Origin of the sequence: Enterococcus sp. AZ067 (assembly GCF_051715005.1) — a bacterium.
Classification (GTDB): domain Bacteria; phylum Bacillota; class Bacilli; order Lactobacillales; family Enterococcaceae; genus Enterococcus_D; species Enterococcus_D casseliflavus.
The window spans coordinates 2,350,687-2,466,029 of record NZ_JBIOSY010000001.1 but is presented as its reverse complement, the minus strand read 5'-3'; the positions used below and the strand labels follow the sequence as shown (position 1 = coordinate 2,466,029).

Sequence of the window (115,343 nt, the reverse complement as noted above, 5' to 3'; positions counted from 1 at the left end):
AAAGATAGCAAAAAAGCAGTCAGACTATTGTGAGTGTGTTAGGAAAAACCAAAATAAAGCGGTAAGGATGCTTCATTCAACCACTTCCCCAAAATTAAAAGTCAAGGAGCGTTGAAACAAACGCGCTCGAAGCTTTTCCTATGCATCAGGTTGGAAAAAGAACTTTGATCCGCAAACAGTTCAGCTAGTTTGCTGCACTGATGGGTTTTTCAGACTCAAAAAAAGCAAGTAGCCTTCGTTCTTGTCACCTATAGACTACACGAATATAAAAACGACTGTCTTTTTTATCAATTCGAAGAAGTACCAAGGAGGAAAACGTTCAAATGACCATTCAATGGTTTCCAGGCCATATGGCGAAAGCCAGACGTGAAGTAAGTGAAAAATTAAAGTTCGTGGATATCGTTTTTGAACTCGTGGACGCACGCTTGCCGATTTCATCCCGCAATCCGATGTTAGATCAATTATTACAACAAAAACCACGATTGATCTTGATCAATAAAGCGGATCTCGCAGATCCCGTTCAAACCAAAAAATGGGAGCATTATTTCCAAGCACAAGGCTATCTAGCACTGGCAATCAACGCCCAAGACAATCAAGGGGTTAAAGCCATTGTTCCTACAGCAAAACAAGTCTTGAAGGAAAAAATTGCTCGCGACAAAGCGAGAGGCTTGAAGCCTCGTGCGATTCGAGCAATGGTGATCGGCATCCCGAATGTCGGAAAATCGACCTTGATGAACCGCTTAGTAGGGAAGAAAATCGCTCAGACGGGCAATAAACCCGGCGTGACGAAAGGGCAGCAATGGCTGCGTTTTGGGACTGATCTAGAGCTTCTAGATACGCCTGGGATCTTATGGCCAAAATTTGAAGATCCTGAGATCGGCAAGAAGTTGGCATTGACCGGAGCGATCAAAGACCAGCTGATCCATTTGGATGATATTGCATTGTATGGTCTTGATTTTTTTGCCCGCTATTATCCTGAAAGAATCGCGAATCGTTACCAACTAAAAGCGGAAGAAGAGGCGTTGTTAGCGCCCGATCTGTTGATGAAAATCACGGAAAAACGTGGCTATAAAGACAATTACGATCGAGGAAGCGAACTCGTTGTCTTCGACATTCGGCAAGGGAAATTGGGCCGATATACACTAGATCGAGTGGAGGAAATGGAAAGCCAAGATGAAACAACCGATTAAGACAATCAAAGAGCGATTATTTGATCCAGCTTTCAATGACCAAGCGTATTTGCAGGCGCTGCAAGCAGATGAACGAGCGGGGGTCCAAAAGCTGCTGCAACAATATGAGAAACAGCGAGTGAAACACCAGCTATTGCAGGAAAAATACGAAGAAATGATGCGTTTTGAAAACGAAGCATTTCAGCAAGGCGCCCGTTTTATTGCTGGTTTAGATGAAGTGGGGCGCGGACCATTAGCAGGACCCGTTGTGTCAGCTGCGGTCATCTTGCCTAAGGAATGTCAGATCTTAGGTCTAAATGATTCCAAACAGCTTTCTGCCAAGAAAAGAGAAGAGCTGTTTATCGAAATTCAAAACAAAGCCGTTGCTGTCGGTATCGGTGTGGTCAGTCCAGAAGAGATCGATCGGATCAATATCTATCAAGCCAGTCGTCTAGCAATGAAAGAAGCCTTGATCGACTTAGCAGTCAAGCCCGAGTATTTACTGATCGATGCGATGACGATCGATACGGAAATCCCTCAACAAAGCTTGATCAAAGGAGATGCCCGTTCCATTTCCATTGCCGCAGCAAGTATCATCGCCAAGGTATATCGAGACAATTTAATGAAAGATTTTCATGAAGTCTATCCTTTTTATGGGTTTGATCAAAATGCTGGGTATGGAACCAAAGTCCATTTAGAAGGGCTAGCTGCCCACGGAATCTGTCCTATTCATCGAAAAACATTTGCGCCAGTAAAACAATATCTATAAATTTCATCCATCCCTCTTTTTTTAGCGAATCTTATAAGTAAGATTACTAAGAAAAGAGGGCTTTGTTTATGAAGTATCAACAAGCAACAGATTTTGAAAAACAGTTGATAAAACTGTACTACTGTCAGGGAATTGGTCTGCAAGGTTGTTGGAAGATCATTTGGCATTGGTTGGAAACAAAAGAGATGAATTGTTCGCTGGAAGAGATGATTGCCATCGGGGTCCTTCCACAGCACCGTGCGGTTTTTCGGCGATCATGGGAGCGATTGACGGACGAACACATCGCACAAAAGATGGGCGCACAAAACTACCTCACTTTCTTCTCGGCGGAGTATCCGATGCTTTTACGACAAATCGCGGACCCGCCATTGATGCTTTTTTATGAAGGGAATCTGCAATTGCTACAAACGACCATGATTGGCTTTGTTGGTGCAAGAACGGCGTCCTTATACGCACGAAAAGTTTGCGAAAAGCTGATTCCACCTCTAGTGACGGAAAATTATACCATCGTTAGCGGATTGGCCAATGGTGTCGACAGCTTTGCCCATGAATCAGCCATCAGAAATCGTGGACAAACCATTGCTGTGATTGCTTCTGGGATGGACCATTGTTATCCGTCATCTTCCTACCGTTTGTTCCAGCAGATCCGTCAAGAACATCTGGTGCTAAGCGAATATCCCCACGATACCAAACCGCAAAGATACCACTTTCCGCTGCGCAATCGCATTATTGCTGGGATCTCAAAAGGGGTCTGCGTAATTGAAGCCAAGGAAAGAAGCGGTTCTTTGATTACGGCACAGTTAGCGATGGAAAACGGACGAGAAGTTTTTGCAGTGCCTGGTGAAATGATTTCGGATCAGTCAAAAGGTTGTCACCGCTTGATTCAAGATGGTGCAAAATGTACGATTAGCGTGTCGGATATTTTACAAGAGTTAGCCTTTTTTTGATTTTTCCAATCAACCTTCCTTGACAAACCTTTTCTTGAAAGCTATGATAAGCTACGATTTGTATGTTTCATCTGCATACGATAGGTTCACTGATTGATAGAATATAATAGTAGGAAAAATTCAGGAAGGAGCCATTCTTTATATGGCATATAAATATTTAGTAATCGTGGAATCGCCAGCAAAGGCGAAAACCATTGAAAAATACCTTGGACGAAATTACAAAGTCGTCGCAAGTGTCGGTCATATTCGTGATCTCCCTAAAAGTAAGATGGGGATCGATGTCGAAAATGATTATGAGCCTCATTACATTTCGATCCGTGGAAAAGGTGACGTGATCAAAAGTCTCCGTTCTGCTGCGAAAAAAGCTGAAAAAGTCTACCTCGCAAGTGACCCGGATAGAGAAGGAGAAGCCATTGCTTGGCATTTAGCTTTTCTACTTGGACTAGATTTAAAAGATAAAAATCGTGTCGTCTTTAATGAAATCACTAAAGATGCGGTCAAAGCAGCCTTCAAAGAGCCAAGAACGATCGATGTGGATCTCGTCGATGCTCAACAAGCACGGCGGATCTTAGACCGATTAGTCGGGTATTCATTGAGTCCGATCCTTTGGCGCAAAGTCAAAAAAGGGTTAAGTGCTGGACGTGTTCAATCGGTGGCGCTTAAGATCATTATTGATCGTGAAAAAGAGATCCGTGATTTTGTTCCTGAAGAATATTGGAGCATTGATGGAAACTTTAAAAAAGCCACGAAGAAATTCAAAGCCAATTTTTGGGGCTTAGATGGCAAAAAGAAAAAATTACCGAATGCTGAAAGTATTAAAGAAGTCACCGATCGCCTTTCTGGTAAAGACTTTCAAGTGACAAAGGTTGAAAAGAAAGAACGCAAACGGAATCCATCTGCACCATTTACCACCAGTAGTTTGCAACAAGAAGCAGCCCGCAAACTGAATTTTCGAACACGGAAAACCATGATGGTCGCACAGCAGCTCTATGAAGGGATCGCCCTTGGCAAACAAGGGACTGTCGGTTTGATTACCTATATGCGTACCGACTCGACGCGAATCGCTGACACAGCCAAAGGGGAAGCAGCCGAATTTATCGAAAACACCTATGGGTCAGAGTTCTCCGCTCACGGTGGCAAAAAACGCGCCAATGCACAAGGGGCACAGGATGCCCATGAAGCGGTAAGACCGACCAGTGTTTTGCGTACGCCAGAAGCCATGGAGAAATTCTTAGACAAAGACCAATTAAAATTGTATCGCTTGATCTGGTCTCGCTTTGTGGCTAGTCAAATGACGCCTGCTATTTTGGATACGATGAAAGTTACTTTGGATCAAAATGGTGTCATCTTTATTGCCAATGGTTCAAAGATCAAATTCAAAGGATTTATGCAGGTCTATGTGGAAGGTCGCGATGATGGCAAAGAAGACAAAGAGAACATCTTGCCAGAGTTAGTCGAAGGAGATGTCGTTCAATCCGTATCGATCGAACCGAAACAGCATTTCACCCAACCACCTGCTCGTTACAGCGAAGCAACGTTGATCAAAACCCTTGAGGAAAACGGTGTGGGTCGTCCTTCAACCTATGCACCGACGTTAGAAACCATTCAGCGGCGTTATTATGTGAAATTGACGCAAAAACGTTTTGAGCCAACTGAACTTGGTGAGATCGTCAATTCGTTGATCGAGGAATTCTTCCCGCAAATTGTTGATATGCATTTTACTGCTGAAATGGAAAATAGCTTGGATAGCATTGAAGCTGGGAAAGAAGAATGGGTCAAAGTTGTCGATCAGTTTTATCGCCCATTTGAAAAAGAATTGACGACTGCAGAAGAAAGTATCGAAAAAATTCAAATCAAAGATGAACCTGCAGGCTTTGATTGCGATCTTTGTGGTCATCCGATGGTGATCAAATTAGGCCGCTACGGAAAGTTTTATGCTTGCAGTAATTTCCCAGATTGCCGCAACACAAAACCAATCGTGAAAGAAATCGGCGTTGAATGCCCTGTCTGTCATCAAGGGCAAGTCGTTGAACGCAAATCGAAGAAAAACCGGTTGTTTTATGGTTGTACCCGCTACCCTGAATGTGACTTTACTTCTTGGGACAAACCAGTGGGTCGTAATTGTCCGAAGTGTGATAATTATTTAGTCGAAAAGAAAGTCAAAGGCGGGAAACAAGTCGTTTGTATCAAAGGCGACTATGAAGAAAATGTGCAAAAATAACTAGCAGGATATCCTGTTAAAAAAGAATCGGCGTATTCTCTTGAACGGTCAGCCTCATCGTTGGCTGACAAAAGAAAGCGCCGGTCCTTTTGATTAATACAAGCTGTTTCTTATGAAAAGAGACGAGCTTTTGAAATAAAAGGAGAGCACTATGAAAGAAATCAATGTTATTGGTGCCGGTTTAGCCGGAAGCGAGGCTGCGTGGCAAGCAGCGCAAGCAGGTGTCGCAGTAAATCTTTATGAAATGCGTCCTAAGAAGTCGACAGAAGCCCATCACACAAATAATTTTGCCGAGCTTGTTTGTACCAATTCACTACGAGGCAACAATTTAACGAATGCGGTCGGTGTCTTGAAAGAAGAAATGCGTCGCTTGGATTCAGTGATTATCACTTCTGCAGACAAAACAGCGGTTCCAGCAGGTGGTGCCTTAGCTGTGGATCGCGACGATTTTTCAGAGTTGGTCACCAAACGTGTCAAGGAGCATCCTTTAGTTACAGTCATCGAAGAGGAGATCACTGAAATTCCAGAAGGCATCACTGTGATCGCAACAGGTCCATTGACTTCTGAACCGCTCTCAAAAGCGATCCAAGCCTTTAACGGATCTGAAGGATTTTATTTCTATGATGCCGCAGCACCAATCGTTGACAAATCAACCATCAATATGGATAAAGTTTATTTGAAATCTCGTTACGATAAAGGTGAAGCAGCCTATCTGAACTGTCCGATGAATGAAGAGGAGTTTTATGCGTTTCGTGAGGCCTTGGTCAATGCAGAGGTGGCTCCTTTGAAAGAATTTGAAAAAGAAAAATTCTTTGAAGGGTGTATGCCGATCGAAGTCATGGCTGGTCGTGGTCCGAAAACCATGTTGTTTGGTCCGATGAAACCAGTTGGGTTAGAAGATCCGAAAACTGGCAAGCGTCCTTACGCAGTGATTCAGCTGCGTCAAGACAATGCGGCGGCTTCTCTTTACAACATCGTTGGCTTTCAAACACATTTGAAATGGGGCGAACAAAAACGGGTATTCCGGATGATCCCTGGCTTGGAAGAGGCTGAATTTGTGCGCTATGGCGTGATGCATCGGAATAGTTTTATGAATTCACCTGAGCTTTTGCAACAAACCTATCAATCGAAAAAACGTGAGGACCTCTTTTTTGCTGGACAAATGACAGGGGTCGAAGGATATGTGGAAAGTGCAGCCAGCGGGTTGATGGCTGGCATCAACGCTGCCAAACTTGCAAAAGGCGAAGCACCGATCATTATGCCACAAGAAACGACGATTGGTAGTATGGCGTATTATATCACCCATGCTGAAGGCAAACACTTCCAACCAATGAATGCAAACTTTGGGTTGTTGCCAGAACTTCCAGAGCGAATCAGAGACAAGAAATCCCGTTATGAAGCATTGGCAAATCGAGCGTTAGCTGCTTTAGAAAAAGCCAAGGAACAATTATAGGCACGATGATTGAAAACTTTCTTACTGATAATTGGTGAGAAAGTTTTTTTTTAATTTGTCTTGAAACTTTAATCAAGGTGACTTATGATAGACAGTAACAATGACAGAAGGTGGTGAAGATGGTGATCGGAGAATGGATTCATTTGATTCAAAACTATTTACAGCGTTTTCCTACAGTGATCCAATTTTTAGGTTGGCTGATCCTCTTGGTCGGGGTCATTTTCGTTGTCTTTGTTGCATTTAGTTTGCTGTTGGGGCCCTTTATGTGGCTCTACAATCGCATCACAGACAAAAACCGCAGCAATGTCATTAGCCGCAATGAGTTTGTGATCGGCGAACTGACGGAAAAGATTGTCGGAGATACAATCGGCGAAGTCATGGAAATAGGGAGTCAAGGTGCACGTTCTGTTTATCCTGCTCGTTTTTTTCGAGAAGAAGATCGTGAAAACAATGTTCGATTGCCAGTCGGCACCAAAGTCATCATTGTCGATTTTGATAAAAAAGGGATCGCGTTGGTGGTTGAAAGTAAAAATTTTATAGAATAGGAAGTGTTAGGTTATGGTGGATACAGGATCAGCAGTTGATTTTTTAAGTAATCCGATTTTATGGGGCGTTGTCCTCGTAGTTTTATTGATCGCCTTTTTGATGATACGCTACCGAATCGGAAAACCCGATGAAGCGTTGATCGTCACGGGATCGTTTTTAGGAAAAGAAGGCATCAAGATTTTAAAAAACAGTGGGACGTTTGTGATTCCTATTGTTCAAAAGGCACATAAATTAAGTTTACTGACCCACAAGTTAGAGATTGGGACACCAGAAGTTTATACAGAACAAGGCGTACCGATCAAAGCCAGTGCCACGGTATTAGTGAAAGTCGGCAACAGTACCGAGTCGATCAAGACAGCCGCTGAACAATACTTAGGCAAATCCACTGGTGAACTGGAAGATGAAGCCCAAGAAGTCTTAGAAGGTCACTTACGGGCGATTCTAGGAACGATGACGGTAGAAGCCATCTATAAAAACCGCGATGATTTTGCGGAACAAGTGCAAGAAGTTGCCTCTACGGACTTGAAGAAAATGGGGTTGGAGATCGTTTCGTTTACGGTCAAAGATGTCAGCGACAGCAATGGCTACTTGGATGCGTTAGGACGCCCTCAGATTGCTGAAGTGAAAAAAAATGCCGAAGTAGCGGAATCCAATGCCTTAAGAGAAACTCGAATCAAGCAAGCTGAGAATGAGCAATTGGCACAGCATGAAGAGATCCGTCGCCAAACAGAAATCGCAGAAGCGACAAAAGATATGGCATTGAAACAAGCACAATACAAACAAGAACGCGAAGTTGCGGATGCGAAAGCGGAACAGATCGCGGTCGGCGAACAAATGAAAGTTCAATTGATCGAACAAGAAAAAAATATCGAGATTCAAGAAAAACAAGCGGAATTGACGGAAAAAGAATTGAATGCAACTGTCCGTAAAAAAGCCGAAGCGGATAAATATGTGGTTGAACAAAACGCTTTAGCAGACAAAGCAAGAGAAATCGCACGAGCACAAGCGGAAGCGGAAAAAGTCAAATTAGCTGCCCAAGCAGAAGCCGAACGAATTGAAAAACTAGGTAGTGCCGATGCGGAACGGATCGCAAAAGTCGGTCAAGCCGAAGCGGAAAGCCGTGAAAAGATGGCGATTGCTTTGACCAAACTGAACGAAGCTGGTATTTTGATGGAGTTCATCAAAGTGCTGCCTGAAATCGCGAAAGAGGTCAATGCGCCACTGAGCAATATTGATAAAGTGGTTAGCTTTGGCGGCAATGATGGTCTTCAATCAATGGGGGAAGCTGGTTTAGCGCGAACCTTTGATACGATCAAAGAGACAACCGGATTAGACTTAGTTGGGTTAATCAATGACACGATGTCCACAAAACAAGGAAACAAAGAGCTAGTTCAGGCTGTATCTGAAAGCACTGGTTCGCATCAGCCAACAACTGATCCAATCGAATAAAAGCAAATAAGTGGAAACGTATCAGTCCCTCTTTCTTTTGAGGAGAGGGACTGGTACGTTTTTCTGGCGCATTTAACGGATCTTTCTGAACAATGATAAGAATCTTACGTAGATTCTTAGAAAGTTTTCACAATTATGTCTAAACTTTGAAATATTGATTAAATTCTGACAATTCATTTGTTTTTTTTTGTGGTCTATGCTAAAGTTATTTCGAATCATGAAAAGGGGGGTTAATTTGCAAACAGATCAGTTTCAAGAAGAGTTTTTTCGTTATCTTATTGTTGAAAGAGGGTATTCGAAAAAGACAAAAAAAGCGTATCAAGAAGATATGGGCGATTTTTTTCACTTCTTAAAAGAGTCTGGCAATGAAGACCCATTAGCAGTGGAATACCGCGATGTTCGCGTCTATCTAAGCTATTTGACGGAACGAGAGTACAGCCGTAATTCCATCAGTCGTAAAATGGCTAGTTTGCGATCTTTTTATCAGTTTCTAACCAAGCATGAGATCGTCAAAGAGAATCCTTTCGCCTACATTCATTTAAAAAAGAAAAACGCCAAATTGCCGCGTTTTTTTTATGAGAAGGAAATGGATGCTCTCTTTCAAAGTGTTGCTGGCGATGAGCCACTACAACAGCGCAATCAAGCATTGTTAGAAGTCCTTTATGGTTCAGGTTTGCGGGTCAGTGAGTGCAGCAGTCTCACACTGGGGGCAATCGATTGGGAAAGTGGCGTATTACTGATCCATGGGAAGGGGAATAAGGATCGCTATGTTCCTTTCGGTAGTTACGCACAAGCAGCAGTCAAACGCTATCTTTCCTCAGGACGCAAACAGCTGATGGAAAAGCAGAACAAGGAACACGAGATCCTTTTCGTGAATCATCTTGGTGACGGGATCACTGCAACTGGGATCGAATATGTTTTGAATCAAATCATTCGAAAAAGCAGTTTAGACAGTAAAATCCATCCTCATATGCTGCGGCATACGTTTGCAACCCATTTATTAAACAACGGCGCCGATATGCGGACCGTTCAAGAATTGTTGGGGCATGCCAATCTATCGACGACACAGATTTATGCGCATGTCACCAAAGACAGTTTACAAAAAAATTATCGCCAATTTCATCCACGCGCGTAAAATTGGTACAGGAGGAACATAAATGAAGTCAGAATTTCATTCAACCACCATCTGTGCGGTTGAAAAAGATGGGAAATTTGCCATGGCCGGTGACGGACAAGTAACGATGGGAGAACAGGTCGTTATGAAAGGAACCGCTCGGAAAGTCCGTCGAATTTACAACGGTGAAGTGATCGTTGGTTTTGCCGGCAGTGTGGCAGATGCCTTTACCTTGGAAGAAAAATTTGAAGGAAAACTAAATGAATACAACGGAAATTTGCAACGAGCTGCAGTAGAATTGGCACAAGAATGGCGGACGCAGCAGTCGATGCAAAAATTAGAGGCGATGCTGATCGTCATGAATGATAAGGAGATGCTCTTGGTCTCTGGGACAGGCGAAGTCATTTCGCCAGATGAAGGGATCTTAGCCATCGGTTCAGGTGGAAACTATGCCTTGGCAGCAGCCCGTGCGATGAAACGTTATGGCGGTGAACTATCTGCCAAAGAAATTGCTGAAGGTGCCTTGAATATTGCCGCAGACATTTGTGTCTTTACGAATCACAATATCATTGTAGAAGAGTTTTAAAGAGGGATGACGATATGACAAACCAAAACAAATCACCACGAGAAATCGTGAAAGAATTAGATGAATACATCGTTGGACAAACCAACGCCAAAAAATCAGTGGCTGTTGCTTTGAGAAATCGCTACCGCCGGCTGCAATTAGATGAAAAGATGCAACAAGATGTCACACCAAAAAATATTTTGATGATCGGACCAACAGGGGTTGGTAAAACGGAAATTGCGCGACGCTTAGCAAAGATCGTTGATGCACCTTTCGTTAAGTTAGAAGCAACGAAATTCACGGAAGTCGGCTATGTCGGTCGAGACGTAGAATCGATGGTACGTGACCTCGTTGAGAATGCGATCCAAATCGTGAAAAAAGAACAATATAAAAACGTGCGGATCCAAGCAGAGAAAAAAGCCAACCGTCGTTTAGTAAAAGTCTTAGTTCCTGGTATTAAAAAGGAACAGAAAAAGAATACCAATCCTTATGAACAAATGATGAATATGTTCAACGCCGCACAACAACCAGAAGAGCCAAAAGAAGAATTGACGGATGAGATTCGCAGCAACCGTCAAGCCATTTTTGAGCAATTAGAAAAGGGCCTTTTAGACAACCGGGAAGTGACGATCCAAGTCGATGAGCCGAAAAATCAAGCACCGATGATGAACAATGGCTTAGAACAAATGGGGATCGATTTGAATGAAACCTTAGGAGCATTGAAACCGCAAAAGAAAATTGAACGCACAGTAACCGTAAAAGAAGCACGAGAATTGCTGATTCAAGAAGAATCTTCAAAACTGGTCAACGACGCGGATATTCATAGTGAAGCATTACGTTTAGCAGAATCTAGTGGCATCATTTTTCTAGATGAAATCGACAAAGTATCTTCGAAATCACAGCAGTCAGGAGAAGTTTCTCGTGAAGGGGTGCAAAGAGATATCTTGCCGATCGTTGAAGGATCGCAAGTCAATACGAAATACGGAACCCTACAAACAGACCATATCCTTTTTATTGCTTCTGGGGCATTCCACCTGTCGAAACCAAGCGATCTGATCCCTGAATTGCAAGGGCGTTTCCCGATTCGTGTGGAACTAGATGATTTGACAAAAGAAGACTTTGTTAAAATTTTAACGGAGCCCAACAATGCCTTAGTCAAGCAATACATTGCCTTGTTAGGAACCGAAAATGTCAAAGTAGTCTTTACGATGGAAGCTATCGAGAAAATTGCCGAAATTGCTTATCAAGTGAATCGCGATACCGACAATATCGGTGCTCGTCGTTTGCATACGATTCTAGAGAAACTACTTGAAGACTTATTGTTTGAAGCATCTGAGATGCAAATGGGTGAAATTACCATCACAGAAGCGTATGTGGAAGAAAAACTTGCGTCCATCGCAAAAGATGAAGACTTAAGCCGGTATATATTATAAAGGGAGCGGACTAATGAAAACATTATTAGAAAAGACAAGACAAATCAACGAATTATTGCAGCAAAAAAACACCTTTAATTTAGCTTCTGATTTGCCTTACGACAAGATGGCTGTCATTTTAGGAAACATCCTAGACAGCAATGCGTATATTATTAGCATTGACGGTAGCGTGTTAGGTTTTGTTGAGAACCATGATGTCAATAATGAACGCATCAAAAAAATGTTTGTTGAAAAACAGTTTCCTAAAAATTATACAGATTTAGTCGATCACCTGACTTCCACAGAAGCTAATGTGCCAATCAGTGATGATATGACCGCTTTTCCTGTAGAAGGCCGTGAGTTGTATCCCAACGGACTAACGACCATCGTACCGATTTACGGTGCAGGGGAACGTTTAGGTACGATCATTCTTTCCAGAATCGATAAGTCCTTTGATGACGACGATTTGGTATTAGCGGAATACAGTGCGACAGTTGTTGGTATGCAATTCTTGTACCAAAAATCCCGCAGTATCGAAGAAGATGTTCGCAGTACCACAGCTGTTCAAATGGCAATCAACACCCTTTCATATAGTGAGTTGAAAGCTGTTCAAGCGATCTTTGAGGCATTAGAAGGCGACGAAGGTCGTCTGACCGCGTCAAGTATCGCTGATCGCATTGGAATTACACGGTCGGTGATCGTAAATGCTTTGCGTAAACTAGAGTCTGCCGGCATTATAGAATCCCGCTCTTTGGGGATGAAAGGCACCTATTTAAAAGTGCTTAACAGCCGCTTTAAAGAGGAATTGACGAAACATCAATATTAGGAGATGAGACCATGACAGTTACCATCACGGCGGGTCATCTGCAAGCAAAAATTGCAGAAAAAGGGGCTGAGCTACAAAGCTTAGTTGATACAAGCAATGACCTTGAATATATTTGGCAAGCTGATCCAAACCACTGGGGAAAGCATGCGCCAATCTTATTTCCGATTGTTGGCGCCTTAAAAGAGGACACCTATCAGCATGAGGGCAAAAGTTATCATTTGCCCCGTCATGGGTTTGCCAGAGACATGTTGTTTACTGTCGTTGAAAAACGTACAGACTATGCCTTGTTTCTATTAGAAAGTTCAACTGAAACCAAAGCGAAGTATCCGTTTGATTTTCAGCTGTATGTCAGTTACGAATTAGGCGGTGATGGCTTAGTCGTCAAATATCAAATAAAGAATAGCGGTCAAAAAGAACTATTCTTCTCCATTGGAGGACACCCTGCATTCAACGTCCCACTTGAAAAAGGGCTGACATTTGAAGACTACTACCTTTCTTTTTCTCCAAAAAAATCACGAGTGAAATTGCCATTAAAAGGCAATTATATTGATTATGAACAACGCACACTCGGTCAAACGAATACGGATTTGCGCTTGACCCACGATATGTTTGCAAATGATGCGCTGGTTTATGAAACGAAAGGATTGCATTCCTACTCGATTCGCAGTGAGAAATCGCCTCATAGTGTTACGTTAAGCTACAATAATATGCCGTATGTCGGTTTTTGGTCCACGTATCCCGTAAAATCGCCGTTTCTATGTATAGAACCATGGTGCGGTATCGCAGATACACTGGAAGCTTCCGGTGAGCTTTCAGAAAAATTGGGTATTCAAGCACTTTCGCCTGAGGAGTTATTTGAAACAAAGTACTCGATCACAGTCAAATAAAAGCAGGCAAAAAGAAGCTGAGAAAAGTCATTGCACTTTTCTCAGCTTCTGCTTATTTGTTCGCTTGACGCTTATTCAGACCAAACGGTACCCGACTTTCAGTCCCGTCTTTAATACGTGAAATATTTTCGCGATGGCGAATAAAGATAAAAATCGTTACGCCGATCGCGATGAAGGTCAGCAGCCAATTTTGCTCAGGCAAGATCGCAGGGGCGATAAAAGGCAAAACGACCGTCGATAAGGTGATCAAACACGCCGCGATCATACTGGTCAGGCTTACCATACTTGTCACATAAAGACAGATAACAAAAATCAATGAAGAATAAATGAAAAAGAGCGGATTGTATCCTAAGAGCATCCCAGCACTTGTCGCCACCGCTTTGCCGCCTTTAAACTTGGCAAAGATGGGGAAGGTATGACCTAAGATCGCGCAGACCCCAAACCAGAGCGGATTGACGGTATGGAGACCAAAGAGGACAGGCAAACTGGTTGCCAAAGTTCCTTTTAAGATATCCATCAATAAAACAACGATCCCGGCTTTCTTTCCTAAAACGCGAAATGTATTGGTCGTTCCCGTATTGCCGCTGCCGAATTGGCGAATATCTTTTTTGAAAAACAATTGGCCAATCCAAACACCCGAGGGGATCGAACCTAAAAGGTAAGCAACAATAAATAAAAGAATCGTATTCATAATAACCAACTTTCTTTGCAAGGCTAGGGCAATTTTAGCATGAAAACGCCTTTCCAACAATAAGAAAATCTTTCGTTAGTCAGAGAAAGAAGAAAAACAGCTTTCCTCGGAGCTGTGAAACACAAACAAGCCATTTTGTGACTCTAGCTTGTGCAAACAAAGGAAAAAGGATAAGATAGTTTAGAAAAATGTTCGCTTGAAAAAAGCGTATTTTGTGTTAAGATTTTTTTTGCAGTCCTTTCAGCAGTAAAAAAGGACTGATCAAGATTAAAGGAGCGGTGGGTTTGGCAAAGAAAACCACAGAATATAATGATGCTTCCATTCAGGTCTTAGAGGGCCTAGAAGCAGTAAGAAAACGGCCAGGAATGTATATCGGCTCGACCGATAGCCGCGGCTTACATCACTTAGTGTATGAAATCGTCGATAATGCGGTTGATGAGGCACTCTCTGGATACGGCAATGAAATCGATGTTACGATCCACAAAGACAATAGTATCAGTGTTCGAGACAATGGGCGAGGAATGCCGGTCGGGACACATGCATCGGGAATCCCTACTGTTGAAGTGATCTTCACAGTGCTACATGCCGGCGGGAAGTTTGGCCAAGGAGGCTACAAAACTTCTGGCGGCCTTCATGGGGTTGGTGCCAGTGTTGTAAATGCTCTATCCAGCTGGCTGGAAGTAGTCATCGTTCGTGATGGCATCGAATACAAACAGAGCTTCAAAGACGGTGGGAAACCAGCGGGTACTTTGAAAAAAATCGGCAAAACTCGTAAACCAACTGGAACCACAGTCACCTTTAAACCTGACGACACGATCTTTTCAACAACCAAATTCTCCTATGAAATTCTCGCAGAACGTTTAAGAGAATCGGCTTTCTTGCTAAAAGGGGTCAAAATCTCCCTGACGGATGAACGTGGGGAAGAACCAATTCATGAAGTTTTTTTATATGAAGAAGGCATCAAAGAATTCGTTGATTATTTAAATGAAGAAAAAGATACCTTGACCCAGGTGGTTTATTTTTCCGGTACCAAAGAAGCAATCGAGGTAGAACTTGCCTTTCAATACAATGATGGCTATTCGGAAAATGTCTTGTCCTTTGTCAACAATGTACGTACCAAAGATGGTGGTACCCATGAAGTTGGGATGAAAACATCAATGACGAAAGCTTTCAATGAATATGCCCGCAAGGTCAATTTGTTGAAGGAAAAAGATAAGAACCTTGAAGGTAGTGATTTTCGTGAAGGCTTAGCGGCCGTGTTGTCGATCCGTGTTCCAGAAAATCTTTTGCAATTTGAAGGACAGACCAAAGGGAAATTAGGAACACCCTTAGCAAGAAATGCTGTAGACAATGTGATTGGCGAGCAACTAGGCTATTACTTGCAAGAAAACAGTGAAATGAGTCAAATGCTGGTTCGTAAAGCGATCAAAGCAAGAGAGGCCCGTGAAGCTGCCAGAAAGGCGAGAGAAGAAAGCCGCACTGGAAAGAAACGCAAAAAAGGTGAGTCACTGCTTTCTGGAAAATTAACGCCTGCTCAGTCTCGTAATCCTAAGAAAAATGAATTGTATTTGGTGGAGGGGGACTCAGCCGGCGGGTCAGCAAAGCAAGGCCGTGACCGCAAGTTCCAAGCGATTTTACCGTTACGAGGGAAAGTTATCAATACAGAAAAAGCCAAGATGCAGGATATTTTGAAAAATGAAGAGATCAATACCATGATCTATACTATCGGTGCCGGTGTTGGCCCAGAGTTTTCGATTGAAGACTGCAATTATGACAAAGTCATTATCATGACCGATGCGGATACCGATGGGGCGCACATCCAAGTGCTGCTTTTAACGTTTTTCTACCGGTATATGAAACCTTTGATCGAAGCGGGAAAAGTATACATTGCTTTGCCACCTTTGTATAAAGTGTCTAAAGGGTTAGGGAAAAAGGCAGTAGTCGAATATGCTTGGACGGATGATGAACTAAGCAAACTGACCCAAAAAATCGGTAAAGGCTATATGCTTCAGCGCTACAAAGGGTTGGGGGAAATGAATGCCGATCAATTGTGGGAAACGACGATGGACCCAGAAACGCGGACGCTGATTCGGGTAAGAATCGATGATGCGGCTCAAGCAGAACGTCGCGTCACCACTTTGATGGGGGACAAGGTAGAACCTCGTCGGAAGTGGATCGAAAGCCATGTTCAATTCAGTTTAGAAGAAGATGGCAGTATTTTGGATAAAAAAGAAGATACGGTACCGGAATTAGTTGATGAAAAGTTAATGGATACCGAACAAGCAGAAAGCAAACAGTTAGTTAAGGAATAGGAGGTGGTCTCTTGGAACACAGAAGCAATATACAAGAATTGACATTGGAAGAAGTGATGGGAGATCGCTTCGGTCGATATTCCAAATACATTATTCAAGAACGGGCATTGCCAGATATTCGTGATGGGTTAAAACCGGTTCAGCGGCGCATCTTGTTTGCCATGAACCAAGACGGCAATACCTATGACAAAGGCTTCCGCAAATCAGCGAAATCAGTCGGGAATATCATGGGGAACTTTCATCCCCATGGTGACTCGAGTATTTATGAAGCAATGGTCCGCATGAGCCAAGACTGGAAATTGCGTCAGATTTTGATTGAAATGCACGGAAACAACGGGAGTATGGATGGTGATCCGCCAGCTGCCATGCGTTATACCGAAGCACGACTTTCAGAATTAAGTGGTGAGCTGTTAAAAGATATAGAAAAAAACACCGTCGAATTGGTGTGGAATTTTGATGATACCGAAAAAGAACCAACGGTCTTACCAGCAAAATACCCAAATCTGTTAGTCAATGGCTCAACTGGGATCTCAGCTGGGTATGCAACGGAAATTCCCACCCATAATTTAGGGGAAATCATTGATGGAACGGTCTATTTGATCGACCATCCGCAAGCTTCTTTGGATCAGCTGATGAAGTATATTCCCGGCCCTGATTTTCCAACAGGAGGGATTTTACAAGGGAAAGAAGAAATCAAAAAAGCCTATGAAACAGGCAAAGGCAAAGTGATCCTGCGTTCGAAAACCAAGATCGAAGACATCAAAGGTGGCAAGCAGCAAATCGTTATCAATGAGATTCCCTATGAGGTCAATAAAGCCAATCTAGTCAAAAAAATGGATGAGATTCGTTTGAATAAACGGATCGACGGGATTGCTGAAGTGCGTGATGAAACTGACCGTACTGGTTTGCAGATCGTTGTCGAGCTGAAAAAAGAAGCAAATGCACAAGGAATTTTAAATTATTTATTTAAAAATACCGAATTGCAGATCAACTACAACTTCAACATGGTGGCTATCGACAATATGCGCCCCCAACAAGTCGGTTTGAAACGGATTTTAGAAAGCTACATCAAGCATCGGCGTGAAGTGATCGAAAAACGCAGTCGTTTTGAACTGCAAAAAGCCCAAAAGAGACAGCATATCGTCGATGGGTTAATCAAAGCTTTATCGATTCTTGATGAAGTGATCGCCACCATTCGCGGCAGTAAAGACAAAAAAGATGCCAAAAACAATCTGGTTGTTCAGCACGGTTTTACGGAAGAGCAAGCAGAAGCCATTGTGAACTTACAGTTGTACCGCTTGACCAATACGGATATCACACAATTGCAAGCAGAGGCGAAAGAACTTGCTGAAACGATCGCTGAATTGACAACGATTTTAAATGAGGAAAGTGAATTACTGAAAGTGATCAAAAAGGAATTGCGGGAGATCAAGAAAAAATATTCGACACCGCGATTGACTGAGATCGAAGCCGAAATTCAAGAAATCAAGATCGAAACACAAGTTTTAGTCGCGCAAGAAGAAGTCGTCGTGACAGTCACAAGAGACGGTTATGTCAAACGCAGCAGTTTGCGTTCTTACGGTGCCTCAAAACCAGAAGAGATCGGCATGAAAGAAGGCGACTCTTTACTTTACAGCAACCAAATGAATACGTTGGATCATCTGTTATTGGTAACCAATAAAGGAAACACGATCTATCGTCCGGTTCATGAATTGCCTGATTTAAAATGGAAAGATCTAGGCGAACATATTTCGCAAACGGTTATGACACTGGCGCAAGATGAAATGATCATTGGGGTCTTTGCCTACAAAGAGATCGATCCGTTGAAAAACTTTGTGCTGATCAGTAAAAACGGCATGATTAAACAAACACGAATGACGGAATTTGAACCTTGGCGCACCTATAAGACACGGCCAATGACGATCATGAAGCTGAAAGATGAATCAGATGAATTAGTCAATGTCTTTTTGACTGATCAAACAGAAGAAATGGATGTCTTTTTAGTCAGTCATCTTGCCTTTGGCTTACGGTATTCGCTTAATGAAGTGCCCGTTGTGGGACCAAAAGCAGCTGGGGTCAAAGCGATGAACCTTAAAGCGGATGATTATCTTATCAATGGGTTGTTAGTTTATTCAGAAGGGGATACACCGATCGTTCTGATTACCCAACGTGGCGCAGCAAAACGCATGCTAGCCCAAGAGATCACCCAATTAGGACGGGCGAAGCGTGGATTGATGGTCTTACGGGAATTGAAGAAAAACCCTCATCGCGTAGTCTATATGGGGAATGGAGAGAACCAGCAGCTACTGGTAACCAACCAAAAAGGACAAGCCTTTGAAGTCATCACGAATCAAATCCCGATCAATGATCGGACCTCCAACGGCTCATTTATCATGGATGAGAAAACAGGGGGGCAAATCTACGAAGTGAAAACACAAATCAGTCCTGCAATCGCAGAGGATTCTGTACTATAAATTATAACAAAGCAACCATTCTGTACCAGTACAGAATGGTTGCTTTTTTGTCTCTTAATTAATCTTTCACATTAATAAAAAACGCACTTTAATAAAAGATTCACATTTGATAAATGCTTATAAATCAACGTTTTTAATAATAAAAATCTTAAAAAAAACTAAATTGTTCAAAATAATTCTTGAAAACACTTGCAATCATTAGGGTGTGTGTTATACTGTTCACGTAAAGCTGTTACATTAGTGAACAGAAAATTTAAGGAGGTCCATCAGATGGAACAATGGAATGGATTTAAAGGAAAAACTTGGAAAGAAGAAGTAAACGTACGCGACTTCATCCAAGAAAACTACACACCTTATGACGGAACAGATGAATTCCTAGCAGATGCTACTGAAGCAACGACGAAGCTATGGGATCAAGTCATGGAACTGAACAAGCAAGAGCGTGAAGCTGGCGGCGTATTGGATATGGATACAAAAGTCGTTTCAACGATTACTTCTCATGGACCTGGCTACTTAGACAAAAACTTAGAAACAGTTGTTGGTTTCCAAACGGAAAAACCATTTAAACGCAGCTTGCAACCATTTGGCGGCATCCGCATGTCAGAACAAGCAGCAGAATCTTACGGCTATGAAATCGATGCGGAAGTTTCTCACATTTTCCGCGACTACCGTAAAACACATAACCAAGGGGTATTTGATGCCTATACACCTGAAATCAGAGCAGCTCGTCGTTCTGGTGTAATCACAGGTCTTCCTGATGCATACGGCCGTGGCCGGATCATTGGTGACTACCGTCGTGTTGCATTATACGGAGTGGATTTCTTGATCAAAGAAAAACAACAAGACCTATTGTATTGCGGAAACGGAACCATGTCTGAAGACATTATCCGCCAACGTGAAGAATTAAGTGAACAAATTCGCGCTTTAAGCGAATTGAAAGAATTAGGAAACATTTACGGATTTGATATTTCTAAACCAGCTCAAACGGCGAAAGAAGCATTCCAATGGTTATATCTTGGTTACTTAGCAGCCATCAAAGAGCAAAATGGTGCGGCAATGTCATTGGGACGTACGTCAACTTTCCTTGATATTTATGTTGAACGCGATTTACAAAATGGCGTGATCACTGAAGAAGAAGCACAAGAAATCGTTGACCATTTTGTCATGAAACTACGTCTTGTGAAATTTGCTCGGACGCCTGATTACAACGCATTGTTCTCTGGTGACCCAACTTGGGTAACTGAGTCAATCGCTGGTATGGGTGAAGATGGACGCCACATGGTAACAAAAAACAGCTTCCGTTTCTTACACACTCTAGCAAACTTAGGTCCAGCACCAGAACCAAACTTGACTGTTTTATGGTCAACACGTTTGCCTCATAACTTCAAAACATTCTGTGCGAAAATGTCGATCCAAACATCAGCGATTCAATATGAAAACGATGATGTGATGCGTGGACATTGGGGCGATGATTACGGAATCGCTTGTTGTGTATCCGCAATGCGCATCGGGAAACAAATGCAATTCTTTGGTGCTCGTGCCAACTTAGCAAAAACATTGTTGTATGCAATCAACGGTGGGGTCGATGAAAAATCAAAAGCACAAGTTGGACCAAAATTCCAACCAATTACTTCTGAATACTTGGATTACAACGAAGTAATGGAAAAATATGACACAATGATGGACTGGATTTGTGATCTGTATGTGAACACATTGAACATCATTCATTACATGCATGACAAATATTCTTATGAACGCATTGAAATGGCGCTCCAAGATACAGATATTCTACGTACGATGGCTACTGGTATCGCTGGTTTCTCTGTTGCAGTTGATTCATTATCAGCGATTAAATATGCCAAAGTTCGTACGATTCGTGATGAAAACGGCATTGTTGAAGATTACGAAATCGAAGGCGATTATCCTAAATACGGAAACAATGATGACCGTGTAGATGATATCGCAGTCAACTTGTTGAAAGCTTTCATGAAGAAAGTAAAACGCACAAAAACATATCGTGATGCAAAACATACAACTTCGATCCTTACAATCACTTCTAATGTGGTTTATGGGAAGAAAACAGGGAACACGCCTGATGGACGTCGTGCAGGTGCACCATTTGCTCCAGGTGCAAACCCAATGCATGGCCGCGATACGCATGGTGCATTAGCAAGTCTTTCGTCAGTTGCGAAATTACCATATGATTACTCATTAGATGGTATTTCAAACACCTTCTCAATCGTACCTAAAGCATTAGGTCGTGACGATGAGACACAACAAGAAAACCTAGCAACAATGCTAGATGGCTATGCAGCAAAAGGTGGTCACCACTTAAATATCAACGTATTTAACCGTGATACATTACTTGATGCGCAAGCTCACCCAGAAAAATACCCACAATTAACGATTCGGGTTTCTGGTTATGCGGTTAATTTCATTAAATTAACCAAAGAACAACAAGATGATGTCATTGCTCGTACAATGCACGAAGCAATGTAATAAGCAACAACTTCAGGCGGCGGACGGGAAAATCCGCCGCCTCTTGTTTTGAGAGTATCAGACGGAGCATGGTTATCCGTCGTTTCGAAGAAAGGAAGAGCATTATGGCAGTAACAGGACAAGTACATTCAACAGAAAGTTTTGGATCAGTAGATGGACCAGGTATCCGTTTTATTGTATTCATGCAAGGATGCCGCATGCGTTGCCAGTTTTGTCATAATCCAGATACTTGGAAGATTGGCACGGGTGTCGAACGAACGACCGATGACGTCTTAGAAGAGGCGTTGAAATATCGCGAATTCTGGGGACAAAAAGGTGGGATCACCGTTAGTGGCGGGGAACCGTTACTTCAAATGGACTTTCTGATCGATCTGTTTCGTAAAGCCAAAGCAGAAGGGGTCAGCACAACATTGGATACTTGCGGAAAACCATTTACACGAGAAGAGCCTTTTTTCAGTAAGTTTCAAGAGTTGATGACTGTGACCGATTTGCTGTTGTTTGATATCAAACATATCGATAACAAAGCCCATAAAGAGCTAACCACGCAATCCAATGATAATATTTTGGATATGGCGAATTATCTTTCAGAGATCAATCAACCTGTCTGGATTCGTCACGTCCTGGTTCCTTTTAGAAGCGATTATGATGACTTCTTGATCCGTTTGGATGAATTTATCAAGACGTTGAAGAATGTCGATAAAGTTGAGATCTTACCTTATCACACGATGGGGAAATACAAGTGGGATGAGCTAGGCTTGAAATATCCCCTTGAAGGGATCGAACCACCAACCGAAGATCGGGTGAAAAATGCCAAACGTTTGCTCCATGTAGATGACTATAAAGGCTACTTAACCCGTTGATCAAAACAGGAAAGAAGAGATTGCTATTGCTTCTTTCCTGTTTTTTTACTATGATTAGAAAGTGAATATCAATTGAAATAGGAGCGATGAAGAAATGTCGAAAATATTAGTATTTGGTCATCAAAATCCTGATACCGATGCCATTGGTGCAGCGATTGCCTTTGCGAACTTACAAAATCAACTTGGGAAAGACTGTGAAGCAGTAGCGCTAGGTACACCAAATGAAGAAACACAATTTGCACTAGACACCTTTAGCCTGGCTGCTCCTCGTGTGATCGATTCAGTGGCAAAGGAAACCCAAGAAGTAATGTTAGTGGATCATAACGAATTTCAACAAAGTGCAGCAGATATTGCGGATGTTACTGTATTAGCAGTGGTTGATCATCACCGTATTGCTAACTTTGAGACAGCCAATCCGTTGTATTATCGTGCAGAACCTGTTGGTTGTACCAGTACGATCGTATTGAAGTTATACAAAGAAAATCAAGTGGAAATTCCAAAAGCGATCGCAGGAATCATGCTTTCAGCGATCATCTCCGATACATTGTTGTTCAAATCGCCAACATGTACCGATGAAGATGTAGCGGCAGCAAAAGAATTAGCGGTTTTAGCAGGTGTTGAACTGGAAGCATACGGATTGGATATGTTGAAAGCCGGCACAAATCTTGGGACGAAATCAGCCGCAGAATTGCTGGATCTTGATGCAAAAAGCTTCCCAATGGGCGGGAAAAACATCCGTATCGGACAAGTCAATACAGTCGACCTAAAAGAGGTCTTTGACCGTCAAGCAGAATTGGAAGCTGCCATGAAAGAATCAATGTCAGCAAATGGCTATGATCTGTTCTTGCTGGTTGCCACTGATATCTTAGATAGTAATTCTGAGCTGCTAGTCGTTGGTGAACCAACTGCCCCAGTAGAAGCAGCCTTTAAAACGACATTAACCAACAATCGTGCGTTTTTACCTGGTGTCGTTTCTCGCAAAAAACAAATCGTACCTCAATTAACAGAGGTTTTTGAAGGATAATTAAGCTAACTGTCTGAATGCTGGTAAGATCTGTTTTGGTAGATCAAGCCAGCATTTTTCATGATTGTTTGGATAAGGAGTACACGCAGTGAAATTTTTTTATAGTCCCCACTTTCGCTCATTGCAACCGATACTGGAATCTTCGAAATTCCATGAGTTGGTAGAGGAGCTATTAAATAGCCAAGAGCCGCCGACACTACGAGCATTAAAAGCGAAGTTTACAGATGGTTCTTTTGATAAAATTCTTGACCGCTTGATCGCAGAAAAGTTGATCATCCGTCAAGAACGACGCTATTATTTAGGCTTCCCCATCTATACTGAACATGATCAACAGCAGATACAAGTAAGTGATGATTTCTATCAAGCAGCGCGCAATTGGTCAACACAAGAAATCGCGGGTTTTATCAAAAGCTTTGCTGCGTCAAGTGTTGAAAATAAATACTTTTACGGTTGTCCGCAAGGAGTTGAACAAGGCGCGGTCTATGCATTGAGTCATGAACAATTTCAGTTGATCTCTTACTCAGAAACACAGTGGCCACCAACACTGCCTGCTTTTTTTGAAGCGAATGAACAGTTGCGTCCCCTTGCGATCTATGATGAATTAATGGATTTGATCGGTGATGTCGATCCAGTCTATTACTTAGACCAAGTGAGTGTGATCCTTGAACGCATTCGTAAAAACAAAAAAGTCCGTCCGAGTATTTTTCTGGAATCACTTCAACGGGTCGAGATCATAAGCCCTGAGCTACATTTGTTGCTGGAAGAAATAAATTGTGATAATCTAAAAAACGAGCGTTATCCGTCTTCTGAAAAGGATCTGTTCGTCCAACGCCTTGTGATCGCTCACTTGGCAAATAAATCAGGTTCATACAATACACTTTATTTCAATAATAATTAAAATTTCTAATAATTGTATTATTTGTTTTAAATTTTCTGACTATTAAAAAGCTGCTAGATTTGATTCTAGCAGCTTTTTTTCTTATTTCTTCAAATGATAATTTGATGAATAAAAATTAAAAAACAACAATCGTTTTGTTTGGAGTTTTGATTTCTTGATGATATGATGATTCTAGAACTTTGAAAGGGGATATAAAAATGGAAGGATATAAAACGGTTGATTTTGAACAGTTGGAACAAAACAAAACGAAAGCAGAAATGATCACGTTCGTATCAATGTCAGAAATAGAAGCTGCTCGGCAAGCAATTACAAAAGCGGGGATCGATGAAACGCGTTTTTCTGATGGCGATCTCATTCTTGCGTTAAAACAAAAGGAACGGTTTGGGGCAAATACGATCGTTTCCGTGATCATTGATTGGCTCATCAATCAAAACTATCTGGTGAATCCAGCTCATGCCATGCGTTACTTAGCAAAGAAAATGGCAAATGGGCCAGTGACGAGTTACAAATTATTAAGTGAGGGTGAGTTTGATTGTGACGGGAACTACTACTTGATTGCTCGCACAAACACCACCTCATCGGCAAATAAAGTCTATAAAGTTTACACGGATGGACAAGTAAAAGAGCTTTGGCAGGCAAAATAAGTACAGATGATTTCGGCTCTAGTGAATAAGGAAAACGGCTGTGTAAGCAGTAGTTAGCGGAAAAAGGATTTTTTTAGATTGAAGGTTGTGAAAGACGCGTGAAACTAAACATTCGAATCGGCTTAGCTGGCAGTCATCTTCTGATTGGTGCATTCAGCTTGCTCGGCGCTCTGCTGACGCTTTATAAAGTACCGACAAGTTTTGGTGCGATCCAAGCCTTGTTAGGTGAAATTTATTATACCGATACAGTATTTGACCGATTTACTCAGCTCTTCTTGTTGGGGATCATCAGTCTTTATACCGTGGTGACCAGTTTTTATGGGTTTCGATTTTGGTGTTTTTGCTCCGCCTCTTCTGCATTTGGGACACTGTTGGCATATTTTGAATTAACTGAAACACTTCCAGTGATGGTAGTTTTCATTCTTGTTTTAGCAAGTTTGTTTCAGTTATGGGTAGTCACATACTTCATTTTCCAAAAGCTAAAAAGTAGAGCTGAAACAGGTTGAACAGATACGTTCAAGCTGTTTTTTTCTGTCAAAGATTATTTGCTGGCAACTAAGGTTATTGCGTTACTAGCGCAGTGTTTTATGCTATGCTAGATAGAGAGATGTAGTTGATTTTGAAACGATTTCTAAAAGATGAAAGAGCGTAACAAGTTCGTTGGCATTTCAGTCAACGATCAAAATGAATTTGAGGAGGACTGATGAGAGAGTGGTTACTAAACAACAGGTACTGACTGCGGAAAAAGACTTTCTGAGTGGTGAAAATTTTTATGTACAGCATTTCTTAGGCGCCCATCAAGTAGATGATGGCTACGTGTTTCGCGTTTGGGCACCAAATGCTCAGCAAGTTTGGCTTGTTGGCGACTTCAACCAATGGACGGATACCTTGCCGATGAACAAAAGGACGGAATCCGGTGTTTGGGAAATTGAGACCAACCAAGTAAAAGAAGGACAGCTTTACAAATACAAAGTAAAACAATCAAATGGACGAGAAGTATTGAAGATCGATCCTTTTGCTGTCCATTTTGAAGCTCGACCAGGAACTGCTGCCGTGTTGCATTCGATCCCACAAAAAAAATGGCGGGATGGGTTATGGCAAGGACGGAAAAAAAGACAAAAAACATTTAATCGACCTCTTAATATTTATGAAGTTCATGCCAGCTCCTGGAAGCACCACGAAGATGGCACCCCTTATCGCTTCTCCGAATTAAAAGATGAACTTATTCCTTACGTGAAAAAAATGGGCTACACCCATATCGAATTTATGCCTTTGATGGAACATCCCTTAGGAACCTCCTGGGGCTATCAATTGACTGGTTACTTTGCACTTAGCTCCTATTATGGGACACCAGAAGAATTTCAAGACTTTGTAGAGGCTTGTCATTTGGAAAATATAGGTGTCTTCGTTGATTGGGTGCCAGGACATTTTTGTGTCAATGATGACAGTCTTGCCTATTATGATGGCACGCCGACCTTTGAATACATGGATGAAAACCGTGCGAAAAATGTTCGCTGGGGTGCGATCAACTTTGATCTCGGCAAACCACAAGTCCAAAGCTTTCTGATCTCAAGTGCCTTGTTCTGGATCGAATTTTATCATATTGATGGTATTCGGGTAGATGCCGTTTCCAACATGATCTATCGCGATTATGATGAAGGTCCATGGGACCCAAATCACGAAGGGGGCAATCGCAACTTTGAAGGCTATTACTTTTTACAGAAGCTTAATTCTGTTATCAAGTTAGCCCATCCAGCAGTGGTCATGATTGCAGAAGAAAGTACGTCTGAAACCAAAATAACAGGAATGGTCGAAGAAGGCGCGTTAGGATTTGATTATAAATGGAATATGGGCTGGATGAACGATGTCCTGCGTTTTTATGAAATGGACCCGATTTTCCGTAAAGATCATTTAAATCTGCTTTCTTTCTCTTTCATGTATCGGATGCAAGAAAATTATATCTTGCCACTTTCTCATGATGAAGTCGTTCATGGTAAAAAAAGTTTGATGCATAAAATGTGGGGGGACCGCTACAAACAGTTTTCACAACTACGAAATCTCTATACGTACATGATGATGCATCCAGGGAAAAAACTGTTATTCATGGGTAGTGAATGGGGGCAGTTTTTAGAATGGAAATATGATCATGGGCTTGAATGGGGCGATTTAAACGACACATTAAATGCAAAAATGCAGTTCTTCACCCAGACCTTGAATGAACTATACAAAGAAGAACGAGCCCTTTGGGAATTGGATGATCAAGAAGATTCATTGATGGTGATCGATGCAGACAACTTAGATGAAACGACATTGACTTTCTTACGACAAGGAAAAACGAAAAAAGATTTCTTGATCGTTGTTGTCAATCTGACACCAGTGGAGCGTCACGATTTTGCGATCGGCGTGCCATACGAAGGAACGTATCGAGAGATTTTAAACACTGAACGGGATGTATTTGGTGGAACTTGGGTGGCTAATAACCAAGACTGCCAGACCAGTAATGCCCCTTTTAAACAATACGACTATCAAATCAAAACAATTTTGCCTGCACTTGGGGCTTTGATTATCAAACCAGAAAAAATCAAAATGACTCGTAAAAAAGCAGTAAAGAAAGCATAAAAAAAGAGTAGAGGGGGAACGGTGAGTAGATCACCAAACAAAATGAAAACAGAAATGTTAGCAATGATCCTCGCAGGAGGACAAGGGACTCGTTTAGGGAAACTAACAAAAAATATTGCCAAGCCAGCAGTTCCGTTTGGCGGCAGGTATCGGATCATCGATTTCACGTTGAGTAATTGTGTCAATTCTGGAATCAAAAATGTGGGTGTTGTCACTCAGTACCAGCCATTAGCACTAAACAACCATATCGGAAATGGTGCAAGCTGGGGATTGGATGGAATTAGTACCGGTGTGACGATCTTACAGCCATATTCAAATTCAGAAGGCGAAAAATGGTTTGAAGGAACCGCCCATGCGATCTATCAAAACATCGCTTATATCGATGAGATGGACCCGCAATATGTCTTGATTTTATCAGGGGACCATATCTACAAAATGGATTATGAAGAAATGCTGGAAAAACACAAAGAAAATGATGCTTCATTGACGGTTGCAGTTCTCGAAGTACCGATGAAAGATGCCTCGCGTTTCGGAATCATGAACACCGATAAAAATGACCGTATCATCGAATTTGATGAAAAACCAGCCGAACCAAAAAGCAATCTTGCTTCGATGGGGATTTATATATTTGATTGGAGTCGTCTACGCAGTATGCTATTGAGTAACTACACAAAAGACGGCGAAATGGTCGATTTTGGGAAACATGTGATTCCTTCTTATCTAGAAAGCGGCGACAACGTTTTTGCCTATCGCTTCTCTGGCTATTGGAAAGACGTAGGAACGATCGATTCATTGTGGGAAGCCAACATGGAATTTATTGATCCAGCTATGGAGTTGAATATCCGGGATAAAAGCTGGCAAGTGTTCTCCAAAAACCCAATCGCACCACCGCACTTTGTAACTGAAACCGGTGCTGCTAAAAATTCGCTTGTGATGGACGGCTGCTATGTTGCTGGGGAGATCGAGCACAGTATTTTATCAGAGAACGTGCAAGTGAAAGAAGGCTCGACTATCAAAGATAGCGTGATCATGCCTGGAGCGGTGATTGGTAGAAATGTCAAATTAAATCGTGTGATCGTTGGGGAAAATGCAGTGATTGGTGACGACGCAGAGATCGATGGAACAGACGAAATTGCCGTAGTCGGCTATTCTGAAATTTTAGGGGTGACGATTGATGAGAACTAATAAAATGTGTGCAATTTTAGGGAACCTACAGCGATACCAAGACTTGATGCCATTAACGGAGAATCGTCCGCTGTCGACCTTGTTGTTTGACTGCAAATATCGCTTGCTGGATTTCAATCTTTCAAGTATTGAAAATGCCAACATCAAACAAGTCTACATGATTTTCAATGAAGGAGAGACCCAGTCAGTTTTTGATCATATCGGTGGTGGAAAAGAGTGGAACTTGGACGGTGTTCAAAACCGGTTCTTTATCCACTTATTCCAAGACTCATTGAAAAAGCAAGCCGAAGGGCAAGAGTACTACTATAACGTCATTGACTATTTGGAAAAATCAAAATCAGATCACACTGTATTTATGGGCAGCAAAATCTTATGCAACATCGATTTGCGTGCTTTGCTGAAAATTCATCAACTACAAGGCAATGAAATGACTGTGGTGTATAAACGCATCGGCAGTGACAATGTTTCTGAAAGTGACTTGTTGTTTAATGTTGACAGTGAAGGACACTTAGAAGAAGCGATCCAAGCGAAAAAAGGGGAAGTTAGCTCCCTAGTCAACTTGTGTACGGATATTTTTATCATTCAAACGGATCGTCTGATCGCGGCTCTTAAAGAAGGGCAAAAAGTTGGCGCAACGGCAGATCTCGGTCAATTTTTACGAGAGATGATCTCTGTGGAGAACACTGGCCTATATGAGTACACTGGTTACTTAAGTAACATTTATGATATCTCTTCTTATTATCAAACAAATATGGACATGCTAGATGTGCATAAATTCACCTCATTGCTTTATTCGAATCAAAAAATCTATACCAAATTGAAGAATGAAGTACCAACCTATTACTCGGAAACGTCTGAGGTGAAAAACAGCCACTTTGCTTCTGGTTGCATCGTGGAAGGTATGGTCGAACAGTCACTGGTTGCTCGCCGTACGAAAATCCATCCTGAGGCAAAAGTCAAAGGTGCGATCATTTTCGGGAATAACGAAATCAAAGCAGGTGCCGAAGTCTCTTATGCGATCTTAGATAAAAATGTAACCATCGCAGAAGGTGTAAAAGTGCAGGGAACCAAAGAAACGCCGATTGTCATTAAGAAGAATTCTCATGTGACAGAAGATGTAATCGGAGGAGCAAGCGCATGAAGGTTTTGTTTACAGCAGCAGAATGCGCTCCGTTTTTTAAAACAGGCGGATTAGGGGATGTTGCAGGTGCATTGCCAAAAGAGTTGGTCAAAAAAGGCGTCGAGACAGTTGTCGTCTTACCTTATTTCACGAAAATGCCTGCCGAATACCAAGACCAAATGGAAGATTGTTTTTCCTTTGAAGTGGCGGTCGGCTGGCGCAAGCAATATTGTGGGATCAAAAAATTAGTTCTAGGCTCTGTGACCTATTATTTCATAGACAATCTCTACTATTTTGGCCGCGAACGGCTCTATGATTTTTATGATGATGGGGAACGCTTTGCTTTCTTCCAATTAGCCGTTATCGAAATGATGGAACGCATTGAATTTATTCCAGACATCGTTCATGTCAATGATTACCATACGGCGATGATTCCCTTCTTGATCAAAGAAAAATATCATTGGATTCAAGCGTATCAAAACATACGCACCGTTTTGACGATCCATAACATTGGGTTTCAAGGGTGGTATAGTCGCGATATTTTACCAGATCTTTTTGGTATGGGGACTGAGAGATACGATGATGGCACACTACGTTTAAACGATTGCTTGAACTTTATGAAAGCAGGAATCTTGTATGCGGACCGCATCACGACGGTCAGTCCTTCCTATAGTGAAGAAATCAAAACCTCTGAGTTTGGCTGTGGGCTTGAAGTGATTTTACGTATGGAAAGCGGCAAACTCAGCGGCATTTTAAACGGAATTGATTACGAAATGAACGATCCAGAAACCGATCCTCATTTGGACTATCCTTTCAGTGTCGAAGATTTATCAGGAAAGGATAAAAACAAGCGAGCGCTACAAGAACAATTTGGTTTGCCTACCCGTAAAGATGTCCCATTGATTTCTGTTGTTAGCCGTTTGACCACTCAAAAAGGGTTCCATTTGGTCCTTGAAGAAATGGAAAATCTCTTGCAATTTGATGTTCAGTTCATCTTACTAGGGACTGGCGAACATGATTTTGAAGAAGGCTTTCGCTATTTTGCTCAAAAATATCCTGACAAATGTGCTGCCGCGATTTCTTTTGATATTGCATTGGCGCAAAAGTTATACGCAGCAGCGGATCTTTTCTTGATGCCTTCCGCCTTCGAACCATGCGGACTGTCACAGATGATCGCGATGCGTTATGGTACATTACCGGTCGTTCACGAAATCGGTGGCTTGAAAGATACGGTAGATTCCTATAATCCGATCACGAAACAAGGTACCGGCTTTGGCTTTCAAGAGTTTTCACCATTTTACTTGATGAATGCCTTGAAGCAAGGGATCGAATTGTATCAATTTGATCAGGCAACGTGGAACGTATTGGTCAAGCAAGCAATGGCAAAAGATTTCAGCTGGAATCAAAGTTCCGATCTTTATATCCAGTTGTATAATACTATCAAAGTTTGATTGTTTTAAGACAGAAGAATCCTTGTCTGCAACAGAACTGCTAGTTGTAAGACTAGCAATTTTGGCGGCAAGGATTCTTCTTTTTTATAAATTGAATGCAAAAAGGAGTGTAACCCTATGACAAAAGAACGATTGCGTGAACTGCTAGAAATCAGTGTTCATGAACTCTTTGCGATTGAAGTGGATGAAGCTTCACCGCAGGAATTGTTTCAAGCACTAGCCAATGTGGTGAAGCAAATGTATTCAGAAGACTGGCGTCAAACCAGAAAAAATCTCTTGCTGGAGGATCAAAAACAAGCGTACTATTTTTCAATCGAATTTTTGCCTGGCAAAATGCTAAAAAGCAATTTGTTGAATATGCAGCTGTTGGAGCAAGCGGAAACCGTTTTTGAAGAGTTAGGCGTTTCCCTTGATGAGGTTGCGGATACAGAAAAAGACATGGCTTTAGGAAACGGGGGCCTCGGTCGTTTGGCCTCTTGTTTTATGGACTCGCTGGCTTCATTAAGCTTGCCGGGAAATGGGAACGGGATTCGTTATCGCTATGGATTATTTAAACAAAAATTTATTGACGGCCATCAAGTAGAATTACCAGATGATTGGTTACGCTCTGGGAATGTCTGGGAAGTCCGCAAAGAAAGCAAAGCGGTGCCTATTCGATTTGGTGGGCAGGTCTATCTCGTTACGGGAGAGGACGGAAAACTAGCGCCGGTCTATGAAGGCGGCTTTACCTGGCGGGCAGTTCCGTATGACACCGCGATGGTTGGCTATCAGAATCAACACATCAACACACTGCGCTTGTGGAGTGTCGAAGTGCCTGCTGAAGATGAGGCGCATTATGCGACATTGGAATCACGGCAAGCCTTAGAAAATTTGACTGCTGTTTTATATCCAGATGACTCAAACGAGATCGGCAAACGCACACGATTGATGCAAGAATACTTTTTTGTTTCTGCAGGCATTCAAAGTATCATTCGCTATTATAAAAAATCGAATCTGCCTTTAGCGATGCTCAGTGAACGAGTAGCAATCCATATCAACGACACGCACCCAGCGCTTTGTGTCCCAGAACTGATGCGTATTTTAGTTGATGAAGAAGGCCTTGCTTGGGAACAAGCGTGGGCGATCACCGTGAAAGTCATGAGTTATACGAACCATACGATCATGGCGGAAGCCTTAGAAAAATGGCCAGTTCGCATGATTGAAGAAGTGTTGCCGAGAATGGATCAGATCATCAAAGAAATTGATCGGCGCTTTGTCGAAGGAATGCAAGGGGTCCATCCGCAAGCCTTATTGGATCGGACGCGAATCATTATTGATGATCAAGTCCATATGGCACATCTAGCCATCATCGGCAGCCATAGTGTCAATGGGGTAGCTAAGCTCCATTCTGATTTACTAAAATCAGTGGTACTCCATGACTTCTATCTCATTTATCCTGCCCGTTTCAACAATAAGACCAACGGCATCGCACAACGGCGTTGGCTTCAGCTAGCCAATCAACCATTAGCCAAAGTGCTGGATCAGTCGATCGGTACGAGTTGGCGCAATGACCCCTTGGATCTGCAGCTGCTCAAAAATTATTATGATGACGAAAACGTTCTGCAACAAATTGCCGACGCAAAAATGAGTAACAAGCGTGCACTGGCAAAGTACATTCAAAAAGCAACGGGCATTACAGTAGATCCAACGGCAATTTTTGATGTGCAGATCAAACGCCTGCATGCTTACAAACGACAACTGCTGAATCTAATGCATATCTTGAAGCTCTACTTTGAGGTCAAAGACGATCCGACTGCAGCGTTTCATCCAAGAGTCTTTATTTTTGGTGCTAAAGCAGCACCAAGCTATCACTACGCAAAATCGATCATTAAAGTCATCAATGAAGTGGCGAATCTGATCAATCATGATGAAACCATCAATGATAAAATCAAGGTTATATTTTTAGAAAATTACAACGTTTCATTAGCAGAAAAAATCATTCCAGCAGCGGATGTCAGTGAACAAATCTCATTGGCCTCTAAAGAAGCGTCAGGGACAAGCAATATGAAGTTGATGCTAAATGGGGCAGTAACGATCGCGACTTTAGATGGTGCCAATATTGAGATTCGAGATGCGATCGGTGATGAAAACATTGCGATCTTTGGGTTGACGGAAGAAGAAGTGTATCAGTATTACGCCCAGCATAATTATTCTGCTTACACCTACTATGAGTCAGATCCAGTCTTGCAACGGGTGGTCAATGCCTTTATTGATGGGATGATCCCGAATATTCAAGTTGAAGGTCGGGAAATCTTTGATTCCCTTTTGAAATACAATGATGAATACTTTTTATTAAAGGATTTTCATGCCTATTGTGACGCGCAGCATCGGGTAGATAGTGCCTATCAGGATACGCAACGTTGGCGTAAAGTCAGCCTAATGAATATTGCGAATGCAGGCAAATTTTCGGCAGATGAAACGGTGCGAAATTATGCTGCAGATATTTGGCAGATCGATCCATTATTTGCCCATGTCAAAGAACCAAATGCAGCAAGCTTGACTGAGACGGTGCCTCCAGCCGAATTTAGCTGAAGTGTCCTCATCTGAAATGGTGTAGTCTTTCGTGAAATTCTCCTTAATTTATGGTATGATGAAAAAAATGCATGTAAGAGGATGAGTAGAGTGGCAAATTATTTAGATGTGAAACGAAAACACTTCCGTTTTCCTGCTTATGATGATACAGATGGTGTGAAGCTGCAATCCGAGCATCGCCCCGCATTCAGTAAAGCAGATGATTGGATTTTAACCGAAATCAAAGATCCCGTGAGTCATTCTCACAAGGATGAAAATCAACCTTTGCAGCGCAAAGTGCAGTCCAGCCAACGGGATCGGGGGCACAATGTTCGTCAAAAAGAAGAGCTTGCCAATCACCGTGCCAACTTGCCTCAGTACGGAAAACGTCCAGTGAAAGAGCAGATGCCAACAGGAAAAACCAACTTTTTTGGCAAAGAGGCGAACCATTCTTCTTATCAAGTAACCAGTAAGAAGGAAAAAGCTGAGGTTCCTGTTTCTTCGAAAAAAGAATATTCGGGGCGCTCTTACTTCGTGCCTAAATATATTCCTGCATCGATTATTCCAGATGAGCAAAAACCTGAAATTACGCCGAACGATTTGATGGATGCAATGGCAAAAAAACAAGAAAGTTATTTGTTGTTTGATACTGAACCAGCAGCTTATCAAGTCAAAGAAGAAAATGATCCGACCGTCAAAAAATTCAATCGCCACCCCTCTGTTGGGATGACACGCAGTGAGTTTCGAGCCAGCAATAAAAAAAATGGTGAGAAAAAACGTTCCGTTTTAGATCGATCATTAAAAGGAATGATTGAAGACGATCAACAAGAAGAATCTTCAAATGGCTATTTTCGTTCTAAATAGCAGTGACAGTTACTCTTAATAGAAGTGGTCCTTTGAGCATAACCATGAATGATTTCAGCTAGATGGCTAACATCTAGCTGTTTTTTTTGTGTGCCGAAACTATCGATTTCACAAAGTGATTAGTTGAAATACATTTTTCACCGCCTGAGGAATATTCTGATTTTACTAAGCAATAGCGTGGACTATAGAATAAAGTGAAACGATCAAAACCATCGTTATTTATAATGTTTGTTATTTTAATTGGCGATTTTTTTTGTCATTTAAAATCGATGGCAAGTCAAACGGTGGCAGGACAGTGGTTTTCTGATCAGCTGCAATTGAAAAAGGGAAGCAAGCGTCCTGATGGCTAAAGCTGCTCTTTGGGAAGGCCTGATCCTTGATCGATTTCAAGGGAAAGATACGCTGAAAGGTGGGGCATCAACAAATGAACAAGAAAAAGAGAAAGGTATATTTCACCATCATTATTGGCTTACTTGGAGGACTCTACTTTTTTTCAACCATGAGTGTGTTTTCTTCAAACGTTTTCTTTGCTGCGCAGCTGGAGGAAAAAACGATTGCGAGTGAATCATTCGATCCGATACGAGAGCAAGAGGCTGAGGAAAGAGTTGCCATTTATTTTGATGAATCAACGAAATCCGGGACTGTAGGAGACCTGTTACTGGTTGCGTTTCATACGGACCGTCCCATTAGTGAAATAGCGATCCGATTGCCGAAAGCTGCGGTTATTGCTGAAGAGGAGTTGCCAAAGGGAGTCAAGATGACGCCACTCACTGAGGAGAACGGTTGGAAACTAACGACCGATACCCCTAGAAGTGATTTTTTGGTTCCATTGATAGTTGATACAGCAGGATCGTTTCCATTTGAAGCAGCAGATTCAATGATAATGCTTGAAATAAAGGAAGCACGGGAGACAAACCCTACGGACACACAAGAGGATGAGCGAACTGATTCGAGTGACTCCACTGATCAATGGGATCATTTGGATCAAGAAGATCAACTAGCAGAAGAGAAGGAAATAGAAAGCCAGCTTCCTGAGGCATCAGCATCTGATCCTGGCAATCTTTATCTTTTAGGCGACGATGTAAAAAAAAGAGGAGTTGCTAATTGGATCGAATTTATGGCTGCAATGGTCGATCCGACGGTCAATTATATTTATTTGACAGCCAGTTTTCAAACGAACGATAATCCTCGTTTAGGCATTACGGGAATTGACGGCTGGAGCAGCAGCGTCAATCCTAATGGCGGATTAGCCTATGTTTATATCAATGCCAGGGAAGTCTCAAGAACGTTAATCATCGATGGCCTCGACAAATATCAGATGGATCTTAGAGCCGTAGCGATCTGTTTTCGCGATTCGAGTGTCAATCCAGACTCCCCGTGGGACATTACTTTGCAAAATTTGAAACTCTACCATGGAAACTTTTGGGGGGCAATTGAATACCATGATTTGAATATGTCAAATCAGCAGCGTTCAATCATTCGGTACCACAATCTCAACCATACGGGCAATCAGTTGTTTTACGGGTTGCACTCTCGAGCCAGCTTTTCTGGACATTCGGTTTCGCACCAAACGCCTAGATATACATCAGACTTCAATGCTTCTTGGATGATTCACACAAATACTCAGGCGAATTTTGAAATCAACCAAATAGAGCTTCGTGAGGGAGCAAACGTCGAAATGTCGACGATCAGCTCAGGAAATCTTGATTTTTATAATACAAATGCGCGTCTCGTATTAGGGGATAATGCCCGACTATCATTAAATGCCAACGGTTCAGCTGGTGAAGCAGGCGGTGCTAATATTCGCTTTGTCGCTGGCAATGGACGCATTGAGTTAGGAAAAGGCGCGGAATTGGCATTAAATACACAAAACAACAGCCCGGCAGTCATCACATTAGGCACGCCCCATGATATTCGCTTAATGGAAAAAAGTCGCTTGTCGGTTACTGCTGCAAACCGAACGTTGTACAGTCATATTTTCTGGTTAAGTGCCAATACGCATGTCACCTTAGAAGACAGCAGCACCTTAGAGGTTGAAGCAACAAATCAAAATACAACCGCAAATATTTTCCACTTCTCTGGCACGACTGGCAATCTCAACGTAGGCAAAGATGCTACCTTAGATATTCGTTCGGACAGCCCACAGGCTGTCCAACGGCTACTTTTCTTTACCGGTGCCAACAATCCCGCAAGATTGACGATCGACGATGCCAAGCGTGTCAATTTGCAAAGAACCCGCGCCATAACGACCACAACAAATGGTCTAATTGAAGGGGGAGGAATCACTGCAAAGAATCAGGCGATTCGCCAGTGGCGGCATGGAAATACAGGAGAGACAGTTGATTTTCAGTGGCAACCGATTCTGTCCATGACTGCGGCGATTTCAGGAACCAATACCAATGTGACCAATGTATCTTCGCTAAATGAGGAAACAAGTCGAGGGTTTGCCGCGCAGTTTGCTTCTCGTTCGCAACGGCTATTGTTTGAGAACATACCAGACGTCACGGTGACCATCGATCCTTTGACAGAAGATAGAACCTTACCTAATGCCTATACGATTTCGGGAACCGCCAATCCTGGTAGCTACCTTCGATTCCAAAGAGAGGGACGGATGCCAGAACCGACGCTTGAAACGACAGTCGATAGTGCTGGCAATAGCACGTATTTTCACACCCAAGCGGATGAAAACGGGCATTATTTACTTGATCTATCTGATTTAGAACCTTTCCAGTATTTTACTCAAGGTGAGGTGGTCACCGCTCAGGCATTTCTTGATGGCAAATGGGCAGAAGCATCAACCACTGTGGAACCCATTGGTGACGTAGACCCAAAAGATCCCCTTGATCCTGATCAACCGATTCTACCTGAGAATCCACCCTTGATACCAGAAAATCGCGGGTTTATCAGTATAGACTTTGTTTCACAATTCGATTTTGGTACAGTACCGATTCGCTCGTCGACAAGCCGCTATCCGGCGCGTCCGCAACGAATTTCTTTAGTGGATGATCATGAATCAACCGAACGACCAAACTACATTCAGGTTTCCGATCGTCGATTTCTTCAAAAGGGCTGGATCTTGAGTGCCCGATTATCAGAGGAAGGGTTCGTTAGCACGGATGCGTTTAAGCACCACTTAAAAGGAGCGAGTGTGCATTTGACGAATATTGAAATGGTTACCTCTAGAGAAAATCCCTCTGAAGCACCAGACTACTTTGATGCAATCGAGCTGGGACCGCAGAACCAAGTGATTGCACGTGCCAATGAAAAGCAAGGGGCGGGAACTTGGATTCAACGCTATGGAAACGAGGATACCATGCAAAAAAGTGTCGAGCTGGAAATCCCTATTGGCGCGAGGCCACAAGCAACAAGTTATCAAGGAACCATCCATTGGGAGCTGAGTTTCGTACCTGGTGCTGACGAATAACCCCTTGGAAAACAAGTAAGCATGTTCTGCAATCGTGAATATGATCGAACACTGTAAAAGTTGATCAGACAAAAAGAAGTCCATTTGCCATTGGACTTCTTTTTTGTCTGAAACAAACGAGTAGTGGTTTACACTACTTTTCCCACTTTGGTGGATATGCTTTTCAATCAATAGAAGTGAGTGAAACCACAGGTAGTGTATCGATGAGCAAAATCATAACATGGTAGTCATCAACAAAATCACCTAAGCACTGTGTCTTCTCCAGCATAAATTTTATTTAGCTATTTTAGTAATTAAATCCTGCTCAAATATTTTAATTTTCGCTTGCCTTTTGATATGCTAAGAACAAGGGGGAATCAAAGATGGAAGTTGATCTACAAATGCTGGCGATGATTTTCTTTATCAATCTCGCCTATGTCACATTGAACACACTGCGATTTTTATTGACAATGAAAGGGTATCGCGTGATTGCCCCATTAGTGAGTATGATCGAAATCACGATCTATATTTTAGGCTTATCTATGGTATTGGATCGTTTGGATAACCCGCTGAATCTCTTGTTCTATGCACTAGGCTATGCTGCAGGAGTCAGTATCGGGATCAAAATCGAAGATAAGCTGGCTCTGGGCTATACAATGGTCACAGTGATCCTACCTAGTAATACGGATGAAGAAAAGAGTTTGCCGAAGATTTTGCGACAAGAGGGTTATGGTGTGACACAAAGCTTTGGTGAAGGATTGGAAGGCCCGCGACTGATTTTAGAGATTCTTTCCCAAAGAAAAAGTGAGAAAAAGCTCTATCAAACGATCAAAGCGGTGGAAGAGCGAGCGTTTATCATCAGCTATGAACCCAAGTATATCTCGGGCGGTTTTTGGACCAAAAAAATCAGCCGTAGAGAGGCGAAGTTGAAAAAGCAAGCACCTGTTGATTGAGGAACTAGAGGCAGCTTGATCCATTCGTGAAGAATAGTTGCATAATAAGCAGGGAGTTTATTGATGAGAGGAAGCGTTAGGTGTGGAAAAGAAAGCAAATGGCATGATGGCGGTCATCGCTGCACTGATCTCAAACATTTTGGTGGCGATCAGTAAGTTTGTCGGTTATGCCTTGAGCGGTAGTGCGGCCATGCTGAATGAAAGCATTCATAGTGTCGTGGATTGCAGCAATCAGATCTTTTTATTGATCGGTGATAAACGGGCAACAAAGGGACAAAGTGAGCTGCATCAGTTTGGTGAAGGTCGGGCGAAATATTTTTTCAGCACGATCGTTGCGATGATGCTCTTCTTTGGTGGGGGCGCACTAGGCGTGATGGAAGCAGTGGAAAAGCTGCTGCATCCCGCCCATGAAGTCGGCAATACTTGGTTAGTGATCGCTATCTTGATCTTCGGGATGATCGTTGAAGGAAGTTCGTTGTGGATCGCAATCAAGGAGATCCGCGAGCTAAACGTCGAACGTCAACCAATCTATCGTTTTTTGAAAGAAAGTCGGCATAGTGAGATTTTGATCATTTTCACAGAAGACTTTTGTGCGGTGATCGGTCTGATGATCGCACTGATCGGAACGGTTTTAACAATGATTACCGGGAACGCATTTTTTGATGCCTTCAGCGGCTTATTGATTGGTCTTTTATTGATGGTAGCAGCGATCTTCTTAGCCCGCGAATTTTACAGTCTACTGATTGGGGAAAGTGTTACTAAACGTGATTTAGCGGTGATCAAACAAGCGTTTGAACGTCCCGATGTTGATCGCTTGATCGATGTGAAAACAGTCCATTTAGGGCCAGCAGAAATTTTGATTGCAGCGAAAGTCGATATTGCTGCAAAACAAGAAGAGGTCGGCTATGAGATCATTAATGAGATCGAAGCCGAGATTCGACATCAAATGGCAGATAAAAAAGTCTATATTTATATTGAAACGGATGAGTACGATCCTCACTACATGGAGAAGCGGCGCAAACTTGTGCGACCTTCCCACTGATTTAGCTAGAATAAAGCTGTTTTTTTTGATACAATAGACAAGGATTATCACATAGTGAAGGAGATTTCAAAATTATGATCAATGCAAGTGACTTAAGAGCTGGAATGACGTTTGTTCAAGACGGCAAACTTATCAAAGTATTAGATGCCAGCCACCACAAACCAGGTAAAGGAAATACGGTTATGCGTATGAAATTACGTGACGTTCGGACTGGTTCTACTTACGATACAACCTTCCGTCCAGAAGAAAAATTTGAAAAAGCGCATATCGATACGAAAGCTGTACAATACCTATATACAATGGACGATACCGCATTCTTTATGGATCTGGAAACCTATGAACAATATGAAATTCCAGTTGAAGTGGTTGAAGAAGAAATGAAGTTCATTCTAGAAAACATGGAAGTAAAAATTCAATTCTTCGGCAGCGAAGTAATCGGCGTGCAATTACCTTCAAGTGTAATCTTGAAAGTTGTTGAAACACAGCCATCGATCAAAGGGGCAACTGTGACTGGTTCAGGAAAGCCAGCAACGATGGAAACGGGCTTAGTTGTCAATGTTCCTGACTTTGTTGAAGAAGGCGAAATGCTAGAAATCAATACAGCTGAAGGTACTTATTTAAAACGTGCAAAATAGCAAAAAAACCGCGACTTGTTCGCGGTTTTTTCTTTGCTCTTGTCGTGTTCAGAAGTGGCTCATTGTCCCTTTGCCGATCTTTTTTGTAACGGATAGATACTATAAGGTTTACTGATAAAGTAGGCGACGGAGCAGACGATCACAAAGAAGGGTAGATTTTGAAAGCCAAAGACTTCTCCACCAATAAAGATCGGTGCAAATAAGGTGCTAGTGGCGCTGCCAAAAACACTGGCATAGCCTAGTGCTGCTACCAGTTCGATAGGCAGTCCGAACAGTGGTGCCAACACGACCCCCAAAGAAGAGCCAATCGCAAACAAAGGGGTGACTTCTCCACCCAAAAAACCAATGCTGATAGTTAATACGGTCAACACCAACTTAAGCAGCCAATCATAAGAATAGATCGGTTGCTTCGTGAAACTCGCGCTGATCAAATTTGTTCCTAAGCCTGAATAACGCCCTTGATACAACAAAACAAAAAGCAAGACTAACGCCAATGCGCCAATCCCAATACGCCACAGTGGATTCGGGAAGCGCCGCTTCATGATGCGTTTCATCGTTTCTAAACAGCCCGCAAAGCTGCCGCCAACCATACCAAAAATCAACCCAATCACAAGTAATTTCAGAAAAACAGGTATCGTCAAATCGACGGATTGAGGCAACATAAGACTAAATTTTTCTAAGCCTAACCATTGAGAAGTCGTACTAGCAGTGAAAGCAGCCAGCAAAGCAGGTAAGAGGGCATGATGACTGAATTTACCGATGACAAGCACTTCCAATGCAAAGAACGTCGCAGCGATGGGGGTTTCAAATAAACCAGCAAATCCCGCAGCCATCCCAATCATGATAAGGGTGCTGGCGTACTTTTCTAGTCGCAGCCAATTTCCTAAACGATTGGCGATGGTGGCACCTAACTGAACCGCAACTCCTTCTCTGCCTGCGCTTCCTCCAAATAAATGCGTCAGCCAGGTTCCCACCATTACAAAAGGAATCAAACGCAGCGGAATATCTTTTTCTTCTTCCTGCCCGACTAAAAACACTAAGTTCATTCCTTGAGGACTCCGATCGCCATACTTTTGGAAAAGGTAAGTAAAGCAAATACCGATAATTGGTAAGAAGAGAATCAATGGCAAAAAATGACTTTCACGGAAGGCACTTAAGAACAGCAAAATTTTGCCAAAGAAAGTGTCAACAGCTCCAGCAAGCACCCCAATCACCAGACTGAGCAAACCTAATGCAGTCAGTTCAAAATACGTTGTTTCTTGTTTCTTCATTTCTATCACGATCCTTTAAAAAAGATAGGAATAATGCTCTTGCAACTATGACGAACGAGTGAAAATAAAAAATGACTACTACACACTAAAAAAAAGTGGTAGAAGTCATTAGCAAAATTGCGGTTTCAGTAAGAACTGAGGGAGACATTCATTCCCTATTAGCATCAATATTATCTGATAAAACCCTCGTTTTGTCAATGGATGCTGGTCGTGAAAAGCAATCCAACGAATACTTATCTTTTATACATACTTATGGTAAAATTAATTTCATAAGAATTTACATGTGAATTGAGCGTCGGAAGAGTCAATGGCAAGAAAAGGGATGAAAGGACGATCCTTCTACTGGTTGACCAAGGGAAAAACAGTAGGTAGTGAGGAATCGAAGGGGAAGAAAGAATGATTGCATTTATGACGATCGAAAAATGGCTGCAAAGTGAGCGTTTTTACTATGTGATCCTACCAATTCTCATGGTGGTTGGTCTGATCGCATTATTAGGGTTCCTGATGGTTCTGCTTTATCGAGAAAACCGTAACCCAAAAGTGACGCTATTGCTTGGCGGCATAGTCGTTGCGTGTCTGCTAGGCTTTTTTATTGGAGATCAAGTGTATGGTGAATTCAAAACGTATAATGCGCTGATCACACCGAATATCCGAGACCGCGAAAAAATGTTTTTAGGCTATAAATATTACGAATCTGATACTACAGCAGTTTATCAGCGCATCCAAAGCAATAAAGCGATTGAAACTTTAGGGATCTATCAAGCAGTACCAGTGGAACGGGCGATTGAATTTCTTGGATCTGCTCATAACTCCGTATATTTTAAAATGGGCGCCCAGGTTTACTATGCTCGCTATCAACCGACATTTGTGGAAGAGGAAACAACGGCTAAGCTGCAGGGGGTTCAATACCATTTGACTGATCCTTCCTTTGAAACGATCGGCTTCTATTCCGAAACCAACAACTATTTGACGGCAATTACGATTCCAAAGTCTCAAGAAACCCTCGAATATCAATCCGTCGATTCTGTGATCCCGAAAGAATTTGGGAAAAGTCAAACCCAATGGGCGTTACCAAATAGGAATGAATAACCATAAAAGAAAACTACCTAAGTCACGAAAGAAAGCTCCTTCAAGCAGGAATCTTCCGTGCGCAGGTAGTTTTTTGTATGCTTGGTCAGATAACATTACTCTCGCTATGGCTGCTCAGGTAGTCCTCTTTCTTTTTGCGAGACAATTTTTTGAAGGCGGCTTCTGCTTGAGTGGCTTCACTGCGAGTGGAAAAGCTTTCCGCATGGATCATTTGTAATGGTCTGCGACTAGCAGGACGGGTATATTTTGCTCCGATCCCTTTGTTGTGCTCTAATAAGCGGCGGCTCAAATCAGTGGTATAACCACCGTAGAAGGATTGATCGTTGCAACGCAAGACATAAAAATAATGATTCTCAGCAGCCATAGAGCATCGCCTTCACTTCGGGACTATAGGCACCCGTTTCATCATAGGTAATGAGAGGGGAATCAATTTTAAAGCCATCCGCCTTGCCATCCTTGATTCCTTCAATCAATAAAATATTGGCCTCTTTGCCTACTTTCGGATAGACGAAGCGGACGCGCTTTGGTGCGATTCGATGGGCGCGCATATGGTCCAAAATATCGAGAAAGCGATCCGGGCGATGAACCATCGCAAACCGTCCGTTCATTTTTAACGCTTTGCTAGCGGTTTGGATCACTTCATCTAAAGTTGTGGTGATCTCGTGCCGAGCGATCGCTAAATAGGGATTCGGGTTTTTGATCGCCGTCGGTACATTTTTAAAATAAGGGGGATTGCAGACCAATAGATCAACGGAATCAGGCTTGATTTTTTGAAAGAGGTTCTTCAAGTCCATAGGATAGACCGTCAGCTGGTCTTGCAAGTCGTTTAATTCGATACTGCGCTGCGCCATATCCGCTAAGCGTTCCTGCAATTCGATTTGATAAATATGAGCGGTCGTTTTTTTGCTGATAAATAAACCGACTGCGCCATTCCCTGCACAAAGGTCAACGATTACACCTCTTTTTGGCACTCTAGCGTAATTTGCTAATAAGACAGCATCTAATGAAAAAGAAAAAACTTCGGAACTCTGAATGATCTTGATGTCATCGGCATACAATTGGTCGATGCGTTCGTTCGGTTGCAACATGAAGCATACTCCTGTTCTAAATTCATTTCAATGTATTATACTACGATTAAGAATAATGGGAAACGCTAAAAAATGCTTGTCATTTAAACCGTTTTTTTGCATACTTGAATAGGAGAGAAATAGAAAGGAAAATGAGTATGTTTTTTCGCTTTATGCGCGGTGTGGTTCGCGTAGTATTATTTTTGATCAACGGCAATGCTCGTTATCAAAACAAAGAGGTTTTACCTAAAAATGAAAACTACATTTTAGTGGCTCCTCACCGAACCTGGTGGGATCCATTGTACCTAGCAGTGGCTGCTCGACCAAAGAAATTTAGTTTTATGGCGAAAGAAGAGCTGTTCAAAAACCCGATTTTACGGTTCATTTTGATCCATGCCAATGCTTTTCCAGTTAAACGAGACAAACCGGGACCGAGCGCGGTAAAGACGCCAGTCAAAATTTTGAAGGAAACGGATCTTAGCTTGATCATGTTTCCAAGTGGTACGAGACACGCAACGGCTTTAAAAGGCGGCATGGCGTTGATCGCAAAAATGGCTAAGGTCAAGATCGTTCCCTCTGTTTATCAAGGACCGCTGACGTTAAAAGATCTTTTTAAACGCAAGCGAGTAACCGTCCGCTTTGGGGAGCCCATTGACATCAGTGACATCAAAAAGATGGACAAAGAGGGCTTGGCGGAAGTCGAACGGCGCATCCAGGGTGCATTTGACACACTGGATCAAGCGATTGATCCGTCATTTGTTTATCAAATCGATGAGTCCAAAAGAGAAGATTAATACCTAAGAAAAGCCGCTGATCCTTTTGTGATCAGCGGCTTTTTTCTAAAGAGTTAATCCAATAATTCGAAAGCAAATTTGGTCCACGGTTTTAAATATTCCAACAAAGGCAGCTCGTCATTTGAAATGGCGCCGACTTTGTTTTTCCGTGTGTCTTGGTGAGGGGTCAAAACGATCTGCAATTCGTTTTTGTATTGGCCAAAGGTATCATTGCCGATAACGATGTCCCCATAGGCAAAAGGTTCTTGGTTTGTATGAGGGAGGTTTTCGATGGGACGGTACTTCACCCGTGACTGTGTGGAACGAGCGACTAACGCATTACTGTCACCACGACGAAAATGATTGGTTTCGGCTAATATTCTCCGTTCGATTTCGCTGGCCTCTGCGTCTACGAAAACGCCAAAGGTCAGCTTGTAACGATCGATCGCCGCCAGAGCTTTCAGCTCTGCATCCGACGCATAAGCATTGCCGATAATCACGGTATCGATCAACCCAGAAGCAAAAAGCAGCTTCCCTTGCAGCGCCAATGGTAAATCTCGACAAGATTCTAAGGTCGGTAAGCCATCATTGACTTCCCAAGGGCCGATTTTGACTGATTGACTAGTGATGAAGGCGGCTGTTTTCAACCCATATTTTTTAAAACGTTGGCTGCAGCTGCGGAAAAAAGCATCCGTTAAGCCTGTGCCTCGTTGGGGGTAAAAATTGTGGCAGCCATATAAAAAAGGTTCATTGGCTTGATAAGAAAGGATATTTTCTAAATAGTTCACATCATTACTCATATTCAATTCAATCGCCAAGCCAAATGGATTAAAGGTCAGCTGGGCTTCTTTACTGCCATCAAACCCTTGATCCAAGCGGATACCGTCCGCACCTAATTCTGCAAAGAAGCTAAGATCGTTATAAGAGATCGCCAGATCACTAAAAACAGCAGGCGAAATATCTAATATCGTTTCAAAGCCAAGGTTCTTGGCAAAGCCGATAATCGAAGAGAATTTTTTTCTGACGGTCTCTTTGCCTTCACTGACTTCTAGCATACTCATAAATAAGCGAGAGTAACCAAGGGCAGCAGCTTTTTTTAAATAGTCTTGATCCAGTAAAGGATCGCTATGGTCGGGGTAAATCGAAAGGCCAATTTCTCGTTTCAATGGTTTTCCTTCTTTCTAAAAAACCGCACGAAGCACCTCTTGGCATTGGAAAAAGCTGGTGAGGAAGGCTTCTTCTGTTTGTCTTGGTGGGTGCTTCGTACGACCTTTATTTACACATTATTGTACGACTGGTTGATTTTCTTTTTCCAATTCGTTTTTGTCATAGATTTTTACGAATGGGTAATAGATCAGGATCGATAAAAGAATCAAAAGAACATTCAGCACGATCGCACGCCAATCGCCGCCAGTCGCTAAGAAAGCGCCAATTGGTCCAGGCAATGTCCAAGGGGCATTGACCGTAACTGCATTGACTAAACCAGCTGAGGTAGCGACCCACGCAATGACGCCATTGATCAGTGGTGCAATGATGAAAGGTGGGATCAAGATTGGGTTCAAAACGATCGGTGTACCGAAAATCAGTGGTTCGTTGATGTTGAAAATAGCTGGAATCAAGGCTGTTTTTCCTAGTTTTGAACCGAATTCCGATTTGGTGCGAAACGCTAACAAGATAGCCAAACCAATCGTTGAACCAGCCCCACCGATCCAGATGAACCATTGATAAAATGGTTCGGCTGCGATATTGGGAATCATATCTCCTGAAGCAAGCGCAGTCGTATTTCCTTCCAATAACTGCAACCATAATGGACGAGCCAGTGAACCAACGATAGAAGCACCATGGATCCCGAATGACCAGAAGAAGGTCGTCAAGAAGGTGATCAAAAGCACACTTGGCAAGGTGTCTGCGGCACTGACTAAAGGATCAACGACTTTTGCCACGATCGTGTGCCAGTCAAAGCCGATATAGTAAGTGATCGCACCCATTCCTAAAATAATGACTAAGGTAGGGGTCAAGGCTTCGAAAGAACGAGCGACTGCAGGGGGGACTTGTTCTGGCATCGTGATTTTAAATTTCGATTTGTCCGTTAACCGATAGATTTCAACGGCAAGAATCGAGGTGATGATCGCCACGAACATACCAGCACTCCCTAAATTGGCCATTGGCAAGACAAAGCCGACCGTTCCAGCAGCATCCAAGGCTTCTGCTGGGATATTGACAGGGGTGAAGGTCAGTAAGAAGGCGGTCGTAGCTAGGATCCCGCCAGAAAGACCATCAAGCTTATAAGAGCGAGAAAGACTGTATCCGATCCCGAATGCCGCATACAAGCTCATAATGTACATCGTCATTCGATAAGGCAATAAGATCGTTGTGGCATTGCTAGACAAGAATTGATAGATGCCCCAACTTTGAGGCAGCGGTGGAAAGGCTAAAATCATAAAGAACGAACTGACGATGATCAATGGCAAGGTTGAAACGATCCCGTCACGAACCGCCCGCAAGTGACGCTGGCTGCCAAGTTTTTCCATCGGTCCTGCCAAATGGCGCTCGATGAATTGAGTGAATTTATCTAACATGGTTTATCCTCCTAAGGTGTTTTACATTTTTGCTTCCCATGGATTCGGAATGATTTTCCCTAAAATCACGCCTTGGGCTGCCCCGGTTGCTGCTGGGGCATTATTGACACGGCTGTGAAGGGTTTCATTTCCTAAGATGGCAAAAGCCACCGCTTCTTTGGCATCGTTGGAACCGCCAATGTCATCTTGTGTTCCAACGGCTACTGATTCTGGTAAATAGCCTTGGATCAGTTCAATCAGCAGAGGATTGTGGGCACCGCCGCCCGAGAGAATCACCTCCAGATCGTTTGTTCCCAACTGAGGAAAAATGAACCGTTGGTAACTGTCAGCGATGGAAAAAGCGGTGAAATCGGTTAAAGTCCTCACCAAGTCTTCAGGTGCTGCTTCGGGATACTTGGTCAATAACTGCTGCACGAAATGTTTTCCAAAAAGCTCACGCCCGGTGCTTTTCGGCGGTTGCTGGGACAAATAAAAATGAGTTCTTAATTCCTTTTGCAAGGTGGGTATAATTGCTCCCGCACGGGCTGTTTCACCAAACGCATCATAAGGCTGGCCGAATAACTGAACCATTAATTCATCGATGACCATGTTTCCTGGACCTGTATCAAAGGCATACAGCTCGTTTAAGCTGCCACTTTTTGGTAGTACAGTAACATTGCCGATGCCGCCAATATTTTGCAGCAAACGATTTTTGCTGTCTGATTGATAGAGCAGATAATCTGTATAAGGAACAAGAGGGGCGCCTTGACCGCCAGCAGCCATATCCATCACTCGAAAATCGGCGACGACTTTCGTTTGTAAGCCATAAGCAATAATCGAAGGTTCGCCAATTTGCAAGGTGCTGTTTTTCGCTGGATCAGAATCGGGGGAGTGCCAGATCGTTTGTCCGTGGCTGGCAATAAAGTCAATGCTTTTTTCTTCAATACCAGCCTTTTGGCAGAGGATTTGACACGCTTTCAAAAATTGATACCCTAGTTCAGTATTTAATTGGCAGATGAGGGGAACATTTGATTCCACCGGATCACAAGCGGTTTTTATTTGTTCCTTCAATTCTTCACCAATGGGTAGTGTGATCATTTCCAACAGCTGTACAGCAGTTTCGGTGCCGTAGCCATTGATTTTTACTAAAGCAGCGTCGATCCCATCCAAACTGGTTCCTGACATTAGTCCTATTGCAAGCATAGCGTTTCTCCTTTCTTTTAGAATAGTGATGAAAGCGATTGTTGAATTCGATTTCACACTCATTGTAAATGAAGTGTAATTATATTTCAAGATATAAATTTATAATTGAAAAAACATTTCAACATAATGATGTCAGGTGTTCGCTCTTTTTATCAAAAATGGGTGGTAAGTGAAATTTCGCTGGCAGAGAGATGTCTAACGATCAGGGAAAGTGGTATAATGGTTGGAAGGATATTTTTTAAGAAGGTGAAGAAATGCGCTTTATACATACAGCTGATTGGCACATCGGAAAAAAACTACATGGCTATGATCTGCTGGAGGACCAGCGAGCAATTATCGATCAAATCATTGCGATCGCTTTAGAAGAAAAAGCCGCTGCCATCGTCATTGCAGGTGATCTGTATGATCGTTCCGTTCCCGCTGTCGATGCGGTCAAATTATTGAATGAAAAAATCGCAGAAATCAATCTAACGAATGAACTGCCTTTATTGGCTATCTCAGGAAACCATGATAGCCCAACGCGGCTAGAAACTGGTAGTCAGTGGTTTCAGCAAACACGTTTTTATCTGTCCACCAGCATCGAACAAAGTTTACAACCGGTCGAGTTTGACGATACACAATTCTTTTTGCTGCCTTATTTTGAACCGATCGAGGCGCGCTTATTTTTTGACGAACCGTTAACGAAAATTTCAGATAGTGTCCAAAGAGTGATCGAGGAGATGACCAAGTACTTTGATTCGTCAAAAAAACAAGTGTTAGTGACCCATTTTTTTGTGGCGGGCGCTAGCCAAACGGATTCTGAAACGAAAATTCAAGTTGGCGGATTGGACAGCGTGCCGACCACAGCTTTTGCACCTTTTGATCGAGTCGTTTTGGGGCATTTACATGCCAATTCCGCCCTGAAACATCCGAAAATCGGGTACAGTGGCTCTCCGCTGAAATTTTCCCTTTCTGAACGGACGAACCAAAAAGGGGTCTATCTTGTTGATACTGTAAAAGACACAAATGAATTTATTCCCCTGACACCAAAAAGGGATATCCAGCAACTGACAGCCTCCTTTGAGGAGTTGATCGATCCGGTTTTTTACCGTGAGCTGGATCGTGAGGCGTTTTGGCATTTTCTGCTGACGGATCGTGCTGTGATTCCAAATATGATGAATCAGTTGCGAAAGATCTATCCATTTATTTTGTCTGTCGAACGGTTGAATGGTCGAGAACAGACGAAAAAAAGACAGATAACGACACGAGAAACCGACCCGCAGGCCTTGATCAGTCATTTTTTTCAAGAGATGACGGGAGATTCCTTGCTCGATGCACAAACCAAGTGGATCGAACAAGGATTAAATGAAGCATTTGTCGTGGAAAAGAGGGAATAGTCATGCAACCGAAGTCTTTACAAATGAAAAATTTTGGTCCATTCATTGATGAAAAATTGGATTTTAGTCAGCTGCAAGCTGGCGGTTTGTTTTTGATCAGCGGCAAAACGGGTGCAGGAAAAACGACGATTTTCGATGGCATGACGTTTGCCTTGTTCGGTGAAACATCGGGGAATCTGCGCTCAGGCAAAGAAATGCGCTCGATGTTTGCTTCACCAACCGAAGAGACCAGCGTCACCTTTACTTTTGAACATCAGCGTTTTACCTACCAGATCCAACGGAAACCGGAACAGACCTTAGCAAAAAAACGTGGTGACGGGGTCACCAACCAAACGGCAAAAGTCCAGCTAACGATTTTTGACGCCGAAGGCAAAGAGAAAAAGCAGATCAGTAAACGCACAGAAGTTGATGCATTTATCAAGGATCTGCTGCAGCTGGATGCCAAACAGTTTTTTCAAATCATGATGTTGCCGCAAGGAGAATTTCGTAATTTTTTGATTGCCAGCAGCAATGAGAAAGAACGCGTTTTACGGAATTTATTTGGCACGGAAATGTATCAACAATTTAATGAATGGTTGAAAGAGCAAGTCAAAGCACAAAGTAAAAAGCTTGAGCATCAGCAGCTGCTCGCCTCGCAAATCATGGAGCGCTTTGAATGGGAAGAAGCGCAGGAGGTTTTAACGGTTGCGGAAGGTCTGACTTTGTGGGCGCAGGATTTAGAAAAACAGCAGGCGCAGCTTCAGCAGTTATTACACAAAAAAGACCAAGCGATCCAAGAAATGAAAGCTGCGCAAGACGCTTTTTACCGTGCAAAAGAAATTGAAAATGCACGGATCGAATGGCAAGGTCTACAAGAAAAAGCCCGAGAGCTGCATGCTAAAAAAAACGAGATCGCTCAGAAAAAAGCACAGTTGAACCAGTTGGTGTGGGCGCTTGAACATCAAGAAATTATGCAGCAAAAAGAAGAACGAGTGAAAGAAGCACAGCAAGCTACTCAGCAAATCAACGAAACAAAGCAGCAGCTGCAAGAAATTCAGCAGCAACAAGTAAGATGGCAAGACCAACGAGCGTTGATTGACGGCATCAAGAAAAAACAGGAAGCTGCTAGTCAAAAAGTTCAACGAATCCAGCAGCAGATCCCGCTAGCACAGCGCACACAAGCGCAGCAAGAAGAAGTGGTGCAACTTGAAAAAGCCGCACAACAACAGACCACCGAATTAACGAAGATAAACCAAGCGCAAGCAAGTGCCAAAGCGCAAGCGCAGCATCTGGCAGAAGAAATCGAAGCATTGCGAGGGTTTCAAGCAGAAGCGGTGAAATTAGTAGAAACGCAGGCTCTGGTAGAAAAATGGCAGCAAGCAAAAGCGCAGTTTCGTGAAGCCGAGCAAAAAGCAGGGGAACAGCAACAAATTCATTCGGAGTTGGTTCTTGAACAACAGCAATTAGCAGCATCCTTGCTGGAGCTGCAAAAAACGTTAAAACAAGAAACCAGTCAAAATGCTCGAATGCAAATTGCTCGGCTTCGTCTTTTGCTGGAAGAAAATGAACCCTGTCCGGTTTGCGGATCATTGGATCATTCGAATACACAAGAGCACACGACCTATCGCATCGAAGACATCATTGCCAGTGAACAAAGACTTGAGCAAACACAAGAAAAATTGACGAAGATCCAGCAGCAAGTATCGGCAAATCAAACGCTGCAGGAGCAAGCCACATTGCGAATCAGCGAATGGCAAGCCACCAGTGCTGCTGCGCAGAAGCAAGTGGCATTCGCTTGGACTACAGTTCAACAGGCATTTGCTGCCTTGAAGCCGTTAGAACACCAAGAGGCGATTACCGAGGAAACGACGGTAGCGGAATTAAAGAAACGGCAATCTTTCAATCAACAAAAAGCCGCATCTTATGAAGACGCACAGAAGAAACATCAGGCAGTAAATGAGAAATTAGCAACGTTAAATGAGTCCTATCAGCAAGTCAGTGAGCAAGCGAAAAAAGCCCAAGAAGCGCGCCAGCTTGCGGAGGGGAAATTGGCTTCTTTACAGGAACAACTTGCAGGCGCAACGTATGAACAATTACAAGCCGATTTAGCAAAAACCAATGGTTTACTGATGGAATATACGCAACAAATTGAGGCTGATGCCCGACAAGAAGCGCAGATAAACGAACAGCAAGCGATTCTTTCAGAGAAACTGAAAAATCTGCAGCAATTTTTTGAAGAAAAGCAAGCGGCTAAGACAAAAGCAGAACAACGACTGACGCAGCGACTCCAAGAAGCTGGTATGACGGAAGAAACGATGCGGGAATTGATTGCCCAAGCCGCTCAAACAACCGTTCTCTCAGAAGAAATCAAAACCTATGAGCAAGAAATGGTGTTTGTTCAGCAACGGCTAGCATTGTTAGATGCACAGTTAAAAGAGCAAGCTGCGATAGATTTAAACCAATTGGAAGCTGACTACCTTCAGTTGCAGACCGTGATGGAGGAACTACAGCAAGAAACAGTTCGCAAACAGGAGAAAGTCAACGGCAATCAACGGTTGTTTGACGAGCTGCAGGTCATTTATCAGCAAAATGTCGAAGAACTGGCCCAATTAGGCCAACTTCAGCAGTTGGCAGAAACCATCAACGGCGAAAACGTCAAAAAAACCAGCTTGGAACGGTATGTACTGCAGCAATTTCTGACAGAGATCTTAGAAGTCGCCAATGAACGCTTGGCTCGGTTGACTCGTGGCCGCTATCAATTTGAATTAGCGGATAAAGTCGGGAGCTATCGAAGCTCAACAGGCTTAGAAATTGACATATATGACGATAATGCGGGACAAGTCAGAAGAGCTCATACACTTTCAGGCGGCGAAAGCTTTATTGCTGCCTTAGCGTTGGCAATCTCTTTGGCGGATGTGATCCAGCAACGAGCTGGTGGGATCGAGATCGAAGCCCTCTTTATTGATGAGGGCTTTGGATCGCTTGATGAAGAATCATTGGAAATGGCGATGGAAGCATTAGAAATGATCGAAAATGAAGGGCGCATGATTGGGATCATCAGTCATGTTCGAGAACTGCGGGCAAGAATCCTGCAGCAAGTTTTCGTAGAAACTAACGGCAGCGGGCAAAGCCGGATCCGAATAAAAGAATAAGGAGAGGAGGGCTCTTATGAAGTGGAGTATTCCAGAAAAAGTAATTGAGCGTGGCAGAACGTATGTCAACGAAGATCGCGTCTTATCTGTCACACCAGACAAAGAAAAAAATGTGTGGCACGCAGAAGTATTGGGGACAGAATTGTACTTAGTGACCTTAGATGCTACAGCCAAAGAGGTAGATTATTGCCAATGTCCGTACTGGGAAGAGCATCATTATTGCAAACACACGGTGGCAGTCGAACTTTATCTACGCAAACAAGGGAAAACACGAAAAATCAATGAGCAAACCCCCATCAAAAAAGCCTTTTCTGCTTCAGAGATGTTTTCCAACGGCTTTGCCCGCTTAGGGAGCGAAAAAGAAACGAGCCAACCCTTACAGGTTGAATTTCGGATAGATACCATCGCCACCAATCCTTACCATCAAGAAATGGATATCTTAGGGATTTCCCTCAAAGTCGGCCATCGTGGCACCGCACGGACCTATGTCGTTAAAAACATTTATAAATTTTTGCAGATGTACCAAGAAAACAAGCAGTACGCAGCGAATAAGCAGCAGACCTTCTTTCTATCTGCGGATGCCTTTGATGAGAAAAATCGAGCCTTGTTGAATCGATTGGCAGGAATCGCGCAAACGCAACAGTTAATCGGGCAAGCAGGCATTCAGATCAGTGGTAAACTTGACAAAAAGTATTTGCTGCTACCAGTTGAGTTCGGCAAAGAATTGTTGTTACAGTTAAACGAAGTCTATACGCAAATAACCATTGGTGAAACAAAAGTCAATGAAGCCGATTTTCAAATCGGTGAACCTTTGTCGTTTTCAGTCACAAAACAGGAGGATCATTTTCCGCTGGAATTCGTGAAAGATTTTGACCATTTACTTAGCTATTATAATTGGGGTCTGCTGGATGGAACCTTTTATGAACTGACTGTCGAACAAAAGGAAATCTATGTCACGATGCAACAGTTGTTTAAACGATTTGAACAGCCAGTCATCGACTATCCGAAAGAAGAACTAGCGAATCTTTTTATGAAAGTATTGCCTTATTTGCGAAAAATCGGGCGTGTCCAAGTAGCACCTGAAGTTCAAAATGAAATCGAAGAGTCTGAATTGAAAGCTGTCTTTTCGTTACGGAAAATCAAAGGACAAGTCGATTTACAAGTAGACTTCACTTATGGAGAAGTCGTTTTTTCAAGTGATGAAAAACATCACTATATGCCAGAAAATCATCCCGAGATTTTACGTGATTTTCAACAAGAAGCACGAATTGAAGCGATTGTTGAAACCTTTGGCTATCAAGCGAGCACTAAAAATTGGCAAAAAAGCTTACCTGCGGGGGAACAACTTTATACCTTTTTTACAAGGGAGATCCCTGTTTTAAGGCAATTAGGTGAAGTCCGTATCGGCAAGAAGCTGCGGGAACTTTACCTTGACGCCCAACACCATCGACCAGAAATCGTTATCGAAGAAAATGGTTCTTGGTTGGATATCAAGTTTGATGTCAGCGGCATTCAAGAGTCAGAGATCAATGAGGTCTTGCGCAGCCTGTTACAGTCTGCACAATTTTATACCACTGAAAATGGGCAAGTCCTTTCATTGGAATCGGAAGAGTTTCAAGAAGCAAGTGCTGCCCTGAAAAAATTGCGTCTTTCACTAGAAGCGAAGGATGGGGCGATCCAAGTTCCTTTGAATCAAGGGCTGCTCCTGCAAGAGCAGTTTGCTGATCAAGCCAGCTTTAGTGCCGGTTTTCAGCAAATGACGGAAGACTTGATCCATCCAGAAAACTTTGAGGCGCAGCTGCCAGAAAACTTGCATGCTGAGTTGCGACAATACCAAGAAGTTGGCTTCCGTTGGTTAAAAATGTTGAGCCACTATCAATTTGGCGGTATCCTTGCTGACGAAATGGGGTTAGGGAAGACCGTTCAGACGATCAGCTACTTACTTTCAGAAAAACAAGAGAAACAAAAATTGAATGCATTGATCGTGGCACCGGCGAGTCTAACATTCAACTGGCAACAAGAAATCAAACGGTTTGCGCCAACGATTTCCGCGTCTGTCATCAGCGGAACGAAAGAAGAGCGCGAAGGGCAGATGGCGCAGCCAGCGGACGTCCGCATCACTTCTTATGCAAGCTTGCGGCAAGACATTGATGCTTATCAAGCACTAGATCTGACTTGTTTGATTTTAGATGAAGCGCAAATGGTCAAAAACAGTGCGACCAAAACGGCACAGGCCTTGCGCTCCTTGGAAGTTCCACAGCGGTTCGCCCTCAGCGGCACACCGATCGAGAATAACTTAGAAGAATTGTGGTCCTTGTTCCAAATGATCATGCCAGGCTTTTTCCCGAACAAGCAGAAATTTAAAGAGCTGTCTACGCAAGAAATTGCGAAAATGATCAAACCCTTTATTTTGCGAAGAGACAAAAAATCCGTGCTGCATGATTTGCCGCAAAAATTGGAAACAAATTATTACAGTGTTTTAACAGAAGAACAAAAGAAAATCTATTTGGCGTACTTGCGGCAAATGCGGGAAGAAATCGCGCAAATGGATTCTACGTCTTTTCGTAAAAATCGAATCAGTATCTTAGCTGGTTTGACTCGACTGCGGCAAATCTGTTGTGACCCACGATTATTCGTGGAGGATTATGAAGGGTCTTCTGGGAAACTTGAACAGGTCAAAGATTTACTCTTAGCAGCCAAAGAAAATGGGCGTCGTGTGCTGTTATTTTCTCAGTTTACTAGCATGCTTTCGATCATTGAAGAAGAGCTAGCACAAGAAGGGTTTGAGTCCTTTTACTTGCGAGGCAGCACACCGCCGCAAGATCGTTTGACGATGGTCGATGCCTTCAATAGTGGAGAAAAGGACGTCTTCTTGATCTCGTTAAAAGCAGGAGGAACAGGACTGAATCTGACCGGCGCAGACACCGTGATCTTATACGATTTGTGGTGGAACCCGGCGGTAGAAGAACAAGCCGCTGGACGAGCCCATCGGATCGGTCAAAAAAATGTTGTCGAAGTCTGGCGAATGATTGCTGAAGGAACCATTGAAGAACGAATGGATGCGTTGCAACAAGAAAAACGTGAGCTTTTCCAAAAAGTGATCCAAGGCAATGAAACACAGCTTCAACAAATGACAGAAGAAGATATTCGCTTGATATTGAGTATCGGCGAAGAAAGTTAGCCAATCAAAAAGATGGACCTGCCGCAGGAGCAAAGGTCCATCTTTTTTTAGTTATACATGTATGCAGGCACTTGCATCAGTGTGTCAATACTGTCTTGCAGCTGTGAAAAAGCAGTGATCGATGCATCTGGTAAGTCTTCCAATCCACTAGGCGCTTGACGGAGACGATGATTGAACCACAAAGCTTGCCAACCGGCTTTCTTACAGCCAACCACGTCATTATCAAAATTATCACCAACGTACAGTGTGGTTTCCGGATCAAGAGCAAAGGCGGTTTCTGCCAATTGGAAAATTTCTAGTTGCGGCTTTTGATAACCAGTTGCTTGTGAAATGATCATATGCTCTGGTTTGATCCATCGAGTCAGTTGCAACTGATCCAATTTTTTTTGCTGGTGGTCAGTGGGACCATTGGTAATAATTCCTAGTTTGACTGGCAATGTGGACAAATAGTTCAAAGTTGACTCAACTTCAGGATGCAGTGTGATGGCATCTAGTTCTTGTTCATAACACAGCTGAAACATACAGCTTTCTTCCATTGTAATAGGTAAGTACCCTAAATCCGTTAATGAATGGGTCAGTCGAAAATAACGAAAATGATCTAGCGTCCATTCATTTGCCAATACCCGTCCAAACTGCTCATCACTGTGCACCCGAAACCGTAAGTAAAGAGCAGTTAAATCTTTGTGGGCTATTTGTGGGAAACATGAGGTTACGGCATTGCGAAATGGTTGTTGCTGGTCATATAAGGTATCATCGACATCAAAAAGAATACTAGTGATCAAAAAAGACACGCCTTTCAGAGTTAGTGAAAATTTTCAGTTTGTTTTCGAATCAATCATAAGCCATTATTCCTGTAAAAAAAAGAGGGAAATCCCTGTAAAATAAAGGTTTTATTTACTGTTTTTAGAAATCCGCGTCTTTATAGGTTTTCAAAATTATAGTGAATTTTACCCATTTTCACATGTTTCTCATTTTGCATTTCTACTGAGAGTTGCTTATAATGAAAGCTATTGAGGAGGGGGAAATGTGTTAAAAAGGTTTTTTCGTTATTATCGACCGTATCGGTCACTATTTATACTTGACTTTACTTGTGCGGTATTTGCTGGTTTATTGGAACTAGCCTTTCCAGTTGCCGTCAACCAAGTAATCGATAAGATCATGCCCCAGAACAACTTTCGCCTAATACTGTTGGCATGCTTAGGCTTGTTCTTGTTTTATGTGATCAATACTGTGTTGCAATATATCGTGGTTTTTTATGGTCATAAACTTGGGGTCAATATTGAAACTGATATGCGTCAAGAGTTATTTCGACATCTGCAAACGCAATCTTTTGAATATTATGATAATCAAAAGACTGGCAAGCTGATCAGTCGTTTGACTACGGATCTCTTTGAGATTTCTGAAGTCGCTCACCATGGGCCAGAAGATGTTTTTATTACCATCATGACTTTGGTCGGTTCATTCCTATTGATGTTAAATATGCATGTTCAATTAGCTGTGGCAACATTTGCGTTGATTCCCTTGATCACGATCGCCTTGGTTTTTTTCAATAAGAAAATGACCAAAGTCAACACACAGATCTATGATAATCTCGGTGAGTTCAACGCCGGAGTGGAAGCATCTGTCAGTGGCATTCGAGTGACACAATCATTTGCCAATGAAACGTTTGAACATAAACGCTTTGACGGGTTAAGTGAGATTTATCGGCAGTCTAAGATCCTTTTTTATAAGGTAATGGCAATCAGTTCAGCGTACAATTATTTCTTGATTCGGTTGATCAACTTGTTTGCTCTGATCTTTGGTGCCTACTACGTGATTCGTGGTGAACTGACGAACGGTCAGTTCGTAGGGTTTATTTTATTGTCAAATGTCTTTGTTAGACCAATTGAGAAGGTTAATACGATGATCGAAAGCTATCCGAAAGGCATCGCTGGCTTCAAACGCTTGACCGAAGAGTTGGATAAAGAACCGACGATCAAAGACAAGCCAGGGGCACGGGCAGTAACTTCCTTAAAGGGAGAAATCGTCTACCATGATGTTTCTTTTTCCTATGCGGATGCGACGAAAGTCTTGAATCACATCGACTTGTCGATCAAAGCGGGTGAGACGATCGCCTTCGTTGGACAAAGTGGTTCAGGGAAAACAACGTTATGCAACTTGTTGCCGCGGTTTTATGAAGTCACGGAAGGCGCCATTACGATTGATGGCATCAATATTCAGGAGATGACCTTGGCATCTTTACGTCAGCAGATTGGTACGGTGCAGCAAGATGTTTTTCTTTTCCCAGGAACGATTCGAGAAAATATTGCTTATGGCAAACTTGATGCAACAGAAGAGGAGATTTTAAAGGCAGTCAAATTGGCACACTTAGAAAAAGTCATTGATCAAATGACGGATGGCTTGGATACGGTCATCGGTGAACGAGGCGTCAAATTATCGGGTGGCCAAAAGCAGCGGGTAGCGATTGCTCGGATGTTCTTGAAAAACCCGCCGATTTTGATTCTAGATGAAGCAACTTCAGCGTTAGATACCGAAACGGAACAAGTGATCCAAGAATCATTGAATTCTTTGGCAGATGGGCGTACAACCTTGATCATTGCCCATCGCCTCGCAACGATCAAACATGCGACACGAATCATTGTCGTTAGTGAGAAGGGGATCTTAGAAGAAGGAACCCATGAAGAGTTGATGGCGAGAAAAGGGCATTATCGTGCATTGCATGATGCTCAATTTGCTCGTGACCGAGAACCAACACTCGCTTAGAAGAAAGACATGGCAAACGATCAGTTCAAGAATAGTACAGTCTATTATGCTTTGTCAGTGACCAAGCAACAAATTGGCTGGCTTCTTGGATTGATCGTTTTTTACTGAGTTTTTTGTGAGAAACCCTTTTCATTTATAAGCAGATGTTCATTTCTGCTGCTGTTTTATAGCAGATTATGACAGAAATGCTTCTATGGTTTTCTGATTAAAAAGGAATGTGATACAATAAAACCAAGAAGAAAGAGAGTGGTTGCGATTACTAGCACAAAAAAATAACATTCATTTTCATTGTAGCGCGATCGTTTCTCGGCAAAGGAAGGATCGTGAAAAAGTTCTTTTGAAAACGATTGAGCGACTGCCTTGGTTTTTCTCTCAGTTTTTGATTACATCTGTAATTGTCGTAGTAAAATTAAAAAACGTTGCCTTCTGTTAAAAGAATATTTTAATATTCTGACACCTTTTTGATACACCTTTGACACACTGTTGTATAAAAGGAGTAATATTAAAAAAAAATTTGAGTTTTCTCATTTAAAAATAAACTTTTTGAAGGAAACCTTTTGCCTTAAAGGTTTCGCTTTTAATATAACTTTCGAGTTTTATTAAAAAATATGAGATTTAGACTAGATTTTTTTTAGTTAAACCTGTATAATTGAAATCAAGCGAGGGAACAGGACTTGCTTGATTGAAAATTAAAAAGGAGAGATGCACGTTGTTGACACTATACACTTCCCCAAGTTGCACATCTTGTCGCAAAGCTCGTGCGTGGTTACAAGAGCACGAAATCCCTTTTGTTGAAAGAAATATTTTTTCAGAACCGTTAAATATTTCTGAGCTTAAGGCAATTCTACAGATGACAGAAGATGGCACAGAAGAAATTATTTCCACCAGATCCAAAGTATTCCAAAAGTTGAATATGGATCTAGATGACCTGCCCCTAAAAGATTTATTGACACTTGTTCAAGAAAACCCAGGATTATTGCGTCGTCCGATCATGATTGATGAAAAACGATTGCAAGTTGGGTTCAACGAAGATGAAATTCGTCGGTTCTTACCTAGGGATGTTCGCCAACTGGAACTAAGACAAGCGCAATTAATGGCAGGATTATAAATTTGACTTCATCGACTCGCTTTCTCTTTGAAAGTGAGTCTTTTTTTGAGTTTTTATGTTTTTCTTAAGAGGATATTCGTTTTCTCTTTACTTTTTATCAGGTTTCGATACAATGAACCTATAGTGAGTAGCAAAAGTGAGGTGTAGCTAATATGGAAATGGAACATATCAATGAGAACACCATTCGTGTATTGATCAAAAGTGAAGACTTAGCTGCGAGAGGCATCACTTTTCTTGACCTTCTAGGAAATCACAATGAAATTGAAAACTTCTTTTACAGTATTCTTGAAGAAGTTGATATTGACGAAGAATTTAAGGGCAGTGAAGCTGTAACTTTCCAAGTCTTGCCTAAAGGCGATGGGTTAGAATTGTTTATTAGCAAAAATCTTCCACCAGAAGGAATGGAAAATTTTGATGAGATGAACGATGAAGCGAATGAAGACATTACCGACATGTTGAAAAAGCATGTGGCGGCTCAATTACAAGAGTCGGAGCAAGCAGAAGACATCGGCAATCGTTTTGTATTCGAGTTGTTGCGATTCGAAGATATGATTCAATTGGCATCCGAAGTATATTTGGATTCCGTTGCAACCAATCTTTACCAAATGGGTAACCATTATTATATTGAAATTCGATTCATGGATGCAGAGGTTACTGATATTGAAGTGGAAAATGCACTTTCTTATTTGATGGAATTTGCCCAACGGACATCAGTGACGCCAGAGGTTTTATCTGAATATGGTCAGTTGATCATGGAAAACGATGCACTTGAATTGACTCGTTTCTACTTCAAGAATGATTGATGAATGAAATTCATTTCCAGCCAAGAACATGTTGCTAATGTTCTTGGCTTTTTCAATTGTGTTTGATGAAAATGGCGTATCTTTTATTGAGGTGAGTTAGATGCTGAAAGCATTGAACCAAAGAAAAGAAGTCATTGCAGCGAAAGGGAGAAAGAAAGCATCAGGTCCTTTTTATTGCCCAGGGTGTCACCAAGAAGTGACTTTGCGGCAAGGAACCAAACGACAGCCCCACTTTGCCCATCAAGCAACTGCTGATTGTCAGACTTACAGCGAAGGGGAGACGAAGGAACACTTGGAAGCCAAACAACTATTGTTTGAATGGTTTCAAGATACAGGGATTGAGATCGAAGCCTTTTTGCCTAAACTCCAACAGCGTCCTGACCTTTGTTATAAGAATATCGCCATTGAAGTACAGTGTTCTTCCCTCAAGTTTTCACGTTTTCTTGAAAGAACCAGCACGTATTTAGCAAACGGCTATCGACCATGGTGGATCTTAGGGGAGAAATTGCATCCGAAACGCCAATGGTCACTTTTGGCAAAAGCCTGCTGTAGTTATCAGGCAACTGGTTTTTGTTTGTGGCTGATTGATACGCAAAATCAATCCTTAATGAAGTTAGAACAAATCAACTGGCACTATCAAGAAGGAGTCAGCAGTCAACAAAGCGATGCTCGAAAAGGGGCGCCTTACCATAAAGAAACACTTCGCCCTTTGTGCAAAGGACAAAGATCAAACCATCACCGTCCTCCTGAGTGGCTTGCTGCAGACTATCAGGTGTGGTTGATACAAAAACTGCGAAAGAACCTGCCAAAAATCCGTGTGATCCAAGAAATATTGTATCCGTTAAAAGGCAATGTCTCCCAGCTGCCTATGTGGTGCTATTGTGCAAGTAGCTTTGGCATTTTATTTGAGCATCGAATATTGGTTTTTCGCTTTCTTTATTTAAGTGACTGTCCACTTCGTTTTGATCAATGGGTGGCACGACTGCGGCAGCTGGATTGGCAATGGCAATTCCCGTTACTGGATCAACGGGAAATTTTGCGCGGACTCTTTCAAGAATGCCAATATTTAGAAAATTCGGTTTCTTTTTAAGCCAATGATTTGGTTTCACTGAAAAGTATGATAAGATATTTTTAACCAATGAACAAGGAGTGAAGGGAATGTCAGAAACAAAACAATTACCAGCACGTGAATCGATTCCAGTCGAAAAAACGTGGGACTTAACGAAAATCTATGCCGATGATGCGGCTTTTGACATAGAATTTCAAGAGATCCAAGCACAAGTCAAAGAAGCAAGTCGTTACCAAGGCACTTTAGCCGATGGGCCGCAAGCCTTCTTATCCGCATTAGAATTTGTTTTAGCGCTTTCTCGTCGTTTAGAGAAACTCTATGTATACAGTCATTTGAAAAACGATCAAGATACTGCCAATACGACGTATCAAGGCTTGTATGCAAAAGCAAGTAACTTAGTTGCGCAAGTAAGTGAAGCCGTTGCTTGGTTTGATCCTGAGCTATTGACAATGTCTGATGAAACGATTTGGGACTATTTCGATCAAGAGCCGAAACTAGCTGTTTATCGTCATATGATCGAAAAAACCATCAACGAACGTCCACATGTCTTGCCAGCGGAGCAAGAAGCGTTATTAGCTGGTGCTGGCGAAATTTTTGGGGCACCTGGCAACATTTTTTCTGTTTTAAACAATGCTGATTTGGATTTTCCAGTAGTTGAAGATGAAAACGGGGAAAAAGTGCAGTTATCTCATGGTGTATACGGTGAGTTGATGGAAAGCACGGATCGGTCTGTCCGTGAAGCAGCCTTTAAAGGTCTTTATGGTGTCTATGAGCAATTCCGCAATACCTTTGCCCAAACATTAAGCACCAATATCAAAGCCCATAACTTTAAAGCAAAAGCCCGCAAATTTGATTCGGCACGGCAAGCCGCTTTGAGTGCCAACCACATTCCTGAAAGTGTCTACGATACATTAGTGGATGTCGTCAATCAGCACCTGCCATTGTTGCATCGTTATATGGCATTAAGAAAACGCCTGTTGGCTGTCGATACGTTGCATATGTATGATGTTTATACGCCGATTTTAGGGGAAGCACCCATTCGATATACCTATGAAGAAGCGGTCGAAAAAGCGAAAGAAGCGTTAAAACCATTAGGTGAAGAATACCTTGCGGTGGTTGAAGAAGCCTTCAGCAATCGGTGGATCGATGTCGTTGAAAACAAAGGCAAACGCAGTGGCGCGTATTCTTCTGGTGCCTATGATACGCTGCCATATATCCTGATGAACTGGAATGATCGATTGGATCAACTCTTTACTCTTGTTCATGAAATGGGACACAGTGTGCATAGTTACTTTACACGTAATAACCAGCCTTATGCCTATGGCGATTATTCGATTTTCTTAGCAGAAATCGCTTCAACCACCAATGAAAATATTTTGACAGAGTATATGCTGCAGACTGAAACAGATCCACGGGTCAAAGCTTATGTCTTGAATCATTTTCTTGATGGCTTCAAAGGAACGATTTTCCGTCAAACGCAATTTGCCGAGTTTGAACACTTCATGCACGTGGAAGATGCGAAAGGAACGCCGTTGACCAGTGAGTTCTTAAGCGAGAACTATGCCGAGTTAAATGCAAAATACTACGGACCTTCTGTTGAAAAAGATCCTGAGATTCGTCTTGAGTGGTCACGCATTCCGCATTTCTATTACAATTACTATGTTTACCAGTATTCAACCGGATTTTCGGCAGCTTCTGCTTTAGCGAAGAAAATCTTAGCAGGTGAACCAGATGCCTTAACCAACTATTTGAACTATTTGAAAGCTGGACGCAGTGATTATCCAATCGAAGTCATGAAAAAAGCGGGCGTCGATATGACAAAAGCAGATTATATTGAAGACGCGATGAAAGTATTTGAGCAACGCTTGAATGAATTGGAAGAACTCGTCAAAGAAATTGAAGCATAATTGAAAAGCGAACCAATCCGTAAAGGATTGGTTTGTTTTTTGTTTGTCCACAATAAAAAACGCTGCGCAGCGAGCCAAACACAAGATCATCGTTTGGCTCGCTGCACAGCGTCGCTATTGAATAGGGTTTCATAAAAGAATCAACCCGCGATCAATTTCATGAATAGTGGAAAGTTTTGGTGCTTTCAAAGACTGAGCTTTTTGCAAAAATGTATCGAGTTCTGTTGCTGTACCACAGACGAGCGGAAGACTTCTCAGTTCCTCTGATCCTTCTAAAAGGACCCCATATTCTTCTTCACTTGAAAAATCATACACCACAGCAGAGGGTGTGATCGTGATGCCCATATCTTTGGCTACACGCTGATCGGTGGCAAAGTTCTTTTTCACTAGCTCAGAGGATCGATCTTCTAGGAACATCTCTAAATCACCATTCGTTTCAGAAAATAATTCTTTCACTAAGGCATCGCTATATTCTTGTCTTTCGATCCCTATCCGTTGTTGCAGTTTCAACAAGAAATCCCGCGCAATTTTTTTCCCTTGCAACTGAGCGGCCTTATAGTCCAGTGATGCAGCATAGATTTGGTTGGTCTGTTCATTTCGCAAGACCAAATCCGTCTTATTCATGGACAAATAGTCCATTGAGACACCTACGGAAAACAAGTTAACGAAAGGTAGGATCTGCAAATGGATTTTTTTGCGGCTGGTGTTTAATTTATTGAGAATCTCTTTTTCGATATCATAACAAATAGGCCCAATCGGATTAATAAATAAAAACAGTTCGATCATTTGAATCTCTCCCCAATTAAGATTCTTTTGTACCTTGAAAAACAAAATAAGTATGTTTTATTAAATATAGCAAAAAAACGCGAAAAAAGTAAGCAAAAGGACAGCTTACTACGATTTTTCTTCAACGGCTCGGATGATCTTGTTTTTCGCTGGTCGGTAAGGAACGCCAAAGAGACGTAACAAGGAGTGAAAGGCATCTTTCCCTTTAATCGGTTCGTTGACTTCTAACTCCAACTCATAATCATGCTGTTGACCATACCAGCTTTCATCTAACGCGAGCAATCCTTCTTCAATCGGAAATTCCGCCCGTTTCGTTTTTAATGCTGCGATCATACGTAACGTGTCAGGCTCGATACCTGCCGCTCTTAGGCGCTGAGCAACGATACCCGTAGATAGAATTTTTTCTGAAGCAATCAATAAAGCTGCGGACGTTTTCGTCAAAGGATCAGTCGTCTCTAATAACCCGTGCTCAATGGGGGTTTTTAGCGTTAATTCCGCATTGGTAGCAGTCGTGCGAATACGCAAGCCAAAGTGCTTTTCCCGCAGCTTATGATCTACCGTATCAAAATAGTAATTGGTTTGTATCTTAAATGCTTCTTCTGACAAATTGTAATAAGCGAGCAGCTGGTGGTATTCATTTTCCGTCAACATCGTCTTGTATTCGATCTCTACTTGTTCGCCCATCGTTTCTCACTCTCTTTCTATTGCAACCATAGTGTACGCTGTTTCAGCTATTCCGTCAAAGAAACCAAACAAAGAAAAGCAGAGATGTTGGGGGAGAGACAAAAAATCTTTTGTTTCTGCTCTTCTGTTCATTCAGTTTTATTCCAAGAGTATGGTAGAATAAGAGGTATGTTATGAACAGAATCGAGGGAGAAGAATGATTCGAGATTGGGAAGAATTCTTAGCGCCTTATGAACAGGCGGTTTCAGAATTAAAAGTAAAATTAAGAGGCATACGAAAACAATATCGGGAACAAAACAAGCATGTTCCCATTGAATTTGTCACTGGGCGGGTCAAGCCAGTGGATAGCATTTTAACGAAAAGTAAATTACGTGGGATTGCTTTGGATCGGCTTGAAGAAGAGATGTCTGATATCGCTGGCTTGCGAATCATGTGTCAATTTGTGGAAGACATTCACCAAGTCGTTGAACTCTTACGAACACGCAAAGACATGAAAGTGATCATTGAACGGGACTATATCACCAGTAAAAAAGCCAGTGGCTACCGTTCGTATCATCTAGTGATCGAATATCCCGTTCAACTGATCGACGGGGAAAAAATTATTTTAGCTGAGATTCAAATTCGGACACTAGCGATGAATTTTTGGGCAACGATCGAACATTCACTAAACTACAAATACCAAGGGGAATTTCCCGCTGAAATCAGTGAACGGCTGCGTCGGTCGGCAGAAGCCGCCTATCAGCTAGATGAAGAAATGTCCAATATCCGTGAAGAGATCCAAGAGGCACAACGGTTATTTTCACATGGAAAAGGCAAGCGAGGCGGACATGATCAGAACCCGTTGCCAAAGGGGGAAACGGAATGAAAGGTATCCGCGTGGCAATCGTCCATAATCAAGAAAGCAAGTCGGTAGAAGTGACAAAGCGTTTAACTACGCTTTTAGAACAGTCAGAAAATAAGATCGATCAAGACAATCCTGAATTAGTGATTTCTGTTGGGGGAGATGGCACGCTCCTTTCTGCTTTTCACTTGTACAATCATAAGTTGGATCAAGTACAGTTTTTAGGCGTCCATACGGGTCATCTCGGCTTTTACACGGACTGGCGAGATTATGAATTGGAAGAACTAGTCGAGTCATTATGCAATGACCATCAAAAAAGCGTCAGCTATCCGTTATTAGATGTCCGTATCACGTATGCGAATGGAAAATCAGACAAGCATTTCCTAGCATTGAATGAATCAACGATCAAGCGCGGCAATCGAACGATGGTTGCCGATATTTCTATTAAAGAAGACATCTTTGAAAAGTTTCGCGGCGATGGCTTATCGATCTCAACGCCCACTGGCTCCACTGCCTATAACAAGAGTGTTGGTGGGGCAGTCTTGCACCCAAGTATCAATGCCTTTCAATTGGCAGAGATTGCTTCGTTGAACAATCGTGTCTTTCGGACCCTTGGTTCGCCGATCGTCGTGGGTCACCATGAATGGGTCAAAGTACAACTGCAGCAAAGCACCGACTATTTAGTGACGATCGATCAGTTTACCATCGAACAAGAAGAAATCGATGCTATCTATTACCGTATTGCCGATGAACGGATTCATTTTGCGTCTTATCGGCATATGCATTTTTGGAATCGGGTCAAAGATTCCTTTATTGGAGAAGAATAAACCCATGGAATTTACGTATCACTATACTGGACAAGGACAGCAAGTCAAATACTTTTTGAAGGAACAGGGGGTGTCCAAAGGACTGTTAGCAAAAATCAAATTTCAAGGCGGAAAGATATTTGTCAACGATCACGAGCAAAACGTCTTGTTTTCTTTGGCGCAAAATGATAGGGTAACTATTGTAATTCCTCCTGAAGGGGAACATGAGACGATGCTGGCTGACCCGACACCGATTGAGATCGTGTATGAAGATGCCCATCTGTTAGTCGTGAATAAGCCAGCAGGCATCTCATCGATCCCTGCGCAATATCATCCGACTGGCACGATGGCCAATCGCGTCAAGGCCTACTATCAAGCGCAGCACTATGAAGATCAAGTGATTCATGTAGTCACGCGGTTAGACCGTGACACATCAGGACTGATGCTTTTTGCAAAACATGGGTTTGCCCATGCGAAGCTGGATAGCCAGTTGCGAAAGAAGCAGGTCGTAAAAAAATATCAAGCCCTCGTTGCTGGTGAACTGCCCGCACTTTCTGCCCATGGTGAGATTGAGCTGCCGATTGCTAGAGACCTGACGTCACTATTGAAACGCAAGGTCAGTGACGAAGGAAAAGAAGCACGGACGGAGTATTGGCTAAAACAACGCAATTCAGATTGCGCTTTAGTTGATATTCAGTTACACACAGGCAGGACGCATCAAATAAGGGTCCATTTTTCTGCAATCGGTTGTCCTTTATTAGGAGACGAGATGTATGGCGGTACAATGGCTCTTGGGATCAAACGACAAGCATTACACTGCTGTCAGCTGCAATTTCAGCATCCCTTTACGAATGAACCGTTGGCTTTTAAGCTGCCCTTACCAGCAGACATGGCCGCTGTTTGCTCAGCCATGGATAGGCAATAACAAATGAGGTGAAGAGATTGGATGAAAATCAAGAATTAACTGAACGGTTTGATCAACTGAATCAAGCATTAAAAGACAATGATATCCAGGGATTTCGTGAGGCGTTCTTGGATCTGCATATCTACGAGCAGGGTCAGTTCTACCAATCTCTAGAAGCAGCCGATCGACAAATCGTCTATACGTATCTTTCCCCGAAAGAATTGGCAGACATGTTTGACGTCATTGAAGAAGATGATGAACACATGGTGGACTATCTTTCAGAGATGCGCCCTGCCTATGCGGCTGATATGTTGGCGCAAATGTATACCGATAATGCGGTTGACCTGCTGAATACTCTGGATAAAAAACAAACAGCAAAATATTTGAGTTTGATGACCGCTGAAGCTGCTAGCGAAATCAAAGAGCTGCTGCATTATGAAGATGAAACTGCTGGATCGCTGATGACTACCGAGTTTGTTTCCATTGTTGCCAACCAAACGGTTCGTTCAGCGATGTATGTCTTAAAAAATGCCGCAGATGTTGCCGAGACGATTTACTATATTTACGTCGTGGATACTGATAATAAGCTTGTGGGCGTTATTTCTTTAAGAGACTTGATCATCAATGATGAAGATACCATGATCGCTGATATTTTGAACGAGCGGGTGATGTCGGTCCATGTTGGAGATGACCAAGAGGATGTCGCTCAGACCTTCCGAGATTATGACTTTCTCGCATTGCCAGTCACCGATTATGACGATCACCTATTAGGGATCGTGACCGTCGATGATATCATCGACGTTATCGATGATGAAGCAGCCAGTGACTACTCTGGTTTGGCAGGGGTCAATGTGGAAGAAGTCAGTGAGAACCCGATCAAAGCGTCTTCGAGACGCTTGCCTTGGCTTATCACCTTACTCTTTCTCGGAATGGCCACCGCCAGTCTGATCAGTCATTATGAAGAGTTGGTCAGCGAAGCAAGTATTCTCGCTGTCTTTATCTCACTGATCACTGGGACCGCCGGTAATGCTGGTACCCAATCCTTAGCCGTAGCCGTTCGTCGTCTGGCGATCAATGACGACAAAGAAAACAGCTTTATGAAGACGGTTGTAGGTGAAGTGCTGACGGGACTGTTCACAGGTGCCATCACGGGGTTGACGATTTTTGCTATCGTAGCTGTCTGGAAACAAAATCCGATTCTAGGGTTTGTGATTGGGATGGCGATGATGTGTGCCATCACAGTAGCCAACTTAGCGGGAAGTTTGATCCCGATGCTGATGGACAAGCTGGGTTTTGATCCAGCAGTGGCAAGTGGTCCGTTTATCACGACCCTTAGCGATTTGACCAGTGTTTTGATCTACTTCAACATTGCCAGTCTTTTTATGAACTATTTTATTCAATGAACAAAAAAGAGCAAGCCGATGATTCTTGATTCAAAGGAAGATCATCGGCTTGCTCTTTAATTTTTTGGTTTTGGCAATACCCCAGAAGGAGAGACACCATAAAGTTTTTTAAAAGACTTGCTAAAGTGATAAGCATCCTGATAGCCCACAGCAGAGGCGACTTCTTTGATCGTGAGGTTTTCATTTTTTAACATGTCTTTGGCACGCTTTAAGCGAATCTCAATCAAGTAGTTGATAGGACTGACACCCGTCGCCTCTTTAAAAATCTTTGAAAGGTACGTCGGGCTGAGAAATTGATCCTGTGCGAGCTTCTCTAACGTGATTTCTTCTTTGTAATGATTTTCCAAGTAATAGACCGTATAGTTGACGATCTGTTGTTGTCGTCGTTGGCTTTTGGAAAGGTAAGGCACGACATTGATATGGTCTTCATTTAGTCCACGTAAAATGTAGACGAGCATCTCCATCAAAACAGCCTTTTGCATCAATTGAAACTCATCCCGCTCTTCACTGCTTTCTCTCACCAACTGCCAGGCTTTTTCCAAAACTTGATGATGGTATTTGCCTAGCTCCAACAAGGGGTGTTTGTTCGGGAAAAAATTCCGTTTAAACCCTTCCAAAGAAATATTTTTCAAACCAATATGCAGCTGATGGGAGCGAGTGCCCTTAGGCTGCAATTCGCAGTGATCGACGCCAGGATTGAAAAGCATGACGCTGCCAGCACGGATTTTTTTCGCTGGTTCTTTTTCAAAATAATAGGTACTTTCTCCTTCTAATAAGACGCTGATTTCTAAAAAGTCATGATGGTGCATTTCTCCATGACTTTCTGATTGTGTCCATGGGTCAAAGAGATAGATGATTTCTGGATTAAACGTGCGAGGGTTAACTAAATTCATGGCTGATTCACTCCAATTGGGTGCTTATTTCCTGTAAAAAAAGGGAATGGTACTTCTTACTAATATTTTACATCAAAATGAGTAAGAAAAACCATTCAAATCGCTTTTCAAAACGCTAAGCTTAACAACGAGAGGGGGAATTAGATGAGTAATACACAATGGATCTGGCGCTATGCCAAAAAGAACCGGGGAAAAATCATATTGGCAGTCCTGTTTTTAGTGATCAATGCAGCGCTGATCATTGTTAATCCGTACTTGGGAGGAATGGTGATCGATGATGTCATCAATCAGCAAAAAACGCACTTATTGATTCCATTATTGTTGATCATGATCGCAACGACCGTCATTCGTACCATTGTCCGCTACAGTTATCAAATTTTATTTGAACGAGTCGGGCAAAATACGCTATACGATTTACGGGAAGATTTGTATCAGAAGCTGCAAGAATTGGATTTCGACTTTTTCAATCACACTCGTGTGGGAGATATTATGGCACGGATGACTGGTGATACCGATGCCATTCGCCACTTTGTTTCTTGGGTGACCTACAATATCGCTGAATGTATCTTATGGTTCTTTTCAGCGGTGGTGGTTATGAGCTTTATTGATTGGAAATTGATGTTGGCGCTGGTGGCTGTCACACCGATCATATTTCTGTTGACCAATCGCATGTCTAAGAAAGCACACCCGTTGTTTTTTGACATTCGTGAGAGCTTTTCGCGCTTGAATTCAATGGTGGAAGAAAATATCGGCGGCAATCGAGTGGTGAAAGCTTTTGCTCGTGAAAATTTTGAGATTGAAAAATTTCGCTCCTACAACGAAGATTTTAAGACCCGCAATATGGCATCTGCCAAAGTATCCCGTACCTATCTGCCATGGCTTGATGGCTTAGCAGGAAGTTTGTCAGTCATTGCCTTGATTTTGGGTGGGATCTTCGTCATCAACGGCGAGATGACATTAGGGGATCTTGTCGCGTTTAATGGCTATCTTTGGATGTTGAATAATCCTATGCGCATGAGTGGTTGGTTGATCAACGACGTTCAGCGATTTTCTGCAGCCTGTATCAAAATTCGGCAAATGTTGGCGCAAGAATCGAAAATTCCTGTTCATCAACAAGAAAAATTAGAGCCAATCAAAGGATTTGTAGAGTTTAAAGACGTTTCCTTCCACTTTTCGGATGATCCGAATCAAAATGTGTTGGAAAACATCAACTTCAAAATTGGCCCTGGCCAAACGTTAGGGATCTTAGGGGAAACCGGTTCAGGGAAAACGACGTTAGTGAATTTAGTTGGACGCTTTTATGATCCGACTGAAGGGGAAGTATTGATTGATGGAAAAAACGCCAAAGAGTATCCCGTGCGCCAAATGCGGGAAAACATTTCAATGGTGATGCAAGATGTCTTCTTGTTTTCCAATACTATCTCCGACAACATTGCTTTTGGAAATCCTTTAGCTGATGAAGGCTTTATTCGGCAAATGGCGGTAGTCGCTGATGCAGATACCTTTATTTCTCGGATGCCTCAAGGCTATGAAACGATCGTGGGCGAGCGAGGTGTAGGGCTTTCTGGCGGACAAAAACAACGGATCTCCCTAGCACGGGCCTTAGCCAAAGATCCATCGATCTTGATTTTGGATGATACGACGTCTGCCGTCGATATGGAGACAGAATCGAAGATCCAACAGGAGCTGACAAAATTAACAGGAGAGAAAACGACGTTTATCATTGCGCATCGGATCTCCTCTGTTCGAGAAGCCGATCAGATTCTGATGATGGAAAAAGGACGAGTCGTTGAACAAGGGACCCATGAAGAACTTGTCAGTCTGCGGGGCAAATACTACGAAGTGTATCAAAAACAATTAGGCTTGTCAGGAGGTGAAGACGATGGCGAGAAATAAATTTGATGTGGATGAGGAATTAGACCAGGAGTTTAGCTGGAAGGATTTCAAACGCTTGTCACAATATGTCGTTCCTTATAAAAGAAGTATTGCGAAAGTACTATTTACGATCATTCTGGCAAACTTAGCAGGAATGTTGGCGCCCGTGTTTACAAAGATCGCGATCGATTCATCGATTCCTGAGAAAAATGTCAACCAATTGCTGCTTCTAGGAGCTGCCTTTCTAGTGACCTTGATCGTTATCGGCGTCTGCATGCGTTACCGTATCTACCATATCACGAATATTGGTCAAGACGTATTGAAGGATATGCGCTTTGATATTTTTGAACATCTGCAGCGACTGCCTTTTTCTTATTTTGATACAAGGCCCCACGGCAAGATCTTGATTCGCATCGTAAACTATATCAATACACTGAGTGACCTATTGAGCAACGGCCTGATCAATTTGATCTCGGATGTTTTCAACGTCATCATCACCTTGATCTTTATGTTTGCGATCGACTTCAAATTGACCTTGTATTCCCTTGCGCTGCTGCCAATTTTGTTCATCATGGTGATGGTGATCAAGAATAACCAGCGCAAAGCCTATCAGGTGTTGAGTAATAAACAATCCAATCTAAATGCTTACATTCATGAAAGTATTGCTGGTATCAAGATTACCCAATCCTTTGCGCGAGAAGAAGAAAATGCTGAGATCTTCCAAGAAGTCAGCAATGATTACCGGACTTCATGGATGAAAGCTGTCAAAATTCAGTTTCTGATGTGGCCAGGGGTGCAAAACATTTCAGTCATTACGACTTGTTTGATTTATTTTGTCGGCATTCGTCAGATCGGTGTCGATGTCAGCACAGGTACTCTGATCGCTTTTGTCAGTTATATCAATAATTTCTGGAATCCAGTCATCAATATCGGGAATTTTTATAATTCTTTGATTACAGCAACAGCCTATCTTGAACGGATTTTTGAAACGATGGATGAAGTCCCAGATATCGAAGACAAACCTGATGCAAAAGTATTGCCGACGATGAAAGGGACCGTTGATTTTGAACACGTGACCTTCCGATACGAAGAAGGCAAAAACATTCTTTCTGATGTTAACTTCCACATTGAACCTGGGGAAAGTATTGCTTTGGTTGGTCCTACTGGTGCAGGGAAAACCACGATCATCAACTTGCTGAGCCGCTTTTATGATGTCAATGAAGGCAGTGTTAAAGTGGATGGGATGGACGTTCGTGACGTGACGCTGGAATCGCTGCGCTCACAAATGGGGGTCATGCTGCAAGATACTTTTATTTTCTCAGGAACGATCATAGAGAATATTCGCTATGGAAAATTAGATGCAACAGAAGAAGAGATCATCGAAGCAGCGAAAATCGTCCGTGCTCACGACTTTATCACGGAGTTGAAAGACGGCTATCAAACCGTCGTCGAAGAACGAGGAAGCACTTTATCTGCAGGGCAACGGCAACTGATTTCCTTTGCCCGAGCGTTGTTGGCTGATCCAAAAATTTTGATCTTAGATGAAGCGACCTCAAGTATCGATACGAAGACAGAAGAATTACTGCAAGAAGGATTGTTGAAGCTGTTAGAAGGCAGAACCTCCTTTATCATTGCTCACCGCTTATCCACGATCAAAAATTCTGATCGAATCTTTTACGTGGCGGGAGGAACGATCGCTGAATCTGGTAACCATGATCAGCTAATGGCACAAAAAGGCTTGTACCACCATTTGTATCAATCACAATACGACTTATTGCAAGCGATCTAAAAGAATCCCCACAAACGATAGAAACGCATCGTTTGTGGGGATTTCTTTGTGTCCTTCAAGCTCAATCGTTAAGGTCAACGATTCTGGTTCCATGAACTTCTTTTACACCTAGTGTATCGGCAACTTCTTGGGCATTTTCAAAGGAAATGCCACCGCCAGGTAAAATCGTTAAACGCTCACCAGCATAGGCGATCAATTCTTTCAGACGATCGAAATTTGCTTCGATTGGAGTGCCTGCAGCACCACCATGGGTCAAAATCCGCTGTACCCCATGTTCAGCTAACCAATCGATCGCCTTGAATTGGCGCGCTGCAGGAATCGCGTCGAACGCCATGTGAAAAGTAACCTGCAAGCCTTCTGCGGTTTCTAACAGTAGCTCCAATGCTTCTTCGTCCAACCAGCCGCTAGGTGTTAAGCAACCTAGAACAACGCCGTCTGTTCCTAATTTTTTTGCTTCGATCAAGTCGGTATGCATGATTTTCAATTCTGTATCATTGTAAACAAAATCACCGCCCCGAGGTCGAATGATCGTCATAACGGGTATTCCTTTTTCGCCAGCATATTGCAGAACTTCTTCTTGCACGCCGGTACTTGGTGTTGTTCCACCGACTGCTAAATTATCACAGAGTTCGATGCGCTTTGCACCTCGGGCGATTGCTAAGGGAATATTGGTATAGTTTTCTGCACAAAATTCTTTTAACATGATTTACCTCCATTTGATGGGTGTTCAATTGATTTGTTATTCTATCCACTAGCATTCTACCACAAGAATATGCTAAAGTAGAGCAGAGATGAGGGAAGTTGAATGTTAAAAAAAATCGATCGCGGGCGCCTATTTTTAAACGTCCATTATCACTTGTTTGAATGTCCATTGTGCCGCCAAGCATTTTTCCCGACCGAAAATGGCTTGGTTTGTCCAAATCGTCATCGATTTGACTTATCAAAGAAAGGCACACTTTTCTTTTTGGATCATCAAGTCAAAGCAGATTATGATCAAGCACTGTTTTTGCCGCGTCAACGAATGATCGCTAGCGGCATGTATGCACCAGTCCTTGAGACCATCAAAGCAGCTTTGGGAGATGCTAAGCATCTTTTAGATGTTGGCTGCGGGGAAGGCAGTTTTCTGGCTCAGCTGGTCAATGAAAAGACTCAGGCGGCTGTCGGCTTTGATATTGCCAAGGACGGAGTCTATCTAGCAACCAATCAAAACGTACCAGCTTTTTGGTGTGTGGCGGATCTGACCAACCTGCCGTTTGCTGAAGCGAGCTTTGATACGATTTTCAATCTATTTTCGCCGTCAAATTATGGGGAGTTTAACCGCATTTTAAGAAAAGGCGGACAGCTGATCAAAGTGGTCCCTGCGGCGGATTATTTAAAAGAACTACGAGCCGCTTTTTATCCTGATAACGAAACAAAACAACAGTATTCGAATGAACGGGTCGTTAGCAAATTTTTTGAACACTATCCCAACGCATCCCGTCAAAGAGTGACGCATGTTTTTGCGATCCCTGAAGAAAATCGTCAAGATTTACTTGCCATGTCCCCGTTAGAGTGGGGGGCTTCGGAGGAACGCAAAGAAAAGCTGCGACAAACCCCTATGACACAGATTACAGTTGATGTTGAGGTGTTGATTGCGAAAATTTCCTGAAAATATTTTGAACTTTTTTGTTATTTACTCTTGCAATCATGCCATGGGAGTGATATATTGTTCTCAAGTCATTTTTCATTGGTTTTTATCAGGTTCCTGTTCTGATAAAAGTTAGTGAAAAGAGCTTCACTAACGTAACGACTCGCAGTGATCGACACCGAGTTGGTACGTTTTTTTTATGCCCAAAAAAGCGCCCAAAAAATGTTGTTTCTAGAAAAACAAGCGTGCCAAAATATGGTACTATAGAAGTTATTGAAGTAGTTATTGAGCATGTAATGGAAAACGTAACGTTTAACGACACAAATCAATGCGAGAACCGATCGGCAGTATCCGATCGAAAGGAGTTTTTATCTATGAATCACATCGTTCTTTTTGAACCTCAGATCCCAGCCAATACGGGGAATATTGCACGGACGTGTGCAGCAACAAATACTCATTTACACTTAATCGAGCCTTTAGGCTTTTCAACGGATGACAAGCAATTGAAGCGTGCTGGGCTTGATTATTGGCACGATGTCAATATTACCTATCATAAAGATTTAGCTGCTTTTATGGACTTTTTAGGAGCGCGTCCGTTGTACCTGATCTCGAAATTTGCCAATCGCGTGTATTCTGATGTCGATTACACCGCAGATGACGATCAGTTCTTCATTTTTGGGAAAGAAACGACGGGGCTTCCAGAAAGCTTTATGCGTGAGCATGCCGAAAAATGCTTGCGGATCCCTATGAATGATGAGCACGTTCGTTCCCTAAATTTATCAAATACGGCGGCCTTGATCATTTATGAAGTTTTGCGGCAGCAAGGATTTCCGCAGTTGGAATTGACGCATCATTACGAGAACGACAAATTAGACTAAGAAGCGAGGCTTTTTCGATGCAATTATACTTTACCCGTCACGGAAAAACAGAGTGGAACCAAGCACGCCGCTTTCAAGGAATGCTGGGGGATTCGCCGTTATTGCCAGAAAGTTATGACGAGATCAAATTACTCGGTGATTATCTGGCAGCTATTCCTTTTGAGAAGATTTACTCAAGTACATCTTTGCGAGCAAAAGTGACTGCTCAAGAGCTCCAAGCAAGACTCCAACACCCTGTTGAAATCATTTATAATGAGAACCTGCGAGAAATCGGACTCGGTGAATTGGAAGGTCGGTCCATCGATGAAATGCATGAGAAGTATCCCCAACAACTGACTGATTTGCGTAATCACCTGGATCGTTACGATCCCAGTGCCTTTAAAGGTGAGCCGATCCAAGAAACATTGAGCCGAATCGAGACCGTCGTCATGGATGCGGTGATGCAGCATGAAGGCCCATTATTGTTCGTCGGTCATGGAGCATCCTTTACGGCTGCTATACAGTGGCTTGCAGGCAAACCATTAGCCGAATTAAGAGAGCAAGGTGGATTAGTCAATAACAGCGTTAGCTTATTAGAGACGAATGAACAAAAAGTATTGCCTTTTGAACTAAAAGTTTGGAATGAAGCAAGCTTTTTAAGCAATCAGGCAGGATTAGACGCTTTATTGTAAACCATGAAAGGAGCGGCACCATGATTCCAGAAAGAACGTTTTTTGTCGGCCATGTTGCCGCCATCTTTTTCCAGAATCCCAGCAATTTTTATAAAGTACTATTAGTTAAAGTCACTGAGAATAATGCCGACTACAAAGACTCGGAGATCGTCGTTACTGGTAGTTTCGGCGAAATCCAAGAAGAGGAAAAGTATCGGTTTTTTGGTGAGCTGGTCAATCATCCCAAGTATGGCGTCCAGTTGAAGGCCGAAAGCTACCAACAAGAACAACCGACCTCTGAACAAGGGTTGATCGCCTATCTTTCTGGAGAAAAATTTCCTGGGATCGGTAAGAAGACCGCTGAAAAAATCGTTGATCTTTTAGGAGAAGAAGCGATCGACCGGATGCTGGAAGAACCAACATTGTTGGAGCAGATTCCAGGATTGAATGAAAGTAAGCAAAAAATGATTTTAGATACCGTTCGGCAAAATCATGGGATGGATCAAGTGATCGTTGGCTTGAGCCGTTATGGTTTTGGTAGTCAGCTTTCTTTTGCAATCTACCAAGCCTACAAAAATGAAGCATTAGCAATTATCGAAGAAAATCCTTACCAGCTGGTGGAAGACATTGAAGGCATTGGCTTTAAACGCGCAGATGGCATCGCTGAGCAGCTAGGGATCGAAGCTTCGTCACCGCAACGGTTTCGAGCCGCAGTCTTGCATCAGATCTTTGCCCAATCCTTGCAGACAGGTAATACCTTTATCCATGCCCAGGACTTGTTAGAGCAGACACTGCGTTTATTAGAGACGAGTCGACCTATTGAGATCGCGCCAGACGACCTGGCATCAACGATCATTCAATTAGTGGAAGAAGGAAAAATCCAGCAAGAAGAAACTCGTTTATATGAAAACAGTTTGTACTTTTCTGAGTGGGGAATCGCTAGTTCCATCGAACGCTTGCTTTCCCGCAAAAAAGAGATCGTGTATCCTGAGAAAACAATCAGCAAAACGCTGCGAAAAATTGAGAAGCATTTAGGCATCACCTATGGGTCTTCGCAAGAAGAAGCAATCAAAGAAGCCATTCGTTCGCCATTGTTTATTTTGACAGGAGGACCTGGTACTGGGAAAACGACGGTGATCAATGGGATCGTACAATTGTTTGCTGAATTGAATGATTTGGACTTAGAGCCATCAAAATACAGCGACGAAACCTTTCCGATTCTCTTGGCAGCACCGACTGGTCGAGCCGCCAAACGAATGAACGAAACGACTGGCTTGCCAAGTGGTACGATTCATCGTTTGTTAGGCTTGAACGGACGTGAAAAAGCGCCATCGATCAGTCCAAAAGAATTAGAAGGCGGCTTACTGATCGTCGATGAGATGTCTATGGTGGATACATGGCTGGCGAATACCCTCTTTAAGTCGATTCCTACGAACATGCAAGTGATTTTTGTGGGGGATAAAGATCAGCTTCCTTCTGTGGGACCAGGGCAAGTCCTTCATGACTTGCTAGCGATCGATGCGATCCCGAAACAAGAATTGACGGAAATCTATCGTCAAGGAGACGGGTCAAGTATTATTCCACTCGCCCATGCCATAAAAAACGGGCAGCTGCCTGCTGATTTTACACAAAACCAAAAAGATCGTTCTTTCTTTGCGTGTGATGCTTACAAAATCGAACCGTTGATCGCTCAAATCGTGAAACGGGCAAAAGACAAAGGCTATACGCCGCAAGATATTCAAGTGTTGGCACCGATGTATCGTGGGGCAGCGGGTATCGATGCTATTAATAAAATGATGCAAGAGATTTTTAACCCCAATGATGGGACCAAAAAAGAGGTGACCTTCAATGATACGGTGTATCGTATCGGCGATAAGGTTTTGCAGTTGGTAAACTCTCCTGAAGATAACGTGTTTAATGGCGATATGGGTCAAATCGTTGGGATCACTCTAGCCAAACAGTCGGAAGACAAGATCGACGAGCTGGTCATTCAATTTGATGCCAACGAAGTGACCTATAAGCGGAATGAATGGAACAAGATCACGTTATCCTACTGTTGTTCGATCCATAAATCTCAAGGCAGTGAATTTCAAATGGTTATTTTGCCGATGGTTCATCAATACCAACGTATGCTGCAGCGCAATTTGCTATATACTGCTGTGACCCGCAGCAAAGAGATGCTGATTTTACTTGGTGAACCACAAGCGTACCAAACTTGTGTCAACCACGAATCTGCGACTCGTTTAACGACGCTGAAAGAACGCATCAATGGCACAGAAAAAATGACGCCGTTGCAACGAGCAAAATTGGCCCAATTTGAAGAAGCGGATGATCCATTTTATGATGATTCCTCTGTTGACACGAAAGTAAAAACGTCTTCGACGAAGATAAAGGAGCAATCCAGCACTGAAGTTACTGCTAACAAGCAAGCGGTAGAAAAGACCTCAGATAGTGGGCTTGATTTGTTTGCTTTTGCCGAGACGGAGCCGTCAGCATCAAATCAGACAGAAACGGCAAAACCTCTGTCAGGGGATAAGGTTCTAAGTGAAGGGACCACGGGGGAAGAAGCACTCATCGAAGAAACACCAAACGATGGTGTATTGACTTTAACGATGGTCAAAAAGCATTTAGTGGATCCAATGATTGGCATGAAGGATTGTTCTCCATACGACTTTATGCCCACAAAAAATGGATGATTCAAAGATGAGAAAATACAAAAAAAGGGTCGTTAGTGAGCGCTTTCTTTTGGTTTTTTAGCTTCTTATGCTAAGCTAAAATCAAAAGGAGGCGTTACGTTATGGCGAAAGAAACCGAAGATAAATTAGCAAAATTAGCAAAAGAATCTGGCAACGACTTTAAAAAGTTAGATGAGATGGAAAAAGAATTCAAATTGGATGAAAGTCCTGAGTCAGAACGAGGCGATCGGGAAGAATCTGGCTTAGAAAAAACGTTAGATAAGGCACCGATTTTTCCGCCTAACACACCGAATAATCCAACGAATCCTGGCAGTCCTGGAAATCCATAGCTTGTCCACCAAAAAACTACGACAGTCGGATATTCGAATAGAAAACAAAAAGCCTGAAGAATGCAGCTTCGCATTCTTCAGGCTTTTTTGCAATCGATGAGGTTTACTTTAAATGCTGATAATAATAGATCGCTAATTGCGTGCGATCCCGCAACTCCAGCTTTTCTAGTAATTGACTGATGTAATTACGAATGGTTCCATCACTTAGATACAAGGCATCGGCGATTTCTTTATTATTTTTACCCGCTGCTACTTCTTTGATGATCGCAAGTTCACGTTCGCTAAAAGATGCTTGATTATCTATCGCTGGTTGGTTCTTCATCATTTGCGTGAAGGTCTCGACGATCTCATTCCCAAACACGACTTGCCCATTGTATGCGGCTTTGACAGAAGGGATGATCGCTTGCAGGTTCTGTTTGATCAAATATCCTTTGACACCGATAGAAAAGGCTTCACGAATGTATTCTTGATCTTTGAAGGTGGTCAAAAGCAAGAGGATCGCTTGCGGAAATTTAGCCAGTATTTCTTTGGCAGCAGCGATCCCAGTTTGTTCCGGCATACGGATGTCGGTCAACAAAACGTCAGGACGATGGGCTTCGTAAAGAGCAATGGCGTCTTTGGCACAATGACCGATACCCAACACCTGAATCTCTTCTGTGCTTTCAAGAATGGTTTGTAACGAGGTCGTCACAAACGGGTCATCATCAATAATGACTACAGTAATCATTGGTGTTCCTCCTTTGGTAAAATGATCGTCAACTGAAAGCGTTGGTTTTCTTGCAAAATATGAACTTGACCTTGCAGCTCCTGGACCCGTTGACGCATCGTTTTCAGACCGATTCCGCTGTTTGCAGTTTGGGGTGAATTGACGTCCTCGTTGGTGATTTGCAAACGGTAAAAGGCGGGCAGCGTGCGAAAATGCACGACAACGGTTTTGGCATGACTGTGTTTGATGCTGTTGGTCAAGGCTTCTTTGATGACCATTAAGAAACAGTTTTGCTGTGCTTCGCTCAATCCTTCAAACAAGTTTCCTTCAATCGTTATGGAAGAGGGGAAATCAGCAATCAGAAACTCTATGGCTTGCGGAAAAGAAATCGATGTTTCATGGAGATCATGAACGCTTTGCCGAATGCGATCCATCCCAGTGTGAACCGTTGCACTCAAATTTGCTAACGGCACATTTAATTTCGGCTCTTGATTGATCATTTCAAGCGCACCAATTTGTAAAATGGCACTCGAAAGTAGATGGCCGACATTGTCATGGATATCTCGCGCGATTCGATTTCGTTCTTCCGCGATTTGTAAGGCTAATTTTGTCTCTTGTGACAGGGCTAATGCTTTGTTTTGTTCCGATAACTGCTGCTGCTTTTCCCAATGGGTATCTTTTGAAGCAATATATTTTTTCTCAAGATCGATCATTCGCTGCTCTTTTTTTCGTAAATAAAAAGCGAAAAGCAGTAGCAGGATGATAAAGGCGAGCTCAGTGGGTGAATGGTTGCCAACCGTCGAAATCAACAAAAAACCTAATAGGAATAAACCATCATCTTGTCTTTCTTTTGGAGCGATCACCCGCATCATTGCGGGCAAAAAGAGGGCAAGCGCTGGCCAAAAGGCACATAGCAGCAACAGAATAACTTGAAAAAACCAGCTTGGTTTCTTAGGCAGCAAATAACTGACGCCAGTAAATAAAACAGCGATCAGCAGATAGATGACTTGCACAGCAACAAATCCTTGGTTTACCAATAAGAACAATGAGATAGCGAGGGAAAAGCCCGCTTCGGTGAGTGGTCGATAGTTCGTCATAGGAGACTCCTTCATTGTGACAAATGTCATGGTTGGTTTAGCCAATCGTCACTAGTTTCTTTCCTTGAACTTTATTATAGTCAGATTAACAAGAAATTTGGAAGGAGTTTTTCATCATGATTATCGAAATTGATAAATTAGTAAAACGCTATGGTGATTTTGTGGCATTGAACCATTTTGATCTGCAAGTTCAAGAAGGAGAAGTTTTAGGATTATTGGGACCAAACGGGAGCGGAAAATCCACCGCCATCAACTGTATGCTCTCTTTGTTAAATTATGACAAAGGGACCATTAAACTGTTTGGATCAATCATGACGCCGGAAAATTATGCCGTCAAGGCAATGATTGGCGTCGTTCCTCAAGATGTTGCCGTCTTTGAAGAACTTAGTGTGCAAGAAAATATCGATTACTTTTGCGGTTTATATGTTGCTGACAAACAGAAACGCCAAGCCTTGATCGAAGAAGTGATTCAATTAGTGGGATTGGAAAATTTTGTGACGTTTCACCCAGGCGAGCTCAGCGGTGGGTTGAAGCGACGATTGAATATCGCCTGCGGGATCGCTCATAAGCCGCGCTTGATCTTTTTAGATGAACCCACGGTAGCGGTCGATCCTCAAAGTCGGAACAAAATTTTAGAAAGTATCAAAGAACTGAATCGTCAAGGAGCGACGATTGTTTATACGACCCATTACATGGAAGAGGTGGAGATTCTTTGTGACCAGATCGTGATTATGGATCAAGGACAGGTGATTGCTAAAGGAACCAAGGAATCTCTAAAAGATATGGTACGGACAGCGGATCGTTTGACCATCGATATCCCCTTACTGCCTGAGCCTGTATTGACAACGATTCAGCAAACCATTGCTTCTGATGGGATCGCCTATAAAAACGGTCAGCTTGAAGTAACAACGACGGAGCTGAATACAGTTTTATTACCGATTCTGATGCTCTTACAAGCAGAGCATATCACTTATGGAAAAATTGCAACCAAAGAAGCCACCTTGAATGATGTCTTTTTAGAGATCACGGGCAAGGAATTGAGAGACTAAAGGAGGGAATCACAATGTTTTGGCATTTTTATAAATACCGCACAAAAGTACTGCTGCGAAATAAATCCATGCTGTTTTGGACGTTGGCGTTTCCTATCCTCTTAGGTCTAATGTTTATGGCTGCCTTCGGGGAGATCGATCAAGCGGGCAATCTAGAAACGATCACAACGGGGATCGTAAAGACTGGAGATCAAACAGCGCTTTCGGAAAATTTTTCCACCGTCCTTGAACAAGTAAAAATCAATGAAAAACCATTATTTGAACTCGAGGAATTACAAGAGGCAGAGGCAGCTGAGAAGCTGACTGCCGGTGATTTAGCTGGGTATTATCTGATTGATGATGAAACCATTTCTCTGCATGTGGGCCAAGCGGGCATGAGCCAGTCGTTGATGAAAAATGTAATGGATCAATTTTTACAACGCACAGCAATCATTGCTAGTAAAGCGGCAGAACTTGAGAGCCTTGATCTGGCACCAATTCTATCGGCTTTTGAGCAGGAAGCGACTTTTCAAGAAGTGAATGCTGATCGTGACATGAGTTTCAAAAGTTTCTATTTCTTTACGTTGATCGGGATGGCGATCCTTTACGGGACGATGTGGGGTGTCCGCAATGTCCAGGATCAGCAAGCCAATCAATCCGCGAATGGTATTCGGCTTTCCTTGATACCAAGGAAACGGACATTGGTTTCAAGTGCGAATTTAGCGGCAAGTTTTACGATTGTGTTAGTCGAAATCTATCTTATCTTAGCCGTCTTTCGTTTTGTCTATCAAGTAGACTTCGGCCAACGTTGGCAGTGGTTACTGCTGGTTGCCGCATTAGGATCATTGTGTGCGATTTTGCTAGGGACATTGATTGGGAATCTGACACCAAAAATGAATTTGGTACAAAAGGATGGTATTTTGGTCTCTGTGACGATGGCAATGAGCTTTTTTGCCGGGATGATGGGCTCGGAACAAATCAAGTATTGGCTTGATCTGCATGTGCCACTGTTGGGGCAAGTGAATCTCGTCAATTTGATCAGTGAAAGCCTGTATCAATTGTACTACTATACAGATTTGACTAGCTTTTATACCAATCTTCTATGGCTGACTGGCTTTATCGTCCTATTTGCCATCGGGAATGCTTGGATCGAAAGAGGGGTGCGCTATGACGCTTTATAAAACGATTTGGACTTTGCTTAAAGCAAATAAGTCGAACTTACTGATTGGGGTATTGATCACTGTTGTTGTCACATTCTTTTATGCACAAAGCATCGATGTCGAAAACACCTCTTTGCAAGAGGCAAAAATTGCTTTGATCAGTGAAGAGGAGTCGCCTGTCGTGAATGGTCTCCGAGCCTATTTAAAAGAAAAGCAAACCTTGGTCACTTTGGATGGCACCTCGCAAAAAGAAATTGATGATGCGCTTTATTTTAATCGTGTAAACATCGTCTTGCATGTGCCAGCAGATTTCACTCATCAAGTTGAGGCAGGCAAGATGCCGACGATCGAGATTCAAAGTCGACCCGATGCCTTTTCTAAAACAGTCGTCACTCAGCAAGTGAACACTTTTTTACAAACAGTCCTTTTGTTTCAGGAGGAAGGCAAAACCGTCGGATCGGCGATAGAACAAGCGCAATCTGCACTGGCGGTCACAGGGGATGTGAAGCTGAGTGCAGAGTATGGGCAGCGAATGAAAAAACTGTTGACTGGCATGACCTTTAACTTATTGTCTTATGGGCTCTTTCTCTCGGTATTTAGCGGGTTTGGTGTGATCAACTTGGCATTCAATCGCAAAGAAATCAGCAAGCGAAACCAGAGTGCACCACTTCCGAAGCGTGTATTGCAGCGGAAAATCCTTCTAAGTTTGATCAGCTACTCGCTACTCTTGACCTTCGGCTTTCTACTGCTGATGGTGCTATTAGTGATTCGCACGTCTTGGGATACAGCAGCCTGGTACCACATTTTGAATACGTTCTTGTTTTTATTGCCAGTTATCAGCTTTTCAGCTTGTGTCACTTCCCTGGTGAAAAACTCAGAAGCGATCGGTGGGATCAGCAATATCTTCATAACAGGAAGTTGTTTTGTCGGTGGTGTCTTTGTATCCGCGAATTTCCTGCCAGATATCGTCAATAAAATTGCAGCGTTTACGCCAACCTATTGGTTTGTACAAAACAATACATTGATCAGTGAAACCCTCACTTATAATCAAGCGTTCACAGAATCTTTTTGGTTCAATGGCTTCGTACTAGTTGCTTTTGCTGCCGTATTTTCAATGCTCCAATTTATTTTGGGAAGAGAAGGAAGCCGTCGTTGGCAATACCACTCGGCGAAAAATTAATGATCGAACGTATAGAAAAACGATACAAATCAGCAGCGATTTGTATCGTTTTTTTATGGGCACCAGAATAATTGTGAAGCCGTGGTAAAGGTAATATCAAAGGGGCGTTGCCCCATTTCCTCGCCATCTTCTTGTCCATGTTGAGGAACGGGGGAGATGATTCTCAGCTTCGAAGTGGAAAGATGGTGAAAGTAACGTGAATTCATGTGTTTCTTTCGCATCAGTAAGCCGATCAGCCAAAAAATCTTAAAAAGCGACACACGTTCGACAAGAACGAAATCAAACTTTTTCTCTTTGACTGAAGCAGTTGGGGCAATCGCCACACCGCCGCCAAAGTAAGGATGATTGGTCGTGGTACATAAAAAAGCTTTTTTGTAACTGAACTGCTGCCCATTGCACTCAACTAAGATCGGGAAGCCTTTTTGGCGAAACAAAACCCGAATAATCGCAGCGATATAGGAAAAGGAGCCAAGATTAAACTTATTTAGATTGCTTTTTGCCATAGAGTGATTGGTGGTATAGACGATTGCCGCATCAAGACCAATTCCGACATTGTTAAGGGCAATGCCATTTTCTTCTTGGATCTGCTCCTCATAACGGATAATGGTCAATTCTTGAGGTTTAGTAGTACCAGCAATTTTCCAAAATGCTTTTTCTGGTTCCCGCGGTAACTCAATACTCCGAGCAAAATCATTTCCTGAACCAGCAGGGATATAGGCAACGGGGATTTGTTGTTGCTCAAGCTGTAACTCTGATACTACTTGGTGCAACGTTCCATCACCGCCGATAACCACCAATAATGGATAAAGCATCTCGCCATTTTCTAAATAGACCTCATCCCAAGGAATGAGGCGTTCTTTTAAGAGTTTTCGTGTGATCGTTCGTTCATCACCTGGAGACTTTGTTAAATAGACTTGATGGGGGAAACGATGTTTTTTTACGATTTTTTGCACACGTTCCACCGCTTTTTTTCCTCGTCCACTGCCTGAGGCAGGGTTCACGAGGAAGTGATAATAATAGTTCATTTTATGAATAGCTCCATATCGTTTTTTCGTTCAATGCCATTAATTATAGCATGTTTCGACAGAAGGAGGGGGGACGATGCCTGAAAAAAAGAGCAAAAAAATAGATTCGACGATTGTGCTTTCTAGGTTCTCAAAGGTTCTTATGTCCACTTTGATCCTCAGGTAACGATGCCCATCGCCGAATCCTATTCAATTAGTAAGGAGTAACTCAAATTCCCACATCCTTTGTCTTTTATTCTAAGTTGACAACAATTCTTTTCTTGCAGAACCTGCTTCGTCTGCTTTACTGGGAATCCTTGCTCCTTACACTTACAGTATAGCAGGTTTTCCTATTTTAGCAATCGCTTACAATGTTTACTTTGTGCTTTTTAAAGAATTTTAAACTTTCTAAATGAAAGGTAAAGAAAAAAAGCAAAATCGATGGACAAACGATTTTGCTTTTAAAGTTTACGGCTCGAGGAGCCACGAAAGATTATTTTTTGGGATTTTTCACGAAAGTTAAAAGTAAAATTGGAATCACCAAAAATATAATCGCATTATTGATTATCAGCACATCTGAATTACTAAAATTTAATGGATTATTTTGCCAAGTTTGAATCATAAATCCCAGTAAATTATGAGTGTGAGCAATATAAAACAGAGCAGAAGTGCCTATCACATTTAAAATAATCGCGATAATGCTTAAGATTCGTACCAGTTTAATTAGTACTTTTTTCATCGCATTTCTCCTTTAATTATGGCTGCATTTCTGATAAATTACCGAAAGCTTCTGTTAGTTTTACAGAGTCCTCCAAAATATCCATATAGATATCGTGATAGGCCCAGCCGTCACCTAAATCAGCAGCTTCAATTGCTTCTGTAGTCGTTTGTAATTCTCTCATCAAATCAGTATAATTGCGCATGATAGAGGTGTAGGCTGTTAAGTCATACGTGTCAGGATTCGCAATATAACCCTCCACTTCTGCAATCATTTCAGCGTACGTATCGGATAATTTTTCAAGTTGTACTTCTAAATCGTCAGCAGACACTTGATTCGCTTCGCTGTCAGTTTCTTCTTCAGAACTTTCACTGATGTCGGCATCAGAATCATCAGTTTCGTCTGAATCATCTATCTCTTCATCATCTTCAGATGGCGCCGTCGTGGTTTCTGTTGTTTGTTGTGAGGATTCGACAGTATCACTTTCCGCGTCTTCACTCGAGCAGCCAGCCATAAATAAGGCCGTTACCAACACAAATCCAAATAGAGTCTTTTTCATTTGTTTATCCCCTTTGTTCAAAGAAAACTATAATTTCTTTTTATAATTTTCGATGAATTAGTATTTTTGTATTGTAAAAAAAGAACGGTTACCATTCTTTCCTAATACTCTATCTATTTTACATTTAAGCACTTCTTAAATAAAGAAATATTCCGTTTTTTAATCATTATTTAACGATGTAAACGTGATAATGTTGTTAAATTTGAATAAATTTTCGCTTTCATCGATGGGAGGACTTTCAAGGTAGCTGATTTTTGTTGTTTTGTAGTATTAAAACAATTATAATATATCTAACTATTTTTTTATTAATATTTCTTCCGTTTTACTTGTTAAAAAAATGCGATAGGAGTAAATTAAAGGTGTAAAAACTTATTTTAGGAGGAATTAGGATGTGTACTGCGCTAACGTATGTAACGAAGGATCATTATTTTGGCAGAAATTTTGATTACGATGTTTCTTATAAAGAAGTGGTGACCATTACTCCGAGAAATTATCAATTGAAATTTCGCAAAGTAAGTGAAATAGATCACCATTATGCGATGATCGGGATTGCTGCTGGAGTCGCTGAATACCCACTCTATTATGATGCGGTCAACGAAAAAGGCTTAGGTATCGCTGGTTTGAATTTTCCAGAAAATGCTGTATACAATGAGTTTCAAGAGGGGAAAGAAAACGTCACGCCTTTTGAATTCATCCCATGGTTACTAGGACAATGCGCTACCGTGGAAGAGGCAAAAGCCCTGTTGGCGAAGGTTAATCTGGTAAAGATCAATTTTAGTGAAGAACTACCATTATCGCCATTGCATTGGATGATTGCTGATAAAAAGAGCGCCATCGTTGTTGAGAGTATGAGTGATGGTCTTCATATTCATGAAAATCCGGTCGGGGTCTTAACGAATAATCCGCCATTTGACTACCAGTTATTCAATTTGAATAACTACCGTGTGTTATCATCGAAAACACCAGAAACGCATTTTTCTGACAAGCTGGATTTTGATGAGTACAGTCGTGGAATGGGGGGCTTAGGTCTGCCAGGAGATCTTTCTTCGATGTCTCGTTTTGTCAAAGCGGCATTTACCCGATTGAATTCCGTTTCTGGAGAATCTGAATCCGAAAGCATTAGTCAGTTTTTCCATATTCTAGGTTCTGTCGAACAGCAAAAAGGACTATGTGATACTGGAAATGAAAACTATGAATACACGATTTATACTTCTTGCTGCAATACAGACAAAGGGATCTATTACTATCGTACGTATGAAAATAGTCAGATCGTTGCAGTCGATATGAATAAAGAAGATTTGGAAGGCAATGTACCGATCTCTTATCCATTAGTTGAAGACCAACAAGTATTTTTCAGTAACTGATCCATTTTTAAAACCCCATCTCAATGCCGTTTTGAGATGGGGTTCTTTTTCTGCTTTGTTTCAAACCGAATCGCTCTGACTCGGTGTTGCCTTTGTTCCGGTAGTGCGTTTATTGGGGAATGGAAAAAAGCGATTTACCAGTATGGCGATCGTCATGCCTATGAAGCTGTCAATAATCCGATTAAAGGCATACAAGTATGATTCAGTTTGAGGAATCATAAATAAAATCGTCAATAGTGTGGCACAGGCGCCAACTGTTCCCTCGGAGTAATCAAATTTGACCAATAAAGCGATCATCAACATGATCACTAAAGGGATCGCAATGATTTGTATAACGGACGAATGTCCGAAAAAGTTAAATATCGCAATACAAAACACGGAAGCGATTGCGCCAAAGCTGTTGCCGGCAATCCGATGTTTCCCGTATTTGACAGTGTTTTCATGGTCTTCTCGTAATGTGAAAACAGCTGTGATCGTCGATACAACATACGTTTCACGATTCAAAAGAAAACTAATCAAAATACATAGAAATACACTAATGCCAGTTTTTACATTTCTTAAGCCAAAGGTCAATCCAAATAATTTCAATCATGCCATCCTCTCAAAACAATTTCAACGAAATAGATTATACCATATCGGAAGCACTCATATTTTAGATTTTCAGAAAAATGAACAACGATTCTTTCATCGTGCGTTGAGAGGTAAATTCTACCAGTAGTCGAAAAGCTAGTTTTATACTATGCACTTATCAACTTTGAGTATTGAAAGGAATACAATAAGTAAACCTAACTTAAAATGAATTGATTTTCGCATTCCTCGTTTAAAGCTCCTTTCCATTTCCATGAGTGATCCTTCTTTTGATTTTTCAGTCCTGTTATCATTTATATAAGTTGTTTTGATAAAAAACTACTTATTGTTTATAAAAAGTTTGTTTTTTAGATATTATATTGAGATAATCAAAAATAAGGAGGGGATAAAATGAAAAAAGTTTCTGTATTACTTGTTTTCTTACTTGGTTTTGTTGTTTTTCCAGTGACAGTTTTCGCTGCTTCTTCACCGAGCGTGAGCTATCAAACGAATGTCCAGTCTCAAGGATGGCAATCATGGAAAACAAACGCTCAGACGTCAGGGACTACAGGAAAAGGGAAGCGACTTGAAGCAATCAAAATAAAAATTACAAACGAAAAATATAAAGGAAGTATTGAATATAAAACATCCATTCAGAAACAAGGATGGGAAAAATCTTTTAGAAAAAATGGTGCGCTATCTGGTACAAGCGGTAAGGGGCAACGTTTGGAAGCGATCCAAATCAAACTTACCGGTGAGATCGCTAAGTATTATGATGTCTATTATCGAGTCAATGCACAACAATTTGGCTGGATGGGCTGGGCAAAAAACGGGCAGTCCTCAGGAACTTCTGGCTTTGGCTTTCAATTGGAAGCAATTCAGATTAAGCTGGTAAAAAAAGGTGGGAAAGCACCTGGAACGACGAATAATGGCTTTCGAGATGGACGAAAAAAATATGTAGATAAACGGGGCAAAGGATTGATCAAAGGGTCAAAACAAAAGATTTATCACCTGCCGGGCAGTCAATACTATAAGAAAACGACCAGTCCGATTCGTATGTTCAAGACAGAGGTGGAAGCTTACAAAGCGGGCTTTCGACCAACTAAATAGAGAAGGACTCAGTCAATGTGTACACAATCGGGCACTTGAAACTGGTTCGATCACTATAAACAATTCCTTCCCCTCAGCGGGAAAGGAGTTTTTTATTCCATAGTATTTTTTGCTAGATATGAGGATTCACAAAGTAAGTTTACTGGCTGCCCGCTTTATAGGCTGATCCTTTTTTTAGCGAGGTTTCAGCACAAAGCTACCATCTTCATCGTTCATTCCTTCAATAAATGTAAAAATAATATTTTTACCATCTCTTTCAAGGAAGAAGTAGGACATCTCAGTTTCATATTCTGGATCTTGCATCACTAGCTGATTGTCTTCGAGGGTATAGTTGTAGGTATACTCGAATTCTTCCCAGACTACCCCATCAAAAGCTACTCCAAGCTCTTCCAGTTCATCATCATCTTCTGATTGTAGCGAGCTATTATCGGTACCAATAGTAAGATTCGTTTCACTAAATGTGGCTGTCATCACTGCATACTCACCATCATCATCATCTATCTCAATAAGCCAGTCATTTTTTTGTAAGTCTTCTTTTGTGATATTTTCATTACCATTACCATTTCCACAACCAACAGCTATGACCATCAGAAGGAGAGTTATTAAGTTTATCGCTATTTTTTTCATTATTACACCTTTCCTTCCTTTTGTTTTTGTTTATTTGAGTATATTGTAACACATTTATTGCGTACCTCGTTAAAGTAAAAAAATATGATTATCCATCACGTGATTTGCGACATCGATTACAAGTGCTTCTCTCCCTTCTTTTTTTAGTTTTGCTATCTGAAAGATCAGCATGACTAGCGGTACTTTTTTATTAGTAAGCGGAGGCTTTGCAAGAGTATTTCTCATTGAGTTTGCTTTCCAAAAGTATGCTTTTATTGGCAGCCAAAAAGAAAAGCTACCCCATGAGCCGTGACTAGCTTGTTTAAGTAGAATAAAGAAGCACTGAATGAATGGCAATCGGTGAGAAACTTGACTTAGAAAAAGCTTTTAAGGTGATTTAGAAAAGGATTTGGCTGGTTTAACATTGATATATGGCTATTAATGTGTATAATAAGTACTTGTGCGAAGCGCACCGCGGTTCATCAACCATCCCGCGTAATCAAAACTCGGAGAAAGTAGGGATCAAATGGAAAAATCAACAAATCTAACCAATCAACGTTTGCGTGTCGTCGCAGCCAATGGGATCATTATGGCACTTTATGTTGCTGTAACGGTTCTGGTCGCACCAGTCGCCTCAGGAGCGATTCAATTCAGAATATCTGAAGGGTTGAATCACTTAGTCGTTTTCAACAGAAAATTGATGTGGGGTGTCGTCGGTGGGGTCGTTGTGTATAACTTGTTCTTTGGAATGGGGATCTTGGATGTCGTATTCGGCGGTTTCGGAAGCTTTTTAGCCTTAGGAGCAACTGCCTTGGTACATAAGAAGATTCCAAATGTTTTCTTAAGACTCGCATTTAATACAATTGTTTTTTCATTAAGCATGTTCCTGATTGCGATTATGCTAAACATCACCTTAGCATTACCTTTCTGGCCAACCTTTGCAACAACGGCATTGAGTGAATTTATCGTGATGACGATCACTGCACCTGTGATGTATATCATCAATCGTGCCGTTCGTTTCGATAAACGCGTTTAAAAAAGAATCTTGTTTTTTGCTTTGATGGTTCTCAAGAAACAAGAAAAAAGATCATTCCTTTCTTTCTTAGGAATGATCTTTTATTTTATTCTGCTTTTAGGTCTTCGATCTCCACAACTTTGAAATTTTTTGCTTCCAGTTGAGAAACGATCTTGTCGCATAATTCTTTTGATGTGTTCGCTGGTAAAGTGATCATCGTACGACGGATAAATTCATCTTTACCGATATCCAATGTGATACAGCTGGCAATACTGCTGTATTTTGCGATTATTTTTGCGATGACTGCTAAGTCGCCTTGCTGACCAGTTGATGCGATCGTCAACACATAGCTTCCTTGCTCAACACTCCATGACTGTGACAACATGTTCAACAAAGAACTGTGTGTCAAGATGCCATAAAATTGATTGTTTTCATCTAATACAGCAATATAAGGCAATTCTTTGATCGTGAAGAAAACGTTAAAGAAAGAAGAATTGACATAAATAAATTTGGTCGCATTTTTTAGTAGATAAGTGACTGGCAAAGTCATGTCGCCGCCGTTTGCTTTGTGGCGATAAATGTGCATTTTATAAATATTTCCTCTGAAAATCTTGCCTGATTCATCTAGGATAGGCACACAACGATAACCAGATTCTTCCAAAATTGCCAGCGCTTCTTCTAAAGTAGCTGTTTCTTTTACCGTTGTTAAATCGCGTTTTTTGTAAACCATTGTTTTTAATAACATAATTTTCCCTCCCAAATACCCATTTAACACCATTATCATACCACAAAATTAGAAGAAACTATATTTTTACGACAGAAAATCAAAAATTGACACATTCTTAAATAAATGGTATTTTTAGTGTTGGAAAACTTTATAAAAAGGGGGAGGACACTAAGATGGCAACAAAAAAAGCTGCTTTGGCTTGTTCTGTCTGCGGATCCCGCAACTATTCAAAATCAGTCAGTGAAGGTAAAAAAGGCGAACGCCTTGAAATCAACAAATTTTGCAAGTATTGTAATCAATATACGTTGCATCGTGAAACGAAGTAAGGAGGGAATCAAATGAAATTTTTGAAAAATGTTGTTGAAGAAATGAAAAACGTTTCTTGGCCATCAAAAAAGCAATTACGTAAAGATACCTTTGTGGTGATTCAAACAACCATTATTTTTGCATTGATGTTCTTTGTGATGGACACACTGATTCAAACAGTCTTCAATTGGATCCTAAAGTAAGACTTCTTACTGATAGCGCTAGTCATTTATCGCAAATCATGCTATAATCGCTTTGAGGAAAAACTTCGGTGCAGCTGAGGTTTTTTTATTTTACAAAAAGATGGGGAGTCCGAAAAAAATGGAATCTTTTGAAAAAAATTGGTATGTACTGCATACGTATTCTGGCTATGAAAACAAAGTAAAAGCGAACCTAGAGTCACGTGCACAAAGCATGGGGATGGGTGATTATATTTTCCGTGTCGTCGTTCCCGAAGAAGTAGAAACAGAAGAAAAAAACGGCAAAACCAAAGAAATCGTTCATAAAACATTTCCTGGCTATGTATTAGTTGAAATGGTCATGACGGATGAATCTTGGTACGTTGTACGTAATACTCCTGGGGTAACAGGTTTCGTTGGTTCCCATGGTGCAGGAAGCAAGCCAGCGCCTTTATTACAAGAAGAAATCAATTCAATTTTACGTTCGATCGGTATGAGCACTCGGACGGTTGAACTGGAAGTAGAAATTGGCGAAACCGTCAAAATCATCGAAGGTGCGTTTTCTGGTCTAGAAGGACAAGTAGCAGAAATCGATGAAGAAAAACAAAAACTAAAAGTGAACATCGATATGTTCGGTCGTGAAACGAGTACAGAACTTGATTTTGAGCAAGTAGATAAGATTTAACTACTGGATTCACTAGCAAGAATGACTCTTTTACGGTAAAATAACAGTAATGAGAATAAAGTGGACCAATTCGTTGGCCCACTTTTTTTCTCAAAATCAGTAAGCGCTTTATAAGAGGAAGGGGTCCTATGTCAAAACTAGTCACTTTTTTTAGAGTAAAGTTTCACAATGATTTTCATCCCCATGGTAAAGGGATGATCTCTGTACATAATGGATATAGCTTGTTATTTCTTTTCAATTTGCTGCTATTTTTCTTTGCTATGTTGTTTTTTGATCCAATGGTGGCAATCGAAGAGCTCAAGTTGATTTTGTTTTCGGAAAGTCATTTAGTCACCGATTATATTGCCATGACCTCGGTAGGGACGGCTTTGTTAAATAGCAGTCTGATGACCTTTGTAGCGATCTCGATTTGCTATCACTATCGGGTACCGATCACGGGCGGTGCAGTCTCTGCGATCTTCATGGTGACTGGCTATGGTTTTTTTGGAAAAAATCTCCTGAATTTTATCCCAATATTTTTAGGCGTTCGACTGTATTCGTATTTTATGAACGAACCATTGAAAAAATTTCTGTTGATCGCCCTCTATGGGTCATCGGTTTCCCCAATCGTCAGCTATTTTGCTTTCAATGATTCCTTACCACCATACTTTAGTCTAGTGATGGGGTATGGCATTGGGATCTTCACCGGTTTTTTGATGGTTCCTATGGCCTTATACTTTCAAGCGCTGTTTCAAAGCGTCAGTCTATACAGTGCGGGATTTACTTCAGGGATGCTATGTACACTGGTCGCTGCCATCTGCCGAATGTTTGGCTTGACGATCGAGCTAAGAACATTAGTATCTCAAGAGCAGCAACCTCGATTGATTTTTATGATGCTGGTTTTAGGAGGGGTATTCGTCGGCTATGGCTTGTTGATGGCGATCAAGAAAAAACGATTGAATATGCGAGCGATTTGGTCGCATAGTGGCAAAATCGAGCGAGATATTTTAAGGGATACTGGCGTTTATAACACGATGATCAATATGGGGTTAATGACATTCTTGTTAGTGGCTTACGTTGTCAGTATTGGTGCGGTTTTAAATGGACCAGTTATCGGTGCGATCTTTTGTGTCATCGGCTTTTCTGCTTGTGGCTCTCATGTGTTTAACTCGCTGCCTTTATTGGCAGGGGTGACGATCGCCAATCTATTGAGCGTATACACCATCAACGAGACGGTTACAGTCACGTCAGCGATTTTTGCGATGATGCTCTGTGCAGTAACAAATGCCTATGGCTGGAAAGGCGGCTTGGTGGTCGGTTTTGTCCACGCCTCAATGGTACTGAATATTGATTTCTTACATGGAGGTTTGAATCTGTATAACAATGGTTTTTCTGGCGGGCTCGTCGCCATGATGATCATTCCCTTATTGGATCTCAGCAAACAGCTCTGGCAAAAATCAGCCGATCAGGCGCAAGCTACCAATGATGAAAAACCACAAATGGACTTGAAAGCACAAGAAAGCGAGCAGCCATTGGTCCCATTGGATCAAACAGAAGGAAAACCTAAATTTTCCGAGCCTGTGAAGGTATTAAAACCCGTTGCCCAAAAGAAACACTATAGGGTAGGCGAGTGGGAGTAGAAAAACCGCCAATGTCATTTGTTACTTGTTTAACAAGTAGGGAGTGCTTGCCTTTTCGTCGTTGGAAATAATGGGAAAATGAAAACCAACCAAGAACAAGCACAGATTGGTTGTTCTTGGTTGGTTTTTATTCGTGTTCGTTTCTAAAAAAATCAACGATTGGCTTCTAAGATTTCTGCCTGCAAGCGTTGGGCAGTCGGTGTCATGGCTAGACCGCCTTCAGCCGTTTCCTTGAAAATGCTAGGCATTTGGCGACCGACTTGATACATCGCTAAGACCACTTCATCAGGTGGGATAACACTTTCGATTCCTGCCAGTGCCATGTCGGCAGAGATAAAGGCTTGGGAAGATCCTAGGGCATTGCGCTTCACGCATGGGACTTCGACTAAGCCCGCGACAGGGTCACAAATCAAGCCCATCATATTTTTGAGGGTGATCGCCACCGCTTGAGCCGCTTGGTGAGGGGTGCCACCTTTTGCACAAACCAAAGCTGCCGCTGCCATTGCGCTAGCAGAACCGATCTCCGCTTGACAACCGCCTTCGGCTCCAGAAATCGAGGCATTGTTGGCAATCACTAGACCAAAGGCGCCGGCTGTAAACAAAAAGTCGACTTGTTGCGCTCGAGTCAGTGCCAAACGTTCACGTACGGCCATCAAGACACCAGAAACAACACCCGCACTACCGGCGGTCGGTGTTGCACAGATCAAGCCCATTTTCGCATTGACTTCGTTGACTGCAATGGCATTTTGGACCGCTTGTAGAATGGTTTCTCCGCTTAAAAAATCACCGGCAGCAAGGTAGTCGTTCATGCGTGTCGCATCGCCGCCGGTCAATCCCGTCACCGATTTTACACCAGCGACACCTTCAGCGACTGATTGTTCCATAACAACTAAATTCTTTTCCATGATTGCAAGGATCTGTTCGCGACTACGGCCAGTATTTTCAGCTTCGATCGCAATCATCATCTCTGCAACGGAAGGATAATTTTTACTCTCTGTTACTAATTCTTCTATTGTATAGAACATATGCCTTTTCTCCTTTAATCAAAATACGCAGCGCTGTAAACATGTGGCAAAACTTTGATTTGTTGGGCCAGCTGATCATTGCGCTGATCGACTTCGATGATCATGATTGCTTTATCACCGACAGCTTCTCTTGTTACGGTCATCGTACCGATATTGATTTGAGCCTCTGATAGTAAATTGGTTACTTTTGCAATCATTCCTGGAACATCTTGATGAACGATCACATAAGTTGGCGTACCCAGCGTCAGAGAAATTTTGAAGCCGTTAAGCTCTGAGATTTGAATATTACCACCACCGATCGAGATACCAGTGACAGAAAGTTTGTGGCTACCTTTTGTCAAAATCATCTTGACCATATTTGGATGTTCCGCTTTTTCTTTTTTAGGAACGAATAGGACTTCGATCCCTTTCTCATAAGCGATTTTTAAAGAGTCTGCTAGGCGAGCATCATCTGGCTCCATGCCTAAAAGACCGCCAACTAACGCAATATCGGTTCCATGACCGCGATAGGTTTTGGCAAACGATTCATACAAAAGGATATCAACACTGTCTGGCTGTTCACCAAAAATACTGCGAACGATTTTTCCGATCCGAGCCGCACCGGCTGTATGAGAACTGCTGGGACCCACCATGATGGGACCGATTATATCAAATACACTGCGGTATTTTAATTGTTCCATTTTTTTCACCTCGATAGTAGTAAACGAATAGGGAAGAATTCCAGTAGTAGTGTAGCATAAAAAAATGAGAGAATGAAAAAAGCAGACCAAAAGCAAGGGATTTTTATTTATTTTTTTATCAAAGGAATGACGAAAAGCGATGGTGAGTATTTTTTCAAAAAAATCAGCTGAAAAACCTTGAATTATTCCTTAAAGATGCTATAATATTCCAGTGTGCTTTCGTCACACGTTTTTTGTGTGTGCACATGAATCACCAAAGTGGGAGGAGAAATTTGGATCTCCAATTAACCACATCACGGACTCAAGGAGGTATGTCTCGTGGCAAAAAAAGTAGAAAAAATCGTTAAATTGCAAATTCCTGCAGGTAAAGCAACACCAGCTCCACCGGTAGGTCCTGCGCTAGGTCAAGCGGGTATCAACATCATGGGATTCACTAAAGAATTCAATGCTCGTACAGCTGATCAAGCAGGTTTGATCATTCCAGTAGTGATCTCTGTATACGAAGACCGCTCATTTACTTTCGTTACAAAAACACCACCAGCAGCAGTATTGTTGAAAAAAGCAGCAAACGTTGAAAAAGGTTCAGGCGAACCAAACAAAACAAAAGTTGCAAAAGTTTCACGCGATCAAGTAAAAGAAATCGCTGAATTGAAAATGGAAGACCTAAACGCAGCTGACGTTGAAGCAGCAATGCGCATGGTTGAAGGAACTGCACGAAGCATGGGGATCACTGTAGAATAATTACAGCCCTAAGGAAGTAGCTTCTCAGTCGGCTTCATATTGAAAAATATGGGACACGTGGGAGGTTCTACCGTTATAACCACATCAAGGAGGAAACAAAATGGCTAAAAAAAGCAAAAAAATGCAAGAAGCATTGAAAAAAGTTGATGCTACAAAAGCTTATTCAGTTGAAGAAGCAGTAGCTTTGGCAAAAGAAACAAATATTGCAAAATTCGACGCAACGGTTGAAGTTGCTTACAAATTAAACGTAGACCCTAAAAAAGCGGATCAACAAATCCGTGGCGCGGTTGTATTACCAAACGGTACTGGTAAAACACAAACAGTTTTAGTTTTTGCTAAAGGCGATAAAGCCAAAGAAGCAGAAGCAGCTGGTGCTGATTTCGTTGGTGACGACGATATGGTTCAAAAAATCCAAGGTGGCTGGTTCGATTTTGACGTTGTTGTTGCAACGCCTGACATGATGGCTACTGTTGGTAAATTAGGTCGTGTGTTAGGCCCTAAAGGTTTGATGCCTAACCCTAAAACTGGTACAGTAACAATGGACGTAACAAAAGCAGTTAACGAAGTAAAAGCTGGTAAAGTTACTTACCGTGTTGACAAAGCTGGGAACATCCACGTACCAATCGGAAAAGTTTCTTTTGAAGATGACAAATTGATTGAAAACTTCAAAACGATCCATGAAACATTGTTGAAAGCTAAACCTTCAGCAGCAAAAGGTCAATACATGAAAAATATCTCAGTTACAACAACATTTGGGCCTGGGATCCATGTAGAACAAGCTTCTTTCTAATTTAATACAAAAATTCAAAACTTTTATTGACTTGACTACCTTATCTATGGTAAGGTAGTCAAGGTTAAAAGTTTAACTGTACCGAAGACAGTAGGTGGCGTTTGCCTTAATTTCCTACCGAGGACGTTTATTGAGAATCTTCAATAGTCCCTCTATGTCTACGGTGGCATAGAGTTTTTTTATTGTCCTTTATAGGACGAAGGAACAGTTTGTTTCGAAGAAACTCTTCCATCAAAATCAGGAGGTGAAATATAAATGAGTGAAGCAGCTATCGCTAAAAAATCCGCGATCGTTGATGAAGTGAGTGCAAAATTCTCTGCAGCCGCATCTGTAGTCGTTGTTGACTACCGTGGTCTAACTGTTGATGAAGTAACTCGCTTACGTAAACAATTGCGTGATGCAAACGTTGAGATGAAAGTTATCAAAAACTCAATTCTTTCTCGTGCTGCTGAAAAAGCTGGTCTAGAAGGTTTAGGTGAAGTATTCACTGGCCCTACTGCCGTAGCATTCAGTAACGAAGACGTTGTTGCACCTGCAAAAATCATTAACGATTTCGCAAAAGACGCAAAAGCTTTAGAAATCAAAGGCGGTATCATCGAAGGCAAAGTTTCTTCATTGGAAGAAATTACTGCATTGGCGAAATTGCCAAACCGCGAAGGACTTCTTTCTATGTTGCTATCTGTGCTACAAGCACCTATCCGCAACGTGGCTTACGCTGTCAAAGCAGTGGCAGAAAAAGAAGAAGATGCAGCATAATTGCCGCATGATTTTTCAGTATTAAAAAACTAAACTACTTACTTAAATGGAGGAAAATAAAATGGCATTGAACATTGAAAACATTGTCGAAGAGCTAAAAGGCGCGACAATCTTAGAATTAAACGATTTAATTAAAGCTATCGAAGAAGAATTTGGCGTATCTGCTGCAGCTCCTGTAGCTGTAGCTGGTGGAGCTGGCGATGCTGGTGCTGCTGAAGAACAAACTGAATTCACTGTAGAATTGACTGCAGCTGGCGATCAAAAAGTTAAAGTTATCAAAGCAGTTCGTGAAGCAACTGGCTTAGGCTTGAAAGAAGCGAAAGCAGTCGTTGACGGAGCTCCTTCAGCAGTTAAAGAAGGCATCTCTAAAGACGAAGCTGAAGCATTGAAAGCAGCTTTAGAAGAAGTTGGCGCTTCAGTAACTGTAAAATAATTTTTCTTAGTGTCAAATCCTTTTGTATGAAGGGATTTGGCGCTTTTTTTTAGTAAATGAAATTCCTGAAAAAGGAATAAGCAGCGATCCTCGTTTCTTACTAGCGAGGATCACTGCTTATTTTTTTCGAAATTGTTGGAATAAGAACACAAAAATAAAAAAGAAAAATGCTTCCCACAATGTTGTGGTCCAGCTAAAGCTGCGGTTGATACCAAAAACGAGATTACCGATATTGGAAACCACCAAATACAATGCTGTTGCTAGCAAAGAATAGCCGAGTCGTTTGCCCATCATTACGCCTCCCTTTGCTATGATTGTAACAAGTCAAAAGAGTTGTGGCAATCAATTCTCTCCTGATGGAAAGGAATTGGTTGGCGGAAAGAGAATAAAACGAACGATCACAGTGGACCGTTCGTTTTATGATGGTCTATGGGTGTGGCTATTTCAATGGGACATCAAAGATCCAACCTGTTGGGGCCGCAATATCTCCAAATTGAATGCCGGTCAATTGATCATACAATGCTTTTGTTTGTGGACCAACTTCCGTTTCACTATAGAACACATGAAAATCCTCACCGTTTTGGATCCCGCCGATTGGGGAGATAACAGCAGCTGTTCCGCAGGCACCCGCTTCGACAAACCGATCCAGCTCATTGAGATAAACATCGCCTTCAACAGGGGTCAATCCTAATGAGTGTTGCGCTAGATGCAGCAATGAATATTTTGTGATACTTGGCAAAATAGAAGGAGATTTTGGTGTCACAAATTCATTGTCAGCCGTGATTCCGAAAAAGTTAGCAGAACCGACTTCTTCGATTTTGGTATGCGTTTCTGGATCCAGATAGATGCAGTCGGAAAATTTCCGCTGATGGGCTTCGTATCCAGGCAACAAACTCGCAGCATAATTTCCACCAACTTTGGCTGCGCCAGTACCATTTGGTGCCGCGCGATCATAATCAGAAACAATGAAATTGGTCGGTGTCAATCCGCCCTTAAAGTAAGGACCGACAGGCATACAAAAAACCGTAAAAATATACTCTGGTGCTGGACTGACACCGATGTTTTCTCCGACCCCAATCAATAGAGGACGAATATACAAGGTGGCGCCGCTGCCATAAGGTGGAACATATTCCTGATTTGCTTTTACTACTTGTTTTACCGCATCTAAGAAAAAGTCCTCAGGAACCTCTGGCATGCGCAGGCGATAGGCACTGCGATTCATCCGTTTGCTATTTTCGTCTGGACGGAACAAATTGATGCCGCCATCTTTTCTTCGGTAGGCTTTTAGTCCTTCAAAACATTGTTGTCCATAATGAAGAGCGGTTGATCCCTCGTGGATATGCAGATAATTATCCTCGGTAAGTTCGCCTTCATTCCAAGAACCGTCTTTCCATGTTGCCAAAAAACGCCATGGCGTCTTGATATAAGAAAACCCTAAATTTGACCAATCGATTGTCATTCGTTCACACCCTTTTTTAATTTTTCTAAGTATAGCACTTCAGAAAAGAAATGTCATTATTTTCTGAAAATTCTTCTGTAAGAATAGTTGGTGACATTGACGTGTAAAGGATAGGGAAGTGCTCTTTGCTTGTACGAGTTCCCCAGTTTGTTTTTCTACAAGTTCTGTGCTTCAATGAGAGTATAAAAAAACAAAAAAGGGGGAACGTTTGTGATTGAGGAAGTGTTGACGGACAGTCTGGGGATCGCTGCTGCGTATCGACGATTGAAACCAATCATGATCCATACACCACTTGCACCAAGTAATATTTTAGGCAAAGAAAAAGAGGGCGCGATATTTTTGAAATTAGAAAATCTACAGCGTACCGGCTCCTTTAAAGCGCGGGGGGCGTATAACAAGCTCGCTTCATTGACTGATGCAGAAAAACTTCGCGGTGTCATCGCCTGTTCTGCAGGAAATCATGCGCAAGGTGTTGCTCTCGCAGGATCGTTACTGGGGATCAATGTCCGAATCTTTATGCCATTAACGGCTGCTAAAACAAAAATAGAGGCGACAAGAAGCTATGGCGCACAAGTCGTTTTAGCAGGAGAGACGTTTGATGAAACCAAACAACTGACAGTAGACGCCATGAAAGAAAGTGGCGAAGTTTTTGTCTCTCCCTTTGATGATCGTGCAGTAATGGAGGGGCAAGGAACGATTGCGATCGAACTGTTGGAGGATCTTCCAGATGTTGATAATGTCATTATTCCCATCGGCGGTGGTGGGTTGATCGCTGGGATGGCTTTAGCCTTAAAAGAACTTCGTCCAGAAGTCAAAATCATCGGCGTTCAATCCTATGGCGTTTATGGTATGATCGCATCGATCTGGCAGCAAAAGCTGGTAGCCAATCGCCGCAGTAGAACGATCGCCGATGGCTGTGATGTTGCTTTGGCAGGGGAGCTGACCTATGATGTTTTAAAGACCCGTATCGATGAAACGGTCTTAGTTGAAGAATCCGACATCGAACAAGCGATCCATTACTTGGCTTTGAAGGAAAAAGTCATTGCAGAAGGTGCTGGTGCATTAAGTACAGCGGCGATTTTAAGCGGACAGATCGATCATTTACTTCGAGGAAAGAAAACTGTGGCTTTGGTCTCCGGCGGCAATATTGATTTCTCTGTGTTTAAGGAAATCATCTGAGTGCAACAAGCCTTCCAAAAAAGAAAGAAGAGACCTGATTAGACATTCTCCTAATTGGGTCTCTTCTTTTAAATTCAAAGCAGGTGCTCAGATGATTACTTTGGGGGAGAAAGTATTGTTTCGATCCACTGTCCAAAGGTTGTTACATATTTCAATGGTCCGACCAATGTAAATCGTGCCATCGTTGGGTGGATTTTTTCAAAGTAAAAACGCCGACTTTCCCCTGAGTAAAGTGCATTGAATTCATCAATAACGATTTTTTTTTGCTGTTGCAGTAATTCTTCTGATTCAATAAAGAAATCAATGGCAAGTAAGCTTTCGGGTATCTGTTTTTCTGAACGTATTGAAGCAAAAGAAAGCAGGGGATCTTCAAATGGTTCGCCCATCAACGAAGCCACATCTTTGTAAGAAAAGCGCCACTGTCCGCCAACTTTTGTCCCTTTAAGTTGGTTGGTCTTTTGATAATTTCGGATGGTTCGAGTCGTTACGCCCAGTTTTTCAGCGACTTCTTCAACGGTATAATAATCTTTCATCGGTTCCTCCTACAAAGTAATTATGCGATCGCAAAAGCGTTGCTCCTCTTTCTTATGACTAGTATAGATGATAATACGTTTTTCCGCATGTTTTTTTAGACACTTCATGATCGTCTCGGCAGATTCATCATCAAGGCTACTAGTAGCTTCATCTAGCAAAAAAATTTCTGCATCACTTACTAATAAGCGAGCCAAAGCGATTCTTTGCTTTTCTCCTCCTGATAAATCGGCTCCGTTTTCCGTAAGCCTGCTGGTCCAAGAGCGCTGTTGAAAAATGGGCGCTAAAATACCAGAGGTTTCGATAATTGTTTTTTCTTCTTCCGTCATTTTTCTTCCCCATACAAGATTTTCTTCAATTGTCCGAGAGAGAATCGTAGGTTCTTGAGCAAGGTAGATGGTTTTATCTGTTTCAGGTTTTCTCGGCTTGATGCGTTTACTCTTCGTGGAAAGCGATATTCCTTCTGATGGATAAAGACCAGCAATCGCCTTTAAAAACGTTGATTTTCCTTTTCCTGAAGTGCCAGCCAAGTAAATATGTTCACCAGGTTTCAAGGTTTCTTCAATGGGGAAGGAAAAGCTGCGGTTGCCAATTGATACGACAGGGTGGTCGAAAGTAAGACTTAGAGCAGCTTCACTCGTTTGGTGCGAGCAGTCCTCGGGAGCAGCCAATTCTTCGTTAACAAAACGTTGATTGATCCTGAGAGTGGCTGTATCAAGATTGATTTTCGTTAAACCACTTAATGCAGAAAAGTAAATGGGCAATAGCACGCCAATCAAAATCAACGCAGAGGTTGGCAATTCATCTTGTAATATTCCTTGAATCATAAACAAATAGATTCCTATCTGGGCGATCTGATTGATCGCATTAAGGACTAAACTAGTCGTTTGGGCAAAAGTATTGGTGTTTGCTAATGTTTGATACATCGATGTCAATTGAGAGGAAAACAGCTGTTCAAGAACAGCGTCACTCCATTGCTTCATTGTATCAATATGGGACAATGTTGTTAACATTTCCTTATTGCTAAGAGCAAATGCTTCTTGCATATTTTTCATCTTGATACTTAACTGTTGATTGATCCATCGAAACCCAAAAACATTGATGGGAAATAGCAATAGTAAAATGAAACCCAGTAAATAATGCAATTGGAAACACAAAAAAAGCGGGATCAGCAATAAGAAAAAGCAGCGAATGGCTTCGCTAAAACTACCACAAATAAACAAGTATAAGGAATCAACAACGCCAAAGATGCGGTTTAATAGATAAGTGGGTTCCTTTTCAGAAAGCTCTACATAACTCTTTCTTTTCATTTTTTTTAACAATTCCAAGAGATGGCGAACGTTCATCGTAGCTGCATAGCGCTCTTTCATCACAATCAGTAAGAATTGTGCGCAATAAGTAATGCTTAATATGAACGCTAATAAGCCAACGAGATGATCGAAGCGCAGTGCGTGATCTTCTTGTAAAAGCAATGGGAAGGCTAGGTTTGTTAGGACAGTTAAGAATACTAGTAGGCTACTCAAACTAATAAAAAGTTTGTTCTTTCTAATAATTTCAATCAAAATACCAACTCATTTCCTATTTTTTCCTAAATGGTAGATGTTTTTATGAAAAATGTCAACAAAAAAAGAGTTCCTTATTAAAGGAACTCTTGAAAAATCAAAAGCTGCGTCCGCCGCCGCCGAAAGTACCGCCGCCAGAAGAGTGGGTCGTACTGCCGCCTCCGCCGCCAGAAAAACCGCCACCACCGCCGCCTCCGCCATTATTCGAAGGCCGAGGGATGCGTCTGGTTGTGACAAAGGAGTTGACTAAGCGATCTTCTTTTTGGGTCAGATCAATACTTGATTTTTCTAGATAGTTAAATTTGTAGCCGCCCATTTTTAATTGGTAACGGGATTTAACAATGATGAAAAAGGCGATACTGATCACTGCTGCGATTGCTAAGCAAATAGCAATTTCTAGTGGCGTCATCACTTTGTAATAAGTAATTTTTCCAGTATCACGATCGATACGATAGTGATCGGCAGGAACACCTGCTTCCACAAAACCAGCCGCTTTTTGCAGATAGACCAATGCCGCTTGGTAATAATTTCCCTCTGCCATCTGGTCAAATACCGCATCAAGTAGCTTGTCTAGACGTGAGTCAGTGAGGTAATCGATCATATTTCCAGAAGTCGAAACGTGAAATTTACGTTGCGACATATCGATCACCAAAGCGGATCCATTGTTGTCGTTGCCGATCCGTCTTGAAAGATATCGATTAGTATACAACTCGATATCTCCCGTGTTGCTGTTCGTTGTTTGAATAAACACTTCGCCTTTGATTTTCGCATTCAGCGCTTCTGCTTCTTCATTCAACTTCTGGATTTCTTGTTCGGTAAAAAGTCCAGCGTGGTCTGCGACTGTCTCTTCGGCTGCGAAGGCGGGCAGGGTGGTGAAGAAAAAGCCAACCAGCAGAAGCAACAAATAGGATAGTTTTTTCATAAGAAATACGCTCCAATCAATGCGAGGATGGTCGTTGCCGCGAAAATTGCGCCACTGACGATTCCCAAGCGTTTGTAACTGATTGGTAAAACACCGCTGACTTTTCCTGTTTGCCCATTCATCGCATAATAAAAGGCACTCTTGTTTTCATCATCGGCTCGATAGGTCACTAGCCATACAGGAAGCAAAACGTAATTGTTTTCTTCTTTTGTTAGATTGATGGATCGATTGTTGCGTTTAAAACTAGTATAGCCATTGACGGTACCTGCTAGCAGGTTTTCAGCATACCCCGATAATTCGTTTTTGACTTCGTCGGAAAGAGCAATGTATTCAATGTCTCTTTTTTCTGCTTGGAAGCCGGCTAAATACTGACTGCGAAAATTAACAGCTTTTTCAAGGGGAAACGGCTGAACGCCAGTTACCATTTTTTGTTGGACGTTTTTTGACAGCGCATGCTTGAGCAATTCATTCACCTTGATTTTTCCTCGTCGCAAGACATCGTATTGTTTGTGTTCAGTATATTCAATATCACCAACGCGCCAAATACGCAAGGAGGTACCCATTCCTGAGAGGGAGCCGTTCATCTCGGCATCGACGACCCAATAAGGGAAGTATACGCCAGTCAATTTCTCTACTTGTGCTTGGTCGAAGAAATCCCGTGGGACGAATTTTTTCTTTTGCGCCCATTCTAAAAACTTTTGCGTTGCTTCTTCTTTTTCGATCGCAAAGGGAAGGACTTTGTTTGGCAAAAATTCTCCCGAAAGCCGTCCAGATAAAACGACCGGGTTATGGCAAAAGTAGCAATAGGTTGCAGCTGTAGTCGCATCCGTCACGATTTCAGCACCGCAGCTGGGGCAGGTGAAAAGGTCCATCTGTCCCGCTTGTGCATTGGCTTGTTGCTGCACTTCTTCTTCAAGGCTCGGCTCCGTCACTGAGGTAGCCGTGGCATCTACAGAAGAATCAGCGGCCATTTGCGCTTCTTTTTGCTTTTCTTCAAAGGCAGTGACTTCGTCTTCAGTAAAAATACTCAGACAAAATGGACAATGAAATTTTTGATCGCCAGGATCAAAGGTTAAAGCGCCCCCGCAATTGGGGCACTTATGTGTGATAACATCCATCAGCAATCCTCCTCAATTAGTCTACTGGGACACCTTTGAAAGGTTTGCCGCAATTCGGACAGAATTTTGGAATGCCGTTGGCTAAATCAATCACTTCACCACAATCGCTGCATTTCATTTTCAGACTTGGTCCATCGCTCGTTGGTTTAGGCGTGCCGCAATTGCTGCAGAATTTACCAGTATTAGATGTGCCGCATTGTGGGCAGTCCCAATGATCTGCGTTGCTTTGTGCAGGTGCTTGTTGCTGCTGCATCTGCTGTTGGTTGTTTTGTGACGCTTGGTTCAAATAACCGCCACCAGCGTTCATCCCCATGCCCATGCCAACAAACCCAGTCGTAGCGCCAGCGGCATTGCTACCGGCAGATTCCATACCACGAGCTACCGAACCTTGAACATAGCCTTCACGAATCGAAGGGTCACCTAACATTGCCCCTTGGTTCCGCATGTTGATCAATTTTACGGAATCATCCGTATAAGAGATGCTTGCGACGGCAACCGAAACGATTTCCATTCCTCGGAGTTCTCGCCAGCTGTCATCAAGAACTGTTCCCATATATTTGCTTAATTCCATGCTCTTAGATGGAACGTAAGAAATTCGTTCGCCATCAGCGGACATTTTGTTGATCGCTGTTTGTAGGGCGGTCAAAAATTCAGCTAAGTACTGCTCGTTGATGTCGTTGATATCGACTTGACTTTTGTTTTTTGGGATCGCATTCGTATAGAACAAAATTGGATCGGTAATTCGTAAGGAATAGTTTCCGTGCGCCCGCAAGAAAAGTTCTGCGTTGTAAAAGTTGTCAAAATAATTCAAAGGCGAGGAAGTACCGAAGCGAATCCCTTTGATTTCTTGTAGATTGATATAAAAAACTTGTTGTTTTTGCGGTGTAACGCCACCAAACTTAAAGCGGTCAAACGTTTCAGAAATCGCATCTTTCAATGAACCGTTTAACATTGAAGGCGCTAATTCGTTTTTCACTGTATAGTAGCCTTCTTCGGCGGTATAATCGATGATTCGCCCGCCATCAACCAATAACATCATCATATTCGGATAGACATGAATCACTGAGCCATCAGTGATGACATCTTCTGTGCCTTTTCTGTTGGAACCGCGTTTGTCATTACGCCGCACTTTGACACCTTTTGTCATTACTGTCGAATCGCTCATATTGTCAGGCTCGATCACCTCTAGCCATTGATCTGCTAATCCGCCGCCAATTGCGCTTGTTGCCGCTTTGATAATACCCATTTTCAGTCCTCCTTTAAATTGTTTTCATCACAATAGATGAACATAGATTCATTATACCATAGGAGGTGAGATTTACGTTATCAGTCTAAAGTTGGAGAGGAGTTTTTCGCAAAATCCATCAATAAACGGTTCGTTCGCAGGTGGATTTGAATAAAAGAGACAAATTGGAGATTGCGGATTAAATTTCCATTTCTTTTGAGATTCCCCCACGCAAACGGTGGTTTTTTTGGCTGATATTACGTATAATAGAAGGTAGCGAATTTTGAAATGAGTGTGGAAAACTATGGCTTATCAAGCATTATATCGTGTTTGGCGTTCTCAGCGTTTTGATGATGTTGTCGGACAAAAAGCAATTACCCAAACCTTAAAAAATGCAATCGATCAAAACCAGATCTCGCATGCCTATTTATTTACGGGTCCTCGAGGAACCGGGAAAACAAGTGCAGCGAAAATTTTTGCCAAAGCCATCAATTGTCCGAACCAGGTCAACGGTGAGCCTTGCAATGAGTGCGATATGTGTCGCTCAATCACAGCAGGGACGCAAGAAGACGTGATCGAAATCGATGCGGCAAGCAACAACGGTGTAGAAGAAATTCGCTTTATTCGTGATCGTGCGAACTATGCACCGACCCAAGCTGAATACAAAGTTTATATCATTGATGAAGTGCACATGCTGTCAACAGGCGCATTCAACGCTTTACTAAAAACATTGGAAGAACCACGGAAAAATGTTGTCTTTATTTTGGCAACAACAGAGCCCCATAAGATTCCAGCAACGATCATTTCTCGAACCCAACGTTTTGATTTCAAACGGATCAATACGCAAGATATCGTGGGTCATTTAGAAACGGTCCTTACTACTAGTGAGATCAATTACGAAGCAGAAGCTTTACAGATCATTGCGCGAGCCGCAGAAGGCGGTATGCGGGATGCCTTGAGTATCACCGACCAGGCGATCGCTTTTAGTGATGGAACCGTAACGACCCAAGATGCTCTTGAAGTGACGGGCAGCTTGTCCTATGAAATGATGGACCGTCTGATGCAAGCTTGCGGGGAAAAAGAAGTTGCCGATGCGTTAGCGACCTTGCGGGAGTTATTAGCCTCTGGTAAAGAAGCCCGACGTTTATTGGAAAACTTGTTGGTTTATTGTCGAGACTTGCTGATGTATCAACAAGCGCCGCAGCTGCTATCTGAAAAGTCGCTGCAGTTGACTGAAGCGTTTCAAACGCTGGCAAAAAATACCCCGCCAGCAAAAATCTATCACTGGATCACGGTCTTAAACGATACGCAAAATGAAGTACGATTTACGAACAATCCTACGATCTATCTGGAAGTGGCTGTGGTCAAATTAGCCAATGATCCAGAAAGTGCTGCTGTTGCTAGCAATTCAGCTGATAATAGTCAAGAAGTGGCGCAGTTACGGCAAGCATTGCAAAAACTTCAGGCAGAGGTGCAACGACTGCAGGAGAATCGACCGGCAGGTGCCGTTGCGGAAACCACTGCGCCAGTGAAGAAAGCCAAGGCGACCACTACGTTCCGTTTACCAAAGGAACGCGTGTTCCAAGTACTGAAAAGTGCAACGAAGAAAGACTTGGCAAACGTTCGCAATGTTTGGGACGATCTTTTGATGTCTCTTTCCGTGACGCAAAGAGCTATGCTGCATTCCAGTGAAGCAAAAGCTGCCAGCGAATCGGGCGTCGTGATCGCTTTTGACTATGAGATCTTATGCCAGCGAGCAAGTAACGACCAAGAGTTTCAATTGATGATCCATAATCAATTGTCTCGCATGATCAAAGACTACGCCCCCCAGGCTGTCTTTATCACAAAAGAAAGTTGGCCAGCACTACGGCAAGAGTTTTTGGCCGGCGGTCAAGCAACGGCAGATTCGGAAATTGAAGTAGACCAAGAAGAGACCGAAGCCGCTCCTGTCGAACCTGAAAATGACGACTTAGTAACAAAAGCGCAAGAGTTATTTGGTGAATTAACCAGCATTGAAGAAAATTAATGAAAATGGAGTGATTGATAATGATGCGAGGCATGGGAAATATGCAAGGCATGATGAAACAAATGCAAAAAATGCAAAAAGAAATGATGAAAGAACAAGAAGCGCTGAACAGCAAACAATTTATCGGCGAATCGACAAATGGCTATGTCAAAGCGACCTTTACTGGCGATAAGACATTACAAGACATTACTATCAATGAAGCGATCGTTGATGCTGACGATGTGGAAATGCTGCAAGATATGATCATTTTAGCTGTCAATGACGGATTGAAGAAAATTGAAAAAGAATCGGAACAAACGATGGGCAAATATACAAGAAACATTCCGGGTCTATAAAAGGAGAAATGACGGTGCAATATCCTGAACCGATCGCCCGATTGATCGACAGTTACATGAAACTGCCGGGAATCGGACAAAAAACCGCGACACGTTTGGCATTTTATACAATCGATATGAAAGAAGAAGTCGTCAATGAGTTTGCCAAATCGTTGCTTAGTGTCAAACGAGATTTGCACTTTTGCAGTATTTGCGGAAATATAACTGAAGAAGATCCTTGTGAGATCTGTAGTGATCCAACAAGAGACAAAGAAACGATTTTAGTGGTTGAAGAGCCTAAAGATGTCATGGCACTAGAAAAAGTCCGGGAGTATCATGGACTTTATCATGTGCTGCATGGCGTGTTATCCCCGATGGAAGGGACAGGTCCAGAAGATATCAACATTGCATCGCTGATACAGCGGCTGCATGATGATCAGGTCAAAGAAGTGATTATTGCGACCAATGCGACCACGGAAGGTGAAGCAACGGCGATGTATATGTCACGTTTGATCAAGCCTGCTGGTATTAAAGTCACGCGTTTGGCTCATGGCTTATCTGTGGGCAGCGATATTGAATACGCGGATGAAGTGACCTTGCTAAAAGCAGTAGAAGGTCGCCGAGAATTATAAAGATATTGGAGGCAATTAGGGTGAATGGATTGTTTATAACCATCGAAGGACCGGATGGTGCTGGAAAAACCAGTGTGATCGAAGAGTTGTATCCTCGGTTACAGCTTGAAGCAACAAGAAAAATCGTGAAAACAAGAGAACCTGGCGGAGTTAAAATCGCTGAAAAGATTCGTAAAATTATTTTAGATCCGCGAAATGAAGAAATGGATGAGCGGACGGAAGCCTTACTTTATGCAGCGGCCCGCCGCCAACACTTGATTGAGGTTGTCCTGCCGGCATTAAATGCTGGACACATCGTGATCTGTGACCGCTTTGTTGACAGTTCGCTTGCCTATCAAGGAGCTGGACGCCGCATCGGGATTCCTGAGATCGCACGGATCAACGAGTTTGCGACGGAAGGAACGACGCCTGATTTTACCTTGTATCTAGATGTTGACTCTGATACTGGCTTGCGTCGCATCCAAGAAAACCGCGCACATCAATATGACCGCTTAGATTCGGAAGGATTGGAGTTTCATCAACGGGTTCGTCATGCGTATCTTAAGCTGGCGGAAGAAAATCCTGTACGCATTCATAAGATTGATGCTAGAATGGGGTTACAAGAAGTTGTTGAATCCAGCTATTCAGCAATCGTTGAATCGTATCCTGCTTACTTCAAGTCAATCTAGAGTAGGTTGGATAACACAAAGGAGATGGTCCCATGAAATTAATTATGGCAATCGTACAAGACAAAGACAGTAATCGTTTGGCAAATGAGTTTATTGATGCCAATATCCGTGCTACAAAATTGTCCTCAACGGGTGGGTTTTTAAAGGCTGGCAACAGTACGTTTATCATTGGTATTGAAGACGATCGGGTACAAGATGCATTAGAATTGATCAAAAAAACCTGTCAATCAAGAAAACAATATGTCTCGACACCGATGTCTTTAGACATTTCCTTAGACGGTCAAGTTCCTTATCCAGTCGAAGTCGAAGTCGGCGGAGCAACTGTGTTCGTGCTACCGGTTGACGGATTCCATCAATATTAAAAAAGGAGCTTTTCATGGAGGAGTTATTTCTACAAGAATATCAGCCTCTTGTTTTTGCCCAACTAAAAAAAAGTATCAAGCATGGGCGCATTGCTCATGCTTATCTTTTTGAAGGGGACAAGGGGACTGGCAAGCACGAATTAAGTCTGTGGCTCGCAAAACGCCTTTTTTGTACCAATGTGCAAGAAGAAGCCCCGTGCGGCACTTGCAGCAATTGTCTGCGGATCGCCCAAGGAGAGCATCCTGACGTCATCCAAATCGAGCCGGATGGGCAGATGATCAAAGTCGACCAGATTCGGCAGCTGCAAGAGGAGTTCTCAAAAAGCGGCTTTGAAAGTCGTCTGAAAATCTTTATTTTGTCTCAAGCTGACAAAATGAACAACAGCGCTGCCAACAGCCTATTAAAGTTTTTGGAAGAACCGGTGGGAAACTTTTTGGCGATTTTAGAAACTGAGAGTTTAGGACGTATTTTGCCGACGATTCAGTCTCGCTGTCAGATCATTCATTTTTCGCAGCTGTCAAAAGAAAAACTACAGGAGAAGCTCCAAGAAGAAGGACTTTCCAAAGAGACGAGTCGACTTCTGAGCCACTTGACTAATAGTTATCATAAAGCAGTTGAAATCTCGCAGGATGAATGGTTTAATGAAACTAAGGATGCTGTTAAGCGTTGGGTGAATTACCTTTTGAAGAAAGACCCGCAAGCATTTATTTTTGTTCAGAAAAAATTATTGGGTCTAGCAAAAAAAAAAAATCAGCAATCAGAAATCTTTTTGCTCTTGTTATTTTACTTTCAAGAGGAACGAGATCGATTGTTGGCACAAGGTTTATGGGGAAAAGAGATCAATCGTGCCATTGAAGCCGCATTGCAAGCACAAAAAAAATTGCAAGCCAATGTGTCTTTCCAAGGAGTGGCAGAACAATTTTCCGTGAAAATCATCTATGGATAAAACGCAGCAGCCGGAAAAGGAGACCAGAGATGATCGAAGTTGTCGGAGTGCGTTATCATGACGTGGGCCAGATTTATTTTTACACACCAAAAAAACAGACCTATACCATAAATGAACAAGTCATCGTGGAATCACAAGATGCCAAATGTCTTGCCACGGTGGTTACAAAAAGCAGAAAAATGAATGAGAGCGATTTGCCTCAAGCAGTCAAACCGATCCTGCGTCGAGCGACGAAAAAAGATTTGGAGCAAGCTGCCGCCAATCAAAAAGCAGCAGACGATGCGTTGAAAATCGGGAAAGAAAAAATCCGAGCACACCAGCTGCCAATGAAGCTGATTCGGGTGGCATATACCTTTGAGCGCACAAAACTGATTTTTTCGTTCACGGCAGAAAGCCGCGTCGATTTTCGTGAGTTGGTCAAAGACTTGGCAAGTGAATTTCATACACGGATCGAACTGCGCCAAATTGGTGTCAGGGATGAAGCAAAGGCGCTAGGCGGAGTTGGACCCTGCGGTCGCAAACTATGCTGTGCGACGTTTTTAGGCGATTTTATCCCAGTGTCCATCAAGATGGCTAAGGATCAAGGACTCTCCTTAAATCCTGCAAAAATTTCAGGGTTATGTGGTCGTTTGATGTGTTGTCTTAAGTACGAAAGTGAAGAGTATGAGCGTGCAAAAAAAGAATTGCCGGATCGCGGCAAGGAAGTTGAAACGCCAGATGGCAAAGGACGTGTGGTCGGGCTGGATCTGTTGAGCCGAGTGATCAAAGTCCGTTTGCATGATCGGCAAACACCAATCGAGTATGATTATGAAGAACTAGTGACAAAATAAGTAGGTGACCATAATGAGCATGGACAAACGATCAATATATGACGGATTGAATCAGTTAGAAGTGGAGTTGCAAAATTCCTTGAATAATCTAGCGGAAATGAAGCAGTCTTTGCAAGAAATCGTCGAAAAAAATACGACATTAGAATTGGAAAATCAACGCTTACGTGAACACATTCGTGAGTTGAACCAAGTGGCAGATGCACCCGCTGAATCGGTCAAACAAGAGCTTTCTAAATCACGGATGAATTTAGAAAAGATTTACGAAGAAGGATTTCATGTTTGTTATGACTTATACGGTTCTCGCAGAGAACATGACGAACCTTGTGCGTTTTGTCTAGAAGTGATCTATCGTGAAAGCGGCAAATAGCTGACAGACGAAGCGGTTCGTTAGAAAAAAGATCAGTTTCTGCTGGTCTTTTTTTCGAAAGGAGCAGTACATGCAAAAGCAGCAAAGTTATAAACAAGACACTGGAAAACTATATCTTGTTCCAACACCGATCGGTAACTTGGAAGATATGACGTTCCGATGTGTCAAAATTTTAAAAGAAGCGGACCTGATCGCAAGTGAAGATACTCGAAATACCCAGAAATTGTTGAATCATTTTGAGATTGCGACACCGCAAAAAAGCTTACATGAACACAATTATAAAGAACGGGTGCCACAGCTGATAGAACAGCTGCAAATGGGCAAGACTATTGCCCAATGCAGTGATGCTGGTATGCCCTCCATTAGTGATCCAGGTCATGAATTAGTCAAGGCGTGCTTGGTCGAAGGAATCGCAGTGATTGCGCTCCCAGGACCTACGGCTGGTTTGACCGCGCTGATCGCTTCTGGCTTATCACCGCAGCCGAATCTTTTTTATGGCTTTTTACCTCGTAAGAAAAAAGAACAAAAGCAAGCGTTAAGTGAATTGGCAAGCCAAAAAGCTACGATGATTTTTTATGAGTCACCGTATCGAATCGCAGCGACGATCGAAACGATGAAAGAGGTATTGGGAGAACGTCAAGCAGTTATCTGCCGTGAATTGACAAAAATCCACGAAGAATATTTGCGAGGGACCTTTTCAGAATTGATTGAATACCTCGACCAACAACCAATCAAAGGGGAATGCTGTCTATTAGTGGAAGGCGCTTCTGAAATCCCTGAAGTCGTTTATGAAGGAAGCTATGCTGAACAGGTGGCAGCCTTGATGGAAGAGGCAGACTTGTCTTCGAAAGAAGCCATCAAAGAAGTGGCTAAACGCAATCAAGTGAAGAAACAGCTTGTTTATCAAGCCTACCATCAATTAGAAACGTAATCATACCGAGAATTCTCTCGGTATTTTTTTGTCTTTTTTCGGACTTGTGTTAAATTATCTGACATCAATAGTTAGCTATTTTCAGAAAATTCACGGTTTTCTCAGAAAAATCTAGATTATTTGAAAATATGATGTTAGGATAGCTAACATAAAGAAAAGGAGGCGTCAAAAAT

At 42.2% G+C, this 115,343-nt stretch carries 105 protein-coding genes, 1 riboswitch and 1 other annotated feature (1 of these 107 running past the window's edge); of the genes, 76 read left to right on the top strand and 29 right to left on the bottom strand.

Annotated elements, in window-relative coordinates:
• Positions 1 to 323 precede the first annotated feature (323 nt).
• From ylqF to IGI82_RS11595, 12 genes are all read left to right on the top strand, one after another.
• A complete protein-coding gene (ylqF, locus tag IGI82_RS11650; RefSeq protein ID WP_005229614.1) occupies positions 324 to 1,190 on the top strand; it encodes a ribosome biogenesis GTPase YlqF in 867 nt (288 codons plus the stop codon).
• Positions 1,174 to 1,938 (top strand): ribonuclease HII, encoded by a 765-nt coding sequence (locus tag IGI82_RS11645; RefSeq protein WP_005229617.1) that lies wholly within the window; start codon positions 1,174 to 1,176, stop codon positions 1,936 to 1,938. Before ylqF ends, IGI82_RS11645 begins: the two co-directional genes overlap by 17 nt.
• A gap of 68 nt (positions 1,939 to 2,006) precedes the next feature.
• Positions 2,007 to 2,885, top strand: a complete 879-nt coding sequence (gene dprA / locus IGI82_RS11640) for a DNA-processing protein DprA (protein ID WP_005229619.1) — start codon at positions 2,007 to 2,009, stop codon at positions 2,883 to 2,885.
• 142 nt (positions 2,886 to 3,027) lie between these two features.
• Positions 3,028 to 5,106, top strand: coding sequence for a type I DNA topoisomerase (gene topA, locus IGI82_RS11635; protein ID WP_005229621.1), 2,079 nt, complete (start codon positions 3,028 to 3,030; stop codon positions 5,104 to 5,106).
• Between the two features lie 151 nt (positions 5,107 to 5,257).
• Complete coding sequence (trmFO, locus tag IGI82_RS11630; RefSeq protein ID WP_005229622.1) at positions 5,258 to 6,559, top strand: FADH(2)-oxidizing methylenetetrahydrofolate--tRNA-(uracil(54)-C(5))-methyltransferase TrmFO; 1,302 nt, start codon at positions 5,258 to 5,260, stop codon at positions 6,557 to 6,559.
• Positions 6,560 to 6,678: 119 nt separating this feature from the next.
• Complete coding sequence (locus IGI82_RS11625) at positions 6,679 to 7,104, top strand: hypothetical protein (protein WP_010749390.1); 426 nt, start codon at positions 6,679 to 6,681, stop codon at positions 7,102 to 7,104.
• A gap of 13 nt (positions 7,105 to 7,117) precedes the next feature.
• Entirely contained in the window at positions 7,118 to 8,554 is a 1,437-nt protein-coding gene (locus IGI82_RS11620; protein ID WP_438842251.1) for a flotillin family protein, read from the top strand.
• Between the two features lie 196 nt (positions 8,555 to 8,750).
• Entirely contained in the window at positions 8,751 to 9,689 is a 939-nt protein-coding gene (xerC, locus tag IGI82_RS11615) for a tyrosine recombinase XerC (RefSeq protein WP_016621298.1), read from the top strand.
• A 22-nt stretch (positions 9,690 to 9,711) separates the two neighbouring features.
• Positions 9,712 to 10,254, top strand: coding sequence for an ATP-dependent protease subunit HslV (gene hslV / locus IGI82_RS11610; protein WP_005229630.1), 543 nt, complete (start codon positions 9,712 to 9,714; stop codon positions 10,252 to 10,254).
• 14 nt (positions 10,255 to 10,268) lie between these two features.
• Complete coding sequence (gene hslU, locus IGI82_RS11605) at positions 10,269 to 11,666, top strand: ATP-dependent protease ATPase subunit HslU (RefSeq protein ID WP_005236820.1); 1,398 nt, start codon at positions 10,269 to 10,271, stop codon at positions 11,664 to 11,666.
• 13 nt (positions 11,667 to 11,679) lie between these two features.
• Entirely contained in the window at positions 11,680 to 12,471 is a 792-nt protein-coding gene (codY, locus tag IGI82_RS11600) for a GTP-sensing pleiotropic transcriptional regulator CodY (protein ID WP_005236817.1), read from the top strand.
• A gap of 11 nt (positions 12,472 to 12,482) precedes the next feature.
• Positions 12,483 to 13,358 carry an aldose 1-epimerase family protein gene (locus IGI82_RS11595; protein WP_315037706.1) on the top strand — a complete coding sequence of 292 codons (876 nt, stop codon included), beginning with the start codon at positions 12,483 to 12,485 and terminating at the stop codon, positions 13,356 to 13,358.
• A 52-nt stretch (positions 13,359 to 13,410) separates the two neighbouring features.
• Here IGI82_RS11595 and plsY read toward each other — a convergent pair whose 3' ends face one another.
• A complete protein-coding gene (gene plsY / locus IGI82_RS11590) occupies positions 13,411 to 14,049 on the bottom strand; it encodes a glycerol-3-phosphate 1-O-acyltransferase PlsY (RefSeq protein WP_008379676.1) in 639 nt (212 codons plus the stop codon).
• A gap of 284 nt (positions 14,050 to 14,333) precedes the next feature.
• On the opposite strand from plsY, the gene parE reads away from it, so the two are divergent.
• The 18 genes from parE to efp all read left to right on the top strand — a co-directional run bounded on the left by parE (position 14,334) and on the right by efp (position 40,582).
• Positions 14,334 to 16,361 carry a DNA topoisomerase IV subunit B gene (parE, locus tag IGI82_RS11585; RefSeq protein ID WP_087627702.1) on the top strand — a complete coding sequence of 676 codons (2,028 nt, stop codon included), beginning with the start codon at positions 14,334 to 14,336 and terminating at the stop codon, positions 16,359 to 16,361.
• Between the two features lie 11 nt (positions 16,362 to 16,372).
• Positions 16,373 to 18,835: a DNA topoisomerase IV subunit A gene (parC, locus tag IGI82_RS11580; protein ID WP_005236805.1), complete on the top strand. Its 2,463-nt coding sequence runs from the start codon at positions 16,373 to 16,375 to the stop codon at positions 18,833 to 18,835.
• 270 nt (positions 18,836 to 19,105) lie between these two features.
• Positions 19,106 to 21,334, top strand: a complete 2,229-nt coding sequence (gene pflB / locus IGI82_RS11575; RefSeq protein ID WP_438842250.1) for a formate C-acetyltransferase — start codon at positions 19,106 to 19,108, stop codon at positions 21,332 to 21,334.
• Between the two features lie 104 nt (positions 21,335 to 21,438).
• Positions 21,439 to 22,194 carry a pyruvate formate-lyase-activating protein gene (gene pflA, locus IGI82_RS11570; protein WP_005229643.1) on the top strand — a complete coding sequence of 252 codons (756 nt, stop codon included), beginning with the start codon at positions 21,439 to 21,441 and terminating at the stop codon, positions 22,192 to 22,194.
• A 94-nt stretch (positions 22,195 to 22,288) separates the two neighbouring features.
• A complete protein-coding gene (locus IGI82_RS11565; RefSeq protein WP_438842249.1) occupies positions 22,289 to 23,218 on the top strand; it encodes a manganese-dependent inorganic pyrophosphatase in 930 nt (309 codons plus the stop codon).
• An 88-nt stretch (positions 23,219 to 23,306) separates the two neighbouring features.
• A complete protein-coding gene (locus IGI82_RS11560) occupies positions 23,307 to 24,116 on the top strand; it encodes a DUF1803 domain-containing protein (protein WP_438842248.1) in 810 nt (269 codons plus the stop codon).
• Between the two features lie 197 nt (positions 24,117 to 24,313).
• Positions 24,314 to 24,760: a hypothetical protein gene (locus IGI82_RS11555; RefSeq protein WP_087627698.1), complete on the top strand. Its 447-nt coding sequence runs from the start codon at positions 24,314 to 24,316 to the stop codon at positions 24,758 to 24,760.
• A gap of 98 nt (positions 24,761 to 24,858) precedes the next feature.
• Positions 24,859 to 25,266, top strand: coding sequence for a hypothetical protein (locus IGI82_RS11550; protein WP_005229650.1), 408 nt, complete (start codon positions 24,859 to 24,861; stop codon positions 25,264 to 25,266).
• 178 nt (positions 25,267 to 25,444) lie between these two features.
• Complete coding sequence (gene glgB / locus IGI82_RS11545) at positions 25,445 to 27,379, top strand: 1,4-alpha-glucan branching protein GlgB (RefSeq protein WP_438842607.1); 1,935 nt, start codon at positions 25,445 to 25,447, stop codon at positions 27,377 to 27,379.
• Between the two features lie 42 nt (positions 27,380 to 27,421).
• Entirely contained in the window at positions 27,422 to 28,564 is a 1,143-nt protein-coding gene (locus tag IGI82_RS11540) for a glucose-1-phosphate adenylyltransferase (RefSeq protein ID WP_016613232.1), read from the top strand.
• On the top strand, positions 28,554 to 29,705 hold the full coding sequence (gene glgD / locus IGI82_RS11535; RefSeq protein ID WP_438842247.1) for a glucose-1-phosphate adenylyltransferase subunit GlgD: 1,152 nt from the start codon (positions 28,554 to 28,556) through the stop codon (positions 29,703 to 29,705). Before IGI82_RS11540 ends, glgD begins: the two co-directional genes overlap by 11 nt.
• On the top strand, positions 29,702 to 31,135 hold the full coding sequence (glgA, locus tag IGI82_RS11530) for a glycogen synthase GlgA (protein ID WP_438842246.1): 1,434 nt from the start codon (positions 29,702 to 29,704) through the stop codon (positions 31,133 to 31,135). The genes glgD and glgA overlap by 4 nt, the downstream gene beginning before the upstream one ends.
• 117 nt (positions 31,136 to 31,252) lie before the next feature.
• Positions 31,253 to 33,706, top strand: a complete 2,454-nt coding sequence (locus IGI82_RS11525) for a glycogen/starch/alpha-glucan phosphorylase (RefSeq protein WP_438842245.1) — start codon at positions 31,253 to 31,255, stop codon at positions 33,704 to 33,706.
• An 81-nt stretch (positions 33,707 to 33,787) separates the two neighbouring features.
• A complete protein-coding gene (locus tag IGI82_RS11520; protein ID WP_438842244.1) occupies positions 33,788 to 34,549 on the top strand; it encodes a hypothetical protein in 762 nt (253 codons plus the stop codon).
• A gap of 424 nt (positions 34,550 to 34,973) precedes the next feature.
• The gene (locus IGI82_RS11515) at positions 34,974 to 37,973 is read left to right on the top strand and encodes a WxL domain-containing protein (protein WP_438842243.1); all 3,000 of its coding nucleotides are present in this window, start codon (positions 34,974 to 34,976) and stop codon (positions 37,971 to 37,973) included.
• 362 nt (positions 37,974 to 38,335) lie between these two features.
• Positions 38,336 to 38,905: a DUF2179 domain-containing protein gene (locus IGI82_RS11510; protein WP_005229664.1), complete on the top strand. Its 570-nt coding sequence runs from the start codon at positions 38,336 to 38,338 to the stop codon at positions 38,903 to 38,905.
• Positions 38,906 to 39,008: 103 nt separating this feature from the next.
• The gene (locus IGI82_RS11505) at positions 39,009 to 39,947 is read left to right on the top strand and encodes a cation diffusion facilitator family transporter (RefSeq protein ID WP_005229666.1); all 939 of its coding nucleotides are present in this window, start codon (positions 39,009 to 39,011) and stop codon (positions 39,945 to 39,947) included.
• Positions 39,948 to 40,021: 74 nt separating this feature from the next.
• On the top strand, positions 40,022 to 40,582 hold the full coding sequence (gene efp / locus IGI82_RS11500) for an elongation factor P (protein ID WP_005229668.1): 561 nt from the start codon (positions 40,022 to 40,024) through the stop codon (positions 40,580 to 40,582).
• Positions 40,583 to 40,641: 59 nt separating this feature from the next.
• Here the strand turns inward: efp and IGI82_RS11495 are convergent, their stop codons facing one another.
• Positions 40,642 to 41,853 (bottom strand): chloride channel protein, encoded by a 1,212-nt coding sequence (locus IGI82_RS11495; protein ID WP_087627694.1) that lies wholly within the window; start codon positions 41,851 to 41,853, stop codon positions 40,642 to 40,644.
• Positions 41,854 to 41,945: 92 nt separating this feature from the next.
• Positions 41,946 to 42,018: riboswitch (Fluoride riboswitch) on the bottom strand.
• A gap of 231 nt (positions 42,019 to 42,249) precedes the next feature.
• Between IGI82_RS11495 and IGI82_RS11490 the strand changes: the two genes are divergently transcribed.
• Positions 42,250 to 42,942, top strand: coding sequence for a hypothetical protein (locus IGI82_RS11490; RefSeq protein WP_005229673.1), 693 nt, complete (start codon positions 42,250 to 42,252; stop codon positions 42,940 to 42,942).
• A gap of 85 nt (positions 42,943 to 43,027) precedes the next feature.
• Here IGI82_RS11490 and IGI82_RS11485 read toward each other — a convergent pair whose 3' ends face one another.
• A complete protein-coding gene (locus tag IGI82_RS11485; protein WP_005229675.1) occupies positions 43,028 to 43,306 on the bottom strand; it encodes a GIY-YIG nuclease family protein in 279 nt (92 codons plus the stop codon).
• Positions 43,296 to 44,030, bottom strand: a complete 735-nt coding sequence (locus IGI82_RS11480; protein ID WP_016610820.1) for a tRNA1(Val) (adenine(37)-N6)-methyltransferase — start codon at positions 44,028 to 44,030, stop codon at positions 43,296 to 43,298. Before IGI82_RS11480 ends, IGI82_RS11485 begins: the two co-directional genes overlap by 11 nt.
• A 137-nt stretch (positions 44,031 to 44,167) precedes the next feature.
• Here IGI82_RS11480 and IGI82_RS11475 point away from each other — a divergent pair, with 137 nt between their 5' ends.
• The gene (locus tag IGI82_RS11475) at positions 44,168 to 44,803 is read left to right on the top strand and encodes a lysophospholipid acyltransferase family protein (RefSeq protein ID WP_005229679.1); all 636 of its coding nucleotides are present in this window, start codon (positions 44,168 to 44,170) and stop codon (positions 44,801 to 44,803) included.
• 53 nt (positions 44,804 to 44,856) lie between these two features.
• Here IGI82_RS11475 and IGI82_RS11470 read toward each other — a convergent pair whose 3' ends face one another.
• The 3 genes from IGI82_RS11470 to anmK all read right to left on the bottom strand — a co-directional run bounded on the left by IGI82_RS11470 (position 44,857) and on the right by anmK (position 48,543).
• Positions 44,857 to 45,948, bottom strand: coding sequence for a DUF871 domain-containing protein (locus IGI82_RS11470; protein WP_438842242.1), 1,092 nt, complete (start codon positions 45,946 to 45,948; stop codon positions 44,857 to 44,859).
• Positions 45,949 to 46,065: 117 nt separating this feature from the next.
• Positions 46,066 to 47,361, bottom strand: a complete 1,296-nt coding sequence (locus IGI82_RS11465; RefSeq protein WP_016610823.1) for a PTS sugar transporter subunit IIC — start codon at positions 47,359 to 47,361, stop codon at positions 46,066 to 46,068.
• Between the two features lie 21 nt (positions 47,362 to 47,382).
• Positions 47,383 to 48,543: an anhydro-N-acetylmuramic acid kinase AnmK gene (gene anmK / locus IGI82_RS11460; protein ID WP_438842241.1), complete on the bottom strand. Its 1,161-nt coding sequence runs from the start codon at positions 48,541 to 48,543 to the stop codon at positions 47,383 to 47,385.
• Between the two features lie 254 nt (positions 48,544 to 48,797).
• Between anmK and IGI82_RS11455 the strand changes: the two genes are divergently transcribed.
• The 3 genes from IGI82_RS11455 to IGI82_RS11445 are packed head-to-tail and all read left to right on the top strand — an operon-like array spanning position 48,798 to position 56,231.
• Positions 48,798 to 49,919: an exonuclease SbcCD subunit D gene (locus IGI82_RS11455; RefSeq protein WP_438842240.1), complete on the top strand. Its 1,122-nt coding sequence runs from the start codon at positions 48,798 to 48,800 to the stop codon at positions 49,917 to 49,919.
• A 2-nt stretch (positions 49,920 to 49,921) separates the two neighbouring features.
• A complete protein-coding gene (locus IGI82_RS11450; protein ID WP_438842239.1) occupies positions 49,922 to 53,050 on the top strand; it encodes an AAA family ATPase in 3,129 nt (1,042 codons plus the stop codon).
• 16 nt (positions 53,051 to 53,066) lie between these two features.
• Positions 53,067 to 56,231, top strand: coding sequence for a DEAD/DEAH box helicase (locus tag IGI82_RS11445; protein ID WP_438740702.1), 3,165 nt, complete (start codon positions 53,067 to 53,069; stop codon positions 56,229 to 56,231).
• A 47-nt stretch (positions 56,232 to 56,278) separates the two neighbouring features.
• Here the strand turns inward: IGI82_RS11445 and IGI82_RS11440 are convergent, their stop codons facing one another.
• Positions 56,279 to 57,013: an HAD family hydrolase gene (locus IGI82_RS11440; RefSeq protein ID WP_087627686.1), complete on the bottom strand. Its 735-nt coding sequence runs from the start codon at positions 57,011 to 57,013 to the stop codon at positions 56,279 to 56,281.
• A 244-nt stretch (positions 57,014 to 57,257) separates the two neighbouring features.
• Between IGI82_RS11440 and IGI82_RS11435 the strand changes: the two genes are divergently transcribed.
• From IGI82_RS11435 to pepF, 5 genes are all read left to right on the top strand, one after another.
• On the top strand, positions 57,258 to 58,994 hold the full coding sequence (locus IGI82_RS11435; RefSeq protein ID WP_438842238.1) for an ABC transporter ATP-binding protein: 1,737 nt from the start codon (positions 57,258 to 57,260) through the stop codon (positions 58,992 to 58,994).
• Between the two features lie 709 nt (positions 58,995 to 59,703).
• On the top strand, positions 59,704 to 60,102 hold the full coding sequence (gene spxA / locus IGI82_RS11430; protein ID WP_003127030.1) for a transcriptional regulator SpxA: 399 nt from the start codon (positions 59,704 to 59,706) through the stop codon (positions 60,100 to 60,102).
• Between the two features lie 152 nt (positions 60,103 to 60,254).
• Complete coding sequence (locus IGI82_RS11425; RefSeq protein ID WP_005229698.1) at positions 60,255 to 60,905, top strand: adaptor protein MecA; 651 nt, start codon at positions 60,255 to 60,257, stop codon at positions 60,903 to 60,905.
• A gap of 100 nt (positions 60,906 to 61,005) precedes the next feature.
• On the top strand, positions 61,006 to 61,995 hold the full coding sequence (locus IGI82_RS11420; protein ID WP_115232513.1) for a competence protein CoiA: 990 nt from the start codon (positions 61,006 to 61,008) through the stop codon (positions 61,993 to 61,995).
• A gap of 68 nt (positions 61,996 to 62,063) precedes the next feature.
• On the top strand, positions 62,064 to 63,881 hold the full coding sequence (gene pepF / locus IGI82_RS11415; RefSeq protein WP_115232512.1) for an oligoendopeptidase F: 1,818 nt from the start codon (positions 62,064 to 62,066) through the stop codon (positions 63,879 to 63,881).
• A 129-nt stretch (positions 63,882 to 64,010) separates the two neighbouring features.
• On the opposite strand, the gene IGI82_RS11410 is transcribed toward pepF, so the two are convergent.
• Both IGI82_RS11410 and IGI82_RS11405 read right to left on the bottom strand, forming a co-directional pair.
• Positions 64,011 to 64,667, bottom strand: coding sequence for a ClpXP adapter SpxH family protein (locus IGI82_RS11410; protein WP_005229705.1), 657 nt, complete (start codon positions 64,665 to 64,667; stop codon positions 64,011 to 64,013).
• A gap of 108 nt (positions 64,668 to 64,775) precedes the next feature.
• Positions 64,776 to 65,351 carry a CYTH domain-containing protein gene (locus IGI82_RS11405; protein ID WP_115232511.1) on the bottom strand — a complete coding sequence of 192 codons (576 nt, stop codon included), beginning with the start codon at positions 65,349 to 65,351 and terminating at the stop codon, positions 64,776 to 64,778.
• Between the two features lie 196 nt (positions 65,352 to 65,547).
• On the opposite strand from IGI82_RS11405, the gene IGI82_RS11400 reads away from it, so the two are divergent.
• The 4 genes from IGI82_RS11400 to mgtE are packed head-to-tail and all read left to right on the top strand — an operon-like array spanning position 65,548 to position 69,305.
• The gene (locus IGI82_RS11400; protein ID WP_087627682.1) at positions 65,548 to 66,216 is read left to right on the top strand and encodes a GTP pyrophosphokinase; all 669 of its coding nucleotides are present in this window, start codon (positions 65,548 to 65,550) and stop codon (positions 66,214 to 66,216) included.
• A gap of 5 nt (positions 66,217 to 66,221) precedes the next feature.
• The gene (locus IGI82_RS11395; protein WP_438842606.1) at positions 66,222 to 67,019 is read left to right on the top strand and encodes an NAD kinase; all 798 of its coding nucleotides are present in this window, start codon (positions 66,222 to 66,224) and stop codon (positions 67,017 to 67,019) included.
• Positions 67,020 to 67,023: 4 nt separating this feature from the next.
• On the top strand, positions 67,024 to 67,923 hold the full coding sequence (locus IGI82_RS11390) for an RluA family pseudouridine synthase (protein WP_074932946.1): 900 nt from the start codon (positions 67,024 to 67,026) through the stop codon (positions 67,921 to 67,923).
• Between the two features lie 17 nt (positions 67,924 to 67,940).
• Complete coding sequence (mgtE, locus tag IGI82_RS11385; RefSeq protein ID WP_010749430.1) at positions 67,941 to 69,305, top strand: magnesium transporter; 1,365 nt, start codon at positions 67,941 to 67,943, stop codon at positions 69,303 to 69,305.
• A gap of 56 nt (positions 69,306 to 69,361) precedes the next feature.
• Here the strand turns inward: mgtE and IGI82_RS11380 are convergent, their stop codons facing one another.
• Positions 69,362 to 70,198, bottom strand: coding sequence for an AraC family transcriptional regulator (locus IGI82_RS11380; protein ID WP_010749431.1), 837 nt, complete (start codon positions 70,196 to 70,198; stop codon positions 69,362 to 69,364).
• A gap of 144 nt (positions 70,199 to 70,342) precedes the next feature.
• Between IGI82_RS11380 and IGI82_RS11375 the strand changes: the two genes are divergently transcribed.
• Both IGI82_RS11375 and IGI82_RS11370 read left to right on the top strand, forming a co-directional pair.
• Positions 70,343 to 72,094: an ABC transporter ATP-binding protein gene (locus IGI82_RS11375; protein WP_010749432.1), complete on the top strand. Its 1,752-nt coding sequence runs from the start codon at positions 70,343 to 70,345 to the stop codon at positions 72,092 to 72,094.
• Positions 72,081 to 73,862 carry an ABC transporter ATP-binding protein gene (locus IGI82_RS11370; protein ID WP_438842236.1) on the top strand — a complete coding sequence of 594 codons (1,782 nt, stop codon included), beginning with the start codon at positions 72,081 to 72,083 and terminating at the stop codon, positions 73,860 to 73,862. The genes IGI82_RS11375 and IGI82_RS11370 overlap by 14 nt, the downstream gene beginning before the upstream one ends.
• Positions 73,863 to 73,923: 61 nt before the next feature.
• Here IGI82_RS11370 and IGI82_RS11365 read toward each other — a convergent pair whose 3' ends face one another.
• Positions 73,924 to 74,565 (bottom strand): copper homeostasis protein CutC, encoded by a 642-nt coding sequence (locus tag IGI82_RS11365; protein WP_015509972.1) that lies wholly within the window; start codon positions 74,563 to 74,565, stop codon positions 73,924 to 73,926.
• 102 nt (positions 74,566 to 74,667) lie between these two features.
• On the opposite strand from IGI82_RS11365, the gene IGI82_RS11360 reads away from it, so the two are divergent.
• The 5 genes from IGI82_RS11360 to IGI82_RS11340 all read left to right on the top strand — a co-directional run bounded on the left by IGI82_RS11360 (position 74,668) and on the right by IGI82_RS11340 (position 80,042).
• On the top strand, positions 74,668 to 75,510 hold the full coding sequence (locus tag IGI82_RS11360; RefSeq protein WP_438842235.1) for a methyltransferase domain-containing protein: 843 nt from the start codon (positions 74,668 to 74,670) through the stop codon (positions 75,508 to 75,510).
• Positions 75,511 to 75,863: 353 nt separating this feature from the next.
• Positions 75,864 to 76,367: a tRNA (uridine(34)/cytosine(34)/5-carboxymethylaminomethyluridine(34)-2'-O)-methyltransferase TrmL gene (gene trmL / locus IGI82_RS11355; RefSeq protein ID WP_015509970.1), complete on the top strand. Its 504-nt coding sequence runs from the start codon at positions 75,864 to 75,866 to the stop codon at positions 76,365 to 76,367.
• Between the two features lie 17 nt (positions 76,368 to 76,384).
• A complete protein-coding gene (locus tag IGI82_RS11350) occupies positions 76,385 to 77,038 on the top strand; it encodes a histidine phosphatase family protein (protein ID WP_438842234.1) in 654 nt (217 codons plus the stop codon).
• A gap of 20 nt (positions 77,039 to 77,058) precedes the next feature.
• Positions 77,059 to 79,713: an SF1B family DNA helicase RecD2 gene (gene recD2, locus IGI82_RS11345; protein WP_438842233.1), complete on the top strand. Its 2,655-nt coding sequence runs from the start codon at positions 77,059 to 77,061 to the stop codon at positions 79,711 to 79,713.
• Between the two features lie 101 nt (positions 79,714 to 79,814).
• Positions 79,815 to 80,042, top strand: coding sequence for a hypothetical protein (locus IGI82_RS11340; protein WP_005229738.1), 228 nt, complete (start codon positions 79,815 to 79,817; stop codon positions 80,040 to 80,042).
• A gap of 103 nt (positions 80,043 to 80,145) precedes the next feature.
• Here the strand turns inward: IGI82_RS11340 and IGI82_RS11335 are convergent, their stop codons facing one another.
• Both IGI82_RS11335 and IGI82_RS11330 read right to left on the bottom strand, forming a co-directional pair.
• On the bottom strand, positions 80,146 to 80,769 hold the full coding sequence (locus IGI82_RS11335) for a response regulator transcription factor (protein WP_010749438.1): 624 nt from the start codon (positions 80,767 to 80,769) through the stop codon (positions 80,146 to 80,148).
• A complete protein-coding gene (locus IGI82_RS11330; RefSeq protein WP_438842232.1) occupies positions 80,766 to 81,875 on the bottom strand; it encodes a sensor histidine kinase in 1,110 nt (369 codons plus the stop codon). Before IGI82_RS11330 ends, IGI82_RS11335 begins: the two co-directional genes overlap by 4 nt.
• Positions 81,876 to 81,961: 86 nt before the next feature.
• Between IGI82_RS11330 and IGI82_RS11325 the strand changes: the two genes are divergently transcribed.
• The 3 genes from IGI82_RS11325 to IGI82_RS11315 are packed head-to-tail and all read left to right on the top strand — an operon-like array spanning position 81,962 to position 85,213.
• The gene (locus IGI82_RS11325; RefSeq protein ID WP_438842231.1) at positions 81,962 to 82,894 is read left to right on the top strand and encodes an ABC transporter ATP-binding protein; all 933 of its coding nucleotides are present in this window, start codon (positions 81,962 to 81,964) and stop codon (positions 82,892 to 82,894) included.
• A 14-nt stretch (positions 82,895 to 82,908) separates the two neighbouring features.
• Positions 82,909 to 84,054 carry an ABC transporter permease gene (locus IGI82_RS11320; protein WP_221692904.1) on the top strand — a complete coding sequence of 382 codons (1,146 nt, stop codon included), beginning with the start codon at positions 82,909 to 82,911 and terminating at the stop codon, positions 84,052 to 84,054.
• Complete coding sequence (locus IGI82_RS11315; protein ID WP_438842230.1) at positions 84,041 to 85,213, top strand: ABC transporter permease; 1,173 nt, start codon at positions 84,041 to 84,043, stop codon at positions 85,211 to 85,213. The genes IGI82_RS11320 and IGI82_RS11315 overlap by 14 nt, the downstream gene beginning before the upstream one ends.
• A 53-nt stretch (positions 85,214 to 85,266) precedes the next feature.
• Here the strand turns inward: IGI82_RS11315 and IGI82_RS11310 are convergent, their stop codons facing one another.
• The 3 genes from IGI82_RS11310 to IGI82_RS11300 all read right to left on the bottom strand — a co-directional run bounded on the left by IGI82_RS11310 (position 85,267) and on the right by IGI82_RS11300 (position 87,494).
• Positions 85,267 to 86,238, bottom strand: a complete 972-nt coding sequence (locus IGI82_RS11310) for a diacylglycerol/lipid kinase family protein (RefSeq protein ID WP_128432171.1) — start codon at positions 86,236 to 86,238, stop codon at positions 85,267 to 85,269.
• A 472-nt stretch (positions 86,239 to 86,710) separates the two neighbouring features.
• Positions 86,711 to 86,956: a hypothetical protein gene (locus IGI82_RS11305; RefSeq protein WP_015509962.1), complete on the bottom strand. Its 246-nt coding sequence runs from the start codon at positions 86,954 to 86,956 to the stop codon at positions 86,711 to 86,713.
• Between the two features lie 16 nt (positions 86,957 to 86,972).
• Positions 86,973 to 87,494 (bottom strand): hypothetical protein, encoded by a 522-nt coding sequence (locus IGI82_RS11300; RefSeq protein ID WP_438842229.1) that lies wholly within the window; start codon positions 87,492 to 87,494, stop codon positions 86,973 to 86,975.
• A 389-nt stretch (positions 87,495 to 87,883) separates the two neighbouring features.
• On the opposite strand from IGI82_RS11300, the gene bsh reads away from it, so the two are divergent.
• Positions 87,884 to 88,858, top strand: coding sequence for a choloylglycine hydrolase (bsh, locus tag IGI82_RS11295; protein ID WP_118215480.1), 975 nt, complete (start codon positions 87,884 to 87,886; stop codon positions 88,856 to 88,858).
• A 60-nt stretch (positions 88,859 to 88,918) separates the two neighbouring features.
• On the opposite strand, the gene IGI82_RS11290 is transcribed toward bsh, so the two are convergent.
• Positions 88,919 to 89,446 carry an FUSC family protein gene (locus IGI82_RS11290; protein ID WP_015509959.1) on the bottom strand — a complete coding sequence of 176 codons (528 nt, stop codon included), beginning with the start codon at positions 89,444 to 89,446 and terminating at the stop codon, positions 88,919 to 88,921.
• 390 nt (positions 89,447 to 89,836) lie between these two features.
• Here IGI82_RS11290 and IGI82_RS11285 point away from each other — a divergent pair, with 390 nt between their 5' ends.
• Positions 89,837 to 90,535 (top strand): sunset domain-containing protein, encoded by a 699-nt coding sequence (locus IGI82_RS11285; RefSeq protein WP_115232505.1) that lies wholly within the window; start codon positions 89,837 to 89,839, stop codon positions 90,533 to 90,535.
• Between the two features lie 174 nt (positions 90,536 to 90,709).
• Here IGI82_RS11285 and IGI82_RS11280 read toward each other — a convergent pair whose 3' ends face one another.
• A complete protein-coding gene (locus tag IGI82_RS11280; RefSeq protein WP_087628178.1) occupies positions 90,710 to 91,162 on the bottom strand; it encodes a hypothetical protein in 453 nt (150 codons plus the stop codon).
• A 505-nt stretch (positions 91,163 to 91,667) separates the two neighbouring features.
• On the opposite strand from IGI82_RS11280, the gene IGI82_RS11275 reads away from it, so the two are divergent.
• Positions 91,668 to 92,177 (top strand): QueT transporter family protein, encoded by a 510-nt coding sequence (locus IGI82_RS11275; RefSeq protein ID WP_005229760.1) that lies wholly within the window; start codon positions 91,668 to 91,670, stop codon positions 92,175 to 92,177.
• Positions 92,178 to 92,262: 85 nt separating this feature from the next.
• Here IGI82_RS11275 and cbpA read toward each other — a convergent pair whose 3' ends face one another.
• On the bottom strand, positions 92,263 to 92,901 hold the full coding sequence (cbpA, locus tag IGI82_RS11270; RefSeq protein WP_005229762.1) for a cyclic di-AMP binding protein CbpA: 639 nt from the start codon (positions 92,899 to 92,901) through the stop codon (positions 92,263 to 92,265).
• Between the two features lie 155 nt (positions 92,902 to 93,056).
• Here cbpA and rpmG point away from each other — a divergent pair, with 155 nt between their 5' ends.
• The 4 genes from rpmG to IGI82_RS11250 all read left to right on the top strand — a co-directional run bounded on the left by rpmG (position 93,057) and on the right by IGI82_RS11250 (position 95,672).
• Positions 93,057 to 93,209: a 50S ribosomal protein L33 gene (gene rpmG / locus IGI82_RS11265; RefSeq protein ID WP_005229764.1), complete on the top strand. Its 153-nt coding sequence runs from the start codon at positions 93,057 to 93,059 to the stop codon at positions 93,207 to 93,209.
• Between the two features lie 12 nt (positions 93,210 to 93,221).
• Positions 93,222 to 93,392, top strand: coding sequence for a preprotein translocase subunit SecE (gene secE, locus IGI82_RS11260; protein WP_005229766.1), 171 nt, complete (start codon positions 93,222 to 93,224; stop codon positions 93,390 to 93,392).
• Between the two features lie 118 nt (positions 93,393 to 93,510).
• Complete coding sequence (gene nusG / locus IGI82_RS11255; RefSeq protein WP_005229769.1) at positions 93,511 to 94,053, top strand: transcription termination/antitermination protein NusG; 543 nt, start codon at positions 93,511 to 93,513, stop codon at positions 94,051 to 94,053.
• 128 nt (positions 94,054 to 94,181) lie between these two features.
• Positions 94,182 to 95,672, top strand: a complete 1,491-nt coding sequence (locus IGI82_RS11250; RefSeq protein ID WP_087627670.1) for a DUF1576 domain-containing protein — start codon at positions 94,182 to 94,184, stop codon at positions 95,670 to 95,672.
• 152 nt (positions 95,673 to 95,824) lie between these two features.
• On the opposite strand, the gene sdaAA is transcribed toward IGI82_RS11250, so the two are convergent.
• Positions 95,825 to 96,697: an L-serine ammonia-lyase, iron-sulfur-dependent, subunit alpha gene (gene sdaAA / locus IGI82_RS11245; protein ID WP_010749448.1), complete on the bottom strand. Its 873-nt coding sequence runs from the start codon at positions 96,695 to 96,697 to the stop codon at positions 95,825 to 95,827.
• 14 nt (positions 96,698 to 96,711) lie between these two features.
• Positions 96,712 to 97,377 (bottom strand): L-serine ammonia-lyase, iron-sulfur-dependent subunit beta, encoded by a 666-nt coding sequence (gene sdaAB, locus IGI82_RS11240; RefSeq protein WP_005229781.1) that lies wholly within the window; start codon positions 97,375 to 97,377, stop codon positions 96,712 to 96,714.
• 318 nt (positions 97,378 to 97,695) lie between these two features.
• On the opposite strand from sdaAB, the gene rplK reads away from it, so the two are divergent.
• The 4 genes from rplK to rplL all read left to right on the top strand — a co-directional run bounded on the left by rplK (position 97,696) and on the right by rplL (position 100,097).
• On the top strand, positions 97,696 to 98,118 hold the full coding sequence (rplK, locus tag IGI82_RS11235; protein WP_005229787.1) for a 50S ribosomal protein L11: 423 nt from the start codon (positions 97,696 to 97,698) through the stop codon (positions 98,116 to 98,118).
• Between the two features lie 100 nt (positions 98,119 to 98,218).
• The gene (rplA, locus tag IGI82_RS11230; protein ID WP_005229790.1) at positions 98,219 to 98,908 is read left to right on the top strand and encodes a 50S ribosomal protein L1; all 690 of its coding nucleotides are present in this window, start codon (positions 98,219 to 98,221) and stop codon (positions 98,906 to 98,908) included.
• A 63-nt stretch (positions 98,909 to 98,971) separates the two neighbouring features.
• Positions 98,972 to 99,098: a sequence feature (ribosomal protein L10 leader region), on the top strand.
• A 65-nt stretch (positions 99,099 to 99,163) separates the two neighbouring features.
• Positions 99,164 to 99,664: a 50S ribosomal protein L10 gene (gene rplJ, locus IGI82_RS11225; protein WP_005236672.1), complete on the top strand. Its 501-nt coding sequence runs from the start codon at positions 99,164 to 99,166 to the stop codon at positions 99,662 to 99,664.
• A 61-nt stretch (positions 99,665 to 99,725) separates the two neighbouring features.
• A complete protein-coding gene (gene rplL / locus IGI82_RS11220) occupies positions 99,726 to 100,097 on the top strand; it encodes a 50S ribosomal protein L7/L12 (protein ID WP_003127081.1) in 372 nt (123 codons plus the stop codon).
• Between the two features lie 117 nt (positions 100,098 to 100,214).
• On the opposite strand, the gene IGI82_RS11215 is transcribed toward rplL, so the two are convergent.
• Positions 100,215 to 100,388, bottom strand: a complete 174-nt coding sequence (locus IGI82_RS11215) for a hypothetical protein (protein ID WP_005231922.1) — start codon at positions 100,386 to 100,388, stop codon at positions 100,215 to 100,217.
• Between the two features lie 148 nt (positions 100,389 to 100,536).
• Entirely contained in the window at positions 100,537 to 101,556 is a 1,020-nt protein-coding gene (locus IGI82_RS11210) for a branched-chain amino acid aminotransferase (RefSeq protein ID WP_005229799.1), read from the bottom strand.
• Positions 101,557 to 101,766: 210 nt separating this feature from the next.
• Here IGI82_RS11210 and IGI82_RS11205 point away from each other — a divergent pair, with 210 nt between their 5' ends.
• Positions 101,767 to 102,735 carry a pyridoxal-phosphate dependent enzyme gene (locus IGI82_RS11205; RefSeq protein ID WP_087627667.1) on the top strand — a complete coding sequence of 323 codons (969 nt, stop codon included), beginning with the start codon at positions 101,767 to 101,769 and terminating at the stop codon, positions 102,733 to 102,735.
• Between the two features lie 95 nt (positions 102,736 to 102,830).
• On the opposite strand, the gene IGI82_RS11200 is transcribed toward IGI82_RS11205, so the two are convergent.
• From IGI82_RS11200 to IGI82_RS11180, 5 genes are all read right to left on the bottom strand, one after another.
• Entirely contained in the window at positions 102,831 to 103,268 is a 438-nt protein-coding gene (locus IGI82_RS11200; protein WP_087627666.1) for a helix-turn-helix domain-containing protein, read from the bottom strand.
• A gap of 9 nt (positions 103,269 to 103,277) precedes the next feature.
• On the bottom strand, positions 103,278 to 104,828 hold the full coding sequence (locus tag IGI82_RS11195) for an ABC transporter ATP-binding protein (RefSeq protein ID WP_087627665.1): 1,551 nt from the start codon (positions 104,826 to 104,828) through the stop codon (positions 103,278 to 103,280).
• 97 nt (positions 104,829 to 104,925) lie between these two features.
• Positions 104,926 to 105,750, bottom strand: a complete 825-nt coding sequence (locus IGI82_RS11190) for a TPM domain-containing protein (protein ID WP_010749512.1) — start codon at positions 105,748 to 105,750, stop codon at positions 104,926 to 104,928.
• Positions 105,747 to 106,868: an ATP-binding protein gene (locus IGI82_RS11185; RefSeq protein ID WP_087627664.1), complete on the bottom strand. Its 1,122-nt coding sequence runs from the start codon at positions 106,866 to 106,868 to the stop codon at positions 105,747 to 105,749. The genes IGI82_RS11190 and IGI82_RS11185 overlap by 4 nt, the downstream gene beginning before the upstream one ends.
• Positions 106,869 to 106,884: 16 nt before the next feature.
• The gene (locus IGI82_RS11180) at positions 106,885 to 108,114 is read right to left on the bottom strand and encodes an SPFH domain-containing protein (protein ID WP_010749514.1); all 1,230 of its coding nucleotides are present in this window, start codon (positions 108,112 to 108,114) and stop codon (positions 106,885 to 106,887) included.
• A 283-nt stretch (positions 108,115 to 108,397) separates the two neighbouring features.
• Between IGI82_RS11180 and dnaX the strand changes: the two genes are divergently transcribed.
• The 10 genes from dnaX to IGI82_RS11130 all read left to right on the top strand — a co-directional run.
• Complete coding sequence (dnaX, locus tag IGI82_RS11175) at positions 108,398 to 110,119, top strand: DNA polymerase III subunit gamma/tau (protein WP_015509951.1); 1,722 nt, start codon at positions 108,398 to 108,400, stop codon at positions 110,117 to 110,119.
• 20 nt (positions 110,120 to 110,139) lie between these two features.
• On the top strand, positions 110,140 to 110,454 hold the full coding sequence (locus IGI82_RS11170) for a YbaB/EbfC family nucleoid-associated protein (protein WP_005229811.1): 315 nt from the start codon (positions 110,140 to 110,142) through the stop codon (positions 110,452 to 110,454).
• A 14-nt stretch (positions 110,455 to 110,468) separates the two neighbouring features.
• Positions 110,469 to 111,065 (top strand): recombination mediator RecR, encoded by a 597-nt coding sequence (recR, locus tag IGI82_RS11165; protein ID WP_005229813.1) that lies wholly within the window; start codon positions 110,469 to 110,471, stop codon positions 111,063 to 111,065.
• A 20-nt stretch (positions 111,066 to 111,085) separates the two neighbouring features.
• Entirely contained in the window at positions 111,086 to 111,733 is a 648-nt protein-coding gene (gene tmk, locus IGI82_RS11160; RefSeq protein WP_005229815.1) for a dTMP kinase, read from the top strand.
• Positions 111,734 to 111,765: 32 nt separating this feature from the next.
• Positions 111,766 to 112,095, top strand: a complete 330-nt coding sequence (locus IGI82_RS11155; RefSeq protein WP_005229817.1) for a cyclic-di-AMP receptor — start codon at positions 111,766 to 111,768, stop codon at positions 112,093 to 112,095.
• Positions 112,096 to 112,109: 14 nt separating this feature from the next.
• Complete coding sequence (gene holB, locus IGI82_RS11150) at positions 112,110 to 113,042, top strand: DNA polymerase III subunit delta' (RefSeq protein ID WP_438842228.1); 933 nt, start codon at positions 112,110 to 112,112, stop codon at positions 113,040 to 113,042.
• Positions 113,043 to 113,071: 29 nt separating this feature from the next.
• Positions 113,072 to 113,872 carry a PSP1 domain-containing protein gene (locus IGI82_RS11145; RefSeq protein WP_087627662.1) on the top strand — a complete coding sequence of 267 codons (801 nt, stop codon included), beginning with the start codon at positions 113,072 to 113,074 and terminating at the stop codon, positions 113,870 to 113,872.
• Between the two features lie 19 nt (positions 113,873 to 113,891).
• Complete coding sequence (locus IGI82_RS11140) at positions 113,892 to 114,239, top strand: DNA replication initiation control protein YabA (protein WP_026008088.1); 348 nt, start codon at positions 113,892 to 113,894, stop codon at positions 114,237 to 114,239.
• A 70-nt stretch (positions 114,240 to 114,309) separates the two neighbouring features.
• Entirely contained in the window at positions 114,310 to 115,170 is an 861-nt protein-coding gene (rsmI, locus tag IGI82_RS11135) for a 16S rRNA (cytidine(1402)-2'-O)-methyltransferase (protein WP_015509949.1), read from the top strand.
• Between the two features lie 171 nt (positions 115,171 to 115,341).
• Positions 115,342 to 115,343, top strand: a 2-nt sliver of a protein-coding gene (locus IGI82_RS11130) for an ammonium transporter (protein ID WP_087627661.1). It continues 1,216 nt past the right edge of the window; only 2 of the gene's 1,218 nt are visible here; the start codon is cut by the window's right edge — 2 of its three bases fall inside, at positions 115,342 to 115,343; its stop codon lies beyond the right edge, outside the window.

What these genes read in the sequence shown, in the direction of transcription:
- ylqF (WP_005229614.1), top strand. Translation starts at nt 324, where the DNA reads ATGACCATTCAATGGTTTCCAGGCCATATGGCGAAAGCCAGACGTGAA.
- IGI82_RS11645 (WP_005229617.1), top strand. Translation starts at nt 1,174, where the DNA reads ATGAAACAACCGATTAAGACAATCAAAGAGCGATTATTTGATCCAGCT.
- dprA (WP_005229619.1), top strand. Translation starts at nt 2,007, where the DNA reads ATGAAGTATCAACAAGCAACAGATTTTGAAAAACAGTTGATAAAACTG.
- topA (WP_005229621.1), top strand. Translation starts at nt 3,028, where the DNA reads ATGGCATATAAATATTTAGTAATCGTGGAATCGCCAGCAAAGGCGAAA.
- trmFO (WP_005229622.1), top strand. Translation starts at nt 5,258, where the DNA reads ATGAAAGAAATCAATGTTATTGGTGCCGGTTTAGCCGGAAGCGAGGCT.
- IGI82_RS11625 (WP_010749390.1), top strand. Translation starts at nt 6,679, where the DNA reads ATGGTGATCGGAGAATGGATTCATTTGATTCAAAACTATTTACAGCGT.
- IGI82_RS11620 (WP_438842251.1), top strand. Translation starts at nt 7,118, where the DNA reads ATGGTGGATACAGGATCAGCAGTTGATTTTTTAAGTAATCCGATTTTA.
- xerC (WP_016621298.1), top strand. Translation starts at nt 8,751, where the DNA reads ATGCTAAAGTTATTTCGAATCATGAAAAGGGGGGTTAATTTGCAAACA.
- hslV (WP_005229630.1), top strand. Translation starts at nt 9,712, where the DNA reads ATGAAGTCAGAATTTCATTCAACCACCATCTGTGCGGTTGAAAAAGAT.
- hslU (WP_005236820.1), top strand. Translation starts at nt 10,269, where the DNA reads ATGACAAACCAAAACAAATCACCACGAGAAATCGTGAAAGAATTAGAT.
- codY (WP_005236817.1), top strand. Translation starts at nt 11,680, where the DNA reads ATGAAAACATTATTAGAAAAGACAAGACAAATCAACGAATTATTGCAG.
- IGI82_RS11595 (WP_315037706.1), top strand. Translation starts at nt 12,483, where the DNA reads ATGACAGTTACCATCACGGCGGGTCATCTGCAAGCAAAAATTGCAGAA.
- plsY (WP_008379676.1), bottom strand. Translation starts at nt 14,049, where the DNA reads ATGAATACGATTCTTTTATTTATTGTTGCTTACCTTTTAGGTTCGATC.
- pflB (WP_438842250.1), top strand. Translation starts at nt 19,106, where the DNA reads ATGGAACAATGGAATGGATTTAAAGGAAAAACTTGGAAAGAAGAAGTA.
- pflA (WP_005229643.1), top strand. Translation starts at nt 21,439, where the DNA reads ATGGCAGTAACAGGACAAGTACATTCAACAGAAAGTTTTGGATCAGTA.
- IGI82_RS11565 (WP_438842249.1), top strand. Translation starts at nt 22,289, where the DNA reads ATGTCGAAAATATTAGTATTTGGTCATCAAAATCCTGATACCGATGCC.
- IGI82_RS11555 (WP_087627698.1), top strand. Translation starts at nt 24,314, where the DNA reads ATGGAAGGATATAAAACGGTTGATTTTGAACAGTTGGAACAAAACAAA.
- glgB (WP_438842607.1), top strand. Translation starts at nt 25,445, where the DNA reads ATGAATTTGAGGAGGACTGATGAGAGAGTGGTTACTAAACAACAGGTA.
- IGI82_RS11540 (WP_016613232.1), top strand. Translation starts at nt 27,422, where the DNA reads ATGAAAACAGAAATGTTAGCAATGATCCTCGCAGGAGGACAAGGGACT.
- glgD (WP_438842247.1), top strand. Translation starts at nt 28,554, where the DNA reads ATGAGAACTAATAAAATGTGTGCAATTTTAGGGAACCTACAGCGATAC.
- glgA (WP_438842246.1), top strand. Translation starts at nt 29,702, where the DNA reads ATGAAGGTTTTGTTTACAGCAGCAGAATGCGCTCCGTTTTTTAAAACA.
- IGI82_RS11525 (WP_438842245.1), top strand. Translation starts at nt 31,253, where the DNA reads ATGACAAAAGAACGATTGCGTGAACTGCTAGAAATCAGTGTTCATGAA.
- IGI82_RS11520 (WP_438842244.1), top strand. Translation starts at nt 33,788, where the DNA reads ATGAGTAGAGTGGCAAATTATTTAGATGTGAAACGAAAACACTTCCGT.
- IGI82_RS11515 (WP_438842243.1), top strand. Translation starts at nt 34,974, where the DNA reads ATGAACAAGAAAAAGAGAAAGGTATATTTCACCATCATTATTGGCTTA.
- IGI82_RS11510 (WP_005229664.1), top strand. Translation starts at nt 38,336, where the DNA reads ATGGAAGTTGATCTACAAATGCTGGCGATGATTTTCTTTATCAATCTC.
- IGI82_RS11505 (WP_005229666.1), top strand. Translation starts at nt 39,009, where the DNA reads ATGATGGCGGTCATCGCTGCACTGATCTCAAACATTTTGGTGGCGATC.
- efp (WP_005229668.1), top strand. Translation starts at nt 40,022, where the DNA reads ATGATCAATGCAAGTGACTTAAGAGCTGGAATGACGTTTGTTCAAGAC.
- IGI82_RS11495 (WP_087627694.1), bottom strand. Translation starts at nt 41,853, where the DNA reads ATGAAGAAACAAGAAACAACGTATTTTGAACTGACTGCATTAGGTTTG.
- IGI82_RS11490 (WP_005229673.1), top strand. Translation starts at nt 42,250, where the DNA reads ATGATTGCATTTATGACGATCGAAAAATGGCTGCAAAGTGAGCGTTTT.
- IGI82_RS11485 (WP_005229675.1), bottom strand. Translation starts at nt 43,306, where the DNA reads ATGGCTGCTGAGAATCATTATTTTTATGTCTTGCGTTGCAACGATCAA.
- IGI82_RS11480 (WP_016610820.1), bottom strand. Translation starts at nt 44,030, where the DNA reads ATGTTGCAACCGAACGAACGCATCGACCAATTGTATGCCGATGACATC.
- IGI82_RS11475 (WP_005229679.1), top strand. Translation starts at nt 44,168, where the DNA reads ATGTTTTTTCGCTTTATGCGCGGTGTGGTTCGCGTAGTATTATTTTTG.
- IGI82_RS11465 (WP_016610823.1), bottom strand. Translation starts at nt 47,361, where the DNA reads ATGTTAGATAAATTCACTCAATTCATCGAGCGCCATTTGGCAGGACCG.
- anmK (WP_438842241.1), bottom strand. Translation starts at nt 48,543, where the DNA reads ATGCTTGCAATAGGACTAATGTCAGGAACCAGTTTGGATGGGATCGAC.
- IGI82_RS11455 (WP_438842240.1), top strand. Translation starts at nt 48,798, where the DNA reads ATGCGCTTTATACATACAGCTGATTGGCACATCGGAAAAAAACTACAT.
- IGI82_RS11450 (WP_438842239.1), top strand. Translation starts at nt 49,922, where the DNA reads ATGCAACCGAAGTCTTTACAAATGAAAAATTTTGGTCCATTCATTGAT.
- IGI82_RS11445 (WP_438740702.1), top strand. Translation starts at nt 53,067, where the DNA reads ATGAAGTGGAGTATTCCAGAAAAAGTAATTGAGCGTGGCAGAACGTAT.
- IGI82_RS11425 (WP_005229698.1), top strand. Translation starts at nt 60,255, where the DNA reads ATGGAAATGGAACATATCAATGAGAACACCATTCGTGTATTGATCAAA.
- IGI82_RS11420 (WP_115232513.1), top strand. Translation starts at nt 61,006, where the DNA reads ATGCTGAAAGCATTGAACCAAAGAAAAGAAGTCATTGCAGCGAAAGGG.
- pepF (WP_115232512.1), top strand. Translation starts at nt 62,064, where the DNA reads ATGTCAGAAACAAAACAATTACCAGCACGTGAATCGATTCCAGTCGAA.
- IGI82_RS11410 (WP_005229705.1), bottom strand. Translation starts at nt 64,667, where the DNA reads ATGATCGAACTGTTTTTATTTATTAATCCGATTGGGCCTATTTGTTAT.
- IGI82_RS11405 (WP_115232511.1), bottom strand. Translation starts at nt 65,351, where the DNA reads ATGGGCGAACAAGTAGAGATCGAATACAAGACGATGTTGACGGAAAAT.
- IGI82_RS11400 (WP_087627682.1), top strand. Translation starts at nt 65,548, where the DNA reads ATGATTCGAGATTGGGAAGAATTCTTAGCGCCTTATGAACAGGCGGTT.
- IGI82_RS11390 (WP_074932946.1), top strand. Translation starts at nt 67,024, where the DNA reads ATGGAATTTACGTATCACTATACTGGACAAGGACAGCAAGTCAAATAC.
- IGI82_RS11380 (WP_010749431.1), bottom strand. Translation starts at nt 70,198, where the DNA reads ATGAATTTAGTTAACCCTCGCACGTTTAATCCAGAAATCATCTATCTC.
- IGI82_RS11375 (WP_010749432.1), top strand. Translation starts at nt 70,343, where the DNA reads ATGAGTAATACACAATGGATCTGGCGCTATGCCAAAAAGAACCGGGGA.
- IGI82_RS11370 (WP_438842236.1), top strand. Translation starts at nt 72,081, where the DNA reads ATGGCGAGAAATAAATTTGATGTGGATGAGGAATTAGACCAGGAGTTT.
- IGI82_RS11365 (WP_015509972.1), bottom strand. Translation starts at nt 74,565, where the DNA reads ATGTTAAAAGAATTTTGTGCAGAAAACTATACCAATATTCCCTTAGCA.
- IGI82_RS11360 (WP_438842235.1), top strand. Translation starts at nt 74,668, where the DNA reads ATGTTAAAAAAAATCGATCGCGGGCGCCTATTTTTAAACGTCCATTAT.
- trmL (WP_015509970.1), top strand. Translation starts at nt 75,864, where the DNA reads ATGAATCACATCGTTCTTTTTGAACCTCAGATCCCAGCCAATACGGGG.
- IGI82_RS11350 (WP_438842234.1), top strand. Translation starts at nt 76,385, where the DNA reads ATGCAATTATACTTTACCCGTCACGGAAAAACAGAGTGGAACCAAGCA.
- recD2 (WP_438842233.1), top strand. Translation starts at nt 77,059, where the DNA reads ATGATTCCAGAAAGAACGTTTTTTGTCGGCCATGTTGCCGCCATCTTT.
- IGI82_RS11340 (WP_005229738.1), top strand. Translation starts at nt 79,815, where the DNA reads ATGGCGAAAGAAACCGAAGATAAATTAGCAAAATTAGCAAAAGAATCT.
- IGI82_RS11335 (WP_010749438.1), bottom strand. Translation starts at nt 80,769, where the DNA reads ATGATTACTGTAGTCATTATTGATGATGACCCGTTTGTGACGACCTCG.
- IGI82_RS11330 (WP_438842232.1), bottom strand. Translation starts at nt 81,875, where the DNA reads ATGACATTTGTCACAATGAAGGAGTCTCCTATGACGAACTATCGACCA.
- IGI82_RS11325 (WP_438842231.1), top strand. Translation starts at nt 81,962, where the DNA reads ATGATTATCGAAATTGATAAATTAGTAAAACGCTATGGTGATTTTGTG.
- IGI82_RS11320 (WP_221692904.1), top strand. Translation starts at nt 82,909, where the DNA reads ATGTTTTGGCATTTTTATAAATACCGCACAAAAGTACTGCTGCGAAAT.
- IGI82_RS11315 (WP_438842230.1), top strand. Translation starts at nt 84,041, where the DNA reads ATGACGCTTTATAAAACGATTTGGACTTTGCTTAAAGCAAATAAGTCG.
- IGI82_RS11310 (WP_128432171.1), bottom strand. Translation starts at nt 86,238, where the DNA reads ATGAACTATTATTATCACTTCCTCGTGAACCCTGCCTCAGGCAGTGGA.
- IGI82_RS11305 (WP_015509962.1), bottom strand. Translation starts at nt 86,956, where the DNA reads ATGAAAAAAGTACTAATTAAACTGGTACGAATCTTAAGCATTATCGCG.
- IGI82_RS11300 (WP_438842229.1), bottom strand. Translation starts at nt 87,494, where the DNA reads ATGAAAAAGACTCTATTTGGATTTGTGTTGGTAACGGCCTTATTTATG.
- bsh (WP_118215480.1), top strand. Translation starts at nt 87,884, where the DNA reads ATGTGTACTGCGCTAACGTATGTAACGAAGGATCATTATTTTGGCAGA.
- IGI82_RS11285 (WP_115232505.1), top strand. Translation starts at nt 89,837, where the DNA reads ATGAAAAAAGTTTCTGTATTACTTGTTTTCTTACTTGGTTTTGTTGTT.
- IGI82_RS11280 (WP_087628178.1), bottom strand. Translation starts at nt 91,162, where the DNA reads ATGAAAAAAATAGCGATAAACTTAATAACTCTCCTTCTGATGGTCATA.
- IGI82_RS11275 (WP_005229760.1), top strand. Translation starts at nt 91,668, where the DNA reads ATGGAAAAATCAACAAATCTAACCAATCAACGTTTGCGTGTCGTCGCA.
- cbpA (WP_005229762.1), bottom strand. Translation starts at nt 92,901, where the DNA reads ATGTTATTAAAAACAATGGTTTACAAAAAACGCGATTTAACAACGGTA.
- rpmG (WP_005229764.1), top strand. Translation starts at nt 93,057, where the DNA reads ATGGCAACAAAAAAAGCTGCTTTGGCTTGTTCTGTCTGCGGATCCCGC.
- secE (WP_005229766.1), top strand. Translation starts at nt 93,222, where the DNA reads ATGAAATTTTTGAAAAATGTTGTTGAAGAAATGAAAAACGTTTCTTGG.
- nusG (WP_005229769.1), top strand. Translation starts at nt 93,511, where the DNA reads ATGGAATCTTTTGAAAAAAATTGGTATGTACTGCATACGTATTCTGGC.
- IGI82_RS11250 (WP_087627670.1), top strand. Translation starts at nt 94,182, where the DNA reads ATGTCAAAACTAGTCACTTTTTTTAGAGTAAAGTTTCACAATGATTTT.
- sdaAA (WP_010749448.1), bottom strand. Translation starts at nt 96,697, where the DNA reads ATGTTCTATACAATAGAAGAATTAGTAACAGAGAGTAAAAATTATCCT.
- sdaAB (WP_005229781.1), bottom strand. Translation starts at nt 97,377, where the DNA reads ATGGAACAATTAAAATACCGCAGTGTATTTGATATAATCGGTCCCATC.
- rplA (WP_005229790.1), top strand. Translation starts at nt 98,219, where the DNA reads ATGGCTAAAAAAAGCAAAAAAATGCAAGAAGCATTGAAAAAAGTTGAT.
- rplJ (WP_005236672.1), top strand. Translation starts at nt 99,164, where the DNA reads ATGAGTGAAGCAGCTATCGCTAAAAAATCCGCGATCGTTGATGAAGTG.
- rplL (WP_003127081.1), top strand. Translation starts at nt 99,726, where the DNA reads ATGGCATTGAACATTGAAAACATTGTCGAAGAGCTAAAAGGCGCGACA.
- IGI82_RS11215 (WP_005231922.1), bottom strand. Translation starts at nt 100,388, where the DNA reads ATGGGCAAACGACTCGGCTATTCTTTGCTAGCAACAGCATTGTATTTG.
- IGI82_RS11210 (WP_005229799.1), bottom strand. Translation starts at nt 101,556, where the DNA reads ATGACAATCGATTGGTCAAATTTAGGGTTTTCTTATATCAAGACGCCA.
- IGI82_RS11200 (WP_087627666.1), bottom strand. Translation starts at nt 103,268, where the DNA reads ATGAAAGATTATTATACCGTTGAAGAAGTCGCTGAAAAACTGGGCGTA.
- IGI82_RS11190 (WP_010749512.1), bottom strand. Translation starts at nt 105,750, where the DNA reads ATGAAAAAACTATCCTATTTGTTGCTTCTGCTGGTTGGCTTTTTCTTC.
- IGI82_RS11185 (WP_087627664.1), bottom strand. Translation starts at nt 106,868, where the DNA reads ATGGATGTTATCACACATAAGTGCCCCAATTGCGGGGGCGCTTTAACC.
- IGI82_RS11180 (WP_010749514.1), bottom strand. Translation starts at nt 108,114, where the DNA reads ATGGGTATTATCAAAGCGGCAACAAGCGCAATTGGCGGCGGATTAGCA.
- dnaX (WP_015509951.1), top strand. Translation starts at nt 108,398, where the DNA reads ATGGCTTATCAAGCATTATATCGTGTTTGGCGTTCTCAGCGTTTTGAT.
- IGI82_RS11170 (WP_005229811.1), top strand. Translation starts at nt 110,140, where the DNA reads ATGATGCGAGGCATGGGAAATATGCAAGGCATGATGAAACAAATGCAA.
- IGI82_RS11155 (WP_005229817.1), top strand. Translation starts at nt 111,766, where the DNA reads ATGAAATTAATTATGGCAATCGTACAAGACAAAGACAGTAATCGTTTG.
- holB (WP_438842228.1), top strand. Translation starts at nt 112,110, where the DNA reads ATGGAGGAGTTATTTCTACAAGAATATCAGCCTCTTGTTTTTGCCCAA.
- IGI82_RS11145 (WP_087627662.1), top strand. Translation starts at nt 113,072, where the DNA reads ATGATCGAAGTTGTCGGAGTGCGTTATCATGACGTGGGCCAGATTTAT.
- IGI82_RS11140 (WP_026008088.1), top strand. Translation starts at nt 113,892, where the DNA reads ATGGACAAACGATCAATATATGACGGATTGAATCAGTTAGAAGTGGAG.
- rsmI (WP_015509949.1), top strand. Translation starts at nt 114,310, where the DNA reads ATGCAAAAGCAGCAAAGTTATAAACAAGACACTGGAAAACTATATCTT.